The 115343-nt window shown below is 56.3% G+C and carries 101 protein-coding genes, 2 tRNA genes, 1 other RNA gene and 1 riboswitch (1 of these 105 cut by a window edge); of the genes, 63 read left to right on the top strand and 41 right to left on the bottom strand.

The window, feature by feature from the left end:
• Window positions 1-367 precede the first annotated feature (367 nt).
• Window positions 368-850, top strand: a complete 483-nt coding sequence (locus tag ACZ5K9_RS07425; protein ID WP_464273787.1) for a phosphatidylglycerophosphatase A family protein — start codon at window positions 368-370, stop codon at window positions 848-850.
• On the opposite strand, the gene ACZ5K9_RS07420 is transcribed toward ACZ5K9_RS07425, so the two are convergent.
• Complete coding sequence (locus tag ACZ5K9_RS07420; protein ID WP_464273786.1) at window positions 808-1533, bottom strand: VanZ family protein; 726 nt, start codon at window positions 1531-1533, stop codon at window positions 808-810. The two genes, ACZ5K9_RS07425 and ACZ5K9_RS07420, sit on opposite strands and share 43 nt — an antisense overlap.
• Before the next feature lie 182 nt (window positions 1534-1715).
• Between ACZ5K9_RS07420 and ACZ5K9_RS07415 the strand changes: the two genes are divergently transcribed.
• The 10 genes from ACZ5K9_RS07415 to ACZ5K9_RS07370 all read left to right on the top strand — a co-directional run bounded on the left by ACZ5K9_RS07415 (window position 1716) and on the right by ACZ5K9_RS07370 (window position 12452).
• Complete coding sequence (locus ACZ5K9_RS07415; RefSeq protein WP_464273785.1) at window positions 1716-2807, top strand: S1C family serine protease; 1092 nt, start codon at window positions 1716-1718, stop codon at window positions 2805-2807.
• 121 nt (window positions 2808-2928) lie between these two features.
• Window positions 2929-3708 (top strand): enoyl-CoA hydratase-related protein, encoded by a 780-nt coding sequence (locus ACZ5K9_RS07410; RefSeq protein WP_464273784.1) that lies wholly within the window; start codon window positions 2929-2931, stop codon window positions 3706-3708.
• Window positions 3709-3930: 222 nt separating this feature from the next.
• Complete coding sequence (gpmI, locus tag ACZ5K9_RS07405; protein ID WP_464273783.1) at window positions 3931-5589, top strand: 2,3-bisphosphoglycerate-independent phosphoglycerate mutase; 1659 nt, start codon at window positions 3931-3933, stop codon at window positions 5587-5589.
• A 41-nt stretch (window positions 5590-5630) separates the two neighbouring features.
• Window positions 5631-7862 carry a 4-alpha-glucanotransferase gene (gene malQ, locus ACZ5K9_RS07400; RefSeq protein ID WP_464273782.1) on the top strand — a complete coding sequence of 744 codons (2232 nt, stop codon included), beginning with the start codon at window positions 5631-5633 and terminating at the stop codon, window positions 7860-7862.
• Between the two features lie 161 nt (window positions 7863-8023).
• Complete coding sequence (locus ACZ5K9_RS07395; RefSeq protein ID WP_464273781.1) at window positions 8024-8428, top strand: hypothetical protein; 405 nt, start codon at window positions 8024-8026, stop codon at window positions 8426-8428.
• Between the two features lie 64 nt (window positions 8429-8492).
• Window positions 8493-9620, top strand: coding sequence for a hypothetical protein (locus tag ACZ5K9_RS07390; RefSeq protein WP_464273780.1), 1128 nt, complete (start codon window positions 8493-8495; stop codon window positions 9618-9620).
• Between the two features lie 40 nt (window positions 9621-9660).
• On the top strand, window positions 9661-9810 hold the full coding sequence (locus ACZ5K9_RS07385) for a hypothetical protein (protein WP_464273779.1): 150 nt from the start codon (window positions 9661-9663) through the stop codon (window positions 9808-9810).
• A 267-nt stretch (window positions 9811-10077) separates the two neighbouring features.
• Window positions 10078-10539, top strand: a complete 462-nt coding sequence (locus ACZ5K9_RS07380) for a hypothetical protein (protein ID WP_464273778.1) — start codon at window positions 10078-10080, stop codon at window positions 10537-10539.
• The gene (locus ACZ5K9_RS07375; protein WP_464273777.1) at window positions 10532-11635 is read left to right on the top strand and encodes an AAA family ATPase; all 1104 of its coding nucleotides are present in this window, start codon (window positions 10532-10534) and stop codon (window positions 11633-11635) included. Before ACZ5K9_RS07380 ends, ACZ5K9_RS07375 begins: the two co-directional genes overlap by 8 nt.
• A gap of 16 nt (window positions 11636-11651) precedes the next feature.
• Window positions 11652-12452, top strand: a complete 801-nt coding sequence (locus ACZ5K9_RS07370; protein WP_464273776.1) for a hypothetical protein — start codon at window positions 11652-11654, stop codon at window positions 12450-12452.
• 247 nt (window positions 12453-12699) lie between these two features.
• Here the strand turns inward: ACZ5K9_RS07370 and ACZ5K9_RS07365 are convergent, their stop codons facing one another.
• Window positions 12700-13119 carry a secondary thiamine-phosphate synthase enzyme YjbQ gene (locus ACZ5K9_RS07365; protein ID WP_464273775.1) on the bottom strand — a complete coding sequence of 140 codons (420 nt, stop codon included), beginning with the start codon at window positions 13117-13119 and terminating at the stop codon, window positions 12700-12702.
• Between the two features lie 330 nt (window positions 13120-13449).
• On the opposite strand from ACZ5K9_RS07365, the gene ACZ5K9_RS07360 reads away from it, so the two are divergent.
• Window positions 13450-14295: an SDR family oxidoreductase gene (locus ACZ5K9_RS07360; RefSeq protein WP_464273774.1), complete on the top strand. Its 846-nt coding sequence runs from the start codon at window positions 13450-13452 to the stop codon at window positions 14293-14295.
• Window positions 14296-14469: 174 nt separating this feature from the next.
• Here the strand turns inward: ACZ5K9_RS07360 and ACZ5K9_RS07355 are convergent, their stop codons facing one another.
• Window positions 14470-15633: an oxidoreductase gene (locus ACZ5K9_RS07355; protein ID WP_464273773.1), complete on the bottom strand. Its 1164-nt coding sequence runs from the start codon at window positions 15631-15633 to the stop codon at window positions 14470-14472.
• Between the two features lie 401 nt (window positions 15634-16034).
• Here ACZ5K9_RS07355 and rpmH point away from each other — a divergent pair, with 401 nt between their 5' ends.
• From rpmH to rsmG, 7 genes are all read left to right on the top strand, one after another.
• Window positions 16035-16169, top strand: a complete 135-nt coding sequence (gene rpmH / locus ACZ5K9_RS07350; protein WP_464273772.1) for a 50S ribosomal protein L34 — start codon at window positions 16035-16037, stop codon at window positions 16167-16169.
• A gap of 23 nt (window positions 16170-16192) precedes the next feature.
• Window positions 16193-16564 carry a ribonuclease P protein component gene (gene rnpA, locus ACZ5K9_RS07345; protein ID WP_464273771.1) on the top strand — a complete coding sequence of 124 codons (372 nt, stop codon included), beginning with the start codon at window positions 16193-16195 and terminating at the stop codon, window positions 16562-16564.
• A complete protein-coding gene (yidD, locus tag ACZ5K9_RS07340; RefSeq protein ID WP_464273770.1) occupies window positions 16561-16788 on the top strand; it encodes a membrane protein insertion efficiency factor YidD in 228 nt (75 codons plus the stop codon). Before rnpA ends, yidD begins: the two co-directional genes overlap by 4 nt.
• A gap of 14 nt (window positions 16789-16802) precedes the next feature.
• Window positions 16803-18479, top strand: a complete 1677-nt coding sequence (gene yidC, locus ACZ5K9_RS07335) for a membrane protein insertase YidC (RefSeq protein WP_464273769.1) — start codon at window positions 16803-16805, stop codon at window positions 18477-18479.
• 65 nt (window positions 18480-18544) lie between these two features.
• On the top strand, window positions 18545-19225 hold the full coding sequence (gene jag / locus ACZ5K9_RS07330) for an RNA-binding cell elongation regulator Jag/EloR (protein WP_464273768.1): 681 nt from the start codon (window positions 18545-18547) through the stop codon (window positions 19223-19225).
• Window positions 19226-19250: 25 nt separating this feature from the next.
• Window positions 19251-20654, top strand: coding sequence for a tRNA uridine-5-carboxymethylaminomethyl(34) synthesis GTPase MnmE (mnmE, locus tag ACZ5K9_RS07325; RefSeq protein ID WP_464273767.1), 1404 nt, complete (start codon window positions 19251-19253; stop codon window positions 20652-20654).
• A 21-nt stretch (window positions 20655-20675) separates the two neighbouring features.
• Window positions 20676-21494 (top strand): 16S rRNA (guanine(527)-N(7))-methyltransferase RsmG, encoded by an 819-nt coding sequence (gene rsmG / locus ACZ5K9_RS07320; protein WP_464273766.1) that lies wholly within the window; start codon window positions 20676-20678, stop codon window positions 21492-21494.
• Here the strand turns inward: rsmG and ACZ5K9_RS07315 are convergent.
• Both ACZ5K9_RS07315 and ACZ5K9_RS07310 read right to left on the bottom strand, forming a co-directional pair.
• Window positions 21489-22856, bottom strand: coding sequence for a nicotinate phosphoribosyltransferase (locus ACZ5K9_RS07315; RefSeq protein WP_464273765.1), 1368 nt, complete (start codon window positions 22854-22856; stop codon window positions 21489-21491). The two genes, rsmG and ACZ5K9_RS07315, sit on opposite strands and share 6 nt — an antisense overlap.
• 34 nt (window positions 22857-22890) lie before the next feature.
• Complete coding sequence (locus ACZ5K9_RS07310; protein WP_464273764.1) at window positions 22891-23412, bottom strand: cysteine hydrolase family protein; 522 nt, start codon at window positions 23410-23412, stop codon at window positions 22891-22893.
• Window positions 23413-23510: 98 nt separating this feature from the next.
• Here ACZ5K9_RS07310 and ACZ5K9_RS07305 point away from each other — a divergent pair, with 98 nt between their 5' ends.
• The 6 genes from ACZ5K9_RS07305 to ACZ5K9_RS07280 all read left to right on the top strand — a co-directional run bounded on the left by ACZ5K9_RS07305 (window position 23511) and on the right by ACZ5K9_RS07280 (window position 27961).
• The gene (locus ACZ5K9_RS07305; protein ID WP_464273763.1) at window positions 23511-23774 is read left to right on the top strand and encodes a hypothetical protein; all 264 of its coding nucleotides are present in this window, start codon (window positions 23511-23513) and stop codon (window positions 23772-23774) included.
• Entirely contained in the window at window positions 23771-24541 is a 771-nt protein-coding gene (locus tag ACZ5K9_RS07300) for a ParA family protein (protein ID WP_464273762.1), read from the top strand. The genes ACZ5K9_RS07305 and ACZ5K9_RS07300 overlap by 4 nt, the downstream gene beginning before the upstream one ends.
• Window positions 24534-25421, top strand: a complete 888-nt coding sequence (locus tag ACZ5K9_RS07295; RefSeq protein WP_464273761.1) for a ParB/RepB/Spo0J family partition protein — start codon at window positions 24534-24536, stop codon at window positions 25419-25421. Before ACZ5K9_RS07300 ends, ACZ5K9_RS07295 begins: the two co-directional genes overlap by 8 nt.
• On the top strand, window positions 25418-25948 hold the full coding sequence (cobU, locus tag ACZ5K9_RS07290; RefSeq protein WP_464273760.1) for a bifunctional adenosylcobinamide kinase/adenosylcobinamide-phosphate guanylyltransferase: 531 nt from the start codon (window positions 25418-25420) through the stop codon (window positions 25946-25948). The genes ACZ5K9_RS07295 and cobU overlap by 4 nt, the downstream gene beginning before the upstream one ends.
• A 184-nt stretch (window positions 25949-26132) precedes the next feature.
• Window positions 26133-26897 carry an adenosylcobinamide-GDP ribazoletransferase gene (gene cobS, locus ACZ5K9_RS07285; RefSeq protein ID WP_464273759.1) on the top strand — a complete coding sequence of 255 codons (765 nt, stop codon included), beginning with the start codon at window positions 26133-26135 and terminating at the stop codon, window positions 26895-26897.
• Entirely contained in the window at window positions 26894-27961 is a 1068-nt protein-coding gene (locus ACZ5K9_RS07280) for a biotin--[acetyl-CoA-carboxylase] ligase (RefSeq protein ID WP_464273758.1), read from the top strand. The genes cobS and ACZ5K9_RS07280 overlap by 4 nt, the downstream gene beginning before the upstream one ends.
• Here ACZ5K9_RS07280 and dksA read toward each other — a convergent pair.
• The 4 genes from dksA to ACZ5K9_RS07260 form a co-directional block, all read right to left on the bottom strand.
• Window positions 27958-28320 carry an RNA polymerase-binding protein DksA gene (gene dksA, locus ACZ5K9_RS07275; protein ID WP_464273757.1) on the bottom strand — a complete coding sequence of 121 codons (363 nt, stop codon included), beginning with the start codon at window positions 28318-28320 and terminating at the stop codon, window positions 27958-27960. The genes ACZ5K9_RS07280 and dksA overlap by 4 nt on opposite strands.
• A 195-nt stretch (window positions 28321-28515) precedes the next feature.
• Window positions 28516-29043 (bottom strand): cyclic pyranopterin monophosphate synthase MoaC, encoded by a 528-nt coding sequence (moaC, locus tag ACZ5K9_RS07270; protein ID WP_464273756.1) that lies wholly within the window; start codon window positions 29041-29043, stop codon window positions 28516-28518.
• A gap of 358 nt (window positions 29044-29401) precedes the next feature.
• A tRNA-Ser gene (locus tag ACZ5K9_RS07265) sits at window positions 29402-29494 on the bottom strand.
• Between the two features lie 15 nt (window positions 29495-29509).
• Window positions 29510-29602: transfer RNA gene (locus ACZ5K9_RS07260), tRNA-Ser, on the bottom strand.
• 130 nt (window positions 29603-29732) lie between these two features.
• Here ACZ5K9_RS07260 and lon point away from each other — a divergent pair.
• From lon to yhbY, 9 genes are all read left to right on the top strand, one after another.
• Window positions 29733-32099 (top strand): endopeptidase La, encoded by a 2367-nt coding sequence (lon, locus tag ACZ5K9_RS07255; RefSeq protein ID WP_464273755.1) that lies wholly within the window; start codon window positions 29733-29735, stop codon window positions 32097-32099.
• A gap of 25 nt (window positions 32100-32124) precedes the next feature.
• Window positions 32125-33276 (top strand): nickel pincer cofactor biosynthesis protein LarC, encoded by a 1152-nt coding sequence (gene larC, locus ACZ5K9_RS07250; protein WP_464273754.1) that lies wholly within the window; start codon window positions 32125-32127, stop codon window positions 33274-33276.
• The gene (locus ACZ5K9_RS07245; protein WP_464273753.1) at window positions 33276-34538 is read left to right on the top strand and encodes a nicotinamide-nucleotide amidohydrolase family protein; all 1263 of its coding nucleotides are present in this window, start codon (window positions 33276-33278) and stop codon (window positions 34536-34538) included. Before larC ends, ACZ5K9_RS07245 begins: the two co-directional genes overlap by 1 nt.
• Complete coding sequence (thpR, locus tag ACZ5K9_RS07240; protein ID WP_464273752.1) at window positions 34535-35149, top strand: RNA 2',3'-cyclic phosphodiesterase; 615 nt, start codon at window positions 34535-34537, stop codon at window positions 35147-35149. Before ACZ5K9_RS07245 ends, thpR begins: the two co-directional genes overlap by 4 nt.
• Complete coding sequence (gene recA, locus ACZ5K9_RS07235; protein WP_464273751.1) at window positions 35146-36180, top strand: recombinase RecA; 1035 nt, start codon at window positions 35146-35148, stop codon at window positions 36178-36180. The genes thpR and recA overlap by 4 nt, the downstream gene beginning before the upstream one ends.
• Window positions 36181-36274: 94 nt before the next feature.
• Entirely contained in the window at window positions 36275-38938 is a 2664-nt protein-coding gene (gene alaS / locus ACZ5K9_RS07230; RefSeq protein WP_464273750.1) for an alanine--tRNA ligase, read from the top strand.
• Between the two features lie 379 nt (window positions 38939-39317).
• Window positions 39318-40304 (top strand): GTPase, encoded by a 987-nt coding sequence (locus ACZ5K9_RS07225; protein WP_464273749.1) that lies wholly within the window; start codon window positions 39318-39320, stop codon window positions 40302-40304.
• A 281-nt stretch (window positions 40305-40585) separates the two neighbouring features.
• Window positions 40586-41911 (top strand): sigma-70 family RNA polymerase sigma factor, encoded by a 1326-nt coding sequence (locus ACZ5K9_RS07220; protein WP_464273748.1) that lies wholly within the window; start codon window positions 40586-40588, stop codon window positions 41909-41911.
• Window positions 41912-41988: 77 nt separating this feature from the next.
• Window positions 41989-42411: a ribosome assembly RNA-binding protein YhbY gene (gene yhbY / locus ACZ5K9_RS07215; protein WP_464273747.1), complete on the top strand. Its 423-nt coding sequence runs from the start codon at window positions 41989-41991 to the stop codon at window positions 42409-42411.
• 75 nt (window positions 42412-42486) lie between these two features.
• On the opposite strand, the gene ACZ5K9_RS07210 is transcribed toward yhbY, so the two are convergent.
• The 6 genes from ACZ5K9_RS07210 to ACZ5K9_RS07185 all read right to left on the bottom strand — a co-directional run bounded on the left by ACZ5K9_RS07210 (window position 42487) and on the right by ACZ5K9_RS07185 (window position 49866).
• Complete coding sequence (locus ACZ5K9_RS07210) at window positions 42487-42975, bottom strand: flavodoxin family protein (protein ID WP_464273746.1); 489 nt, start codon at window positions 42973-42975, stop codon at window positions 42487-42489.
• Window positions 42976-43002: 27 nt separating this feature from the next.
• Complete coding sequence (locus tag ACZ5K9_RS07205) at window positions 43003-43788, bottom strand: phosphorylase family protein (protein ID WP_464273745.1); 786 nt, start codon at window positions 43786-43788, stop codon at window positions 43003-43005.
• 89 nt (window positions 43789-43877) lie between these two features.
• Window positions 43878-44825 (bottom strand): peptidoglycan-binding protein, encoded by a 948-nt coding sequence (locus ACZ5K9_RS07200; protein WP_464273744.1) that lies wholly within the window; start codon window positions 44823-44825, stop codon window positions 43878-43880.
• Window positions 44826-45111: 286 nt separating this feature from the next.
• Entirely contained in the window at window positions 45112-47148 is a 2037-nt protein-coding gene (locus ACZ5K9_RS07195; RefSeq protein ID WP_464273743.1) for a PAS domain-containing protein, read from the bottom strand.
• A gap of 3 nt (window positions 47149-47151) precedes the next feature.
• Window positions 47152-48303: an ABC transporter substrate-binding protein gene (locus tag ACZ5K9_RS07190; RefSeq protein WP_464273742.1), complete on the bottom strand. Its 1152-nt coding sequence runs from the start codon at window positions 48301-48303 to the stop codon at window positions 47152-47154.
• A gap of 270 nt (window positions 48304-48573) precedes the next feature.
• A complete protein-coding gene (locus ACZ5K9_RS07185; protein ID WP_464273741.1) occupies window positions 48574-49866 on the bottom strand; it encodes a TIGR04013 family B12-binding domain/radical SAM domain-containing protein in 1293 nt (430 codons plus the stop codon).
• Window positions 49867-49901: 35 nt separating this feature from the next.
• On the opposite strand from ACZ5K9_RS07185, the gene ACZ5K9_RS07180 reads away from it, so the two are divergent.
• The 3 genes from ACZ5K9_RS07180 to ACZ5K9_RS07170 all read left to right on the top strand — a co-directional run bounded on the left by ACZ5K9_RS07180 (window position 49902) and on the right by ACZ5K9_RS07170 (window position 57676).
• Window positions 49902-51323, top strand: a complete 1422-nt coding sequence (locus ACZ5K9_RS07180) for a CDP-archaeol synthase (protein WP_464273740.1) — start codon at window positions 49902-49904, stop codon at window positions 51321-51323.
• A gap of 97 nt (window positions 51324-51420) precedes the next feature.
• The gene (gene uvrA / locus ACZ5K9_RS07175) at window positions 51421-56787 is read left to right on the top strand and encodes an excinuclease ABC subunit UvrA (protein ID WP_464273739.1); all 5367 of its coding nucleotides are present in this window, start codon (window positions 51421-51423) and stop codon (window positions 56785-56787) included.
• 13 nt (window positions 56788-56800) lie between these two features.
• Complete coding sequence (locus tag ACZ5K9_RS07170; RefSeq protein WP_464273738.1) at window positions 56801-57676, top strand: ATP-grasp domain-containing protein; 876 nt, start codon at window positions 56801-56803, stop codon at window positions 57674-57676.
• Here ACZ5K9_RS07170 and ACZ5K9_RS07165 read toward each other — a convergent pair.
• From ACZ5K9_RS07165 to ACZ5K9_RS07110, 12 genes are all read right to left on the bottom strand, one after another.
• Window positions 57634-57873: a MoaD/ThiS family protein gene (locus tag ACZ5K9_RS07165; RefSeq protein WP_464273737.1), complete on the bottom strand. Its 240-nt coding sequence runs from the start codon at window positions 57871-57873 to the stop codon at window positions 57634-57636. The two genes, ACZ5K9_RS07170 and ACZ5K9_RS07165, sit on opposite strands and share 43 nt — an antisense overlap.
• Window positions 57874-57938: 65 nt before the next feature.
• On the bottom strand, window positions 57939-58208 hold the full coding sequence (minE, locus tag ACZ5K9_RS07160; protein ID WP_464273736.1) for a cell division topological specificity factor MinE: 270 nt from the start codon (window positions 58206-58208) through the stop codon (window positions 57939-57941).
• A gap of 14 nt (window positions 58209-58222) precedes the next feature.
• The gene (minD, locus tag ACZ5K9_RS07155; protein ID WP_464273735.1) at window positions 58223-59017 is read right to left on the bottom strand and encodes a septum site-determining protein MinD; all 795 of its coding nucleotides are present in this window, start codon (window positions 59015-59017) and stop codon (window positions 58223-58225) included.
• 34 nt (window positions 59018-59051) lie between these two features.
• Window positions 59052-59774 carry a septum site-determining protein MinC gene (minC, locus tag ACZ5K9_RS07150; RefSeq protein WP_464273734.1) on the bottom strand — a complete coding sequence of 241 codons (723 nt, stop codon included), beginning with the start codon at window positions 59772-59774 and terminating at the stop codon, window positions 59052-59054.
• Window positions 59775-59779: 5 nt separating this feature from the next.
• Window positions 59780-60478, bottom strand: a complete 699-nt coding sequence (locus tag ACZ5K9_RS07145) for a 5' nucleotidase, NT5C type (protein ID WP_464273733.1) — start codon at window positions 60476-60478, stop codon at window positions 59780-59782.
• Complete coding sequence (locus tag ACZ5K9_RS07140) at window positions 60475-62406, bottom strand: GNAT family N-acetyltransferase (RefSeq protein WP_464273732.1); 1932 nt, start codon at window positions 62404-62406, stop codon at window positions 60475-60477. The genes ACZ5K9_RS07145 and ACZ5K9_RS07140 overlap by 4 nt, the downstream gene beginning before the upstream one ends.
• A 95-nt stretch (window positions 62407-62501) precedes the next feature.
• Window positions 62502-63407 carry a formate dehydrogenase accessory protein FdhE gene (locus ACZ5K9_RS07135; RefSeq protein WP_464273731.1) on the bottom strand — a complete coding sequence of 302 codons (906 nt, stop codon included), beginning with the start codon at window positions 63405-63407 and terminating at the stop codon, window positions 62502-62504.
• Between the two features lie 202 nt (window positions 63408-63609).
• Window positions 63610-64341, bottom strand: coding sequence for a 4Fe-4S dicluster domain-containing protein (locus tag ACZ5K9_RS07130; RefSeq protein WP_464273730.1), 732 nt, complete (start codon window positions 64339-64341; stop codon window positions 63610-63612).
• 3 nt (window positions 64342-64344) lie between these two features.
• Entirely contained in the window at window positions 64345-67428 is a 3084-nt protein-coding gene (gene fdnG, locus ACZ5K9_RS07125) for a formate dehydrogenase-N subunit alpha (protein WP_464273729.1), read from the bottom strand.
• 507 nt (window positions 67429-67935) lie between these two features.
• Window positions 67936-69237 carry an adenylosuccinate synthase gene (locus tag ACZ5K9_RS07120; protein ID WP_464273728.1) on the bottom strand — a complete coding sequence of 434 codons (1302 nt, stop codon included), beginning with the start codon at window positions 69235-69237 and terminating at the stop codon, window positions 67936-67938.
• Window positions 69238-69430: 193 nt separating this feature from the next.
• A complete protein-coding gene (gene htpX / locus ACZ5K9_RS07115) occupies window positions 69431-70288 on the bottom strand; it encodes a zinc metalloprotease HtpX (protein ID WP_464273727.1) in 858 nt (285 codons plus the stop codon).
• Window positions 70289-70306: 18 nt separating this feature from the next.
• The gene (locus ACZ5K9_RS07110; protein ID WP_464273726.1) at window positions 70307-70753 is read right to left on the bottom strand and encodes an Hsp20/alpha crystallin family protein; all 447 of its coding nucleotides are present in this window, start codon (window positions 70751-70753) and stop codon (window positions 70307-70309) included.
• 227 nt (window positions 70754-70980) lie between these two features.
• Here ACZ5K9_RS07110 and ACZ5K9_RS07105 point away from each other — a divergent pair, with 227 nt between their 5' ends.
• The gene (locus tag ACZ5K9_RS07105; protein WP_464273725.1) at window positions 70981-71844 is read left to right on the top strand and encodes a DUF3786 domain-containing protein; all 864 of its coding nucleotides are present in this window, start codon (window positions 70981-70983) and stop codon (window positions 71842-71844) included.
• An 80-nt stretch (window positions 71845-71924) separates the two neighbouring features.
• On the opposite strand, the gene ACZ5K9_RS07100 is transcribed toward ACZ5K9_RS07105, so the two are convergent.
• Window positions 71925-72638: a DUF433 domain-containing protein gene (locus ACZ5K9_RS07100; protein ID WP_464273724.1), complete on the bottom strand. Its 714-nt coding sequence runs from the start codon at window positions 72636-72638 to the stop codon at window positions 71925-71927.
• A gap of 249 nt (window positions 72639-72887) precedes the next feature.
• Between ACZ5K9_RS07100 and ACZ5K9_RS07095 the strand changes: the two genes are divergently transcribed.
• The gene (locus ACZ5K9_RS07095; RefSeq protein WP_464273723.1) at window positions 72888-73136 is read left to right on the top strand and encodes an FmdB family zinc ribbon protein; all 249 of its coding nucleotides are present in this window, start codon (window positions 72888-72890) and stop codon (window positions 73134-73136) included.
• Window positions 73137-73339: 203 nt separating this feature from the next.
• Here the strand turns inward: ACZ5K9_RS07095 and ACZ5K9_RS07090 are convergent, their stop codons facing one another.
• Window positions 73340-74518, bottom strand: coding sequence for a CaiB/BaiF CoA transferase family protein (locus ACZ5K9_RS07090; protein ID WP_464273722.1), 1179 nt, complete (start codon window positions 74516-74518; stop codon window positions 73340-73342).
• Between the two features lie 73 nt (window positions 74519-74591).
• The gene (ftsY, locus tag ACZ5K9_RS07085) at window positions 74592-75626 is read right to left on the bottom strand and encodes a signal recognition particle-docking protein FtsY (protein ID WP_464273721.1); all 1035 of its coding nucleotides are present in this window, start codon (window positions 75624-75626) and stop codon (window positions 74592-74594) included.
• A 169-nt stretch (window positions 75627-75795) separates the two neighbouring features.
• Here ftsY and ACZ5K9_RS07080 point away from each other — a divergent pair, with 169 nt between their 5' ends.
• Window positions 75796-76434: a class II aldolase/adducin family protein gene (locus ACZ5K9_RS07080; protein WP_464273720.1), complete on the top strand. Its 639-nt coding sequence runs from the start codon at window positions 75796-75798 to the stop codon at window positions 76432-76434.
• On the opposite strand, the gene ACZ5K9_RS07075 is transcribed toward ACZ5K9_RS07080, so the two are convergent.
• Both ACZ5K9_RS07075 and ACZ5K9_RS07070 read right to left on the bottom strand, forming a co-directional pair.
• The gene (locus ACZ5K9_RS07075; RefSeq protein ID WP_464273719.1) at window positions 76429-78444 is read right to left on the bottom strand and encodes an acetate--CoA ligase family protein; all 2016 of its coding nucleotides are present in this window, start codon (window positions 78442-78444) and stop codon (window positions 76429-76431) included. The two genes, ACZ5K9_RS07080 and ACZ5K9_RS07075, sit on opposite strands and share 6 nt — an antisense overlap.
• A gap of 19 nt (window positions 78445-78463) precedes the next feature.
• Window positions 78464-78874 carry a thioesterase family protein gene (locus ACZ5K9_RS07070; protein ID WP_464273718.1) on the bottom strand — a complete coding sequence of 137 codons (411 nt, stop codon included), beginning with the start codon at window positions 78872-78874 and terminating at the stop codon, window positions 78464-78466.
• A gap of 318 nt (window positions 78875-79192) precedes the next feature.
• Here ACZ5K9_RS07070 and ACZ5K9_RS07065 point away from each other — a divergent pair, with 318 nt between their 5' ends.
• Entirely contained in the window at window positions 79193-79687 is a 495-nt protein-coding gene (locus tag ACZ5K9_RS07065; protein ID WP_464273717.1) for a rubrerythrin family protein, read from the top strand.
• Window positions 79688-79941: 254 nt separating this feature from the next.
• On the opposite strand, the gene ACZ5K9_RS07060 is transcribed toward ACZ5K9_RS07065, so the two are convergent.
• The 8 genes from ACZ5K9_RS07060 to ACZ5K9_RS07025 form a co-directional block, all read right to left on the bottom strand.
• Window positions 79942-80856 carry a beta-1,6-N-acetylglucosaminyltransferase gene (locus tag ACZ5K9_RS07060; RefSeq protein WP_464273716.1) on the bottom strand — a complete coding sequence of 305 codons (915 nt, stop codon included), beginning with the start codon at window positions 80854-80856 and terminating at the stop codon, window positions 79942-79944.
• Between the two features lie 283 nt (window positions 80857-81139).
• Window positions 81140-81958 (bottom strand): CoA-transferase subunit beta, encoded by an 819-nt coding sequence (locus tag ACZ5K9_RS07055; RefSeq protein ID WP_464273939.1) that lies wholly within the window; start codon window positions 81956-81958, stop codon window positions 81140-81142.
• Window positions 81959-81980: 22 nt separating this feature from the next.
• Window positions 81981-82958: a CoA transferase subunit A gene (locus ACZ5K9_RS07050; protein WP_464273715.1), complete on the bottom strand. Its 978-nt coding sequence runs from the start codon at window positions 82956-82958 to the stop codon at window positions 81981-81983.
• 322 nt (window positions 82959-83280) lie between these two features.
• Complete coding sequence (locus tag ACZ5K9_RS07045) at window positions 83281-83724, bottom strand: DUF4442 domain-containing protein (protein ID WP_464273714.1); 444 nt, start codon at window positions 83722-83724, stop codon at window positions 83281-83283.
• 93 nt (window positions 83725-83817) lie between these two features.
• A complete protein-coding gene (locus tag ACZ5K9_RS07040; RefSeq protein WP_464273713.1) occupies window positions 83818-84789 on the bottom strand; it encodes a universal stress protein in 972 nt (323 codons plus the stop codon).
• Window positions 84790-84954: 165 nt separating this feature from the next.
• On the bottom strand, window positions 84955-86910 hold the full coding sequence (locus ACZ5K9_RS07035; protein ID WP_464273712.1) for an ATP-dependent DNA helicase: 1956 nt from the start codon (window positions 86908-86910) through the stop codon (window positions 84955-84957).
• 7 nt (window positions 86911-86917) lie between these two features.
• Window positions 86918-89326: a penicillin-binding protein 1A gene (locus ACZ5K9_RS07030; protein WP_464273711.1), complete on the bottom strand. Its 2409-nt coding sequence runs from the start codon at window positions 89324-89326 to the stop codon at window positions 86918-86920.
• 99 nt (window positions 89327-89425) lie between these two features.
• The gene (locus ACZ5K9_RS07025; protein ID WP_464273710.1) at window positions 89426-90955 is read right to left on the bottom strand and encodes a YifB family Mg chelatase-like AAA ATPase; all 1530 of its coding nucleotides are present in this window, start codon (window positions 90953-90955) and stop codon (window positions 89426-89428) included.
• Window positions 90956-91091: 136 nt separating this feature from the next.
• Here ACZ5K9_RS07025 and ACZ5K9_RS07020 point away from each other — a divergent pair, with 136 nt between their 5' ends.
• The 6 genes from ACZ5K9_RS07020 to ACZ5K9_RS06995 all read left to right on the top strand — a co-directional run bounded on the left by ACZ5K9_RS07020 (window position 91092) and on the right by ACZ5K9_RS06995 (window position 97110).
• Entirely contained in the window at window positions 91092-91736 is a 645-nt protein-coding gene (locus tag ACZ5K9_RS07020; protein WP_464273709.1) for a DnaJ domain-containing protein, read from the top strand.
• A gap of 70 nt (window positions 91737-91806) precedes the next feature.
• Window positions 91807-92379: an NUDIX hydrolase gene (locus ACZ5K9_RS07015; RefSeq protein WP_464273708.1), complete on the top strand. Its 573-nt coding sequence runs from the start codon at window positions 91807-91809 to the stop codon at window positions 92377-92379.
• A gap of 7 nt (window positions 92380-92386) precedes the next feature.
• Complete coding sequence (locus ACZ5K9_RS07010; RefSeq protein WP_464273707.1) at window positions 92387-94108, top strand: glutamine--tRNA ligase/YqeY domain fusion protein; 1722 nt, start codon at window positions 92387-92389, stop codon at window positions 94106-94108.
• On the top strand, window positions 94105-94779 hold the full coding sequence (gene dfsP / locus ACZ5K9_RS07005; protein WP_464273706.1) for a DUF166 family (seleno)protein DfsP: 675 nt from the start codon (window positions 94105-94107) through the stop codon (window positions 94777-94779). Before ACZ5K9_RS07010 ends, dfsP begins: the two co-directional genes overlap by 4 nt.
• A gap of 34 nt (window positions 94780-94813) precedes the next feature.
• Window positions 94814-94915: riboswitch (TPP riboswitch) on the top strand.
• A gap of 108 nt (window positions 94916-95023) precedes the next feature.
• Entirely contained in the window at window positions 95024-96301 is a 1278-nt protein-coding gene (gene thiC, locus ACZ5K9_RS07000) for a phosphomethylpyrimidine synthase ThiC (RefSeq protein WP_464273705.1), read from the top strand.
• 14 nt (window positions 96302-96315) lie between these two features.
• A complete protein-coding gene (locus ACZ5K9_RS06995) occupies window positions 96316-97110 on the top strand; it encodes a sulfide-dependent adenosine diphosphate thiazole synthase (RefSeq protein WP_464273704.1) in 795 nt (264 codons plus the stop codon).
• A gap of 19 nt (window positions 97111-97129) precedes the next feature.
• Here ACZ5K9_RS06995 and ACZ5K9_RS06990 read toward each other — a convergent pair whose 3' ends face one another.
• A complete protein-coding gene (locus tag ACZ5K9_RS06990) occupies window positions 97130-99025 on the bottom strand; it encodes a B12-binding domain-containing radical SAM protein (protein WP_464273703.1) in 1896 nt (631 codons plus the stop codon).
• Between the two features lie 98 nt (window positions 99026-99123).
• On the opposite strand from ACZ5K9_RS06990, the gene ACZ5K9_RS06985 reads away from it, so the two are divergent.
• The 16 genes from ACZ5K9_RS06985 to tyrS form a co-directional block, all read left to right on the top strand.
• Window positions 99124-100155, top strand: coding sequence for a rod shape-determining protein (locus ACZ5K9_RS06985; protein WP_464273702.1), 1032 nt, complete (start codon window positions 99124-99126; stop codon window positions 100153-100155).
• A 97-nt stretch (window positions 100156-100252) separates the two neighbouring features.
• Window positions 100253-101110 (top strand): rod shape-determining protein MreC, encoded by an 858-nt coding sequence (mreC, locus tag ACZ5K9_RS06980; RefSeq protein WP_464273701.1) that lies wholly within the window; start codon window positions 100253-100255, stop codon window positions 101108-101110.
• On the top strand, window positions 101107-101634 hold the full coding sequence (locus ACZ5K9_RS06975; protein ID WP_464273700.1) for a hypothetical protein: 528 nt from the start codon (window positions 101107-101109) through the stop codon (window positions 101632-101634). The genes mreC and ACZ5K9_RS06975 overlap by 4 nt, the downstream gene beginning before the upstream one ends.
• A gap of 98 nt (window positions 101635-101732) precedes the next feature.
• The gene (gene mrdA / locus ACZ5K9_RS06970; RefSeq protein ID WP_464273699.1) at window positions 101733-103634 is read left to right on the top strand and encodes a penicillin-binding protein 2; all 1902 of its coding nucleotides are present in this window, start codon (window positions 101733-101735) and stop codon (window positions 103632-103634) included.
• Between the two features lie 4 nt (window positions 103635-103638).
• The gene (rodA, locus tag ACZ5K9_RS06965) at window positions 103639-104754 is read left to right on the top strand and encodes a rod shape-determining protein RodA (RefSeq protein WP_464273698.1); all 1116 of its coding nucleotides are present in this window, start codon (window positions 103639-103641) and stop codon (window positions 104752-104754) included.
• Window positions 104755-104995: 241 nt separating this feature from the next.
• Window positions 104996-105421, top strand: coding sequence for an ATP synthase F0 subunit B (locus tag ACZ5K9_RS06960; protein ID WP_464273697.1), 426 nt, complete (start codon window positions 104996-104998; stop codon window positions 105419-105421).
• 41 nt (window positions 105422-105462) lie between these two features.
• Window positions 105463-106041 (top strand): F0F1 ATP synthase subunit B, encoded by a 579-nt coding sequence (gene atpF / locus ACZ5K9_RS06955; RefSeq protein ID WP_464273696.1) that lies wholly within the window; start codon window positions 105463-105465, stop codon window positions 106039-106041.
• Window positions 106038-106589, top strand: coding sequence for an ATP synthase F1 subunit delta (gene atpH, locus ACZ5K9_RS06950; protein WP_464273695.1), 552 nt, complete (start codon window positions 106038-106040; stop codon window positions 106587-106589). Before atpF ends, atpH begins: the two co-directional genes overlap by 4 nt.
• Window positions 106589-108106: a F0F1 ATP synthase subunit alpha gene (gene atpA, locus ACZ5K9_RS06945; RefSeq protein ID WP_464273694.1), complete on the top strand. Its 1518-nt coding sequence runs from the start codon at window positions 106589-106591 to the stop codon at window positions 108104-108106. Before atpH ends, atpA begins: the two co-directional genes overlap by 1 nt.
• Before the next feature lie 34 nt (window positions 108107-108140).
• Window positions 108141-109010 (top strand): ATP synthase F1 subunit gamma, encoded by an 870-nt coding sequence (gene atpG / locus ACZ5K9_RS06940; RefSeq protein ID WP_464273693.1) that lies wholly within the window; start codon window positions 108141-108143, stop codon window positions 109008-109010.
• A 39-nt stretch (window positions 109011-109049) separates the two neighbouring features.
• Window positions 109050-110459, top strand: coding sequence for a F0F1 ATP synthase subunit beta (gene atpD, locus ACZ5K9_RS06935; RefSeq protein ID WP_464273692.1), 1410 nt, complete (start codon window positions 109050-109052; stop codon window positions 110457-110459).
• A gap of 25 nt (window positions 110460-110484) precedes the next feature.
• On the top strand, window positions 110485-110889 hold the full coding sequence (locus tag ACZ5K9_RS06930; protein ID WP_464273691.1) for a F0F1 ATP synthase subunit epsilon: 405 nt from the start codon (window positions 110485-110487) through the stop codon (window positions 110887-110889).
• A gap of 132 nt (window positions 110890-111021) precedes the next feature.
• The gene (gene glmS / locus ACZ5K9_RS06925; protein WP_464273690.1) at window positions 111022-112854 is read left to right on the top strand and encodes a glutamine--fructose-6-phosphate transaminase (isomerizing); all 1833 of its coding nucleotides are present in this window, start codon (window positions 111022-111024) and stop codon (window positions 112852-112854) included.
• A gap of 389 nt (window positions 112855-113243) precedes the next feature.
• Window positions 113244-113422: non-coding RNA, 6S RNA (gene ssrS, locus ACZ5K9_RS06920), on the top strand.
• Window positions 113423-113651: 229 nt separating this feature from the next.
• Window positions 113652-115214, top strand: a complete 1563-nt coding sequence (gene rny / locus ACZ5K9_RS06915) for a ribonuclease Y (RefSeq protein ID WP_464273689.1) — start codon at window positions 113652-113654, stop codon at window positions 115212-115214.
• Between the two features lie 34 nt (window positions 115215-115248).
• Window positions 115249-115343: the 5' portion of a tyrosine--tRNA ligase gene (tyrS, locus tag ACZ5K9_RS06910; protein WP_464273688.1), read on the top strand. Its footprint extends 1210 nt past the window's final position; only the first 95 of its 1305 coding nucleotides appear in the window; the start codon lies at window positions 115249-115251; its stop codon lies beyond the right edge, outside the window.

Here is a 115343-nt window from a genome sequence, read left to right as displayed (position 1 = left end):
CACATGGCGGACAATGGCCTCGCGGTCGTTCAGGTCAATGTGCTCCAGGAACTCATAGTCGTCGGAACTCAATTTGTTCTGTTCGACGAGTCCAAAACCGTAGGCGTTGCCGCCGTAGCGACTGAGAAGAAATGACGGGTGGTCTTGGGCCGCGAAGGTCCCCATGGGAATGTCTTGCGGGTTGATGCCGTAAGAGGCATATTCCTCAGGGATGATGATGCGAAAGGCACTGTGGGGATCGTGTTCCGCAGGGTGTCGCTTCTCGTTCATGGAAAGCCTCAACGTGAAATCCTAATATGATCAGGATAACCGAAATCCTCGCATGCACCTTCTGTCAGGCCTACGTCTGGAGGCACACGGAGCTCCCATGCCCCTGGCCAAAGTGAATCCGCAGACCCCGATCGTTCTGGGAATTGCTCGGTTGGGCTTTTTCGGCAAAAGCTCTCGGGCCCCCGGTACGGTCGCGACCATTGGGGCGGGCGTTCCAACGGCCTACCTGCTTTCCTTGTGTCCTCACGGTTTGGCGTGTGTGCTCCTGGCATTGATCTTTCTCGGTGCGTGTTGGGTCTGTGACGAAGCCGAAAAGCAACTGGGAGGCGAGGATCCTCAGGAGGTGGTGATCGATGAGCTCGTGGGGTTCTTGTTCACCACCATCGGGATGACGCTCACGCCGCTTTCGCTTCTTCTGGCCGTGGCCTATTTTCGCCTTATGGATATCCTCAAACCATGGCCCGTCTCCGTCCTGGATGCTCAGTTGAAAGGAGGCCTGGGGATTGTAGCGGATGATGTGGCTGCAGGACTTTACGCTCATGGCCTTCTGGCCGTGACCCTGAGCTTGATCGGTTCCTGACGGAGCGGCACAGCGTGGTGCGGATTCCATTGAGGTGCCCGTCGTGTGAGCTGCAGGGTGATCGCCGTGCCGATACCCAAACCGATGAGATCAAGAAGAACATCCGTGGCACTGCTGCACCGGCCGGGAATCCAGCTCTGATGCCATTCGTCGCTCAACGCCAAAACAGTTCCGGGCAGGATAATCCATAAAATGAAGGGCATGAGCCCTCGATTCCGGAGAACCGAAAGGCGGAACCATCCAAGGTAGACGGCCATGCAGCCGTAGACGACGGGGTGGAAAACGTTGCCGGAGACGGGCAAACGAACTCCCTGGAGCGGTTGATGGGACAGGGCTGAGATAAAAAAGGCATAGAGCAAGGCGGGAATGGCGCAGACCCAGTGTGGAGCCTCACTGTCTCGGTATCGCCACAGAGCCCATAGACAAAAGACAAGACCCAGAAAGAGGGTCAGGAGAGGCGCCAGGCGTTCCGGATGGCCGGCGTCGATGAAACCTTTGACGAGAAAAATCCCGACCACGTGCAGGGCAAACAATGCGGCGAGATGGGTCCATGGGTGGGCGCATTGAACCGGCTGAATGAATGCACGGAAAGTACTCATGGGGTTGGGACGGCCCCAGGTCGTCAAGTGTCCCTTCGGTCTTGGCGACTTAACGCCGTTTTTGGTAGCCTTCGAGCGAATCATCAGCGCGGGGCTCCTTGAGCGAGTGACATCGGGATCAAAACATACCCTCCCGAGCTCAAGGGAGCAAAGGGTTTCTCGACGTTGAGTGCCTTGTGGGGGCTGCCGCCGAAGAGCAGTGAGCCGAAGCAAGGGCGCCGGGCGAAAAACGTCTTCAGATGCCAAGGAGGGAACCGGAGGGGAGGATGCGTAAAAATGGGCTGGGGTTGTGGGTTGTGTGGGTGAGCGTGGTGGTTGCCGCGGCGCTGCCATCGGGCGCATGGGGTCTCACCGAAGATGAAAAGAATAACATCGAGCTTTATGAGAAACTTGCCCAAGGTGTGGTCAACATCACGAGCACAGTGTTGGAGCGGGACTTTTTTTTCAACGTTGTCCCAAGGCAGGGCGCGGGCTCTGGGTCGGTCATCGATGAACGGGGCTACATTCTCACCAATCATCACGTCATCGAAGACGCTCGAAAGCTCGAGGTGACTCTGTTCAGCGGGAAAAAATACCCTGCCAAGTTCGTCGGTTCCGATCCGAACAGCGACATTGCCGTCATTAAGATCGACGCGCCGAAAAAAGACCTCAAAGTGATCCCCATGGGGAGCTCCAGGGACCTCAAGGTCGGACAAAAAGTCTTGGCCATCGGCAATCCCTTCGGTCTTGGCCAAACGCTCACCACGGGGGTGGTGAGTTCCGTGGGCAGAACACTGAGGGCTCCAGGAGGTGCTTTGGTGGAGGACATCATCCAGACTGACGCCTCGATCAATCCTGGCAATTCCGGAGGCCCGCTGATCGACTCCTCAGGGTTCATGATCGGAGTGAACACAGCCATCTTTAGTCCAACAGGAGCCAATGTGGGTATCGGCTTCGCCATTCCCATAGACACGGTCAAACAAGTGATCAACGAACTGATAGAAAAGGGTTATTATGCCTATCCGTGGATTGGAGCGACTCTAATGACCCTCTTCCCCGACTTTGCCGAAGCGTTGCAACTTCGGGTGAGCCGAGGGGCCATGATTGTGGAGATGGTCCCGGGCGGTCCGGCGGACAAAGCCGGGCTTCGAGGCGGCAAAACGCGAGCGCAGGTGGGCAATTACCTGATTGTTGTCGGAGGGGATATCATTGTGGGGATTGATGGGAAGCCGATCGAAAGCACGGAGGAGTTCATGCGGGCCATACGGCGCTATCGCCCGGGGGACAAGGTCACATTGGACGTGGTTCATTGGGACGGAGGGCGAGACCGCGTTTCGGTGGTCCTCGGAGAAAGGCCGCAAGGTTATCGCATGCGATAGAGAGCGGGCGTCTGATCCAGGCCTGCAACGCGTTCAGATCTGCGAAAATGGCCATGGCGTCCAGGAAGGGCACCGAGGGATTTTCGAACGAAGGCTCTAACAGGCAGGAGAGGAGATGACGATGTCTTACGAGACGCTACTTGTGGAAGTCGGGCAAGATTTTGTGGCCACTATCACCCTCAACCGTCCGAATCAATTGAATACGTTCACCACACCGCTGGCGGACGAGCTCACGCAGGCCCTGTGGACTTTAGATGGGGATGCCAAGGTGCGGGTGATCGTGATCAAAGGGGCGGGAAAACACTTTTGCGCGGGCATTGATGTCAGTGAAATGGCGGGCAAGACGGCCATGGAGTTGCGCGCGTGGATTGAACGCATGGAAACGCCCCTGGTGACCATCAGCAAAATGAACAAACCCGTGATCGCTCAGGTCCACGGGGTTGCCGCGGCGAACGGTGCGGGCCTTGTGGCGGCATGCGATTTGGCGATCGCTGCGGAGACGGCAAAGATCGGGTTGACGGCGATCAATGTGGGACTCAATTGCGTGGGCCCTGTCCTTCCCGTCTCAAAGTCCGTCGGGCGAAAAACGGCGTTGGAAATGCTCCTGTACGGTGAATTGATGGAAGCCAAAGAAGCCCAAGCGCGGGGATTGATCAATCGGGTGGTCCCGGCGGACGAGCTGGACAAGGCGGCCCATGAGTGGGCGGCCATTCTGGCCCAAAAGAGCCCCATTGCCGTGCAAATCGCCAAGCGCGGCTTTTATGTTGCCGCCGACATGGAATATGTGAAGGCGTTCGATTACATGAACGAGGTTTTTGCCCGGCTGTGCACCACAGAAGATGCGAAGGAAGGGGTGGCAGCCTTTATGGAAAAGCGGAAACCTGTGTGGAAAGGGCGTTGAGGCCATTACGGGTGCGCTTGAGTTTCCCCCTTTCGGCACGTCCGAGAACACGGGCTGAAGCGGGCTTCGTGGCACGGCGATGCCGTCGCCATCCGTTGTGGAGGACCGCATGGTTCCAGTCCCCGATGACAAACCGGGTGGGGCTTTCCAAGAGCCGCGAATATTCCCGAGCCTGAACATGCCAACCGTGCTCTCGGACGAACCTTCCTTAGAGAGGAACTTATGAAAGCGATACGTCTCCTGCCCAAAAACGGCCCTCGCCCCTTGGTCCTAGTGATTATGGACGGCATCGCCTACTCGTCGCACACCGAGGGGAACGCCGTGGCCGATGCCTTCACCCCGCATCTGGATTGGCTCTTGGCGCACTGTCCGTACACCTTGCTGAAAGCGCATGGCACGGCCGTCGGGCTTCCCAGCGATTCCGACATGGGCAATTCGGAAGTCGGCCACAATGCCATGGGGGCCGGGAGGGTTTATGCCCAAGGGGCCAGACTCGTCAACGAAGCCTTGGAGACGGGCCGGCTGTTTCAAGGCAAGACGTGGCGCCGCCTCATGGACTTTTGCCGTGAACACGGCGGCACGCTGCACTTCATTGGTCTTTTTTCCGACGGGAACGTGCACAGCCACGTGGACCATCTCAAAAAGATGTTGGACCATGCCGCATGGGTGGAAAAAATCCCGCGGAGCCGGGTGCACATCCTTTTGGACGGCCGGGATGTGGGAGAAACATCCGCCCTGGAATATGTGGTGCCGTTTGAAGAATACCTGGCCGAATTGAACCGACAGGCCGGGGTTGATTATCGGATTGCCAGCGGCGGCGGGCGCATGGCCATCACCATGGACCGGTACGAGGCCAACTGGGAGATGGTCGCCCGTGGGTGGAAAACCCACGTGGCGGGAGAAGGGCGATGCTTTTCTTCGGCGAGGGAAGCTATTGAAACTTATCGGAAGGAAATTCCGGGGGTCATTGACCAGGACCTGCCGCCTTTTGTCATTGCCGACGCCCAGGGCCCTGTGGGTCGGATGAAAGACGGTGATGCGGTGATCTTTTTCAATTTTCGAGGGGATCGGGCCATCGAAATCAGCCGGGCTTTTGAAGAACAGGACTTTCAAAAATTCCCCAGAGAACCGTATCCCAAGGTGGCGTATGCGGGGATGATGGAATACGACGGCGATTTACATATTCCCAAGAGTTATCTTGTGGAACCGCCGCATATTGAAAAAACCGTGAGCGAACTTTTGTGTGCCCAAGGCTATAAGCAGCTGGCCATGAGCGAGACCCAGAAGTTCGGCCACGTCACCTATTTTTGGAACGGTAACCGCTCCGGGAAATTCGACGAGACCTTGGAAACGTACATCGAGATTCCATCGGACCGAGTCCCCTTCGAACAAAGGCCTTGGATGAAGGCGGCGGAAATTACAGATCGCGTATTGGAGGAGATCGCCTCCGGGAAGTTTGACTTTATTCGTCTCAACTTTGCCAACGGCGATATGGTCGGACACACAGGTGTCTACCAGGCGGCACATATCGCCGTGGAGACGGTGGATCTCTGTCTCGGGCGAATCGTCAGGGCCGTGCGGGACGCCGGTGGCATCCTTCTCGTGACGGCGGATCACGGAAATGCAGACGAGATGTATGAAATCGACAAGAAAACGGGGCGAGCCAAACGCCATCCCACGGGAGAGCCTAAAGCGAAGACCGCGCACACGCTCAACCCAGTGTGGTTTATCGTGTATAGCGCGGCGGAGGGGTTCAAGGTCCGGATCGACGCGGCCGTGAAAAGTCCGGGGCTGACGAATATCGCGGCCACGGTGATGCAACTTTTAGGATGTGAGCCTCCCGATTTTTACGACCCTCCCCTGCTTCTTTTTGAATCGTGACGGATCGGCTTCGTTTTCGGGCTGTGGAAAGGAGGGATCGTTTGAGCAAAACACCGGATCGGGATCGGCGATTGTTGGAGCACGTGGCGGCCTTGTGTGGGATTGAAGCCTCCTACGAGGACATGTTCGGGGCGCAGCACGAAGTGGAGGACGAGGTTTTAAAAGCCCTTCTCAGCGGGTGCGGTTACGCGGCGCAGACCCCGCGAGACCTTTTGGAAGTGCTGGAAGTCATTCGTGGGAGCTCCGCCTGCCGCGTGGTCGAACCGGTTCAGGTCGTGGCCGCGGAAACACGGCCTATCGCCATAACGCTCACCATTGCCGAATCCTTCAGCCACGGCCGATACCAGTGGCGTCTTCTGCGGGAGAATGGATCGGAAGCCAGGGGCGAGGGGTGCCTGAGCGAGTTGCAGACCGTGGATGAGCTCAGCATCCGCGGGGGACGGGTGTGCCGCCGTGTGCTCTTGTTGGGAGAGTCTTTGGAATGCGGGTACCATGATGTGGAAATTCGCCTTTCGAGCGCACTCGAGGAGAAAACGGCGAGGCAGAGGCTTATCGTGAGACCTCGGCGGGCTTACCTTCCGGAAGGGTTGCGAGGTGAGAAAAGATTATGGGGCCTCACGGCTCAGCTCTATGGAGTGCGGTCCGAGCACAATTGGGGCATAGGCTCCTTTTCCGATCTGAGAAGGCTCATCGATTGGGCCGCAGATCTCGGTGCCGCCTTTGTGGGCATAAATCCTCTGAACCTGCTGTTCATGGAAGATCCTTCCAAAGTGAGCCCATACGGTCCGTCGAGCCGACGGTTTAACCACCCCTGGTATCTGGACCTGGAAGCCGTCCCGGAATTTTGGGAATCGGAAGCCGTGCGGCGCTGGTGTGGCGAGGCACAGATTCAGGAAGCCTGCAAAGCCCATCGTCGCTCTCCCCTGGTGGAATACGAGAAAGTGTGGCCGATCCAGTGGGGGGCCCTGCATCGGCTTTACGACCATTTTCAAGAAAAGCACCTGAAAACAAACTCAGATCGGGCCCAAGCTTTTCATCGTTTCGTGGAGAGCGGCGGCGTGGATTTGGAACACTATGGCGTTTTCCACGCCTTGGACGCTCATTTTCGTAGGCTCGATCGATCCTCATGGGGATGGCACCTCTGGCCCGCCCCTTATCGCGAAGTGGGCAGCCCTCAGGTGCGGGGGTTTGCCGTCGAGCATGCCGAAACGGTGAGGTTCTATCAATACGTGGCCTGGAATGTTCGAGAGCAGCTCGCTGCGTGTGGTCACAGGTCTTGGGAACGGGGCCTGCCGGTCGGCCTGTATGGAGACCTTCCCGTGGGGGTCGAGCCTTGGGGACTGGACACATGGCAAGATCCGACGCTGTACGCGCTGAAGATTCGTCTTGGGGCCCCGCCAGACGGTTTTAACCCAAAAGGACAGGAGTGGGGGGTCTGCCCTTTTCTTCCGAGGGTACTCAGGGAAAAGGCCTATGAACCCTTTGTGGCCATGCTGCGGGCCAATATGCGCGATTTCGGAGCGTTGCGTATCGATCACGTCATGGGGCTGATGCGTCAATTCTGGATCCCGGAGGGTCAGGACGCGCGGTACGGCGCCTATGTCCGGTATCCTTTCGAAGACCTTTTGGGAATCGTGCTCCTTGAAAGTCAAAGAAACCGATGTGCTGTTGTGGGTGAAGATCTCGGGACGGTTCCTCCACGCGTCCGAGCGGCGATGGAAGAAAACGGGATTTTTGGATGTCGGCTGTGTTTTTTTGAAAGAGCTGAGGATGGATCGTTTCCGCGACCCGAGGACTATCCAGAGTGGGCCATGGTTTCCTTTGCCACCCATGATCTTCCGACCTTGGAGGGTTTTTGGCGGGGTACAGACCTTCGGCTGCGCGAACGACTCCATCTCTACCCGAGCACGGAAGTGCGAAGGCAGATGGCTCGAGGACGGGCCGCGGACCGTAAGGCCTTGCGCACACTTCTCAGATCATGGGGTTTTGAAGACCCAGGGGCGCGGGAAAAGCAAGGGTGCACGGTCGAAGACGAGGAAAGTCGGTCTGTGGCGCGGGCGGCCGCCGTGTATCGTTATTTGAGCGCCAGTCGCTCAAAACTTCTTTCCGTGTCCATGGAAGACCTCTGCGGGATGACGGACCAGGTGAACGTTCCGGGCACCGTGAGCGAGCATCCCAATTGGCGTCGGAAACTTCCTCTGGACATAGAATCCTTGAGGGAACATCCCAGAGTTCGTGCCATCCTATCGGCCGTTGCCGAACAACGGTCGTGAAACGGTCGTGAGATTTTGTGAAATAGGGATCCTACCGAAACGGACCGAAGAGATCGCGGCGAAGGTCAATATGCCGCGGCCGTGCCTCAGGCCCTCCCTTTTGACTTCTCGAGATTCCATGTCAAAATAATAAAAAAGTGATGGAGGAATTGGGGTGGACCATGACGGTGCATGTTCTCGAGGAGAAGGAAAAGGAATCCCGCAGATTGCCTGTACCTCTGGTGGTAGAGGTCATCCCTGGGCAGGCGGCCGAGGGGCTTCTGGAAGTCTTTGAGCCTGGGAGCTACGAGGGGCGCTCGCTTCAGGAACTGGTGAACGCGGTCCTTGGACGGCAAGATTTGTCGGTAGAGGAGAGAGAAATTCTTGAAGATATTCTGCTTCAAATGGAAAGCGGTGTGCTCTTGTGCTGGGGACGGCCGCTTGAAGGAGATCCAGTGGAGCGGGCCCGTGTGGAGGAGACAGACGAAGGGGAAAAATACTACTACGTGGCCGTAAGAGCGCTTCGGCCCCAAGAAGGGGGGTTCGAGCACAGAGATGAACCGGGGGATCAGAAAGCCGCCGAATAAAGCGTCGGCTGGCAAGTTCTTTCATCAACTTCGCGGTTGTGCTGTTCTGCTTCATCAGGGGAAGGTGTATGTGCCCTGCCCCACAGATCCGCAAATCGCCTCGGAGCTCCAAGCCCAAAAAGCCTTCACCGGCATGATCGGCCATAACCGGGACCGTTTCGAGAATCCAAGGATCTTTTTTCATGACGCAATCCCCTTTGTCGAAGCTTTTTCGTGGGAAGACCTCGTCCGAAACGCGCAAACGCTTTTGCCAGGAATGGCCGACGAGTACCGAAAGCGGTCCCGGCGGGATCTTTGGCGGGTCGCCAGGCTGCACGGCAAGACGCTCGCGTCGGGTTTCGCGGATGTGGTGCTTTTTCAGGTCTTGCCGCGTTTCGTCCGCCTGCCGCAGGAGGTGAAATCGGCCGAAAACAGGGCTGTTTTTCTGGCCGTGTGGTTGGCGCACAAGGTGCATGTGCCCCAAAGGTTCTTTTCGTGGGCGGAGCAGATCCTTCGCGAGGATCCGGCGCGGCCGGAGCGGCCCGCGACGACCATAGCAGCCTCGGGATCTCGAGAAGGGAATGGTCCTGAGCTCATTTCCGGCTGCGAACTGGAGGATCGGTTAAGGAAGCTCTTGGAAAAGGCCTGCCGAGACGCCATGGGTAACTTCCTAGATGGGCTTCGACACAAATTGAAAGGTTACAGGGATTGGCCCATGGAAGCCCTCGGCTTTATGCTCTATATCTGGACCCGGGGGGCGCTGGAAGTCGATGGCTTCGGGTTTTTCCACAGGGCTTCGGACGGAGCTTTGGTCGTTTACAAGAGAACAGGGCAGTACGCCCTCAGGGACTATTATCATCGACTGTATGTATTCCCGGATTGCCGTGTGGCGGTAAACTCCTTAGACCTCTGGCCGGTCGTTATCGAGGAGTACAAGCATCCGCTTCTCGCGCGGCACCAGCCTTGGCAGAGAATCTGCCTGGGTCACTCTCCGGTGGGCCGATCGTTCACATCCACCGAGATCATCCGTACGCTGGAAGACGGGCTGAATGCCCTCTACTATGGATACGACCCTCGGAAGAGAAACGGGTACCACAGCCTGGACCGGTTCTCCGGATTCCACACAGACATACACTTCGAGGATTTGAGAATCTCGGCGGACGATCCTCGGATTCGTTCCGGAAAGATTCAGGTCACCAATGCTTTTTCATAAGAACCGAACGGCGGGGGCAGCCGTTAGTCCAAGGGGCCTCATGTCTTCTCACCATGTGGGAACGGACCCGCCGGGGAGGCGAGCGGACGGGGAGGAGTTCGACCACAGAGCCGTTGGATGGCCGGTGAATATCTCGGCGGTGGGAAATCTTCGGCTTCGCGACCATGTGAAGCTCATCGGGGAGCCTTGAATCATGGACGGCATGGCGCCGTGGGTATTTTGGAGAAGGGTGTACCCCATGGGACTTTTGGGAAAACACCGGGTCTTCTCGGCCGACATGGTGGAGGTGGCCGCCGGAAGCGCCGGGGGATCGTGTTGCTCAGACGGGATGTTGCCGAAGGCTTAGGCGGAGCCATCGGTGAGAAACCCAATCGACGAGGCCGGGGATTGCGCAGGGTTTCCATAGCGGAGCATCGGATGATGGCGGGTTAGAGGCAAGGCTTTGGAGACAGGGTTTATGGTGGAAAAAGCGGGGGAGTTTCGCCGACGGCTCCGGAAGATGCGAGAGCGGGGCAAGGGTGAGGAGGTTTTCGAGCCGGATCTGTTCACTCGTGCCGCGGCGGTGCTGAAGGCGAGCGGCATAGATCCCGAAGCTTTGATGAAGGTCTTGGAAGGTGAGTGTCCTGACCGGACGGTGGAGCGGGCGCTCGAGCGAGGTGAGGCTCGAAAGGCGCCTTTCGTGATCCCCCTTTTCGCCTTTGTGGAGCCGGAAATGTATCCGAGGATGGAAAGACTCTTGGGGCGCATCTCCGGCCCATATGTTCGTTGGGCGGCAACACTCGAGGATCTTCTGCTCAGCGAACCGCTGCATGAGCTGAATCCCGCGATTCCGCCAAAAGCGCTCTCGCGATACAGCTTTGCCTTTCTCTATCGTTTTTACATGGAAAAACGCAAGGCCGAGGAGGTGTCCCGTGATTGACCCTGTGGCACCGGAGAGCCGATTGAAGATCCAGGAAAAACTCGACGGGGTTCGCGACCGCAAAACGGCCCAGACGGTGGAACACATCACAAGCTTTGACAAAACCCCGTCGCAGCTCAAAGCGGAAATGGACCGTTTTGTCATCGGTCAAGAACGCGGGAAAAAGATCCTCGCCACAGCCATCGCCTACCACTACCGTCGGCTTGGCGCGGCGTTGCGCGAGGCCGTGGGCCAGTCTGGTGGAGACGTGGAAAAGGCCTTGCAGAGAGTCAAAACGCCGAAAGCCAATATTTTGGTGGTGGGGCCCACGGGTTGTGGGAAGACCTACACCTGTGAAGTGGCCTCAAGGCTGGTTGGTGTTCCTTTTGTCGTGGAAGACCTCACCAAATTCAGCGAAACCGGATACGTGGGACAAAGCGCGTCGGACATCTTGGTGGATCTTTTGGTGTCTGCGGGAGGGCATACCCTGACGGCCCAGACGGGCATGGTCTACCTGGACGAGATCGATAAGATCGCTTCGGAAAAGACGTTGACCAAGGATGTTTCCGGCAAAGGGGTTCAGAAGGGACTGCTGAAGATCCTTGAGGGGATGGAAAACACCATTGAGTGGGGAAGAGAGCGCCTCACCCTGTCGACGCGCCATGTGTTGTTCATTGCCGGCGGCGCCTTTGAAGGTTTGGAAGAGATTGTTCTGAAGCGGATGGAACGCCTGGGAGCCAAAGGACTGTGGCGGGAGCATCTCCTTCCCGATGATCTGGTGCGCTATGGAATGGAACGGCAGCTCATGGCCCGACTTCCGGTGCGCGTGGTCTACAACTCGCTCACCACGGCCAATCTCAGGGACATCTTGACGAGAAGCGAGGACAGCCCGCTTCAGGCCTTCGTGAAAGACTTCGAAGCGTGGGGGATACGTCTGGTTTTTACTGAAGAAGCCGTGTTGGAAGTTGCTCGGCGCGCGGAACAGGAGGGCGTCGGGGCTCGGGGCCTGACGAGCATCCTGCATCGCGTTCTTCTGGAACCGATGTTTTCTCTGCCCGGGACACATACGGGTGACTATGAAGTCAATGCGATGCAGGTCAAGGCTGCCTTGGCTTAGGGGTGGACTGGAGGCCATGAGAGTCAAAAAGCTTTCCGATCTGAAAAGGCCGGCGCTCATCGAGGTCCCCTTGGGGAGTCTCCCGGAGGCGGTGTGCATGAGCGGGTATGCCCGAAACAAGGCGTTTGCCGTTTCATCTGCGGTCCGGGAGCTCTACGGAGGAAGCTACGAATGGTATGGCCTGACGCTTGGATTTGAAGACACACCGGAGGTCATCTCCGACATCGGGCTGCCTCGAAACGCCGCTAACCTGCTCCAGTACACCCGCCTCGAGACGGGGGATCTGCTGGCGTTTCAGGAAGAGCTGCGGAAGGGGATGGTGATCAACGGGTGGATCCATTCCCATGGAGATTTGCAGTATCATGGATTTTCTCCCGTGGACGAAGTCAACCATCGCACGGTGCTGGATTATGTGGCTTCCCGGGTGCGGCGCCCTGTGGTCAAAAGGGAAATCCGCATTGAAGGCTTGACGGTCTTGGTCGACACGCCCGGAGACCCGGAGAGCCTCAAGGAAGGAACCGTCACGGTGATGACCGATGTCCCCGTCAAGAGGGCACGTATTCTGGAGACCGTCTACGGCTCATTTTGTTTTGCGCTCGTCATCGGTGACGGGGGATGGATGTGCCAGCATATCGTAACGAAAATGCGGGGAATTTTGACCGGTGCCACCGTTTATGGGGGAGCCGAGGCGCCCCTTGTCCTCACGCCTCCGGATCGGCCGCTGACGGAAGCTGAAGAGATGAGACTGCGGGAAGAGGTGCGGGGGAAGATCCGCCCCCCCGGGTCCGATCCGCCGGAGCCTCTGGAACGACTGTAGGGGGAGGGGGTGCACGTTACCGGGGCGCCATGGGGAGCCGGAGGGTTTTTGTCACCCTGGGGTTCGTCGACGTTGCCCGCTTGTGGGCCAGGGCGTGCCGCCGGGAGGATGGAAGCAGCGACGGCTTGGCGGGCGTGGGCTTTGGATGGGAGCGGTTGGGGGTGAGATGGGTTTTTCCAAGCGACATGGAGACGGCGGGGGCACGTTTTTTGGGGCCGCGGCACAGGCATCGCAGGGCCGAGGCGGATTAGGCGCCGATAATTTTAATGAGCACGCGCTTCCGGCGCCGGCCGTCAAATTCACCGTAGAAGATTTGTTCCCACGGGCCAAGGTCGAGCCGACCGCCGGTGACGGCGACGACGACTTCACGGCCCATGATCTGACGCTTGAGATGGGCGTCAGCGTTGTCTTCCCCTGTGCGATTGTGGCGGTAACGGCTCACGGGTTCATGAGGGGCGAGGTGTTCCAGCCATTGCTCATAGTCGTGATGCAAGCCGGGTTCGTCGTCGTTGATAAAGACAGAGGCTGTGATGTGCATGGCGTTGACCAGAACCAGGCGGTCCTGGATGGTGCTTTCGCGGACGGCCGTTTCCACCTGGGGGGTGATGTTGACAAACCCCCGCCGAGACGGCACGTCCATCCAGAGTTCCTTACGGTAGCTTTTCACGGCGGAATTCCTCCCGGGGCGTTCAAGGAAAGGGGTCGAAGCGGTGCCGTCACGGACAATATCATGGGAACCGGGGTGATGGAAAGCCGGGAGAGGCGCAGGATGTTCCACGTGGAACACTTCTGAGCCTGATGGTTTCGGACCTTTTTCTCCTCGAAAAAGCCGCGCTGCCCAACCGGCTTCCCTTCGTTCCGTTGTCGGCCGACCGCGGCCGTGGACCCTGATCGGGACCGGCGAGAGAACGGCGGAGGGATCTCACCCCCGCCACGGCCTCGTCATGCGCCCCGACCATCCGTGGAAACGGGCGGGCGCGAAGGATGGTGCTCGGAAATGACACAAATGACGATTCCCCAGAAGGCTCGACTTGACGGCCAGGTGGCTGTGATTACCGGTGCCGGGCGAGGCATCGGGCAGGCCGCCGCCGAGCGTTTGGCGCTGGCCGGCGCGACTACGGTGCTCGTCGCGAGAAGTTTGGAGCAGATCCGGCACGGTGTGGAGGTGATCCGTTCGCGGGGTGGGCGGGCGGATTGCCTCGAGTGCGATGTGTCCCAATGGGAGCAGGTGCGCTGGATGGCCGAACAGACCGTGTCGCGCGTCGGTCGACCGCACATCGTCGTGGCCAACGCCGGCGTCATTGACCCTGTGGGCGACGCGTGGACCCTGGATCCCAAGAATTGGGCCAACAATCTCGCGGTGAACCTCACAGGGGCCTTTCACATGGTGAGAGCCTTCATGCCGGCCATGATCGAGGCGGGCCGCGGGGTTTTCATCTTCACCTCCAGCGGGGCGGCCACGCATCCGGTGCCGGGCTGGAGCGCTTACTGCGCCGCCAAGGCGGGGATGGATCTTTTTGCAAAAACCCTTGCCGAGGAAATCCGGAGAACGAACGCGGGCATCCGGATCCACATCCTTTATCCGGGGATTGTGGATACGGCCATGCAACAGCGCATCCGCGACATCTCAGAGGATCGTTTTCCCCTGGTGGGGGATTTCCGAACCTATTATCGTCACGGCCTCCTTCGTCCCCCTTCCGAACCGGCAGCCCTCATCTGGTGGCTTGCGACGCCGTTCGCCGTGGACTATCACGGCCGCGTGGCGTCTCTGGACGATCCGGCGGTGCGCCAGCGACTCGCCTCAGACCTGGATCTTCCCCTTTTCAAGCCCCGGGAGGGATAAACGGGATCATGGGCTGAAGGATCGGCGGTGCGGGTGGGGGACGGTGCGGGACACCGAGCCTCCGGGGCTTGACCTTTTAATAGCCCTGCATCGCGGGAATGCGCAGGCGCCGGCGTCCTTCCCTCCAGACCTAAAGACGGCCTCGGTTCCTGTCCGGCCTCGGTCCCGCCCCATTTATGGCGATCCGGCGATTTCTCGTTCTGCCTCTTCGGGAGATTCCTGGATTCGGGCCAAGAAGGCCGTCCGCCTTTCCTTGGACCACTGAGAGCAGAAAGCCGGCTTGCCCTTCATGACCCTTTTCATGCACAGAGAGCATGCAGGTTCACAGCGGATGATGGGCTCATTCACCTCACCCAGAGCTTTTCGAGGCCACAGGGGATCGGCGAAAAGAACCCTCGCCAGTCCGATGAGGTCGGCTTTTCCTCGCGCGAGAATGGATTCGGCGGCCTCCGGATCCTGGATGCGGCCGGCCGTAATAATCGGCGTGTGCTGGACGGCGTTCTTGATCTCGGCGGCGAAATCCTGCATGTATCCCTGTTCTTTCTCCTTGGCGAGGTACTCTGGGCTGAAGAACGAATCGTACGTCCCCGCCATGACCGAAAGGTAGGCGGCGTCCCTTTTCTCCAATTCCCGGGCGAAGACGGCCGTCTCGTCCACGTGCAGCCCCTCGGGGAGCCACTCGTCCGCCAGAAAACGGTACCCCACGGGAAAGGTGGGTCCAACGGTTTCGCGCACCGCTTCGAAGACTTCCAGGGGGAAGCGCATTCGGTTTTCTAGAGGCCCACCGTACTCATCGGTTCTGCTGTTGGTCCGAGGAGACAAGAATTGCACCAAGAGGTAACCGGTCCCGCCGTGGATTTCCACCAGGTCAAAGCCCGCCGCTTTCAGACGGTTGGCGGCTTTGGCGTAAGCCGTTCGAACCTCGGCCATCTCTTCCCGTCCCATCGGCCGAGGGACAACCTGACCGGTCGCAACGGGAGATGGCGCCAGTCTATCCGGAGTGAACGCGTAACGCCCGGCATGGTTGATTTGCACCGCGGCAATAACCCCTTCATCCTTGAGGACACGTGCCAATTTTTCCAGCCCGGGAAGAAACCGGTCGTCATCGGCTCGGAGCATGTAAGGGCTCCCTCGCCCGGTTTCGTGAACCGCGATGTTTTCCACCACAATCATGGATGCCCCGGATCGAGCCATTTCCCGGTAGTGATCGATGAGCAGTGCACTGACGGTCCCGTCGGCCTGGGCGTACCCTGCAAAAAATGGGGCCATCGTGATGCGATTCTTCAGTAAGAGCCCCTGAATTCTGAGGGGCGAAAAAAGTCTGGGAAACCGACTCATGGCAAGACCTCCTTGTTCCGGCTAGTTCATGTGCACGGCTTCTCGAGCCATGGGCGCACGTATCGACCGGCTCAGTGGTGCCTCTGGAATCCGAAGCGATGTCACCACAATGTCTTTTGACACATTCGTGCAAAAATGGCCATGAGGTGCTGGATAGTTCAGCGCGCTTGATTTTGGGCTGAAATCGCGAAGCTCGGGGCATGGGCCTTCCTTCCACAGGGTTTCCCTGAGTTGCAAGGACGCTGCCCCGCTGTGTGTGCTTGACAAGGCCACGTGGGCTTGACTATAAGCAACAATTCGCTTCCAAAGCGAAACGTGGGACCAGGCCTTGCGAGCGGCAGCGCACCGGAGACCTCAGTCTCAAGGATGATGCGCGACAATGAAAGGGGAAGGAAAAGGTCATGAAACGCACATTTCAACCTCATAATCTGAGAAGGAAGCGCACACACGGATTTCTTGTCCGCATGGCCACGAAATCGGGACGGGCCGTCATTAACCGGAGGCGCGCCAAAGGGCGGAAGCGCTTGGCCGTGTAAGCCATGCGGGGCATGGGGCGGTCGTGCCGACCACAAGCCGCAGCCGACAGTCCTTCCGGCCCGAGGAGCGCCTGAAGAAACGCTCGGAGTTCTTGAGGGTAAAGCGAGTCGGCCGTCGGTTCTCGTGCGGCGCCTTCATCATCAATCTGGCGCCCAACGGTCTGACGCACCACCGGTTGGGGCTTGTGGTGGAAAAGAAATACTGGAACGCTGTTTCGAGGAATCGGATCAAAAGACGGGTCCGAGAGTGGTTTCGGCATGCGAAGCATGCCTTGCCGCAGCCGAGCTTGGATATTGTGGTGGTCGCCCGCCCCGGTGCAGAAAGTTTCCCGACACCGAAAATGACCGACCTTTTCAGGGAGTGCTTTAAGAAAGGCGGTCTACGAATGGCATGATGAAACGGCTGCTGTTGTATGCTGTAAAAATTTATCAAATGTGTCTTTCACCCCTCCTTGGAGCCCACTGTCGATTTCATCCGTCCTGTTCTGCTTACATGTATGAAGCCATCGAGAGGCACGGGGCATTCGCCGGCGTGTTGTTGGGAAGCTGGAGGCTTCTCAAGTGCCATCCGTTTCATCCCGGCGGTTTTGATCCCGTGCCCACAAAATTCTGGAAGTGAACGGAGCGAACTTCATGGAAAAAAGAGCCTTATTGGCATTCGCCTTGTCCATGGCGGTCTTGTTTTTGTGGGAAATTTTCCTTTCACCGGACTCGAACCGAAAAACCCAAACCCCATCCGCCCCGCAAGCCACAGCGCCGGTGAAGCCCGAGTCCTCCACGGGAACATCGGGTCCTTTTGCCACCCCCGGTCTCCAACGGGAAGTGGATCTGGCCAATGTGCCCCAGCAGCACTCAGGACCGGCGACGGCGACGAAGACTTGGGTCGTGGAGACGCCCCTCTACACGGCCAGGATTTCTTCCGCCGGAGGACGCATTGAGAGCCTCACGTTGAAAAAGCACCGTAAGGAGGTGGATCCGTCATCTCCCCTGATGGATCTTATCCCCTCCAAGGGTTCGGGATACTTTCCGCTGGCCGTCGATCTCCTCCAGCGCGGCAACTGGCCTTTGGCCACCATGGCCTATGAGAGCGAGACGCCGACGGAGATGCGTTTAAACGCGGGGGATTCCGAGCAGACCTTGGTGCTGACGGCGGAAATTCCCGGGGCCGTGAGGGTCCGAAAAGCCCTCCGCTTTTCGCCACACACGTACGCCATAGGCGTGGATGTGACCCTGGAAAACCTCTCCGATGTGCCGTTGACGGATCAGTTGGGCATCAGTTCGTACGCCATGCCGTTCGACGGAGTGGAGTCTTCGTACAACCAGTCCCACGTCACAGTGTTCAAGAACGGTTCGTTGGAGCACTTCGACCAGAAGGCCCTGAAAAAAGAAATCCCCTTGCTCAAGCCGCCCTTGCATTGGATCGGTTTTGAGAACAACTACTTTCTGCAGGCCTTGCTGCCGGGAGCCCAGGCGCATTTCCAAGTGGCCCCTCGGCTTCTCGATGCCAATGCCGGACTGGTGCAATTGGTCTATCTCACCGACCCGTTCACGGTGGCTCCGGGTGCCGCTGTAACGGTATCCAACACGTATTATTGGGGGCCCAAGGAGTTGGAGGCTTTGAAGAGAGCCGACGGGCGTTTGGAGCGGGCTTTGGATTTCGGATGGTTCAGTTTCTTGGCCAAACCGTTGCTGATCTTCCTCAGGTGGCTCTACGATTATACCCGGAACTACGGGGTCGCGATCATTATCCTGACGGTGATCATCAAGATCCTGTTTTGGCCCTTGACGCATAAGAGCTTCAAGTCCATGCAGGTGATGAAAAAAATCCAGCCCAAGATGGCCCAGCTGCGGGAGAAGTACAAGGATGATCGAGAAAAACTGAACCAGGAACTCATGATGCTGTACCGCACCTACAAGGTGAACCCCTTGGGAGGGTGTTTGCCCATGGTGCTTCAAATCCCGGTGTTCTTTGCCCTTTACCGCATGCTTTACGGCGCCATCGAACTACGGCATCAGCCGTTTTGGCTGTGGATCAACGATCTCACCGCGCCGGATCGTCTGTTCATTGGATTCGAAGTCCCGTATTTGGGCGGGCTTCCCGTGCTGACCCTTCTCATGGGGGCGAGCATGTTCATTCAGCAAAAGATGACGCCGTCAGCGGGCGATCCCCGACAGGAAAAGCTCATGCTCATGATGCCCGTGATTTTCACCGTCTTCTTTATCAACTTTCCGTCGGGTCTCGTGCTATATTGGTTCGTGAACAATGTCTTGTCCATCGTGCAGCAGTACTGGATCAACCGACAGGCTTAACCAGGCGCCTCTCCGCTTCAGACTGGCGACCGCGCGTGCGCTTCGGACGATAAACGGAGGAGAGTATGCCAACGCAGGAATTTGAAGGGAAAACCCTCGACGACGCCATTCAATCGGCCTGCGAGGCGTTCCAATTGCCTCTGGAAAAGTTGGACATCGAGGTCCTCTCGAAAGGCTCTTCTGGCATTTTTGGCATCGTCGGGGCCCGCAAAGCACGCATTCGCGTCACCCCAAAAGAAACGCCTCTCGGCAGGGCGTGCGACCGGGCCAAGGAGGTGCTCACGGAAATCTTGAAGTATGTGGAGGTCCCCACGGTTGTGGAAAGTGAAGTGCGGGATTCGAGCATCTACTTGAACATTGTGAGCAACGGCTCGGGGCTGCTCATCGGCAAACGCGGCAAGACCTTGAATGCCTTGCAGTACGTCGTCGCCAAGATCGTCAGCCGAGAGGTGGGCGACAGCGTACCCGTGATCGTGGACACGGAGAATTACCGCTCCAAAAGGGAAAGCAATCTCACAGAAATGGCGTTGCAACTGAGTGAGCGCGTCAAGAAGTCCCGGCGTCCAGTGACCACAGGTCCCATGAACGCCCAAGATCGCCGCATCATTCATATGGCCCTGAAGGAAGATCAGGGTGTTCGAACCAAGAGCAAAGGCGAAGGCAACCTGCGCCGGGTCGTCATCTATCCGGCGAAGAAGACGAAAAACATTCCAGACTCCATGACCGAAGCGAAATCCAACGCATAGTGAGCGGAGGCTGCATCCGCGCACGATGGACATTGTCTGCCGATCCGAGACAATCTGCGCTATCGCAACTCCCATCGGCATCGGGGGCATCGGGATCCTCAAAATCAGTGGCCCCGATGCCCTTCCCCTTCTCCTGAAAATTTTTCGACCCGCCCGCCCATCCTCGCTTCCCCCCATCTCCCACAAACTCATTTACGGGTGGATCGTCGATCCCGACTCCGGGACGATCATTGATGAGGTTCTCGCCAGTTACATGGCGGGCCCTCGATCCTACACGGGGGAAGATGTGGTGGAAATCAACTGCCACAGCGGCTACGCTGTTCTGAATCGCATGCTGAGTCTCGTGTTGGCTCAAGGCGCCCGCATGGCCCGGCCCGGCGAATTCACTCTGAGGGCTTTTTACAACGGGCGGGTCGATCTGTCTCAGGCGGAAGCCGTGGTGGATCTCATCCATGCCCGCTCAGAAAAGGCTTTGGAAGCCGCCGGGCGGCAGTTGCGCAAAGGCTTTGGGGAACGGATCGGCCGGTGGCGCGAGCAACTCCTTGACATCGAGGCCCGCCTGGAAGCCTTGATGGACTTTCCAGAAGACCTCGACGCTGAAGACGAGGGCGAATTGGAAGGATTGGCCGAAGAGTTGGAGCGCCGCTTTGTTCCTGCTGTGCAAAGCATTGTGGATCATTACGAGGAATCCCGGATGCTTCGGGAAGGCCTTTCCATGGTTCTTGTGGGAAAGCCCAATGTGGGCAAATCATCCCTTCTCAACGCCTTGGTCGGCCAGGAACGAGCCATCGTCACACCCATTGCGGGAACCACTCGAGACGTCATCGAAGACGGATTTCTGGTCGGGGGAATATGGATCAGGGTGTTGGATACCGCGGGCATCCGTGAAAAACCTGACGTGATCGAATCTCTGGGAATCGAACGCACACTGCGCTCCGTGGAGGAAGCCGATCTCGTCCTCTGGATCGTCGATCAAAGTCGAGTTCTGGATGCCGACGACGATCGCATTGCGGAGAGGACGCAGAGGAAAAGGCGCCTCGTGGTCTTAAACAAGAGCGACTGTCCCTCGGTTACGACATCTGAAGCCCTTAGAGCGCGCTACGGAATCCACGATCCCATCGTGCCTCTTTGTGCCCACAGGCCGGAGGACATCCAGCGTTTGAAAGCCTATCTGGAAAACAATGTGCTCCGGGGGGTCATTCTCGGAGCGGAATCCACATTTGCCGTGAACATGCGCCAGAAAGAGTGCCTCGAACGGGCCTTGGAAGCACTAGGCCGGGCTGTCAAGGCAGCGCGAACCCAAGGCCTGCCTGAACTGGTCGCCGAAGACATCAGAACAGCGCGACAGGCCATGGAAGAAATCCTGGGTGTTCATGTGGATGATGCTGTTCTCGAGCGCATCTTTTCACGGTTTTGCATCGGCAAGTGAAAGACCAAGAGCGAGAAAGCCGTGAGCAAAGGCAAGGGCCGAGCCTGTCGGCACGCGATTCTCCGCCTCGGGGCCGAGGGCGGACTGGCTTTGTCGGAAGAGCAGGCGGAACGGTGCTGTCGCCATCTGGAACTTGTGGAGATGTGGAATCGCCGTGTCAACCTCACACGCATCACCGGCTTCGACGCCCTAGTCCGGCATGTGCTGGACAGCCTTGTGCCTTCGATCTGGTTGCCCGACGTGGGCCGGGCTTTGGATGTGGGCAGCGGCGCGGGCTTTCCAGGTGTTCCCCTGGCCATCGTCTTTCCGCGCCTTCAAGTGACCTTGTTGGAATCCGATCGGAAAAAATCCAGCTTTCTCAAGTTTTGTGCAGCCGATTTAGGGCTGACCAACGTGGTGGTCGTCCATGGTCGTGTGGAGGAGATATCTCGGGGGTTAATGGATCGCCGTCGGGTCGAAACCTCAGGAAGTGAACGTGAACTGGAGTCGTTTTGCTTTGATTTGACGACCGTGCGGGCCGTACGGGTGGATTCGATCCTGTTGGAGCATCTGGGTTTTTTGCTCAGATCCAACGGCATTGTGGCCTACTGGGCAGGTCCGACATCCCAGGCCCACATCCCTGGAGACATCCCGCTGAGAACGTGTTTTGAAACCTTCATCCCGATACGCCTGAAAACCTCCAGAACCACGAGAGACACGAAAAAACCCGAGGTCGCTCCCGACCACGCAGGACTTTCAGAAGCCTCGGCGGTTTTGGTCCGCTTGGAAGACAGGGAATACGTCCTTCCCGCCGATTTCGGAACACGGCGTCTCCTTCGCTGGGTCCGCCGGGATTTATGAACGAATTTCCTGGACGACGCGGGCTTGACTGACGCGCTCTTGCAAGGCTTGGAGCGGCCTGCTGGGGTGCACCGGATATGTCTTTTCCGGCGTGAGTGCTTTGTAGTCTTGTGGCAGCCGCTCCCAATCGGCTTGAAAACGGGCACGGATTTCCGCCAAGGATTCTTCAGGGATGGTCCGCTGTCCATGGACGACCACCGGACTCAGAAGCGGCTCGAAACCAGGGTAGTTTTCTTGCTTCAGTGCCAAGACGTCATGCTCCATGAGTCCGGAGGGATCATAGGAACGAAACACTTGCTTTTCTCCCACCCACGTGATCTTTCCCGGGCTGAGCTTGAGCACGGGGCGGCCGTCGTATTCCACCAACTTATAGGCCATGTCCAAATAAGGCGCGTCCGCGGAGACGCCCAGGCGGGTGCCGATGCCGAATAGGTCGATATGGGCGCCGGAGCGCAAAAGATCGTCCACCCGATATTCATCCAGATTGCCGCTCGCCATGATGGCCACATCGGGGAAACCGTGGTGACAGAAGAGTTCGCGGACCTGACGACTCAATCGCTTCAGGTCACCGCTGTCCAGCCGCACGCCCCGCAATTTCTTTCCTTGAGCTTGGAGTTCCCGAGCGATGACGACAGCCTTTTCCGCTGCGCTCAGAGTGTCATAGGTATCCAGAAGCAGGACGGTATTGTCGGGAAAAGCTGCGGCGTAGGCTCGGAAGGCCTCCATCTCGTGCGCAAAACTCGTGATATAGGAATGGGCCATAGTTCCATAGACGGGGATGCCGTAAAACTGCCCGGCAAGAACGTTGCTCGTGCCGAGAAATCCGGTGATATAGCTGGATCGGGCCGTTTTCATCGCGGCGTCGACACCGTGGGTGCGCCGTGGTGAAAAGTCGATGAGGGCGCGCCCCTGAGCGGCGTGAAGGCATCGCGAGGCTTTGGTGGCCACCATAATTTCCAGATGCAATGTGTTGAGGATAATGGTCTCCAAAAGCTGGCCTTCCACGATGGGGGCGGTGACTTCCAGGATCGGTTCGTTGGGGAAGAAAATGCGCCCTTCAGGGATAGCTCGAATGCTCCCGGTAAAGCGCACGGTTTTGAGGTAATTCAGAAAGCCGTCGGGAAATCGGCCGAGCGACCTCAGGTAATCGATGGAGGTTTTATCAAAATGAAAATCCTCAATGACGGCGAGGATGCTCTGCAAACCCGCGGAAACGAAATAGGCCCGATTGGGCGGCAGGTCTCGAATAAAGAGGCTGAAGGCCGCCCGGCCATGCATGCCCTCTTTCCAGTAGCTTGCCGCCATAGTGAGCTGATAAAGATCGGTGAAAAGTTCCGGCCGATAGCCGAGCCATAACGTCATGGGGTCGCCTCCTTTTTGGGCGTGGAGCGGACCTTCACCGAACGGTGGCACCGTAGACGCGGGCCATTCGTTTGAGCGCGAACGCATGAAATTCGGAATCGAAGTCGGCAACGGCTTCTGATGGGACCACCACCGGGTAATCCCGATTGCGAAGGTCTCCGACCGTATCCATGACGCAGATGGATGTACATACCCCGACAACCCAGACTTCTTCCGGCGCGAAACCTTTGAGAATGCCTTCGAGATCGGTACCAAAAAAGGCGCTGTATCGGGTTTTTTCCACGACGCGCGTTCCGTGCGGAAGGGGTAGTTCCGGGATCACGTCCGCACCCCACGTGCCTCGGACCGCATGGGGTGGGAACATCTGAAACTCAGGATCATCACTTCGATGGGCGTCCTTGACGACAACAATGAGGTGGCCCTGCCGAGAGAACTCCTCCATGAGCCGTCGAACGGCAGGGATAATCGCCCGGGCCGCCTCTCCGCAATACAGAGCGCCGCCCGGATCGACGAAGTCGTTGAGCATGTCGATGACCAAGAGCGCTTTGCGTGTCATGGCGTGAACCTCCTCGCGCGTTCAATGACAAAAAAATTGTATCACACGCCCTACTCAGTATATTAGAGATTCTTTTCGGTAAAGGGAGAGGCAGCACCATGCGTTTGGAACGTATTTCAGCGACCACTCGCGATCATTATTGCGGAGCCCAAGAACCGACGGCATTGGAATGGCGGGGACGGCGCTATCGAGTGATCTCGATCGAAGATCGTTGGTACGAGGGATACGTTCCTTCTCATCGTGTGCCCATGCGCTATTACCGCGTACTCGTGGATACGGGGGAAAGGTTCTTGGTGCGGTATCATGAGCTGTTTGATGCGTGGAGCCTGGTTGTCCCTCGAGAGGAGGGAGCAGCTCCATGACGTCGATCATGGCCGTTGCCAACCAAAAAGGGGGCGTGGGCAAGACGACGACCGCGATCAATCTCGGGGCTGCGCTGGCGGCCAGAGGCAAGCGGGTTCTTCTGGTGGATTGCGACGCCCAGGGAAACGCCTCCAGTGGGTTGGGCGTTCGAGTCTCTGAACCCGAAGCCACGCTCTACGGCTTGTTGCGGCGGGATGTGAAGCCGCCTTTGCATCGGCCCTTTGAGAGTCTGTCCTTGTGGGTTCTGCCCGCCAATGCGTCGTTGGCTGCGGCCGAGTGGGAGCTGGCGGTGCAAGAAGGTGGCGAGACATTGCTCGCGAAAAAAATGGAGTCGATCTGCCAGGATTTCGATGTTGTTGTCCTGGATTGCCCACCGTCTCTAGGGCTTCTCACCGTCAACAGCCTTTGTGCCGCCCGGGGTGTCCTCATCCCATTGCAGTGCGAATATTTTGCCATGGAGGGTCTGACATTACTCCTGGAAACCATTCGCAAAATCAAAATGCGGTGGAACCCGGATCTGCGCATCTGCGGTATTGTGCTGACCATGTTCGACCGACGCAATAACCTGTGCCATCAAGTGGCCACGGAAGTGCGCCAACATCTGGGCGGTCGGGTGCTCAAAAGCCTGATTCCGCGCAATGTCCGCTTGAGCGAATGCCCGAGTCACGGGCTGCCCGTGATGCTCTACGACCGAAATTCGGCCGGCGCTCGGGCTTACATGGCCCTGGCCGAAGAACTCCTGAAAATGGAAGACAGTGGTGGCTGATAAAAAGAAGGGTCTCGGTCGCGGACTTCAAGATTTGTTGCCTTCCACCGACTGGCTGAAAAGCGAAGAGGTCCAGGTCTTCTATTGTCCTGTGGACCGTCTTCAGCCCAATCCGTTCCAACCTCGGCAGAAGGTGGAAGATGCCAGCTTTCCCGAACTGGTCCAGTCCGTGCGGGAAAACGGCATCCTTCAACCCATTCTGGTGACGCGCGGCGCCGAACAGGGAACGTACACGATTCTTGCCGGGGAAAGGCGCTGGCAGGCCGCTCGGGCTGCCGGACTCCATGAAGTGCCGGTGGTGGTCCGGGAAGCGACACCACGCGAGTCCCTCGAGTTGGCTTTGGTGGAAAACCTGCAACGCCAAGACTTAAATTGCATCGAACAGGCGGCGGCGTATCGCCGACTGCACGACGAGTTTGGCCTCACCCAAGCGGAAATCGCCCAGCGTGTGGGTAAAGACCGGTCGACAGTCGCCAACATCATGCGCCTGATTCAATTGCCGCTGGCCATACAACAGGACATTTTGGACGGTCGCCTGAGCATGGGCCATGCCCGTGCCCTACTGGCGCTTCCCGACGATGAAGCCCGCCTGGCCATGCGGGATGCCATCGTGCGTGGGGACCTGTCCGTGCGCCAGACCGAAAAACGCATCGGCGATTTGCTGAACGCCAAGGCCGCTACGGTTTCCACCCCGCCGCGGTCGCATTGGCCGGAACTGGAAAGACGTCTGAGGCAGCGTCTAGATCTTCCCGTCACCGTCAAGAGACAAGGGGATCAAGGCACGGTGACCATCAGGTTTCGCAACCCTGAGCAGCTCGGCAGGTTACTTCGGCATCTGGGGCTGGCCTTGGAATCCGATGAGGACAATCCCACCCCATGAGCTGGCCTCCAACCCCGCATCTCATTTTGGGTGGGGCACGCAGCGGCAAGAGCACTTATGCCGAAAAGCTCGTGATGGCCTATGTCCCCCCCTACCGCTACGTCGCCACGGCGGAAATCCTCGATGAGGAAATGGCCTCCCGGGTGCTTGAGCATCAAAGCCGACGCGGCCCATCGTGGCAGACCGTCGAATGCCCTCTGACGCTTGCCGATACCCTGTCGGCGCTGGACCGTGACCCCGGCCCGGTTTTAGTGGACTGCCTGACTCTGTGGTACTCCAACCTCATCCTTCGCTTTGGTGCCATCGAGGCCAAGGCCCATGTGGAATCTTTGTGCCAAGTTCTCTCGAGGGCTTCTTCTCCGGTAGTGCTTGTCTCCAACGAGGTGGGCTGGGGGATTGTGCCGGACAATGCCCTGGCGAGAAGCTACCGGGATTTGGCAGGGTGGGCCAACCAAAGGGTGGCCGAAGTGTGTCCCGGTGTGACCTTGGTCGTGGCCGGTATCCCGGTTGTTCTCAAGCCTCGATGATCTCTTGGGAGCTGTGTTTTTGGGCGTTCAAGAGGTGTCGTGCAGGGAGGCGGCGTCCCTGTGTGGGAAGGCCGCCCGGGCGTCTCGGTGCCGGATCCGGTTCGTGTTATGCCTCAGCCCATGGGCGCCGCCCGGCACAGGGAACCAACTTGATAACGCGCAACGCGAAAGGTGACCTGCTTCCATGTGGGAAAGTTTCTCTGTGGCTTTGGGATTTCTCACTCGGCTGCGCATTCCCGGGCAAGCCCCGATGATTTATCAGGATGCAGACGTCGCGCGATCCCTCGCCGCCTATCCTGCCGTCGGCCTCCTCCTCGGGGCGATCCAAGCCGCGGTGGCATGGTGCGGGGTTTCCCTGGCGTTTTCCGCACCACTGACTTCCTTGTGGGTCATAGGCATCGGCGCATGGCTGACCCGTGGCTTGCATCTGGACGGCTTGGCTGACGTGGCCGACGGCCTCGGGGGATCTTTCGAACCCGCGACACGGCTGGAGATCATGAAAGACAGCCGTGTGGGAGCCTTTGGGGTCTTGGCTTTGGTGTTCGGCGTCAGTTTTAAGGTTTTTGCGGTCTCAGAGCTGCTTGCCGCTCACCGGTGGTGGGAGATCCTTCTCGTTCCGACGCTCAGCCGCTACACCATGGTCCTGTGCACCTACAAAATCCCCTATGCTCGAGCGCAGGGGGGGGTAGGGAGAGCCTTCCTCGAGCACGTGGGGCGTCGGGAAATCGTGTGGTCTTCCGTATGGGCCGCAGGGTGCGCTTTCGTGCTCGATAGATTTTGGGCTCCCATCATGCTGAGCATCTCTGTGCTGGCAGCGGTCTTATTTCGAAAGACCGCGAAACGATGGATTGGCGGCATGACAGGGGATATGCTCGGCGCTGTCAACGAAATGACGGAAATCATTCTGTATCATGCGGCCATCGGCCTTGCCCATGGGTTTGGATCATGACGGAACAATCGGCAACAATGTTCTCCATTCTCGCAGAGCTGAAAAAACATCCGGGGGAAACCATCTCCGGTAACAACCTTGCAGCTTCGTTGGGCATTTCGCGCACAGCCGTCTGGAAACATATTCGCGCGCTCCGCGCCCGGGGCTACTTGATCGAAAGTCGCGCCAAAAAAGGTTATTGTCTCGCGGCCCCAAGCCAATCTTTGCGGCATGAAGAAGTACTGCCATTGCTCCGCACGAGATTCCTCGGCCGGCCCTACGAGTACCATGAAGTGCTGGCATCGACCAACGATCGGGCCATGGATTTGGCACGCCGCGGAGCGCCCCACGGTACGACGGTCGTGGCCGAGGAGCAGACGGCGGGGCGCGGTCGGCTCCGACGCCCTTGGGTTTCACCAAGAGGCATGGGTGTTTACGTTTCCATGATCCTGAGGCCCGATCTCCCACCGCGGCAGGGTCCGGAGACCACCTTGGTGACGGCTCTGGCTCTGGCCCACGCCCTTCGAACCCGTTGGGCTTTGGACGCCCGCATCAAGTGGCCGAACGACGTCTTAATCAACGGGAAGAAGGTTGCGGGCATTCTTACAGAAATGCAGTCTGACCCGGACCGCATCCAGTTTTTGGTGGTGGGTGTGGGGATCAACGTCTTACAAGGAGAAAAAGACCTGCCCACGGATGTTCTTTACCCGGCCACATCTGTGGCCGTCGAATGGGCGAAGGCTTCGGCATCCGTCCCGCTCATGGGCGCCTGGGAGCAGAGTCGCGCCCATGTGTTGGCCACCTTCCTCAATAGCATGGAAGAACTCTACGGGCTCTATCTTCAGGAGGGTTTAGGACCCTTGCGGGAGGACTTAAAAAAGATGTCGGCCGTTTTGGGAAAAACGGTCCGTATTCAGGTCTCCGACGGGGTGGTTGAGGGCTTGGCCAGGGATCTTACAGACCGGGGAGCCCTCGTTGTGGAAACACCCTGCGGGATTTTGGAAACGATTTGGGTCGGCGACATCGTCCACCTTCGGGAAGCAGACGGCAAAGGCCCGGATGCCGCCCCGCAGTCTTGTCTTTAAGCTTCTCGGATCTTTTCCATGGCTTCTTGGCGACGCTTGCAGTCGATGCAAAGCGTCGTGACCGGGCGAGCCTTCAGGCGCTCGATGCCGATATCGTCACCGCAGGCCTCGCAGATGCCGAAAGAACCGTCTTCGATCCTTTGCAGTGCTTCCCGGATCTTGGTGATGAGCTTCCGTTCCCGGTCTCGGATGCGAAGCATAAAGTTTCGGTCCGATTCCAGAGACGCCCTGTCAGTGGGGTCAGGGAACGTTTCCCCTTCATCCGTCATGCCCGTTACGGTCTTCTCAGCTTCCTCGATAAGCTCGCGCAGTCGCTGTTCGAGAATTTCTTTGAAGTAGGCCAGTGTCTCTCGGTCCATGGCGAATCCTCCGCGCGCAGTGATGGAGGCATGTTCGCTAGCATAGGGCATGCCGGGTTGTAAAGCCTAAAATGCAGCCGGAATACCGCTCTGCGGTCTTTCTTTTGCCTGTCTGTGAGGTCACGAGGTCGAGTCCACCGTGATGGAATATGGTTGGCTTGGAGGAGACCACGGCATCCACACGCGGAATCGCTCTTAATTTTCCGAGTCGTCGCCGGTCGGGTTTTCCGCCGGAACCGGAAGTCGAAAGGTGCCGCTTCGGCCTCCGCTCTTGTAGGTCAGGCGGATGTTTTCCAGGACCATGGAGCGATCCAAAGCTTTGCACATATCGTAAATGGTCAAGGCAGCGTGGGTTACGGCGACCAGAGCTTCCATTTCCACTCCGGTGCGGTCGCAGGTTTTGGTATGGGCTTCGAGACGTATTCCGGGGAGATCGGGATCCGGGTTGGCAAAGATATCCACGGCCGTTAAAGACAGAGGGTGGCACAGGGGGATCAAGTCCCATGTTTTTTTTGCGGCCATGATTCCCGCCAGCCTGGCCGTGTCCAAAACATTTCCTTTGGCCACGGTTCCTTCCATGATGCGCCTCAGGGTCTCGGGAGCCATGCGCACCTGCCCTTCAGCACGAGCTTCCCGCCACGTCGGTGCTTTTTCGCTTACATCGACCATCTTAACCCGGCCGTTCCGGTCCAGGTGTGTCCAATCTTTTGCCTCTTCCTGCATGAGCCCTCCTGATGCATTACCGGATACGAAGTTGCCACATCCCGACAGACGAAGCCACGGATTGCCCCACAAGTCGACGGGCATCGAAAAAAATCTATTCCGGAGCCTTTTGCGGGGGGTAGGTCGCATGAGGTTATGGGGACCCTCTGTGAACTGGTTCAGGCCAAATTTCGAAGATTCCTCCTTTGTGCCTGCAAACTTTTGGGAAAGCAGGGGCTTTTGGCGTGTGCATCGATGACGCGGAAGTCAGCAACCTGTCATAGATGTTAATAACCCCTGAGGGCTTGGTTGGAAAACCCGTCAAGGGAGGCCAAACAACAAAAAGCCCATCCTCGGAGGATGGGCCAGGCTTTTGATATGGCGGAGAGAGAGGGATTCGAACCCTCGGTGCCCCTTTCGGAGCACACTCGCTTAGCAGGCGAGCGCCTTCAGCCGACTCGGCCATCTCTCCATACAACGGACATTCTGGCGGAGGGAGTAGGATTCGAACCCACGGGCCGGCTCATCACCGACCAACGGTTTTCAAGACCGCCGCCTTAAACCACTCGGCCATCCCTCCAAAGGTGAAGCTGGGTGCCGACTAACTACCATTCACCCCTCGGGCTGTCAAGAGAAGGCCAAGGTTTTGTCGTCTGTTGACAAGGGTGGTGCCCGCTGCTAAGGGGGATGCGGGAGGATGACACCGCACCATGACCACACCCTTTTGGCCTAAGGATTTGCCGGTACTGCCTCTTCGCCACACCATGCTTTTTCCCGCGATGATCATGCCGCTGTTCCTTTCCGAGCCTGCGGAAAAGACGGCTCTGGCCGAAGCCGAAAAAGTGGGCCGGTATGTGTTCTTGGCGGCGTGTTGCGGGGATAACGACGCCTGTGCCGCCGAGAGATCTCTGGAGCCTTCGTTGCCGGGGGCTCTTGGATGCGTGGCGTTGATCCTGAAAAATACAGTCCTGAGTGATGGTCGGATCAAAATCCTTGTGCAAGGCATCGCGAAGGCCAGGGTTTCTGGCCTCGTCTCCGAGCCTTCGGGGTTCAAGGTTCGTGTGGAGCCGTTGGTGGAAACGGATCCGCCTATTGATGACAGCCTCGCCCTGCTCCTGGCTCGGGTGCGGCAAATGGGCCTAAAGCTTTTCAGCCTGCGCGGCATGCATCCTGCCGATGCCGAAGCTGTTTTGCAAAGTGCCTCCTCTGCGGGACGACTGGCGGATCTTTTGGCCTTCAACCTCCACTTGGAACCTCGTTTGTGCTGCCGTTTGATGGCCATTGCGGATCCGGCACAACGGCTGCGGGAGGTGGCCGAGGCGCTGACGGAGGAACTCCAAAAAGCCGAAGTCCAGCAACAAATCGAATCCGAAGCCGAAACAGCCCTCATTCGACGTCAAAGGGAGCGATATCTCCGGGAGCAGCTCAAAGCCATCCGCCGGGAGCTGGGCGAGTGGGATGAAGACAGAGACGAAAGAGTCTATCGAGAAAAGATACAAGCGGCAGGAATGAGTCCCGAGGCGTATCGGGAGGCCATGCGTGAACTGGATCGCCTCATCATGCTGCCAAGCGACGCCGCCGAGGCTTCTCTGGTGCGCACCTACTTGGATTGGCTTATCGACATGCCATGGCAGCAGACAACTGACGACCGATTGGATCTTGCGGAAGCCGCCCGAGTTTTGGACGCCGACCATCATGACATGGAAGCGGTCAAAGAGCGCATTTTGGATTTTCTCGGCGTCTGCAGCCTCAAAGGGAGTGTCAGGGGATCCATCCTGTGCCTTGTGGGACCGCCCGGCGTGGGCAAGACATCCCTTGGGCGTTCCATAGCGAAAGCGATGGGTAGGCGATTTGTGCGGGTTTCCCTCGGTGGGATTCGAGACGAGGCGGAAATCCGAGGACACCGCCGCACGTATGTCGGCGCCATGCCGGGGCGCATTATTCAAGGTCTGCGCAATGCAGGGACCAAGAATCCGGTCTTCATGCTTGACGAAATCGACAAGATCGGTTCGGACGCCCGCGGCGATCCAGCAGCGGCCCTTCTCGAAGTACTGGATCCGGAGCAAAACCGCGCCTTTTCTGATCATTATTTGAGCGTAGCTTTTGATCTTTCACAGGTTCTCTTCATTGCCACGGCGAACAGCTTGGACAACGTTCCCCCTGCCCTGGCGGACAGAATGGAGGTGCTGACACTTTCCGGTTATACGGACAGGGAAAAGGTGGAGATCGCCAAATCCCATCTGCTCCCGCGGCAAATGAAAGAACACGGCTTGCGCCCCGGGGATCTCCAGCTCAGCGATCAGGCCCTCATAAATCTCGTTCGGTACTACACCCGCGAATCCGGCGTGAGGCAGCTGGAACGCGCCTTGGCCGCCTTGTGTCGTAAGGCTGCCCGGAAGCGCGCCGAGCTAGGAAAGTCGCCCTTCCGTATTACAAAAAGTCATCTCGAACGCTATTTGGGTCCTTCCAGAAAAGACCATCCGGCTTGTGAGGCTCCCGGTGTTCCCGGTGTTGCCTTGGCTCTTGCCTGGACGCCCCATGGCGGTGAAGTGCTGCGCATCGAAGCGGCCGTCATGCCGGGAAAAGGTGCCGTGGTGTTGACGGGCCATCTGGGGACGGTCATGAAAGAATCGGCCCAAGCCGCTCTGAGCTTCATCCGCACACGGGCTTTTCAGTGGGGTTTGCCCCTTGATTTTCACGAGAAGACCGATGTCCATATCCATGTGCCGGCTGGGGCCGTCCCCAAAGATGGGCCGTCTGCGGGCATGGCCATGTGCGTGGCCCTTGTGTCGGCCTTCTTGAAAAAACCTTTGGATTTACTTTGCGCCATGACGGGAGAAATTTCCGTTCTTGGGGATGTGTTTCCCGTGGGAGGATTTCGGGAAAAAGCCCTTGCGGCGGCGCGTTATGGCATCGGTGTGGTGTTTATTCCTCAGGCCAACCAAAGTGATGTGGAACAGTTGCCGCCTTATGTCAGGCGGGCCGTGAACTTTGTTCCCGCGATCCATATGGACCGAGTCTTAGAGCAATTGTTTCCTTTGAAAAGCGAGAGACCTGATGCGCCTAGGTTATTTTGACGCGTTTTCAGGGGCAAGCGGGGACATGATCCTCGGAGCGATCATTGATGCGGGCGTCGCGTACGAAGCTCTTATGGATGCGTTGACGGCTCTTGATCTTCCAGGTTGGCGCTTGGACGTCCACAAGGAGTCCCGAGGGGCCATTACAGGCACTCGTGTTGTGGTCCAAGAGACCGCCTCGCCTCCATTGCGACGCTTTTGTGATATTCGAGACCTGGTGTCCGTTTCACGGTTGACCGACAGCGTCAAAGATAAAGCCCTACGTGTTCTGGAACGTTTGGCCCGGGCGGAAGCCAGAGTGCACGGTGTACACCTGGAGGACGTGCATTTTCACGAAATCGGCGCCGTGGACACTATCGTCGATGTGGTTGGTGCCGTCATCGGCCTGGAACTTTTGGAAATCAAGAAGCTGTCGGCCTCCCCTTTGCCCTTGGGGCGGGGGCGTGTCTCCTGCGCGCACGGCACGTTGCCTCTCCCGGCACCGGCGACGGTGGCGCTTTTGGAAGGTGTACCCATTCGGGATGGAGGAGTGGAGCGCGAATTGGTGACGCCTACAGGCGCAGCGATTTTGAGCGGGCTTTGTGAAGCTTTTGGACCTCTTCCCGATATGGTCCTGAGCGCGGTAGGCTATGGTGTAGGGGCGCATCCCGCTGCGGACCCTCCCAATGTGTTGCGCCTCATGGTGGGGGAATCGCAACCGCAGTACACGACCCGAAAACTGCTCCTTATGGAAACCCACATCGACGATATGAATCCAGAATTCTATGAACATCTCATGGAATCGTGCTTTGCGGAAGGCGCTTTGGACGTCGTTTTAGTCCCTGTGCTTATGAAAAAAAATCGGCCGGCCACCCTGGTGCGCATCCTGATGGATCCGATCTTGAAGGATCGAGTCGCTGCACGGGTCTTTTGCGAGACGACCACTTTGGGGGTTCGGTTCCATGAAGTGGACCGGTTGGAACTCCACCGCGAACCCGTGACCGTCGACACGCCATGGGGGGCTGTGCGTGTCAAGGCGGCCACTCTTCCCGACGGAACGGTGCGGTATCAGCCGGAATACGAGGAGTGCAAGGAAGCCGCACGGCGAAGCGGTCAACCCTTGCCTACTGTCTATGACCAAGTCCGGCGGATCTGCCTGGAGAGGGTCACCAAGAAAGCCGCCGAGGGGGAAATGTAATGGATCACAACACATGCGGGGATATTCGGGGCGCCCTTCTCACCATCGGAGACGAAATCCTTCTCGGAGACATCCTCAACACAAACGCCCACCATATTGCCGGGGCCCTCAGGGCTCACGGGTTCCGTTTGGAAAAGGTGGTTGTCGTGGAAGACGCCGAAGGCGCCATCGCAATGCAGCTGGAACAACTCACGGCGCAAAGCAGCTTCGTTATCGTCACCGGCGGGTTAGGGCCTACCGACGATGATATGACCAAATCGGCGGTGGCTCGAGCTTTTGCCCTTCCTATGGCTGTGGACGAAAGAGATTTGAAGAATTTGATGGACCGCGTGAAAGCGCGGGGTGGCGTTTGGACGCACCGGCTGGAACGCCTTGCCCAATTGCCGCAGGGGGCCGTCCGACTTGCCCCGGGACGTCCCATGGCCGGGTTTTTTTTGGAGCATCGGGGGGTGCCTTGTTATTTTTTACCCGGAGTTCCCCACGAGATGGAGACCCTGCTGAGAGAAGTGGTCCTGCCGGACCTTATCCGGCGGTTTCCGCATAGGCCCCTGTGCCAAAAACGTATCCTACGCATCCACGGGTTGATGGAGTCGGAAATCAACGACCGTTTGAGCGGCTTTAATCCCGCCTCTTTTGGCATCAAGGTGGGCTATCTCCCTCAGACGGGAGAAAACTGGGTCACTCTCCTCGCCACGGCTCGAGATCCTGCGGATCTGAAAGCCAGGCTCGATACCGCCGAAAAAACTCTCGTGGGCCTTTTGGGAGAGGACCATGTGATCGGCCGGGACGACGAGACCTTGGAGAAAGTGGTTGGGTCGATGTTGCGCGAACGTGCCTGGAAGTTGGTCGTAGCTGAATCGTGCACCGGCGGTCTGCTTGCGGCGCGGATCACTTCCGTGGCCGGCGCGTCGGATTATTTTGAGAGGGGCTTTGTGACCTACAGTAACCAAGCGAAGCGAGAGGTGTTGGGGGTCCCCGAAGAGCTCTTGAGGGAACATGGGGCGGTGAGCCATCCAGTGTGTGAGGCCATGGTTCAGGGGGCACTGCGATCCTCGCAGGCCCACAGTGCGTTGGCGGTGACGGGGATTGCCGGCCCAACCGGGGGGTCGGCCCAAAAACCGGTGGGTACTGTGTTCATCGGCTGTGCCACGGACGGGCGCCTGCTCGTGGAACGGCATCATTTCCACGGTGGCCGACGGTTAATCCAAGAGCAGTCCGTTCAAGAAGCCTTAGCCCTTTTATGGAGGATGTTGCGATCATGATCCGCACGTTCGTGGCTTTGGATTTGCCTCCAGCCGTTCAGCGGGATCTTGCCGACTTCTGTGCGCCTTTGCAAAAGCTCGATGTGGCGGTGAGCTGGATCCGGCCTGATCGAATCCATCTGACACTGAAGTTCCTCGGCAATGTGGATCCTTCACTCATTGATCCCATGGGGGTGGCTTTGCGCGCCGCTGTCGGCGATACGCGTTCTTTCACGTTGCGGCCGGCAGGCTGTGGCGCCTTCCCTACACTTCGGGATATGCGTGTGATCTGGGTCGGGGTTCGTGGGGATCTCGAACCGCTGCGGGCGCTCCATCGCCGCGTGGAAGATGCGTTGGAACCTTTAGGATTTGCGAAGGAGAACCGACCGTTTCGAGCGCATCTCACCATCGGGCGGGTTAAGGGACGGCGCCATATCAAGTCCCTCCAGGACATGCTCGTGGCTCAGCAAGCTTACCAAGGGGTTGCTTTTGACGTCTCGGAGGTGGTGTTGTATAAGAGCGATCTCAAGCCCGATGGAGCCCAATATACCCCTTTGAAAAGAATCCCCTTTCAAGGTGGGCCGGAGCGCTCAGGGTCATTATATTCCCAGCACGAGGAGGACCGGCCATGACGGCACCGGCAGGCAACGATCGCCAAAAGGCTATCGACGTCGCCATGGCGCAGATCGAGCGCCAGTGCGGCAAAGGGTCTATCATGCGTTTGGGCGAAGGGGCCCAGACGGTCGAGGTTCCCGTAATATCCACGGGATGTCTTTCTTTGGATTTGGCCTTGGGGATTGGAGGTATTCCCCGAGGGCGGATTGTGGAAATTTACGGCCCGGAATCGTCGGGGAAAACCACCCTGGCCTTGCACGTGATTGCTGAGGCCCAGAAAAAAGGGGGATTAGCGGCTTTCATCGATGCGGAACACGCCTTGGACGTTCATTATGCGCGCAAATTGGGTGTGAAGGTTGACGACCTGCTCATCAGTCAGCCGGATTATGGGGAACAAGCTTTAGAGATTGCCGAGATTCTGGTTCGGAGCAATGCCATCGATGTGATTGTCGTCGATTCTGTGGCAGCCTTGGTCCCAAAAGCAGAAATCGACGGGGAGATGGGCGATCCCCACGTAGGGCTTCAAGCCCGCCTGATGAGCCAAGCCTTAAGAAAGCTTACGGCGGCCATCAGCAAGTCTCAAACCGTCGTGATTTTCATCAACCAGATCCGCATGAAAATCGGCGTGATGTATGGATCCCCGGAAACCACAACGGGCGGCAACGCCCTCAAATTTTACGCCACGATGCGGCTTGAGATTCGCCGAGTTGGGCCCATCAAAGAGGGACAAGAAGTTGTCGGCAACCGCACGCGCGTCAAAGTGGTAAAGAATAAAATTGCGCCGCCTTTCAAGGAAGTGGAGTTTGATATCGTTTACGGGCGAGGGATTTCCAGAGAAGGCGACGTGCTGGATTTGGCGGTAGCGGCCAATATCGTGGAGCGGTCCGGGACGTGGTATGCGTACAATGGAGAGCGTCTTGGGCAGGGCAGGGAAAACGTAAAGAGTTTTCTTCGGGAAAATCCAGACCTGCTCATGGAAATCGAAAATAAAGTCCGAGAACGCCACGTTCTGCCCACCCTCACCCCGGCCGAAGCCTCGGAGGGATAGTTTCTCATTGATATTACAACATATTCGTTTAATTCCACGAAGGATTCGACGAGGAGATATTATCGCCTAGGGTTTGCAAGACAGGAGAACCTTCATGAAGGCCAGCGAAATCCGTCAAAAATTTTTGGAATTCTTCCGAGACAGAGGCCATACTATCGTCAAAAGTTCTTCGCTTATTCCCCACGATGACCCAACCCTCCTTTTCACCAACGCGGGCATGAATCAGTTCAAACGCTGTTTTCTCGGGGAAGAAAAGAGGGAATACCGTCGGGCGACCACGAGCCAAAAGTGCATGCGCGCTGGAGGAAAGCACAACGACTTGGAAAATGTGGGCTATACGGCACGCCACCACACCTTCTTCGAAATGTTGGGGAACTTTTCTTTCGGAGATTATTTCAAGGAAGAGGCCATTCAATTTGCGTGGGAATTTCTCACGGACCACATGGGGTTACCGAAAGAGAAGCTCTACGCCACGATCCACGAAGGCGATGCCGGGATGTCCTTGGGGCCTGATGAAGAAGCCAAACAATACTGGAAACGATACCTTCCTGAGGATCGGATTCTTGCTTTTTCCACCAAGGACAACTTTTGGGCCATGGGCGACACCGGACCATGCGGACCGTGTTCGGAAATCCTCATTGATCAGGGAGAAGGCATGGGCTGCGGCCGACCCGATTGCCGACCAGGGTGCGACTGCGACCGGTTTTTGGAACTTTGGAACCTCGTGTTTATGCAGTTTAACCGGAAAGAAGACGGTTCTTTGGAACCCTTGCCCAAACCCAGCATTGACACAGGCATGGGGTTGGAACGGATTGCCGCGGTCATCCAACGCGTGCCGTCCAACTATGACACGGATCTGTTCGCGCCCATGATGGAGGCCATCGGGGAGCATACCGGCGTGCGTTACGGCCAAGATCCCGACAAGGACGTATCCTTCAAGGTCATTGCGGACCATGGCCGGGCGGCGGCGTTTCTCATTGGGGATGGCGTCCTGCCCAGCAACGAAGGCCGGGGATATGTATTGCGGCGTGTGATTCGCCGTGCCCTGCGCCATGGTCGCTTCCTCGGCCTGGATCGACCTTTTCTCCACCGGGTGGTGGAGGCCGTGATGCATTCCATGGCGGATGTGTATCCCGAATTGTTGGAAAACCGGGCCTATATTTCCCGGGTGATTCTCCACGAGGAGGAACGCTTCAGCGAGACCCTCGACCATGGATTGAAACTGCTCCAAAACGAGATGGCGCGCCTCCAAGACGAAGGGGCGCGCACCGTGCCAGGATCCTTGATCTTTAAACTTTACGACACTTACGGATTCCCTATCGACATTGTCACGGACATGGCCCGGAAAATGGGCATGAACGTGGATCAGACGGGGTTTGACACCCTGATGGAGCGGCAAAAGGAACAATCCCGTCGGCACTGGAAAGGCAGCGGAGAGCGCGAGATTTCCGAGGCTTACCGAAAATTGGCCGCAGAAGGTGTGCGGACGGAATTTGTGGGTTATGACCGACTGGAAACGCAAAGCCGAGTGATCGCCCTCATCCAGGAAGGGACCCTGGTGCCAGAGGCAGGCCCGGGAAGCCTTGTCGAGGTGGTTGTGGAATGCACGCCTTTTTACGGGGAGGCCGGCGGCCAGGTGGGCGATAAGGGCCGCCTCGAAGGCTCCGGGGTTTCCGCCGTCGTGGAGGACACCCTCAGGTTGCCCGGAGAGATTTGGGTTCATGTGGTCCGCATTGAGAATGGGGAATTGCGGCCCGGGGATGAAGTGACCTTAAAGGTGGATGCCCAAAACCGGAAAGATACCGCCCTGAATCACACCGCCACCCACATCTTGCATCGGGTGCTCCGCGATGTGCTCGGAGACCATGTCAAGCAAGCCGGGTCCTTGGTGGCGGCCGAACGGCTCCGATTCGACTTCACGCATTTTGCGGCCGTTTCTGCGGAAGAATTGCAGGAAATAGAGTGGCGCGTGAATGAGGCGATTTTGGAAAACCGACCGCTTCGGGTTCACATCATGGCCTTTGACGAAGCTCTCCGGACAGGGGCCGTCGCCCTTTTCGAAGAAAAATATGGCGAGACCGTCCGTCTCGTGGAAATCGTTGATTTCAGCAAGGAGCTCTGCGGGGGAACCCACACCGAACGCAGCGGCGATATTGGCTCTTTTGTCATTGTCCAAGAGTCGAGTGTAGCAGCCGGAGTTCGCCGCATTGAGGCTCTTACGGGGCGCCACGCGTTGCGCTTTTGGCAAGAACAGCGCCGTGTGCTGGAAACAGCCGCCCGACGCCTTAAGGTTCCACCGGAAGACGTGCCGGAGCGCCTCGATAAGCTTCTGGGACAGATTAGAGAGTTGGAAAAGAACCTGGAAGCCATGAAAAGCTCCATCACAGCCCAAAAATCCTTGGATCTTTTTGAGGAGGCCAAGGAGGTGGCCGGGGTGAAGGTTCTCGTTCGTCGGGTAGAAGTCGCCGATCCTAAAGCACTGCGGGAAATTCACGACCGATTCAAGGAACGGATCCGCTCGGGGGTGATGGTCCTTGGGGCCGTCCACGACGGCAAAGTGCTTTTACTGGTTGGTGTGACCAAGGATTTGAGCCACAAAATCCATGCAGGCAACGTGATCAAAGAGGTGGCCCAGGTGGTGGGCGGAAGTGGCGGAGGTCGACCCGATATGGCTCAGGCCGGAGGGAGCCTCCCGGAAAAACTGCCTGAAGCGTTAAAACGAGCTGAGGAAATCCTTGCAGAAAAATTGTCTTCCTGAATTTTCGAGAAGGTCTGTTTTCTCCTCGGCTTCCCGCAATGAGGCCGCAAACCCTCACGAGGGGTTTGCGGTCACAATCTGTCCACCCGAAGGCTTCCCAGCTGTTCCTCAAGATCGTCATCCATGAGCATAGCCAGCTTTTCCAATGGATAATCTACGCCGCACACCGTGCAGCGCCACAGCTGACGGCTTCACTGTCGAATCCACTGGAGAGGGGCAGCGCACTGCGGGCAAATGAGCATTCCACATCCTGTCGTGTCAAGAAGCGCACGGTTCGTCTATACGCTATTGAGATGCCGTTGACAAGATGAGAGGAACGGTGCCATTTTGATATGGCACGCCACGAAGAACACAAGTGTTTCGGCGAGGAGGTGTGTGCATGCCAGCGAATCTCCCCCCGCCCTACTTCGAAGCTGAAAAGCGTTATCGCGAAGCGAAGACCCCGGAAGCCAAGATCGAAGCGTTGGAAGAGATGCTCACAATCATGCCCAAGCACAAGGGCACGGATAAACTGCGCGCGGATTTGCGGCGCAAAATTGCCAAGTTCAAATCCGAGGCCCAGTCGCGAAAAAGCGCAGGCCGTAAAGGGGTTTCCTACACCATTGACAAAGAGGGCGCAGCCCAAATCGTGGTGGTGGGGCCCCCGAACGTGGGGAAGTCTTCCTTGGTTGGGGTTTTGAGCAACGCATCACCGGAAGTGGCCGAATTTCCTCACACCACCTGGAAGCCTACCCCGGGCATGGCCCCTTATGAGAACATTCAGTTCCAATTGGTCGACACGCCGCCGATCAGCAAGAGCTATATCGACCCGTGGATGGCGGACCTCATCCGCAAAACGGATGTGGTGATGATCATGGTAGACCTCAAAGCCGACCCGCTTCAACAACTGGACGATACGCTGCAGGTCCTTGAAGAGTTGCGGGTTTTCCCGGAAGGGAAGCCGCTGCCCCCCGATCTTCTGAAAAAGCCGTTCTTCAAGAAAATGCTTGTCGTCGTCAACAAAGTGGATACGGCTTCGGATTTCGAAGATTTTCTGGCTTTTTTGGAGCTGAGCCAATGTTCCCTGCCCTGCCTTGGGGTCTCCACGGCCACGGGTCGGGAGCTCCATGCGTTGTTGGACAAGATCTTTGAACTTTCCGGTGTCATTCGGGTTTACACCAAAGCGCCGGGCAAGGAGCCCGACAAGTCGGCCCCATTTGTGCTCCCGAAGAAAAGCACGCTACAGGATCTTGCAGAAAAAATTCACAAGGACTTTGTGGAAAAACTCAAGTTTGCTAGAATTTGGGGGAATGCGGTTTTCGACGGCCAAATGGTTCAAAAGGACTATGAGCTCCAAGACGGTGATGTGGTCGAATTTCGCATCTGAAGTGGAACTCCCATCCGCAAGGGAAGGGATCCCGGCTCTCTAGCCATTTCCCAGGAAACGGGTTACTTCCATCGATCAGGCAATGCCTTAAGACGCTCGTCAGCTTCGAAATCTTCACGGATTCCATTGACTCGGCATAAAGGCAGGCTTACGGTTATTAAGGTGCCATGGGCCGCTTTCGGGCGGCCTGTCCGCAGTGAACCCGATAAAACAGGAGGGTCACAAGCCGAATTTTTAGAATGATGAGGACTTCAACCTAGGGTGCCCCAGGGAGGATCGCCATGAAAACAATACATGGAGAGCGACTGGATCCTCTGTATCGCTTACGTATGAAAAGCGAGGGGGAGGAAGACTTTGAGCGACTCCTAGACATGGGACTCCTGGGATCCGACGACGGTTTTTTCGCAGAAGACTTGGAAGAGGATGAATCCGTGGAGGACAATCGCAACGGGCTACTTCACGATGACCGGAAAGATCCTCGATGTGACGACCTCCAGCTCTCACCGGCTATGGCTTCTGAGGACATGGAGGTGGACGGTGATGCGACGGTGGAGTTTGAAGAGGATCATGTGACCTGCTATCTCCGCGAGGTTTCTTCTTTCCCGCTGCTGACACCGGAGATGGAAGTTGAGCTTGCCAAAAGGATCCGGGATGGCCAGGACCGTTTGGTACGATTGGTGGAAAACTACAAGGAGCATCATCCGACGGTCAGGGACCTTCATGGCAAGGTGCGGAACCTCTTGGGTCAAGCGAAGACATTCCCGGGCGTTCGGGATAAGGTGCTCAAAGTGATCTCTCGAACCTTGCGGCAGGCCGTGGCGGAAGAACCCCACAACCCGACGCTGTCGGCCATGAGGGAGGAGTGTGACCGAATTATTGCTGAAATCGACGAAGCGAAACATGCGATGGTCAAGGCCAACCTCCGTTTGGTGCTCAGTATCGCCAAACGCTATCGGGGGCGCGGCATGAGCTTCGACGATCTCATTCAAGAGGGTAATTTGGGATTGTTGAAGGCGGTAGGGCGCTATGACCACACGAAAGGAAACCGATTCAGCACTTACGCCACGTGGTGGGTGAGGCAAAGCATCATACGGGGAATTTACGACAAAACGCGCACCATCCGGTTGCCGGTGCATTTCATTGAATTGAAGAATCTGTTCTTCAAAGTGTTTCATGAGCTCGTGAAGGAATTGGGGCGCGAACCCACGGCGGAAGAAATTAGCCATCGAGCGAATATCCCGCCGGACAAGGTGGAAATGGTGCTTAGCCTTGTCAGTCAGCCTTTGTCTTTGGAGATGCCCGTCGGGGATGACGAGCAAAGGTTGAGCGATTTCATTGAAGACGTGGACTGTGCGTCGCCGGCGGAAGGCTGTGAAACCAATGAATTGACGGAAATTACGAGGGAAATTTTAGCGAGCCTTCAGCCAAGGGAGGAGAAAATCTTGCGGCTCCGGTTCGGTCTAGGCGGCCAACCTGGAGAGACGCTGGAGAAGATTGGGAAGAGCTTCAAGGTCTCGAAGGAAAGGATTCGACAGATTGAGAAGAAAGCCCTCAGGAAATTGCGACATCCCAGTAAGCAAGAGCTTCTGAAGCCCTATTTGGACTAAAGGTTCGGGGAAGATTATGGCGAAGGGATCCGGCTTGAGCGGAAGCCGGATCTTTTTTTATTTCGAGGAGGGAGATTATGGCACGAACAACACGCGGCACCTCAGGCAAGGCGCCGTGGTGGCACCAAGGAGTTGATCTTTCTTTGCTGGAATGGGAACCCCTGCCGGCCGGGGACCTTACCGGCAAGCAGCGAGGCTACCTTAAGTCTTTGGCCCATAAATTAGAACCGGTGGTGCGTATCGGTCAGGAGGGTGTGACGCCGGCAGTGGTCTCAGAAATCCGGAAGCAGCTTCTTCACCATGAGCTCATCAAAGTCAAATGGTTAGGGCTTTCGGCAGAGGACGAGTCGAAGAAGGCGCAGGCTGTGGGATTGGCCCGAACCGTGGGGGCACATTTTGTTCAATTGGTCGGCCACGTGATCGTGCTGTACCGGGCTCCCGATGCGGGGGCTTTGGAGGATGGTCGGAGTGTCAAGATCATTCTGCCGACGACGCCGTAAACATTTGATCGTGGGACCGGGGGCGGAGGTTAAAGCCCGCCCTCGGCTGCGCGGGTTCATCAAATGTCACCCGATTCAGGAATTCCCGTGAAGCTTTAAGCACAGTTGGGCCACACGGCGACCGAGTTTACGGGCATGATCCGCTGTTTTTTCATCAGGAGCACCGACACATGCGACGCCGTAATGACCTGTGGCGGATAGGGGATCGCCAACCACAATCATCCCGTAAATCAGAAAGCATTGTAAGATCGACATGATGGTGGTTTCCTTTCCTCCGGTGGGGTCCCCCGACGTGGCAAAGGCCGCACCGACCTTGTCTTCCATTTTCTTGCGCACCCCCACAAAGTCGTCGAAGACCCGTTTGAGGTCGGTGGCCATGACGCCGAAATAAACCGGGGACCCGGCGATGATGCCTGCCGCATTGAGAAAGTCGTCCCGACTGACCTCTTGAGTGGATCGGAGCACGGCGGAGACGCCGTCCACAGATTGCACCCCTTCCGCGACATACTCTGCAAGTTTTTTGGTGTTGCCGGTCCGCGAATAATAAAGCACAAGAACCTGCATCTCTTCAGTACCTCCTTGTCAGAATTGTCACCATTCACTGCTCAGACGCCGGGAAACCTCCGGCCAATTCGCTTCCAAGGATCTGATGGCTTCCAGACCTAATTCAAGATGGATCGGCATATGTTCTGAATAGATTTTTTCATGAAGTTCCTTACTCTTAATGCCTTTTCGTTGCAGAGGCATGTCCGAAACCAGCATGATGGAGCCGATGGGGACTTCATAATGATACGAGACGGAAAAGAGGGTGGCCAGTTCCATTTCGATGGCCAGGATGCGCTGTTTTCTCAAATATTCGACGAAATCTTCGTCGAATTCCCACAATCGCCGATCTGTAGTGTAGACGATGCCGCATTTGGGCTGAAGTCCCACCTTCTTGACGGCCCCGATGCAAAACAGGTTGACGGAGGAGGCCGGAATGGCTGGAAATTCCGGGGGCAAGTAATGCCGACTGGTGCCCTCCCCTCGGATGGCGGCAGAGGGCACCACAAAATGCCCGATTTCTAGGGTATCATCGATCCCGCCGCACATCCCCAACATGATCACGGACTTCAGCCGATCCAGGTACGCCAGACAATGGATAAGCAAGGCCGCCTGAGGGGATCCGATACCGAAGTCAATGAGCGTGCAATTGAGATCAGGCGCGTTGACCAAACGGAAATTGCCCTCACTTTTTTCTCCCCTTGTTTTTTCCTGAAACCAATCGGCATACCGTTTGAAGTTTGTGATGAGGAAATGCTCGCCCATGCGATCCAAGGGAAAATTCGTGTAACGTTCCAGCGTCTGCCGCACATACTCATGCTCTTTCAATCCCATGTCGTGAGCCCCTTGTGGTGCGGTTCGAGCTTTCCTTCCGGAGTTTTCCGCCCTTCGGACTATTGGGAGACTGTTGCTCGGGCCAGCTTTTACTTAGAAAGTTCAGCGGCTGTGGCCGCATCCAAACGCCCTGTGACCGGTAATCCGCGATCGGACTGGAAGTTTATTAAAGCCTGCCGGGTGGCCTGTCCCATCTTGCCATCCGGCGTTCCGGCTTCATAGCCTAAAGCATTGAGCTTGATTTGCGCCTGTTTTAGTGAAAGCGTGGACCCTTGATAGCCGCCGCTCTGACTGATGCCCTCAACGCCAAGACGGCCACCGGTTCCTAACTGGCGGTCCCCCATGGTTTGAGGGGTATAGTTTCTCGCGACGCGCACGAGCTGATTGTAAGCCTCCAGAAAGCCTCCCGCCATCACCTTCCCCTGGGGCGTGTTCGTATAACCCCCAAGTCCTCCTCCGGCACTCCCACCGAAAATGGCTCCGCCAAGACCCCAATCGAAGTTCTTCGAGCTTCCCTCGGCCACACCGACCCGAACACCTGAGCGGTTGTCCACGAGCATAAGCATGACGGCGGCTTCGTTGGCTTTGATGCCCCCGAGGACGGCCCCGGCGACGGCACCCCCGATGCCAAACGCCCCCAAGACGGCCCCGGCGCCTCCTGTTCCTTTTTGACTAATCATGACCTCTGGGGTCAGGCTGTAGTCGGCACTCACCATTTGGCCCTTACCGAAGTTGCTCCCCGCCCTCAGTTCCCCGGTCTGCTGAAGGGCTCTTTCTCCCATCATGGTTTTCATGGCTCGGACACGGTCCACCGCAATAAAACAATTGGACTGCTGGATCAAAAGTCTCAGAACAGGAACCGTCGAGGTCAGCTTATACTGACCTGTGAGGTAGTGGTACCAGTCGGAGTTTTGGTCCTCCTCGACGGCGATGGTTCCCAAAGGCCTGTCACATCGCTCCAAGGAGGCGTTGGCGTTGGCGCTGGTCGCCCCGCCGGCGCTCCCTGTGGCCACCGTTTTGGCTGAAGAGTCCCCCACTTATACGGGCATGCCCGAGCATCCATTCAAGGCAGCGCCCAGCAGAAACAAGGCAATGATGAGCACGCAGCTTTTTGTGGACATGACCATTCCCCCTTTTTCGTGGCAGGATTTTTTTATGCCGTCCCTAACGACACATGCCTCCTTAGGTATCCTTGGACTTCTTGGTGTACCCGGTTATCCCAAAACGTCCCTGAGGATCACCTCCTTCTTAATTTCTTTCCCAATCTTTTGTTGTTCGTGGATAAATAAAACAAAGGCCCATGTTTCCGTCCGAGTTCCCTAGCTATTCAACTTGTCCAGCCTTTCTTTTCTGCATCTTTTCATAGACATCCGGATAGAGATTTTTCATGCACTCGGGGCAAATGCCGTGGGTAAAGAGAATGTCACTGTGCCTGCGGAAATAGCTCTCCAACTGCTCCCAATAACCTTGATCATCCCGTATTTTCTTGCAAGAGCTGCAGATGGGGAGGAGCCCGCTCAGAGTTTTCACTTCGCTGAGAGCCTTTTGCAGATTTGCAATCAGTTGCTCCCTTTCTTCTTGCAAGCGCTTCAAGACGGTAATGTCCGTAATAAACCCCTCAAGCGCCAACAATACCCCATCGTCCGAAAACACTCCTCGGCCTTTTTCCCACACCCACTTTTCTTTATCGTCTTTGGTACGAATTCGGTATAGCAAAATAAAAGGTCGCCGCTCTGAAAGAGCTTCCTGGGCGTCATTCCACACGGACTCCCGATCTTCCGGATGAATCAACTCCCCGTAACTTATGGTTTGGCTGGCCACTAACTCTTCAGGGTGGTATCCGGTCAGGGCGAACGCTCCTTCACTGACGAATTCCATGGTCCAGTGGCGATCGTTTCGGCACCGGTAAACCATGCCCTGCAGGTTGCCCATAAGGGTCCAAAGCATACGCCGGCGTTCCTCCAGTTCTTTTGTCCTCTCTCGCACCTGATCTTCTAAAAATTGTTGATGTCGGGCCGCTTCATGTTCGGCGTGGCGTAAGCTGTCGAGCATGTGCTGCAGCACTTTGCCCAAGGCATCATCTTCTGAAGCCAGCTGAATGTCGTGATCGAAAATTCCTCCCGCAATGTATTTGGCCGTGGAGGCTGTGGTTTGCAGGTATTGGCGCATGTCCTGAAATGCTCCCCGGGCTTCGTGGAGCTGCTCAATGATCGTATCGAAAGCCGCCGCCATGACACCCACCTCATCCGCCCGTTTCAGTTGGAGACTTTCGGCACTGACGGAAAAATCTACATTGAGATCGCCACGGGATAGGCGCCGGAGTTGATCGATGAGGTTCTGAAGATCTTTCAGGGCGATCTGTTGGGACGTCATCATCACGCGTTGCAACGGATTAGTGAGGCGGCGCGTATGGAAAAAACCCACCACGCCCCCCCCAAAAACCGCGAGGACGGCAAAGACGACCACGGCGAGCCCTGTGTGGACCGATTGCTTCTTCGATTCGTCTCGATAGGCGTGGAGAATGGCTTCAAGACTTTTCGTCATCGTGGTCGTGTCTTCACGAATTGCATCCTCTAGACGTATCAGGTTGTCGACCATCGATTTCAAGGAACGCATCTCAAGTCTGATTCGGCCGATGATATCTCCGTAGACCTGCAACCCTTTTTCAACGGAATTTAACGATTCCGGGTCTTCCGAAAGCCTCCCTCTCAGGGCGACAATTTGTTGCTGAGCTCCGTTGGTCGCTTTTTCCAGCAGAACGTAATGCTTTTCATCCCCAGTTTCGATAAACCGCAGTCCGTGCATTTGAATTTCCAAGAAGTTTCTGGCCGTGCTTTCCAGGAGCAGTAAAGCGGCCACGTCTTGGGTCGACACCAGAAGGACTCTCAGGGCGCTCAACCCGTCTTCAATCACGTATTTGTGGTGGTTGAGGTCCTTGAGTGTCCAGTCCTGGATTCTTTGAACGGCGGGGATGACGTCCTTGAACACGTCCTCGAACCGAGAGATCGATGCCTGCACTCTTTCCACGAGCCCCAGGTTCTCCATAGCCGCTTGACGATCTCTCGCCGTATTGAGGTTTTCTTTCAACAAGCGGCTCGTCTGCAAGAAAGCGTTGAGATCCTCCTGTCTTCGTCCCCTCACGTACCCAAGAGCCGACTGGCGCAGCACGGTGGTGTTGTGGGCGATATCCATCGCGAGGTCTATGGAATGTCCCAGATTTTCCGTCATGTGCTCGATGTGGCGTGCGCTTTTGTGAACGCTATAAAAGGCATAGAGACCGAAGACAAGGACGACACCGCATAGACCGGCATAGCCCGCGAGAATCTGCCGGCCCAGGCTTTTTCTGATCCAGTGTTTCATGACTTACCGCCTCCCACACCTTCTGGCGGGTTCATACCAAGATTCCAAAGCGTTTTGAACGGTATCCGCGGCCTTTTTCGCCGTCATTGCATTTCGAATGACAGCGAGCGCCGCATCTTGCATCACGGAATAACCGTCGGGAGTTCCGTCCCGAAGCTTTTCCCATACGAAACGGACATCACTTCCTCTGTCGGCTTTCAAAGCAAAGAAACTCTCAGCGTGGGGATCGGCAAGGGTGGGCAGTGAGCGGTGCATGGGGAAGAAGCCGGGGAGAAGGTTTCCCAAGAATCTTCCGCTTTCCGGTTGACAGATCCAGGAAAGAAAAACTCTCGCTGCTGGCTTTTGTTTCGAGGAGGCATTCAAACCCATTCCGGCATCCAAATGGAATGTGGTCTGCGGCCGAGCGCCTGCTGGGGGCGGTGATGCGAACACACTCCAAGGGAACGACGTGGCATGAGATTTGAGAAAAGGCACATCCCAGGAACCACCGAAGAACATGGCCGCCCGGCCCTGAGCGAAAAGCTGGAGGCTGTCGAAATAGCCAAGGGTTTCATGTCCGGAAATCAAATGCGGTCGAAGGTCTTCCAAGGCACGAAAGGCGGCGACCATGGAGGTATCGTTGAAACATCGGGTTCCGTTGAGATACTCGAGGCGTCCTTCGCGACCCCCGATGAAATTGGGCAAAATATTGAGAAAGACCAGTTCCAGCACGGTCCATGGATCCCCGCTCGTGTTGGCGAACGGAATGAACCCGGCATTGCGGATTTTGTGAGCGGTCGTCAGGAGTTCACCCCAGGTATTCGGAATCGGCAGTTCGAGGCGATCGAAAATGTTTTTGTTGTAATAGATCCCATGAGAGGTCGCAATGAATGGAACGCCATAAACGTGGCCGTCTGCGCCTGTCCAGGGATGCAGGGTTTCAGGATCGAAATTTTCCTTGAGCCCCGGTATATCGTCCAAGGGTTCAAGAAAGCCTTGTTCATATAACATTCGGGATTTGCTGAAGGATCGGAGATAAAACAAATCCGGGCCGGTGCCGGCTTTCAGTTGTGCTTCCAAGACGGCGTCGTAATGGGGCGCCGTAGTGGGATCGAAAAGAATAAGAATCTCAGGGTGGGATGCCCGAAACTCCTCCAAAAAAAGATTCATGGGCATGATGTCTTCCGTCCTCCAGGAACCCATGGTGAGCACGGCACGTGGCAGGATCTCTTCACCGTGCAGGGGAAACGAAGGCGTAATGAGGCTAAGAACAAACATAAAGATAAGGAGGAAGGATTGCCTAGAGCTTGGACGAAACACCAAGGGACACCGCATCGGGGTCCTCCGAGGGGCGATCGAGAAGGTCAAATCAAGAAGGGAAACGCGTGGATTCCACGGGTTACGTAACAAAATCTGTTTAAGTCAGCTATTAAAAAATAAACGAAATCACTGATCCCAATTTTGCGCCCATTGGGCCTGGGCCTTCCATTGACCAAAGAGTTTCCCCTGAGAAATCAGTCTGTCAAGTCGGGCGCGGATCTCTTCCGGAAGGGTTTCCGCCTTTCGCACACCCCAAGGAGAACCGGGAAGAGGCATGAAGGTATGGGCATGGATTCGGGCTCCCTCTTCGGCCAATTCCTCCATGAAATCCACGGTTCGGATCATCTGCTGTCGAGTCTCTCCGGGCAACCCGAGGATGAAATCCACGATAGGTCGTATCCCGAACTGTTTCATCAGGGTGGATGCCCTTCGCACATCGTCGACGGTGTGGCCTCGGTCCATACGATGCAGCATTTCCGGGTCGCCGCTTTGAGCCCCCATGACCATTTGGCGGTTGTCGGCATAGCGGACGACGAGCTCCAGAATTTCGGGGTGGACCCAATCCGGGCGGACTTCCGAAGGGAACGTGCCAAAAAAGAGCCGTCCTGCTTGGAATAATCGCTGCCGTAGTCCCGAAAGGAGTTCTCGAAGCGCCCTCAGATTGGGGAGTCTTCCATCCACCGAACCGTAGGCAAAGGCGTTCGGGGAAATAAAACGGACATCCGTGCGGCCTGCACGAATCATGGCCTCAACCGTCTGGAAAATCGAAGCGGGGCTTCTATGGCGGAGCCGCCGCCCTTTGAGACGCGGGGTTTGGCAGTAACGGCAGTTGTAAGTGCACCCCCGGGTAATTTCAATGGGACCGTATTTCCCATGCCCCAGCGGGAGTGCGGGGAAGTCATCCAAGGAAATTCGAACCGGGCGACCTGTGAACACCGGGCCAGCCGGAGTGCGAAGGTAAAGACCAGGTAGTGAATCGAGAGGAGCCTCTTCGGCCCACCGCCGAACCAGCTCGGGAAACACGGGCTCCCCGTCCCCTGAGCAAACGACGTCGAACCCGGCCTGAAGAACCGAGCGTGGACTGGCGGACGGGTGAGGCCCCCCTGCGGCAAGAAGCAAGCGATGGCGTTCCGCAAAATGTTTCAACTCGCGGACCTCTCGAGCCGTTTCCGACCACTGAGACGTCATGCACGAATAGGCGATAAGAAGACGGGGGTACGTCTCCAACCATTTCCGGAGCGTTGCCGACGTCTCGGCCTTTGTTCTGGTATCCAACCAAAGAACCTGTATATTATGCCCGCTCTGCCGGGCCTCCAAGGAGGCCAATAAGGCCAAAAAACTGTAGCGGTTCCGAGGATGATATCGAAAAACAACGGCATGCGGCTGGTGCGTGGTTTTTGCAGACAATGGCCTGTGCATCGCGGCGTGCTTCCAAATATCAAAGGATCGAAAGAATGAGCGTGCAGCATTTTTTAAGTGCTCTGGTGCTCCTGTGGCTGATCAACTTCGCCCCTCCCCTGCTGGCATTCCTTTTCGACAAACGTTGGTCGGCTCCTTTGGACGGCGGCCGCCTGTTCTGGGATGGGAAACCTCTGTTCGGTCCGCACAAGACGATCCGGGGGATTATCGGTGCCGTGGTCATGGGTTTTGCCGTGGCGCCCATGATGGGCTTGCCGGCGGTTGTGGGCGGAGGTGCGGCCGTTTTGAGCATGATCGGGGATCTGGTGTCCAGTTTCATCAAGAGGCGTTTCAATCTTCCCAGCGGGAGCACGGTGCCGCTTCTGGACCAGCTTTTCGAAGGAGTGTTTCCCATCCTCGCCCTTTTTCCCTACGTGGGCACCCACCCGCTTGCCATCGGCATCCTTGTGAGCTTGTTCTGTATCGGTGCCCATTTGGGATCTCATTTTTTCAAAAAGATTCTCCTACAGCAACCTTTCGATGGCTACCCCAGACCGGTCAACACGCGCGTGCGATTTCGGGAATTGACCAGCTGTCAGATCCGTTCGGTTCCGTGGGCACACCTGTTCCATTTTGAAGATGTGGTGATGTACCGAGTGGTGATGAAAACCGTTTTTCGCTGGCTGCGGCTTCTCGAACCGGGTCGGGCCAACGCGTTAAATATCACGAAGCGTCGACTCAGCTTGTCTTTCCCGAATCTCCCCGATGCCTTCGACGGCTACAAGCTGCTCCTCATGACGGATCTGCACCTGGACGGCCTCGACGGTTTGGTGGAAATGCTCCAGGGGCTGCTTGAAGACGAGCCTGCGGATTTGTGCCTTCTGGGAGGGGACTACCGCATGGAAAACTACGGTCCCAGCGATGAAGCCATCCGAAGGCTCCGTCTCCTGGTGCCGCACATCAAGGCTCGAGATGGCATTCTGGCGGTCTTGGGTAATCATGATTGTCCGGAAATGGTCCAGGCTTTGAAAAATGATGGCGTTCGTTTTCTCGTCAATGAAGCCGAATGCATTCATCGGGAGAGTCATCGTCTGTGTGTGGTCGGGGTGGATGATCCCCATTACTTCCGCGCGGATGATCTTTCGGCCGCGCTGGCCCAGGTTCCCCAAGGATCATTCGTCATTCTCCTGGTGCATTCTCCAGAGCTTGCCGAAGATGCCGCACGTTACGGCATTCCTCTGTACTTGTGCGGGCATACCCATGCGGGCCAGATTCAGATCCCTCATATCGGGCCTCTTTTTACCCACAGCCGGTCCCCTCGGGTTTTTGCTCAGGGGCTCTGGAAACACCGCGGCATGATCGGATATACGAGTGCCGGCGCCGGGGTTTCCGGTGCCCCGGTCCGATTCCGGACCGAGGGAGAAATTGTCTGCATCACGCTGAGGAAAGGGCCTGGAGAAAACGATTTTCATGCCTAAGAATCCCTATGGTCGGCGCATCAGATTCTAAAAATCAGGCGCATTCGGCCTCCTCCCCAAACGTCGGCACAGAAGAAACACCTGGTTGGAAAAAACGATGGGTGCAAAACCTTCTCCCGAAGAAACTCCATCCATTCGATTACGTGGGGTTCGCCAACACAACCTCAAGAATCTGGACCTGGACATCCCCCTGTATCAACTCATTGCGGTGAGCGGTGTCAGCGGCTCTGGAAAATCCAGTTTGGCAATCCATACGCTCTACGCCGAGGGGCAGCGGCGATACGTCGAGACCTTTTCACCATATGCCCGCCAGTTCTTGGAAAGGATGGACCGTCCCGACGCAGACCTTATCGAGGGGATTCTTCCAGCCATCGCCATTGAACCCGGCGTTACAGTACGCAGTTCCCGGTCCACCGTGGGAACCATGACGGAAATCACCGATCATTTGAAATACCTCTACGCCTTGTTAGGGGTCCCCCATTGTCCGAAATGTGGAGACGTCATCCGCAAGGAGGATCCTGAATCAGTTTTCGATCGGCTCAAACATCTGCCCTCGGACGCTCGGGTCATCATTGCCTTTTCCTATCGCCCCACGAGCGCGATGTGGCCCCAGGAACTCATCTCCCAGGGGTTTCTGCGTGTTTGGGTCGCCGCCGAGGTTTTGAACCTTGAGGATCTGCCACGGGTAGAGTCTGAGCGCAAAGCGTTCGAAGAGGTCCTCGTGGTTGTGGACCGCCTTGCATGGGCCAAAGCGGAACCTCCAAGAGTGCTGGATTCCCTGCGGACGGCCTTTGCCATGGGCCGCGGTGAGGTGGCGGTCATCATCGTGGGCGGCGAAACTCTGAGATTCTCTCAAGAGCTCAAGTGCGCCCGTTGTGGAGTGGATATCGAACCGCCTTCGCCCAATCTGTTTTCCTTCAACAGCCCCTTGGGGGCATGCCCCCATTGTCGGGGATTCGGGCGGCTTATCGACGTGGATTTGGATCTGGTCATTCCAGATCCACGGTTGTCATTGAAACAAGGGGCCGTGCGGCCATGGACCCCGGACCGCATGGAATACGAGGAACTCCTGGATTTTTGCCGGCGGGAAAACATCCCTGTCGACGTTCCCTTTCAGGAGCTTTCCGAGGCGGATCAACGCAAGATCATTGACGGTCACGAGGGGTTCTACGGAATCCGAGGCTTTTTCCGATGGTTGGAGTCCAAAACCTACAAAATGCATGTTCGGGTTTTTCTATCGCGCTATCGAGCGTATGTCCCGTGCAATGTCTGCGGCGGCAGCCGGTATCGGGACACGGCTCGGATGTATCGACTCCACGGGGTGGCCATTCATGAACTTTGCGCATGGTCAGTCAAGCGGTGCCGGGCTTTCTTTGATACTCTTTGGGAGCAATGCCGAAGGGATCCGGCGACGGCTCCCCTGGTGTCCGAGATTCGCCATCGTCTCCAGTTTCTCTGCGATGTGGGTTTGGACTATCTAACCTTAGACCGCCAGTCCCGAACCCTTTCAGGAGGCGAGGTGCAGCGGGTTCACCTGACTCGGGCGTTAGGATCCGCCCTCACCCATGTGCTTTATGTGTTGGACGAGCCCAGCGTAGGGCTTCACGCCAGAGATCAGGAGCGGCTTATCGGCCCTTTGCGCCGGCTCGTGTCTTTGGGAAACACCGTGGTCCTCGTGGAACATGATCCGGACATGCTGCGCCTGGCCGATGTCGTGATTGATATGGGGCCGTCCGGGGGCGAGCGCGGAGGCGAAGTGCTTTACCAGGGCCCACCCGAGGGGCTTCCGTTGGTGCGGGAGAGTTTAACGGGACGCTACCTCTACCGGACCTGCTCCGCCCTCGAAAGTGCCGCAAGACGCCGACCCTGTGTTCCGTCTCTCAAATCCATCACTATTCGAGGGGCTTCAGAAAACAACCTGAAAAACCTGACCGTATCCTTTCCCCTCGGACGTCTCATCGGTGTGAGCGGCGTATCGGGTTCCGGAAAAAGCACACTCGTAGAGACGACTCTCTATAACGGATGGCGGCGGTTTAAGGGGCTTCCGGGGGAACGACCCGGGCGGTGTCAATCCTTCGAGGGCGGCGATTTCATTGCCGACATGGTTCTTGTGGATCAGAAGCCCGTGGGACGCTCCCCTCGAGCGAACCTGCTCACATACACCAAAGTCTTGGATCCCCTGAGAAGACTTTTTGCCGCCACGCCGGAGGCACGGCTCAAGGGATATGGGGAAGGACACTTTTCTTTCAATGTCCCCGGTGGTCGTTGTGACCACTGTAAGGGGGAGGGGTTTCTCAAGGTCGAAATGCAGTTCCTTGCAGATGCCTACGTGCGGTGTCCGGTATGCGACGGCCGTCGGTTCCGCGATGAGGTGTTGGAGATCCGGCTCCGGGGTCTTTCCATCGCCGATGTTTTGGAAAAAACAGCTCGGGAAGTTCTTGAGACCTTCTCCGATGTGGAGCCCATCCGAAAGAGCTTGGAGTCCGTTGCCGCCATAGGTCTGGACTATCTTCGCCTCGGGCAACCATTGACAATGCTCTCGGGGGGGGAAGCCCAGCGGGTAAAACTGCTCCGCTACCTCGGGATGAATCCTCCAACGTCTGGGGACAAAGGGGTTTTTTTTATTCTAGACGAGCCCACCGTCGGGCTTCACCCCCATGACCTTCAAAAACTGATCGCAATTCTTAACCGCTTGGTGGATGCGGGCCATACCGTCCTAGTTGTGGAACACAATTTGGAGTTGTTGAGTGCCTGCGACTGGATGATCGATCTGGGTCCCGAAGGTGGCGAGGAAGGGGGCCACGTGGTGGTGTGCGGCGCCCCGGAACAGGTCGCGGCCCATGCGACCAGCCACACGGGTCGGTATCTTCGGGATCGGGGATTTGTGGGGATCGAAAGACCAAGGAATGTGCCCGGCGCGGATTTCTCTTCCTCTTCCCTGAAGTGGCATCCAGTGGCCACGCCGGCCCATATCGAGATTCGCGGCGCCCGGGAACACAATCTCAGAGTGGATCAGTTAAAATTGCCGCTCAATCGCATGACGGTTTTTACGGGACTCAGCGGTTCGGGGAAATCTTCTCTGGCCTTCGACATCCTTTTTGCGGAAGGACAACGGCGCTATCTCGAGTGCCTTTCCACTTTCGTTCGACAATATTTCAAGATCTTGGAAAAACCCGATGTGGACCAGATCCTGGGACTTCCGCCGACCGTGGCCATTGAACAGAGAATATCCCAGCTGGGCCGCAAATCCACCGTGGGCACGATCACGGAAATCTATCATTTCCTGCGCCTGGCATTTGCCAAGCTGGGACGCCAGCATTGCCCCCATTGCGGGTTGCGGCTCGAAGCCATGAATCCCGATACTATAGTGCGCCTTGTGGAGCACGAAATCCGCTCTCGGCACGGCCTCCTTCTTGCCCCGCTCGTTCGGGGTCGGAAGGGCATTTATAAAGACCTTTTTCACAAGTTAGTCAACTTGGGTTTTCACCAGGTGCGCATAGACGGCGTCGTGCAGCCTCTTGTCCCCATTCCTGCCATCGCCCGGCATCGTGAGCACGATATTGAGCTTGTCGTTTTAGAGTCTGGCGGTATGGGCAGATTGAACGTGGGGGCTTTGCAAAAGCATATCCTGGAAGCGCTCACCTTGGGTGGCGGCACAGTCATCGTTTCAAGGGATCAAGACCTCTTCTTCAGTCGTCACTTGATGTGTCCGAAATGTCAAAAAAGTTATGCCCCGTTGGATCCTCGCCTTTTTTCCTTCAACAGCCGGCACGGCATGTGCCCGCGATGCGACGGCACCGGACTCCAAGGGGACCGGACGTGCTCCGAATGCCACGGCATCCGGTTGAACGCTCAGGCTCGATCGGTACGCTTGAAGGACTTTTCCATTGGCGAGCTCGTGGATCTGCCTCTTCGCGAATTTCATCAAGCGTGGAAGGACCTGCGATTCGAGGGCGCTGAACGTGCCGTGTCCGATCCCATTTCGAGGGAACTGACCGAAAGGGTAGACTTTATCATGAATGTGGGCCTGGAGTATCTCACCCTCAATCGATCCGGAGAAACACTTTCCGGTGGAGAAGCTCAGCGCTTACGGTTGGCCGCCCAACTGGGGTCGAACCTCCGCGGGGCGTGTTACATCCTCGATGAACCGACCATAGGGCTCCACCCGGTTGACAACACCAGGCTTTTGAAAAATCTTCGGGCTCTCGTGGATAGAGGAAACACGGTCCTTGTTGTGGAACACGACGAGGACACAATGCGAGCGGCGGACTGTGTCGTGGAGCTGGGCCCTGAGGCCGGCACCGGAGGCGGCCGCGTGGTCGCTCAGGGGCCATTTCAGGCCTTGGTGCGTCGTCCGGATACCCTGACAGGAACGTGGTTTGGCGAAACCCGTTTTTCGCGGAAATTTTCTGGGCAGAAAAATGTTCCGGGAACTGCCGGGTGGCTTGTGCTTCGAGGTGCTCGGGCCAACAATCTGAAAAATATCGACGTCCGCATTCCCTTAGGTGCGTTCGTGTGCATCACCGGGGTTTCGGGATCGGGCAAAAGTTCCCTCCTTTACGATGTGCTCAAGATTGCTCTCGAAACTGTTAGACAAAAAGGACAGCTCGATCCTGCGATTCCTCTCGATGCCATCGAAGGCTATGAATCCGTTCGGCGCATCGTCGAAGTGGACCACTCGCCCATTGGGAGGACCCCGCGATCGACGCCGGCCACGTATGTGGGCATTTGGGACGAGATTCGAAAGCTTTTTGCCGCTGTGCCCGAGAGCCGAGCCAAAGGATTTCGAGAGGGTCGCTTCTCCTTTAACGTGAAAGGTGGTCGGTGCGAGGCTTGTTCAGGCCAAGGGCGCATTCGCGTCGCCATGAGTTTTCTCCCTGATGTGACGGTGCCGTGCGAGGCGTGTTCGGGAAAGCGCTTTAATCGGGAGACGCTGAGCATTACCTACCGCGGGGTGAACATCGCCGATGTGTTGCAGATGACGATTTCCGAAGCCCGGCGCTTCTTTTCTCCCGTTCCTTCCATTGTTCGTCCTCTGGTTGTTCTGGACGAGTTGGGCTTGGGCTATTTGACGTTGGGCCAGCCCAGCCCGACCCTTTCCGGTGGGGAAGCCCAACGGATCAAGCTGGCTGCTGAACTCACCAATCACAGAGCTCATACGCTCTACCTGCTGGATGAGCCGACCACGGGGCTGCATCGGGCCGACATCGGCAAGCTCTTGGGAGTCCTGAGGGCTTTGGCCGCTCAAGGACACACTATTGTGGTGATCGAACACAACCTGGATATCGTGGAAGCTTCCGATTATGTGGTGGACTTGGGGCCGGGCAGTGGCGACCGAGGGGGGCTTGTGGTGTTTAGCGGGACGCCTGAGGACATGCGTCATCATGGACAGGGCTCGGTGACCGCGGAAGCCCTCCGCCGCCATATGGGCGATCGAGACACCAAGGCTGAACACACCGGATAAGAGGTGAATTTCTGTGGTCTTATCCTATCATCCAGTGATCGAGGGGGATGTGAACAGGCTGTGCGCCGGCCGCGAACTTGATGAAGAAGACCGGCAGTGGATGAAACGTGCCGATGCGATCATCTTGCCGCAAGGTTGCCGAGAGTCTTTTTACCGGGCGGCCGTGAGGCACTGTCGCCATGTGTTTCCCAATTATCGCGCTCGATTCCTCTACCCGGGAAAAATCGGCGACATTCGCCTGTTCCGCGCTCTCGGACTGCCCCACCCCCCAAGCCGCCTATTTCTCTCCGTAAATCATTGTCCAGCGCATTTCTGGATCGGACTTCGGTATCCTATCGTTATGAAGAGCGCTTACGGCGGCGAGGGATCCTTGGTGTTCAAAGCGGACTGCCCGGAGGAAGCCCTCCGTTTTTTGAAAATCTATGAAGGCATGGAGCGCAGCGGATTCCCCGGTTTTGTGGTTCAGCCTTTCGTAGAAAACGACGGTCGGGATCTGCGCGTCGTCGTTGTGGGACAGACGATGATCAGTTATTGGAGGGTCCAGAAAGATCCATCCAACTTTCTGCACAATGCCGCCCAGGGAGCGGAGATCGACGCCGCCGCTGATCCGGAACTCCAAGCGGTGGGGCGTTCTTGGGTTCGTTCTTTGTGTCGTCTGACCGGGATTGATTTGGCCGGTATCGATCTTCTATTCTCTCTAAAAGGTCTGGAAAAACGGGAACCGCCGGTATTCTTGGAAATCAATTGGTACTTCGGCCGTAAGGGGCTCGGCGGAAGCGAAGCCTTCTACACCTTGCTCCAAAAAGAGGTGAGGGCATGGCTGGAAAATTTGGGGTTCTCTCCCGTTCAGCCGCCGCCCACAGGCGGGAAAAAAGCGACGCGCTCGTGACCCGCAAGAACCGCATCCCAGGAGGAGACGATCCCGTTGACCATGATGAGTTTGACGTCTTCTTCGGGAAGGCCCAATTGCTGCACCAGAGCCCTGATCGTGGTTCCCGAGGGTACGGTGACGGCTAAGCCAGTTAACGGGTCGTAACCGGGGACATACTTTCGGAGTGTAGCGGCTAGAAGCACTTGAAGCGGCATGGTATTCCTCTATGGGTCGGACCTTGCAGGATCCGCTTGCGGCGGCGTGGCGCTTCGGGAAAAAATCACGTCGCGGCAGCGTTGCGGTAGACCCTCTTGATATGCACATTGGAAATGAGAGCCGTGTAATCCTTTCCCTTTTCAAAATCGACTTTAATCGTTTTACGGTCGATTTCCATATATCTCGAGAGGACGTCGATGATGTCGTTCTTGATGGCTTCCATCAGTTGTGGAGAGATGTCGAGCCTGTCGTGCATGAGGACGACACCTAGCCGTTGTTTGGCCGTATCGGCGCTCCCTCTTTGACGGAAGAAATTCTGAATGGTTTTCAACATGACGACATCTCCTTTTACGCGCCGAAAATCCGCTTGAATCGACTGAAAAACCCGCTTTCTTCTTCCTCGTCATCCAGAGGGACGTTTTCGCCGTTGAGCCGAGCGGCGATTCTCTGAAAAGCTTGCCCAGCCCGGCTGCCTCGCTCGTGAACCAACGGGACGCCGCGGTTCGTGGAAACCACCACCTCGCTGCTTTCCGGGATGACGCCGATAAGGGGGATGGACAACAAAGAGACGATATCGGCCGTGGACATCATATCACCTTTTTTGACCATCTTCGCATTGAGACGGTTGATGATCAGATGAATCTCTTTGAGCAAGTTGGCTTCCAAGAGACCGATGACCCGATCGGCATCTCGAATGGCGGAAACTTCCGGCGTGGTGACCACCAAAGCCTTTTGGGCCCCGGCAATGGCGTTTTTGAAGCCCCGTTCGATGCCGGCGGGGCAATCCACGATCACATAATCGTTTTCTTCGGCCAGTTGTTGGCACAGGGTCTTCATCTGGTCGGGGGTGACGGCATCCTTTTCCCGAGTCTGAGCTGCGGGAATAATGTGCAGAGTCTTGAGTTTACGATCTCGGATCATCGCTTGTTCGATGCGGCATTTGCCTTCGACGATGTCCACAAGGTTGTAGACGATGCGGTTCTCCAATCCCATGACGACATCAAGATTGCGTAAGCCGATATCCGCATCGATGAGGACGACTTTGTAGCCTTTCTTGGCCAGCGCCGTCCCCAGATTGGCGACGGTAGTGGTTTTGCCGACGCCCCCTTTTCCTGACGTGACAACGAGCGTTTGTCCTGCCATGGCCCTTCCTTCCTTGCCGAAGCTCTGGTCTGTCCTAAAATCGGGTGACTTGTATGCGGTCCCCACGGACCTCGGCGACCTCGTAGCGTTTGGGCTTCATCGTCCTTTCTCGCGGCGGGACCGCCACCACATCGGCGATACGCAGCTGCTGGGGTTCGATGTGGAGCCCCCAAATTTTGGCGGTTCGATCTCCATAGATCCCCGCGTGGGCAATTCCTCTCAAGGTGCCAAAGACGATGATGTCCCGCGCCGCGAGAATTTCAGCCCCCGGATTCACGTCGCCTAGGATGATCAATTCCGCGGGTGATTCGATACGCGTTCCGGACCGACAGGTTTGCCGCACCACCAGCGGAGCGCTCTCACTCTCGGTGGTTTCGTGCTCCAAAGCCCGGTTTGCTCGAGGTGGATTTCCATTTGTCGGATTCCAGGCCGGAATTGTGACGGTCATTCCCAGCACACCCGAAACCCATGTCAAAAAGGGTTGGAGATTTTCCCCTAGGCGAATTTCTTGGAGTTCAATCCCGCCCACATCTTCTAAAAGTGTACGGATGACTTGCACTTCGTCCACATGAAAATCCCGCTCTCGGAGATCCAGAATCATCCGGGATTTTTGAAAGAATCCCCGGGATTCGGTGACTTTCTTTCGCAGCTCCCCCAAAAGGTTTTCCAGCGGGGCCTCTGCCCCCAAGACGAGTAAAAAACCGTCTCGGTCCGCTTTAATCTGAAAACTCGGCTGCTGAGGGATACGCTTGAGCATGGTGGTCACCCTTCGGGCAGATTGTCGGGGATTTTGTCCGATGAGCACGACGCCATTCGGTCGAGCTGCAAAACGCTTTGAAGCTCCTCCCAGGTGGACACCCTCGGAAAAGGTGCCGGTTCTCGGTTCCAAGGCTGATCGAATAGGATAGGCTGGATCCCGTTTTGAGCGAGAAGATGACAAGTCTCCAAACGGTCTTCCACGAAATGGCGTACCTTGAGGTCGTGCAGAATGCGATGCTTCTTTTCGGGATCTCCGGTGGCAATCACGGTGATGCAGCGGCGATCGACCCTGGGCAGAAGGGCATGCAGCCATCGCTCGATGGATTCGGGCCACACACGGGCCGTGACAAAGCGCAATGGTGTCAACTGAGCCAGCTGCTCCAGAACCTGAGGGGCACCCGCCATGGCCGGGATTTTGGCCGTGTGTTCGTCGTCCAGGGTCAAGCAGATCAATTCGTCGATGACATGGGGAGGGGCGGCGACGCATCGATGCAGATCGTAACACGTGAGATGCTCCTTGGTGAGGTCCCGCAACCCATAGCGCTCGCGGGCCAAGTCCACAAAAACCTTCATGGTATCTGCCACCACGCCGTCAATGTCAAAGGCCAGGTGTTTGGGGTCAATCGACCCGATGGAAGAAGTGAAGGGGACTGCTTTGAATGATGGATTGGACCGTCCTGAATCAGAACTCAACCAGCTCATGGGGCTCGGGACTCCTCGGAACCGGATTCCGCCGCTTCGGTAAAGCAGACTTGTGCGGGTTGGTCGAAACGAAAAGAAATCTCGTAGATCCCATCTTCCAAGGTGCTGTGGATGACATAACCGACTTTGTGAAAAACCGAGAGCATCTTTCTATTGGAAGCCAGGACATAGGCCGTGAAGCCCGTGATGCCCTTGGCCTTGGCGATTTCACACAGGTAATGGAGGAGGAAGGTCCCGATACCTTTACGCTGCCATTGCGCCCGGACGGCGAAATCCACTTCGGCCATGTTCGTCTTCTGATCCAGAATGTACCGGCCGAGGCCGATGATGGTTTCCGCTCCAATTTCCCCGATGACTCCCACAATGGCCATCTCTTGTTCGTAATCGATGTTGCACATGGCCTGGGTATCCCGATGGGGAAACACGCGCATGGCCGATAAGAAACGATAATAAATGTCCTGGTCAGGCAGCGAATAGAAAAACTCCTGAAGGGCTCGCTCGTCGGTGGGTTTGATGGGCCGGAAAAAGACTTTTTCATTTTCTGGAAAGATCTGATGTGTTTCCCATTGGCCCGGATACAGCGGCTCGAAGATGGGAGGCAGAATCTGGTCTTGGTAAACGTATCTGAGCCGCTTGGCTTCTTCCAAAAGCTTCTCCCGAAACTTGGGATGGGCGATGTTGATGAGCGCCAACGCCCTTTCTCGGATGGTTTTCCCGTGAAGAGAAGCGATACCGAACTCGGTCACCACAAATTGGACAACGCTTCGGGAACTCACCACGCCAGCGCCGTCCGTGAGCCGGCTGACGATTCGTGATTTTCTTCCATCCGGGCTAGTGGATGGGAGGACAATGATGGTTTTTCCTCGGTGGGCGCTTGCCGCACCGAGCATGAAGTCGACGTAGCCACCGATTCCACTATAGATCCGCTGGCCGATGGAATCGGCGCACACTTGGCCTGTGAGATCGATTTCCAGGGCGGAGTTGATCGCCGTCATTTGGTCGTTTTGGCTGATGATCCGGCTGTTGTTCACATAGTCGATGGGATGAAATTCCACCTGCGGATTATTATGGACAAAATCATAGAGCTGGCGGGATCCAACGCAGAAACTGGTGATTATTTTACCCCGGTGTAAGGACTTTTTCCGGCCTGTAATGACGCCTTTTTGGATGAGCTCCAAATGAGCGTCGGTGATCATTTCCGAGTGAACGCCCAAGTCTTTCTTGTCCACAAGGTACCGGAGCACTCCGTTGGTGATCCGCCCGAGGCCTACCTGGATTGTCGCTCCGTCCTCCACAAGGCTGGAGACATAACGGGCCATCCGTTCCGCCATGGCACTCTTTTCGCGGTAGGTCATTTCCAGGAGCGGTTCCTCGTATTCCACAAAATGGTGAATGCGGCTCACATGCAGAAAGGTGTCTCCCAAAGTTCTGGGCATGCGGGGATTGACCTGGGCGATGACCACCTGGGAATGTTCTGCGGCGATTTTGGCGACGTCCACTCCAATCCCTAAAGAACAGAAGCCGTGATCGTCCGGAGGGGACACTTGCACAAGGCTCACGTCGCGACCCAGGGCGCTCTCTTCGCGAAGGAGCTTGGGAACCTGGCTGAAATACAACGGAATGTAATCCGCCAAACCTGTATTGGCCGCTTTTCGGCTTTTCGGTCCTAGAAAAAAGGTCCGCAGGCGACAATGTTTTGACAGATCCGACCAATCCTCAGGAAGAGCCCCCATGGAAAGAGCCTGGAAGATCTCCACATCGCGATACCGAGGCAGGAGTTCCAGCATCGCTCGTACCAAATGCTGCGGTTCAGCCGCCGCGGATCCCACAAAGATCCGGCACCCATCCTGTAAAACCCGCGACAGAATGTCCGGAGCTTGTCCCAACCGCTCGCGGTAAAGGGTCGGCCACTGTCGTGTCCAAGCCATCAGATCGTTCTTCCTCGAGTTTTCGGCCCATCCTGATTTTCGGTTCTGTCGAAAGCATGCTCTCTAGGGCATAATGAAGGCAAGGTTGCACTGAGTCAAGACGGAACGGCCGACGAGTTTGCGCCATAGACGGCCGGGGCTGGAGATGGCGGTGTCTTCCACTGGGCTTTCTGGGCCACCAAGTCAAGATGCAAAGTGGTCCACTCCTCCAAGGGAATCCACGGGGGGTACAGCATCTCGCGCGCGTCTATGGTTTTGAAATAATGGTGGCATTCCACACAGTAATCAATGCGATAACGGGGCTCTTCTTCCGCGTAAAGATACCCCAAGGCGTCATGGCGTCGATTCCCACAGAAGGGACATTGGAACCGTGCCAGCCGCCATACCGTGCCGCACCAGGAGCAGTGTGCCCGCCGCTGCCCTTCCCGTTCAAGGCTGATCAGTGCTGGAAGGGAACCACAAACGGGACAATAGCCCTGCTTCCAAATATCGTCCGGGGAAGCCTTTTTTAACAACTCTTCCGCCGTTCGTTCGACACTGGGGCGAAGACAGCTGCGAGCCACGTACAGGAGGGATGGCAGATCCACTCCGGCGGTTTCCACCCACTCTTCCCACGGGTTCCACTCATGGTGCAAAAAACTTTCCCACACCGCGTCCTTCGCCGATGGATTTTGGGCCAGGGCATGAGAAAGAGCTGAACACGCACCGGACAGCTCTTGATTGTGTGGGGGAACGCCTTCGGCAATGGCGCGAAGCACGTCTTCGGCGGTGTGGATATCCAATGGAAATTCCCAGCGTCGCAGCAGTGGGCGACCTGAACTCCATAGATGACGCATATGGTCGGCGTCCATGGAGATGGGAGGAAGCGTGCAGCGGGGCTTGGCCCGTAGTTGCGCTGTAAAGAGCTTTTCCAGGAAATCATAGAGTTCCTGGTAGGCCGGTTTCAACGATCTTGAGAGTGAGATCGCTTTTCGCATGACGGTTTCAGGATCTTGTGGCATTGAACGTCCTTCCCTCGAAAAACGAGGGACGGGGAAACCCGTCCCTCAAAACACTCATCTCAGAGCTTCCAAATTGTCGGCCACACCCCACCCCAGGTTCTCTGGAATGTTCGCTTTGCGACCGATCGCGTCCGACCGACCATGCGTCGCCCTCTAAGGCCTGGCGCGCCGGTGTGCACAATGATCGATCCGCCGCGCCCTCCTAGCCTAAGGTCAGGCTCTTGGCCATTGTCCTGGCCGGCTGGAACAGGCGCCGCAGGGCCAATTTCCGGTTAATGCCGGATCCCAAACTCGCCACGGCGTGACTATGGTACTTGGTCGGATCGTCCACCACAAGGTAGATCACCCGGACCTCGTCGGGGTTGAGAAGCTGTGCCTTGGGATATTGGCCCTTCACATCGTTAAGGCGTGTGCGGGCGAGATCCAGCATGCTTTCCCGAGGGCCGAAATTCATGGCTCCCGTTGGACAAATCTTGACGCATGCCGGAATCAAGCCGTTTTTCACTCGGTCGATGCACATGGTGCATTTGACGATCCGACCGTCTTCCCGAGCACGGGGAACGTCATAGGGGCACGCCCCGCGCACGTCGTCAATGGGGGCCTCCTTGGATTTTTCCGTATAGACGACGGCCCCCGTTTCTTCATCGTGGATCACCCCGCCTTCCGTGTAGCCGGCGATGGCATCCTTGCACGGGGGTTCAAGACAATGGCGGCATTGGTCGGCGAAGAAGTACCAAACGGGTTTGTTGTTCACCTCGGATTCGCTGAACCGGACCAGTTTGAAGGTGTTCCCGTCCAAATCCGGTGGGTTCTGGTGGCTTCCCAGATTTTTGGTCATACTGGCGCCGTTTTGGTTCCAGTTCTTGCACGCAATCTGGCACCCACGGCAGGCCGTACATCGGGTCGTGTCGATGAAGAAACTCATTCCTGCCATGGCCTAGACTCCCTTCTTTCGCACGTTGACCATAAAAGCCTTGGATTCCGGAATACGGGTATTGGGATCCCCGGTGGAGGGTGTGAGCAGATTGGCACTTTCACCCCCTTGAGGCGGCCAGACCCATCCGAAATGCCATGGCAATCCCACCTGGTGAATTTCCTGACCGTGGACCAGGAACGGCCGGAATCGCTTCGTCACGATGGCGACGGCTTCCAATGATCCTCGGGCCGATTCCACAATGACCGTTTCGCCGTTCTTGATGCCCCGGAGCTTGGCCAGTTCTTCGCTCATTTCCACAAATACCTGGGGCTCCGCCTCCAAGAGCCACGGCTGCCATCGCGTCAGCACCCCTGTCTGCCAATGCTCGGTCACTCGGTACGTGGTGGCGACAAATGGATACCGAGGGTCACAGGTCTTGTAGACGTCTTTTTCGGTTCCGTACAATGGCGCAACCGGATTCGTGAACTGGGAGCTAAAAAGGTTTTTGTCCACGGGACATTCAATGGGTTCGTAATGTTCCGGGAAGGGACCGTCGGCCAGTCCGGGTCCGAAAATATCCGCGAAACCATAAGGTTTCATAATGAAAGGATATTTGCCCTCAGGGTGGGGACTCCCGTCTGGATTTTTCATGGGATACCAGCCGCCGTCCGGCACATCACCGACCCACTTGGAGGAGACATACTTTCCTTCCTTAACCTCCCCTGCGAAGCTGATCACAGGGCGTGCCGGGTTCCAGGGACGTCCCATGAGGTCCACCGAAGCCCTGTTGTAGATGATTCGCCGGTTCAGGGGCCAACACCATGCCCAATTGGAATACAGCCCGATAGCGCTGGTGTCCTTATTGTCGCGCCGGGCCATTTTGTTGCCGTCGTCCGTGTAGCTTTGACAGTAGATCCAGCAACCGCTGCTTGTAGATCCGTCATCCCGCAAGAGCGCAAAGGACGGCACGGATTGGCCCTTCTTGTAGGTCTTGTCCCCAATGGTCACATCCTTCGTGAACTCCCCATTGATCGTGCGTGCCACTTTGTGCGGATCGAAATGGCCGTTGGTCGTATAATCCCATTTGAGTTTCAGGATGGGATCGGGGAATGCGCCCCCTTCTTTGGCATACAGTTTCCGGATTTCTTCAAAAAGTTTGACAATAATATCGCCATCGGGCTTGGCTTCTCCCGGGGGTTCCTGAGCCTTAAAGCGCCACTGTGCCCATCGGCCGGAATTGGTAACGGAACCCTCCTTTTCCATAAAAGCTGCGCATGGCAGCAAAAAGACTTCCGTTTTAATCTTTTTGGGATCCATGCCGGGGGCTTGCCAAAAGGAACCTGTTTCATTGTGGAACAAATTGACGTTGACCATCCAGTCCAGCTTGCTCAGAGCTTCCCGGGTTTTGACAGAGTTGGCCCCGCTGCACGCCGGGTTTTGGCCCCACGCGAAAAAGCCGCTGAATTGCCCTTTATACATGGCATCGAAAAGATCCAGCCAGCTATAAGCCTTGCCGTCATCCAGTTTCGGCATCCACCCATAGCCGAAGTCATTGGAAGCGTCAGCGGCGTCTCCAAACATGGCTTTCAGAAAACTGACCACGTATTTGGGCCGGTTCTGCCACCAGTTGGCACTCATGGGATCTTTGGACACTGGCGTAAACTTCTTGAAGTAATCAGCAAGGGTCGGTGTCGACCCCGTCGGAACGGGGTTATAGCCAGGCCAAACGTGGTAAAGCAGGCCGTGGTCCGTAGAGCCCTGCACATTCGATTCACCGCGCAACGCATTCACACCGCCGCCGGCGATGCCCATGTTGCCCAGAAGGATCTGGATAATGGACATCGCCCGGATGTTTTGGACACCCACGGTGTGTTGTGTCCAGCCCATCGCATATAAAATTGTTCCCGCTTTGTCCGGTTTCCCCGTGGCGCTGTAGAGTTCATAGACTTTTTTCAGGTCTTCTTTCGGTGTGCCCGTGACCTTGGATACCTTATCCAGGGTGTATCGAGCATAATGTTTTTTCAACAACTGAAACACACAGCGAGGATGCTTCAACGTGAAGTCTTTTTTGGGCAAACCGTTCTCGTCCAGTTCATAGGCCCAGAAGCTTTTGTCATATTTTTTGGTTGCCGGATCAAACCCTGAAAACAGTCCATCCTTGAAATCGTATTTTTCTCCGACAATAAAGCTGGCGTTTGAGTAATAGGTGACATAGTCTTTAAAATAAAGAACATTGGAGAGAATATAATTGATCATTCCACCCAGAAAGGCGATGTCCGTACCAGATCGCAAAGCCGTATAGAAATCGGCTTTGGTGGAGGTCCGGGTATAACGGGGATCCACGTTTATGACCGTTGCCCCTCGATCCTTGGCCTTCATGATCCAACGGAACGAAATGGGATGATTTTCTGCAGCGTTGCTTCCCATGATGAGAATACAATCACTGTTCTTGAGGTCAATCCAATGATTCGTCATCGCGCCGCGTCCGAACGACTCTGCCAGAGCCGCTACCGTCGGGCTGTGTCAAATACGGGCCTGGTGTTCGATGTACACCAGTCCGAGGGCACGCAGCATGGCCTGGTACACCCAGCACTCCTCGTTGTCCAAGGCAGCGCTCCCCACGGATGCGATGCTGTCGCACCGGTTCACGACTTCATTTTTCGCATTTTTCACCGTAAAGCCCTTGTCTCGGCTGGCCTTGACGCGAGCGGCGATTTCCTTAAGAGCCCAATCCCACGTTTTTTCTTCCCACTTATCACTATAAGGGGCCCGATAGAGAACTTTGGTGACCCGTTTGTCGTTGATGGCCAACTGGTAAGACGACGCCCCTTTGGCGCACAAAGAGCCCTGATTGATGGGATGATCGGCGTCCCCTTCGGTGTAGATGACCTTCCCGGTTTGCCGATCGGTATGGCAAATGATGCCGCAACCGACTCCGCAATAGCAGCAGATGCTGGGCGTTTCTTTGGCGTCTTTGGTCCTGAGCTTCCATGCTTGCTCTTCCACGGGTTTTTTTTGGAACCCCATGGTCGTGCAACCGCTCAGAGCCAACCCCGCCGTCGCCGCCCCCGAAATTTTCAGAAAATCCCGGCGCGACAGCTTCATCTTTGACCTCCTCTCAAAAAGTTCACGTGATTCTCGAGGGCTGTAACCTTCCTCGGTCTCTTGGCCGCGCAATGACCTCGGCGGGTCCAGAGACCCTTTAAAACGCTGCCCTGATCCTCGCACCTCCTTTCCTTACCCTTGCATTTATGGCCGCCTTGGGCGCTTCAAGGCACAAAAGATGACTCCCAAAGGGGGAAGAGAACAGATGCGGGGACAAGAATGGACGCGAATTGGAAAGGGAGAGCAAGGAAGGGGCGGGCTGTACTGGAACTGAGCCACGCTCAGATCGGTGACGGTCGCAAGGCGATGGATGGCCGATCCCCTGGCGAGCTCCTCCATTGGGATCCTCTCACGCCGACTGTCAGACAAAGCAAATAAAGATTCGGAAATATGTTGTGATCAAAATCACTATAGCCGGGGCATGGAAGTTCTGTCAACCGCATCCCGTCTTTTTACGCGGCGCGCATCGGGCACCTCGATCCCTCGGCCTGTCCTAAGAAAACCCTCCTAAGAGGAAAAAGAAAAGGGGTCTCTAAGCACAATCGTCTCTTCCCGGCCGGGGCCGACCGAGATGATGGAAAAAGGGATTCCGAGGTGATCTTGGACAGCTTCGAGGTAGCGTCTCGTGGTTCCAGGGAGGTCATCGAAATGTCGCACCTGACGCAGATCGGCTTCCCATCCGTCAAATTCTTCATAAATGGGTTCACATTGTTCCATTCGTTCCAATTCGGCAGGGACGCCGTCCAGCAAGGTCCCGGCGCAACGGTACCCCACGGCCATACGCAGGCGTGGAAGGCCCGTGAGCACATCGAGCTTGGTCACGGCCAAACTGGCTAGCCCGTTTAAACGTACCGCGTCCTTGACGACGCACAAGTCCAACCATCCACAACGGCGTGGCCGCCCGGTGGTCGATCCAAACTCTCCGCCGCACGTGCGGATGTGTTCACCAATGGAATCTGAAAGTTCTGTGGGAAAGGGGCCTGCCCCCACCCGGGTCGTATAGGCTTTCATGATTCCCAACACATGATTGATCTTCGTTGGGCCGATGCCCGATCCGCAGCACGCATTGCCTGCCACGGTGTTGGATGAGGTGACGAAAGGATAGGTCCCATGATCGACATCCAGGTGCGTGCCCTGAGCGCCTTCAAATAGAATCGCTTGTCTCGATTCCAATGCCCTCTGCAGTCTGGCGGACACGTCGGCCACAAAAGGAGCCAAACGACATCCGTAAGCGTGGTACTCCTCCAGGACGGCTTCCATTTCCACGGGGGCCTGACGGTAATGTTGGGTCAGGAGGAAGTTCTTCTCGTCCAAAACTTCTTCGAGCCGCCGTCTCAGTGCCGCTTTCTCCAGCAGGTGATGGACACGGACGCCCATGCGGGCGACTTTATCTTCGTAGCAGGGACCGATTCCTCGGCCGGTTGTGCCGATCTTGCCGGCTCCTTTTCGAGCCTCTCGAGCCAGATCCAACATCCGATGATACGGCATGATCACATGGGCGTAAGGGCTGATCAACAGCTTCTCCGGGACGATGTCCACTCCGAAATCCTTCAGCCGCTCCAATTCATCCAGCAGCACCCTGGGATCCACCACCACACCGTTGCCGATCATGCATACTTTGCCCGGGTGGAGAATGCCCGACGGCGTCAAATGAAGGATGATCTTTCGACCGCCGACCACCAGAGTATGCCCCGCATTGTTCCCGCCTTGAAAACGCACCACATAGTCGGCGCGGGCCGTGAGCAGATCGACAACTTTGCCCTTTCCTTCATCACCCCACTGGGTCCCGATGACCACGACCGTACTCATGTCCGATGTCCTCATGGGGCGCCAAGTTGGCCGGCACCCCGTCCTGAACGTTAGGGATGTGAAACATGGAACACACACCGAAGGGGAGCTTTAGTGAAAAAGGCGGGCTCTGTCAAAACGAAAAAAGAACACCTCGCCGTGGGGGAGGCAAGGAGGCGGTTGTAAAGACCGCCTCCCTGACAGGAAAAAAGAGTTACCTTGCCATGGCGCGCAGGCGACGGATGCGTTCTTCAATGGGTGGATGGGTGCTGAACAATCGAACGAGTGCGCTTCCGGACAAGGGATTAACAGTGAAAAGATGGGCCGTCGCTGGTTTGGCCTCCACCATGGGGATGCGCTCAGAGGCAATGGCCAACTTTTCCAAAGCCCCGGCAAGCCCCAAGGGATTTTGAGAGATCATGGCGCCGGTCTCGTCCGCCAGGTATTCACGAGACCGAGAGATCGCCATTTGGATAAGCATTGCCGCAATGGGAGCGACGATTGCCAGCACCAAAGCTCCCACAAAACCCATGCCCCCGCCTTCTTCGTCATCGCCTCCGCGAAAGCCGCCAAAAACGGCACCCCATCGCAGCATGTCGGCAATGAGCATGACGGCGCCGGCCATGGAAGCGGCGATGGTTCCGACGAGAATGTCACGGTTTTTGATATGCGCCAGCTCATGGGCGAGCACACCCCGAAGTTCATTGGGGCTGAGCAAACGCAGGATCCCTTCGGTCACAGCCACAACGGCATTTTGCGGATTTCTCCCCGTAGCGAACGCGTTGGGTGTTTCCGACGGGATAATGGCCACTTTCGGCATGGGAAGCCCCGCGTTTATGGCCAATTCCCTGACCATGCGATACAGTTCCGGAGCCTCGTACTCTGAAACCGGCTGCGCCCTATACATGGCCAAAACAATTTTATCGGAAAACCAGTAAGACCCGAAATTCATGATCAGCGCCAACGCTAGAGCGATCATCATCCCCGTGGATCCTCCCAAGAGCCGGCCCAAAAAGACGATGATCATCGTCAGAGCTGTCATAAGTATCAAGGTTCGAAAACGATTTGCCATGCTTGATCCTCCTTGACTCTAATTGTCGGCCCGCACTGGCACTTTGCGCGAAGGTGCAGGGTTCTTGGGAACCACGATGGTCAGCACGCCATGTCGATAATCTGCGGAAACTTTTTCCGAGATAATGTTTTCGGGTAGCGACCACCGTCTGCTGAACGGGCCCCACGGTCTTTCCCGTACAATCGTGTTTTGCGACCCGACGGTCAGCTCGTGTCTTGTCCCATGAAGCATGAGGGTATTCTGAGTGAGTTCAACGGTAAAATGCTCTTGACAAACGCCTGGAAGATCAACAACCGCAACCCATTCTTTGTCATTTTCGAATACATCAGCTACAGGCTGCCACCCGGGCGAGACTTCTTTTTCCTCCGCCGATTGGACCGCCTGGACCGTTTCTCGATACAACAGATCCATCCGCTCTTTCATGGAAAGAATTTCATGTACCAGGGTTTCTTTGTCCGCCTTCACCGTGGCTCGCCTCCTGCCCACGTCGCGATGATGCGCCAGTGTCACAACATGTGTCTGGCTGTCGATCACTAAAAAAGTTAAAGAACTCTAGGGTCAGCGTCAAGATAAACCGGGAGCGAAGGGGGTCGTGAGCTGATGGCTCCGCACTGAGAAGGAGGGTCCAGGATCCGTGCCACTGACGCCGTCAGGATATCGTTAAGGTATCAGATGAAGAAAAAGGATCCGTCATGGAAAGCAAAAGAGAAGCGTTGAAACGCAGAATCGTCCCTTTGGATATCTACCGACTCACACCAAAGACCAATTGTGGTGATTGCGGCTATCCCACATGCTTGGCTTTTGCTACCCAAGCCGTTGTGGGAGAAATCACCCTGGACATGTGTCCGCACCTGGATCGGGAGCTCATGCGGACTTCTCAAGCACTCATAGATCAACAGCTGGATCAGGGCATTGGAAAAAAACGGGAAAGCTTCGAAAAAACATTGGAATTTCTGCGTAGTCAGGTGGCTCCATGGTTGACCCCCGAAAATGCTACGGCCTTGGGAGCCCATTGGACTGACCATAATGTCGCCATGCCGGTCTTGCGGCTGAAATACGTGGACGATGAAGTGATCGTTTCACAAGACGACGTGCAGTCCTTAACGGGACGTCAATTAAGTCCCTGGGAGAAAATTTTCCTTTACAATTACGTCATTGGTGGGGCTGTGGAGCCTTCGGGGCGATGGGTAGGCATGGAGAGCCTCCCGAATTCCGTCTCCAAGGTGAAAAGTTTGAAGGCTCATTGTGAAGAACCCCTATCAAAGACTTTCCCTGAGGACCCGCAGTCCCTGCGCCGCGCTACCGCCGGTCTTTTCGAGGAATTGCCCGTTGCGCCGGGGCACGCCGACTGGGTCGGTGAATGCCGGCTCTTGCCCAAGGTCCGGATTCGTTTGCTTTGGTGGGCCGGGGATCGTGAGGAGGGCTTTCCCGCGAGGGTCAAGTTTCTTTTCGATGCCCGCGTACTGGAAACCCTCGATTTGGAATCATTGCTCTTCGCCTGCGAACAGCTTACGGAAAGAATCCTGGATGCCGGCCGTCCAGCGGATTCGGATTGATTGGACGGGATCGGTCAAAAGCTCTATCGCCCGGTCAAAACACCATTTTGTGGCAAGTTGAAAAAGCATGGCGACAACGGTCACGGTCCGGCTTGCAAGACGACCTGAGCTGTTTCGCCGGCTTCTTCCTTAAGCCGCCAGAGCTCGTAGTGATTTCCTTTCCTGAGACCGTGGACCAGGAGGAGATAGTCCGCAAAAGATACGCCGACGCCGCTTTGGTGAACATAGACCAATGGGGGGCGCCGCAACTCATCATGGAAACCGCGGAGGGCGCCGCGAAGACGCTCGTGGATGTCCAGGGCTGCGGCCTCGATTCGATGATTCTCCCAGACATTGGGTTCGGGGACATGCTGAACCACCGACTCCACCAAAAATCGGTACCCTCGGGGAACGAAGTCTTCGCGGGTCAGAAAGGGGTAGTCGTGAAGAATCTCAGTGACCGTGAGTCCGTTTCGTGTTCCCCAAACCGCTAGATTTTCGAGGATAAGTGGTCCCCACAAGAGGAGGTGGAAAAGAGGGTTGGCTCGGGGACTTGAATAATAGAAGGATCCCAATCCTTCGGTAACTCCAAGCCAAAAAGACCGGGTTTCGGGGCTCAGTGCCTCGAAATGTTTGGCCTGGAGACACAACTCTCGGGCACACTTCTCCTTGTAGCCCGTGAGATGCCGAAGATCCTCACCTCCATGGCGAACGGGGTGAAGCAGGCAGCCGATCGCCCCACCGTTCGCATCGAGGTATCCCAGCGCCCAACAGGAAAACCCCACAATCGGTTTTTCGCAAAGCACATTCTTCACGAACGCTTCACGATGTTCTCGAAACTCCCGTTTTAAAGACCCGACCCAATCCAATGGGTCATATCCTCTCGGCCGGATCGGAGGGCAACACGCAAAGCAAGTCCGATTGGAATCGGGAGCGCACAGTGTCATCCGCAGCCCCTTAGAGGGATGCCACGCCGGACCGTTTCATTGACTTGTGGGCACGCCTTTGGTACCGTAACTTTACGTCTCATGGAAGCGCAATGGAATCGAATTTGAGGGAAAACGATGCCGATTTACGAATTCCGGTGTACTCGGTGCGGTCACATTCAGGAAATTCTGACGTCCAGCTCACAAAGCCAACCGACTCTAACGTGTGAACGATGCCACGGAGAAGAAATGGAGCGCGTATTGAGCCGTGTGAGCTACGTCATGGGAAGCTCTGCTTCCGGCAAAGATTCAGCTCGGGTGACATCCAAGAGCTGTTCGCCGGGAAGCAGCTGCACAACCATCGAATTACCGGGTTATTCCCGCTAGAAACTTCTTGCCCGCGAATCCTTCCGCATGTCCTTTCGTAATCTGCCGGGACTTTTCTGAGGGGGCACCGGTGCGTTCATGCGGCTCTGTGGGGGCTGGTGCCTCCCATCGGAGGAATGGAACGTCGGTGAGTTGAGTGCCGGCGGCCCCGTAGCGCAGCTCTCCCGTATGTCCAGGGGATGGCGTATCCCGAAACGCAAAGGTCACACGACCCCTTGGGATTTCAGCCGCTGGATCTCTTCCGTTCCGAACCCCAATTCTGCCAGCACATCCACGGTGTGCTCCCCCAATTCCGGCGCATGGAGATGCATGTTCGCGGGGCTTTCTGAAAATTTTGGGGCACACCCCAACTGCCGATACGTCCCCCAGATTTCGTGAGTCAGCTCCACCACCATCCGACGCGCCTTCATTGCCGGATCAGTCATAACTTCGTTCAGATTCAGCACCGGCTCGCAGCAGCAATCGTGATCTTGAAAAACGGCAACCCATTCCGCTTGAGTTTTTTCCATGAAGACCCGGGCAATTTCTTCTGCCAACTCCTTTTGGTGCGCTCCCGGGTCGAAGTAATCCGGGCGATCCCAATCCGGTCGGTTCATGACGTGGCAAAAAGCTTTCCAAAACTGAGGTTCCAAAGCCCCGAGACTCATGAAGCGAGCATCTTTCGTCCGATAGATGTTGTAACAGGCGAGGCCGTGGTTCAGGAGGTCATCCCCGGGGGTAGGAATCTTGCCATCGGCCAGGAATTTTCCCCACCGCAGGCAGTTCCACATGGTTGCCCCGTCGGTCATGGAGATGTCGATCATTTGTCCGACGCCCGTTCGTTCTCGAGCAAAAAGTGCTGCAGCGATGCTAAAAGCCGCCATGAGGGCTCCACCGCCAAGATCGCCGATTTGAACTCCAGGTAAAGCCGGCGTCGGCCCTTGACCGCAATAAGACAATACGCCACTTAATGCGAGATAATTGATGTCATGACCTGCCCGAAGAGCCCGCGCCCCCTCTTGTCCGTACCCTGTGATGGCACAGTAGATGAGGCCTGGACGAATCTTTCGCAGGGATTCATAATCCAGTCCCAACCGTCCCATGACCCCGGGCCGAAACCCCTCGAGGATGACGTCTGCCGTTGTCACGAGCTTTCGGAAGATTTCCTGCCCCTTGGGGTCCTTGAGGTTGAGCGTGACAGAGCGTTTGTTGCGATTCAAAACCACATGGAAGCCGCTGTTGCGCCCGATTTTTGGCGGCCACCAACGGATATAGTCACCAACCCTGGGATCTTCAATCTTGAGAACGTCGGCACCGAGATCAGCCAAAAGCATGGAGCAAAAAGGCCCGGGAAGAAGCCGCGAAAGGTCCAAGATACGAACGCCCTCAAAGGGTCCCAACATCTCTTTACCTCCCCCTTAGGTTGCGTTGACCCATGCCCGTGGCCGGGGTTTCCCCCTCTTGTCGTCGGCAGCTCTAAAACAGAGCCTGGGCGAAGGCTTCGGCATCAAATGGTCGCAGGTCGTCCACACCTTCGCCGATGCCAATGTAGCGAACGGGCAGTTTCAGTTCATGGCATATCGGCACGACGACCCCGCCTTTGGCTGTTCCGTCCAGTTTGGTGAGAATCAAGCCCGTGACGCCCAAGGCTTCCTGAAAAAGGCGAGCTTGACTCATGGCATTCTGACCCGTTGTGGCATCCAACACGAGAAGAATTTCATGGGGAGCCTCGGGCATTTTTCTTTGGATGACGCGGTGTACCTTTTTCAGCTCTTCCATGAGGTTGACTTTGGTGTGCATACGTCCGGCCGTGTCGATCAAAACCACATCGGCATGACGGGCCTGAGCAGCATCCAAGGCATCGAAGACGACGGCGCTGGGATCTACGCCGCTTTGCTGGCGGATGATGGGTACGCCGACGCGCTCAGCCCACAATTCCAGCTGCTCAACGGCCGCCGCTCGAAAAGTGTCGGCAGCAACAAGCACGGGGGTCAGGCCGGTTCGACGGATTTGGTGTGCCAGTTTGCCAATGGTGGTTGTTTTCCCAACCCCGTTGACGCCGATCATCATGACCACAAAAGGCTTGGCTCGAGACGGATCGAACGGTGGGGCGTCAATGGAGAGAATATTCTGAACCTCTTGTCTGATCGCCTCGCGCAGGCGTGCTGGATCTTGGAGCTCCTTCCTCTTTACCCTCTCTCGGACACGTTCCAGAAGGAGCTGCGTTGTCTGGACGCCGAGATCGGCCGTGATCAGGACTTCCTCCAAATCATCCAAAAGTTCGGCATCGATCTGCCTCTTCCCCAAAACCAGTCGATCCACCTGGTCGGCCAAGCGCTCGCGGCTCTTTGCCAATCGGTCCCTGAGGCGCGCGAAGAAGCCGCCCTCCTTTTCTTCACGCTCTTCTGAGGACACCTGGTCATCGGCCTGTGGCAGTGACTCTTCAGCGGTTTCCCGTGCTTTCCCTTCAAGCGGTGGTTCTTCACCCTTTTTGCGAAACCATTTGAGCATGGGCTGCCCTTCTCCTTTTGAGCGGGTCCCGGATGGACCGGGATTTCCTGAATTGCTCAAACGTTCAATCTTTGATGCCATTGGTGTTGCAACGATTGCGGGTGGAGCCTAGCATAGACGACCGCAAAATTGAAGGATGCGGCGATGGAGTCTCTTAGGAGGGATGTTCATGGAATCCAGGGAAATGAAAGCACGGGAGAGCATTGTTTGGGCGTGCCAAAAGCTTGCCTCGGCGGGACTCATTGCGGCCACTGACGGCAATGTGAGCTGCCGTCTTAACGACGGTTTCTATCTCATTACGCCCAGCGGTCGTCCCAAAGGGGAGATGGAGGTCCACGATCTCATAGTGATGGATCACACGGGGGCCGTCGTTTCGGGGGTGGGGAAACCTTCAAGCGAATTTCAGTTGCATCTTCTCGCGTATGAACGACGGGCGGACGTGCATGCCGTCATCCATGCCCATCCGCCTTTACTCACCGCCATGACCTTGGCCGGGGTCCCTTTCCCTGCCGGAGTTTTTCCCGAAGTCTGGCTCACCGTAGGGCCGGTTCCGACTGCCCCCTACGCCACACCTTCCACGGAGGATGTGCCGCGATCCGTCATGCCCTATATTGACTCACATCACGCCATCTTACTGGCCCGCCACGGATCGCTCACCGTGGGTCGTGATGTGCCCCAAGCGTATTATCGTCTGGAAAAACTGGAACATGCCGCCAAGAGCCTTTTGGCGGCGAGCCTGTTCGGCGGGCGCCTTCCAGATCCCCTCTCTCCAAAGGAATTGGAAAGGCTCGCCCGCGCGTTTTCATGACCGCCAGATGATTCGCGCATCGGCGATGAGCACCCCCTCTGAATAAGCGAACACAGGGTTCAGATCGATTTCCAGGAGGTCCTCGTGGGATTCTGCCAGGTGGGCCAGCTTTAAGATGGCGTCCACCAGTGCGTTCTTGTCCACCGGGCGGCCGCCGCGATAGCCGCTGAGCAATGGTGCCCCTTGAATCTCGTCCAGCATGGCGAAAGCCTCGTCGCGGCTTATGGGCAAAAGCTTCACGGTGACGTCCCTGAACAGTTCCACGGTCACGCCGCCTAACCCGAATAAAATGACGGGGCCGAACTGAGGATCGCGGTTCATCCCCAAGATGATTTCCACCCCCGAGGCGGCCATGCTGGTGACGACAGCTCCGCGGATGGCGGCCTGCGGCAGGACTTGCCGTGCTTGGGCCATCATCGCCTCATAGGCCGTCCGGACTTCCTGACCGGACCGAAGGTTAAGACGCACACCGCCCACATCGGATTTGTGGAGGATGTCCGGAGAGTCGATTTTAAGCGCCACAGGAAAACCCAGCTGATGGGCCACATGGACGGCCTTGCCCGGACTTTCCGCAAAACGGTGGCAAATGCATTCAAAACCTTGGTTTTCAAGAAAGTTCAGGCATTCGCTAAGACTTGCCGCCCGTCCCTGGACGTGGCCTTCCACGAAAGTGGTGCGCGCCGGCTTAGTGCGTTTTTCCTTGGGGATGCGCCTGGCCAGGGCGCGCACCCCTCGTTCGGGCGTGGGGAAAACCGGGACCCCTTTAAGGTGCATGCGTTTGCGTTCCACTTTCTCCACATCCGCCCCGCCGAGAAAAATCACCAATTCGGAAGCCTGCGGAGTCACCACTTCGGCGGCTTTTTCCACAGGATCACCAAAAATCACCCCCAGGATGTCATAATAGTGCCGCGCGCGCTCCATAACGGCTTGATACATGGGGGCGTTGGCATCGCCCGTAAGATCCAATGGGTTTGCTCGAATGGCGTGTGCGGGAATCACGCCTTCCAACGCTTGGGCCAACTCCGGCGGCAAAGGGGCCACATCGAGACCTTCTTTTTCGGCGGCGTCCGTCGCCAAAATGCCTGCGCCCCCCGATGTGGTGATAAACAAAATCCGATTTCCCGGCGGCTCATTCAGATAAGCGAAGGCTTTGGCAAAATCGTAAAATTCTTGGATGCTTTCTGCACGTACGACTCCATGGGTCCTGAAAAGGGCGTCATAAACTCCGTCCGCACCGGCCAGGGACTTCGTGTGCGACTCCGCGGCAACTCTTCCTTTAGGAGTGCGCCCCGCCTTCAAGACCACGATGGGCTTTTCGGTCCGGCGTAATGTCTGTCGGAAGGCTTCGGGCCTCTTGATGCCTTCCACGTATAACGCGATGACTCGCGTGTGGGGATCCTCCCCGAAGTATTCAATAAGGTCCGTTTCATCGACGTCTGCCCGGTTTCCAAGACTTACAAAACAGGAAACCCCCAATTCTTCATCGGAAAACCAGTCCATCATGGCGGCGCCGACGGTTCCGCTTTGGCTGATAACCGCCACATGGCCCTGAGTTTTCAACAGCGGCCATGAGGCACACAGAGGATGGTACGGATTGTTGACTCCTTGGCAATTGGGGCCGATAAGACGCACATTTGCCTTTCGTGCGATGTCCGCGACCTGGTTTTGGAGGGCTTCGCCCTCAGGGCCTGCTTCACTGAATCCCCCGGTGATGATGACCGCCGCCTTCACGGCCTTCTCGCCGCATTCCGCGATGGCTTGCGGCACAAACCGGGCAGGAATGATCACGACGGCCAAATCTACAACGTCCGGAATGTCCTTGACGTTCCGGAAGCATTGCAGGCCGAGGATGGTCTCACTCTTCGGGTTGATGGGATAAACGGCGCCTCGAAACCCACAATCCAAGATGTTTTTTAAGATAATGTGGCCGTACTTTTCCGGGCTCTCAGAAGCGCCGATGACGGCCACACTACGCGGCCTGAAAAAAGCGTCCAACTGCCGGGATACCATAGCAGCCTCCGTCCTGGTTTCATGAGGGAGTGATTTTCTGTGCTTTTTCCAAAACCCGGGCATTGAATTTGTCAGCCTTGATAATGAAGCGCTCGTGAGTCGCCTCCCCGATTTTTTCCACTTCGTCAAAAGCTTCCAGTTTGAACGTCACCTTGCGCCCTTCGATCGCGGTGACTTCGCACACCACCCTGACCCCCATTCCCAAAGGGGTCGGGGCCAAGTGCTTCAGGTCCATGGACATGCCCACCGATTGCATGCCCGGCTCGAGGTGTTCGTCGATCAATTCAGCACACACCCGTTCCATGAGACCTCCGAGAAAAGGGGTGGCGAAAACATCCGGCAGGTTTTGAAAAAAACTCTTTGCAGAGTGTTCCGGGCGGGTTGTCAACTTCAGTTCCCTCTTCATTCCAACGGCAATCTCGCGACCCATGAATCAATCCTCCTCCTGCAGGGACATAAGGGTTTCGTTTCAGGCAGCGTGCTCAAAAAATACGCTGCGCCACACTTGTGGTTGATCTTCAGACCGTGAATAGCTTTGTTCGCTGGAATGAGCGTCCACGCAATAACGGAGAGGATTCAGCGCTGGAAAATGCACAGAACCTATCCTTCCAGATCTCCTAGTTTCTGTCAAGGAAGCTCGGGCTCAATTGACAGATCCTGAGGGCGTTTTTAAGTTGGACCATGAAATTCTAGGCAAAGCTACATTGGGGAACCATGAAGACGAAAAAGCTCAACCAAGGAGGGCCGAATGTCCAAGACGGAAAAACATCTGAAAGAAGCCTTCGCCGGCGAATCTCAAGCCAATCGAAAATACTTGGCCTTTGCGGAAAAGGCCCGTGAGGAAGGTTATCCGGGTGTGGCCAAGCTGTTTGAAGCCGCGGCTGCGGCCGAGACCATCCACGCCCACAAACACCTAAGGGTTCTCAAGGGCATCCGGAGTACTCGAGAAAATTTGCAGGAGGCCATCGCGGGGGAGACCCACGAGTTTAAGAGCATGTACCCCCAAATGATCGAGGATGCCAAAGCCGAAGGCCAGCGCCAAGCCGAAATCAGTTTCACCTACGCCAACGAAGTCGAAAAGATCCACGCGCAGCTTTACGAAGAGGCCTTGAAGGACCCCGAAAATTTTCCGGTCAAAGACTGGTTTATCTGCCGCATTTGTGGCTATACGATCGCCGATGCCCCCCCAGAACGATGCCCCGTGTGCGGCGCAAACAGACAAAACTTTCTAAAGGTGGAATAATGGGCTTGCGGCCCTTTTACGCTTAAACGGCCCGGGGTTACAGAAAACCCCACTCAAGCATCGAACCGTCGTTACGCGAGTTCTAGGGGCACCTCCGAGGGTGCCCCATCGCAAAAGTTCTGGAAATGAGCGTGGAGGAACGCCTCCGCACCATAGGACGCGGGACATCCGTGCACCGTGGATTGTTCAGTTGGCTTGTCGGCCGTGGCCGGGTCCCGCCGGTGAAAGCGAGGGTCCCGTTCACTCGATACTCGTCAGTCCTTTCCCTGCTTGGCTTCCCTTTCGGCGATGATATGGTTTAGTGCATCGACCAGAGCCTGGGCGTCTTCGGAAAACTTTCGTGCGAAGAGCATTTCTCCGGGCCCGTAAGGATCGTCCTCGGGAAACCGGGTCGTCGTTTTAAAAAACTCCAGGTGCTTTCGGCTGATCCATTCCGGGCTGCGTTTCCGGGCGCTCCAGTCAGCATAGGTGAGATTCCTTTGGATTCTTGGTCGAAACACCGAATTGGCCAGAATGGTTTGCAACATCATTTCATCGGGACAATACGTGTGTCGATAAAACCGAAGAAAATCCGGCCTTCGATCCAGGAAGTCCGTGACGTACTGGGCGGCTTCCCGGGTGAGCGCCCAGAACATCGACCCGCCGTAAGGCTTCATGTCCCCAAGAATTTTTTTGTAATTCCTTTTCGGCCAGAGATGGAGCTTCATGAGAGCCTTGGCGGTAAAAAGAATCCAAGGGTGGGTTAAAGGTCCCGGTCGATAATAGCTCAAACGCGTAATGGGTTTTCCCATGGATTTTGAGGGCATGGGCACGAGATTCATGTATTCGGTGTGCGGGTGGCTTTCAAAAAAGCGTTCGATGGACTCGGCCGATCGCAAAGGGTAATCGGATCCACTCAGCAGGACGAAACGTTGGAATTCTTCGGGGCATGCCAGGGCTTCGCGAAGCACAATGAGGATGGCCTCCACGGTGCTGAAATGACCCCAGTAAACGGGAACGCGCTTTCGGGAAAAAAAGACATTATCGAGGGATACCGCCTTGTACGGCGTAATGTCGTATTTCTGATCAATGTGCACGAAGAAAGCGCATCGCGGCGAGTTGAGGGCTTTGATCAGGCGTGGAAAATGCTGCGGGTTGTTATAAGCGATGATCAGATAGGCGATGTTCATTGCGGTCTCCCTGTGTCAGGGGAGGTGCTGCCGTCTGAAGCCAGCCGAGCACGGCGCCAGTGTGCGCTACATTATCGCTTCACACTCCTGGACTCAAGAGTTTGCGATGCCGATAGCGTGTGTGGGAAATTTTGAGGGAACTCCAGAAAGAAGGACTTACTGTGGGGGCGTACGGTGAGAGGGCCTCCCTCGGAAGCGGTGTTGATCCGTCTTTGACGTCTCTGGTTCTTATGTCCGGCGTTCCGAGGGGGAAGAGCCTTCTTTTGAGTGAGATTTTTCGCAATTAGTCTTTTCGTGGTTTGGCCAGAAAAATTTCGTCCGGGTCCAAGATACGATGAATCAAGTGGATCTCTTCATAGGTCGGCGGCACCGTCTCTCCGCTTACCCGAGAGATGTCTAGATCAAACTCACACATCTCCTGAATCCTTTCAGGGCTCATGCCCGGATGGTACGTGTCTAGGTACATCCGGCCTGTGACCTCATCGAACCGAAAAACTCCCGCTGTACTGATCACCGCACTCGGCCCGCCGCGGTATGCCGAGCCGTAGAGTTCTCTCCGATGGATCCACTCTCCGGACGGCCAATTCTTGACCCGCCATCCTGGGCTGGTGATGTAGCTCACGTTCTTCGGAAAACGACGTTTTTCGTGCACCATGATATAAACGGTGCGCTTGGCGAAGGAATTGATATCGGGATTGCCACCGCTTCCGGTGAGCCGAAGAAGAGGGTTGAGGTAGTCGCCGATGGCTGTGGTGTTCACATTGCCGTATTCGTCGATTTCCGCTCCCCCCAGAAACCCGAGGTCCACGTAGCCTCTCTGGGCAATGCTAAAAGCTTCGTAGAGCCCTGAGGCTACGGAGGCGCCGACTTCACAGCGGGGATCCCCAACCGAAGTCGGTAATTCTCTGGGGCGCCCGTCCAGTGTGCCGGCTTCGAAAATAAGTTTAAGGCGCGGAGCGTGGGTTCTCTGAGCGAGCATGATGGCGATCATGGGCATCCCGGTGCCGGCGAAAACGACCTCGTTGTCCCGCACTTCTCTGGCCGCAGCTACCGTCATGAGATCCCCCAGGGTGTATTCTCCAGGCTGGGCGAACTGTTTCATCTCTTTCATAGCAGATCCCCCTTTACTTCCGTCCGCGTTCCACTCGGGTGCTATAGTTTAGGACTGTGTTGGCTTTGAGACGGGCGAGCCGAGGTACGCCAAGTTTGTTCAGGTAACCGTCGTGGTTCATCCCGAAAATCCATTCCTTGGCGAATTCGTTGAATCCTTCTTGGCTTCGTGTCTGGGTGTAGAAATTCCGGAGAAACTCGCCGTCGACATCGTAGAATCGGAACATCCCGGTGGGGTGAGCGCACCAGGGACATTCCACGATATAGTCCACTTGGAAGCTGGGGATCTTGTTTAAATGGGATTCGTGACGCAGGTATTCTTCGGGAACAATCTCTTCGGCGATAACAATGGTCACATCCGCCGCTCGGGCCACTTCGGGATCGGTGAAGAACTGACCTGCAATGCGCACCGTGCCCTCGTCGCCGACCTGCTGAACGGCGAGAACGGCCACGTCCACTTTGGCGGCGGGCACGAGCACCTGCCTCCCGTCACCAAAAAACGGGTCGTCCATGATATGGTACTTTTTCCGAGGGATTTTGGGATTCTTGCCGTTCCTTAATCCGGCACGCCCAAGCATGTCATAGTCGGGGTTGTGGATGTCGGTGCCGAGGGATGTCTGCGTGGCCATAAAAGGCATGCCTGCTGCGGCGGCCTGAAATCGGAATGCCATTTCCGCATGGCTGTAATCCTCATAGATGATTTCCTTTTGGCGAACACGCCGCGCCAGGTTGGCCCCATACTTGCCATAGAGTTCGTGGCCGATCCAGCACGATTCCCAGACATCCACGCAACCCGCTCCAATGAGGAACTCTGAGTGTGGACCGCTGTTGACTTCAATCAGATGGAGATGTCGTCGTTTTTGTCGGATGAGTTCGTAAACGAGGGCACAAGGCCGGCGCCAGATGGTAAACCCTGAAAAGGTCAACAAGCTGCCGTCTTTGATGATTTCTGCCGCTTCACTGAGACTGATACGTTTGGATCTACCCGTCATCGCTTTTCCACTCCAGTGGGCACATGAACTGTCGCATAGGAAGCATGAGCCGCTAAGAGAATGAGTCACCGCATCATGGCGAGAATCTGAGAGATATCAAAAAAGTTGGATTCGCCCTAGGCCATCGCCCTCCTTTCCCCCGATGGGATTCTTTTCCGCACGCTGAATCGAGCCATTGGCTCACTTTTTTCCAGGATCGCGATGTGTTCACCGCTGTATGGAACGATCCCTGAAGGCCGGCTGTGTTCAATACAGCGCCCGCACGAGAGAGGGAAAGTTCCACCGCTCTTCGCGCGGGAGGTAGTTTCCAACGGGTCCTGCTTCAAACTTTCTTCCTCACATACAGGACCTTTTCCACGACTGCGACCACATCGCCTTGCGAGTCCGTCACCTGGACCGTAAACGTGGGGAGATACTTTCCTCCGTTTTTCACTCTTTCCTTGATCTCTTGGATAACCTTATCCTCGAGTTGGAAATGCGCCCGCACGGTTCCTCTGCCCGGCTTCACGAAATCGATGTTCGCGGCTTTATCCCAAACGATGTAGTCGGGCCCGAGATTCTTGATGAGCATAAGCATATAGAAAGGATCCACCATGGCGTAGAGGCTCCCGCCGAAGTGTGTCCCCACGTAATTGCGGTTGAAAAATCGGAGCGGCATTTCCACGACAACTTCTCGAAAATCTGGAGCGACACGGCGCACTCGGACTCCCGCTCCCAGATAGGGCGGATAGATGTTGAGCAGCCATCGGAACAGTCGATGATTCACGACCAACCCCCTCCCTCCTGCGTGCACACCCGCCTCGATCGGGAAGCATTATGGGAGCCGAGTTCGTGTTGTCAAGGACCGATCCCGTGCCGTTTAGCAGGCTCGACCCACAAGGCACAGATGCACTTTCCTCGCGTGCTGGAGGACCTTGTTGGCATGACTGCCCACGAGAAAAGGTTTTTTTTCGCGAAGACTTCGTTTGCCCATAACCACGGCTTCATACTGACCGCTCTCGATGTGCGCGAGCAAATCGCGAGCCACGCCTTTTTGCAGGGGCACGATGCGGCACTGGATAGCGGAATTCGGGATACCCTGAGAGCTTAGGACTTCCCGGGCCTCGTCCATGAACTGGTCCACTTGACGCCGCTTCTCCTCTTCCCATTGGCGTTTCCAAGAGAGCCTGGATGAACGTTCTTGCTCGTCCAAAATATGGCCGTCGTCCCATAGGGCCGGGGGAATGGGAGGCAGGATGTGGAGGAACGTGTAGCGCTTTCCCGGCGTGGGTCCGATCCATTCGTTGACATAGTAGGTTAAAGCTCGGCACTCCGGATGGGATTCCACGGCGATAAGCACATGCCCTGTGGGAGGAGCTTCGGGGTCCATAATCCAAACCGTTCGATACTGTTCATATTGAACAACCCGAGTTGATACGCTCCCGATGAGAATGTTTTCCGCAGGGGATAAGCCTCGGCGGCCAACGGCGATGCAAGAAAGTTTCAGCTCTTCGGCCACCTTGATGATTTCCTGACCGGGATCCCAGCTGTCCAATCGGCATATCGTCTCGATACACTCGTTGTCAAAGCCGAGATCGACGAACGTTTCCCGGTACCGGCCGGTGATACTCTGGCAGATCTTTTCCTGCGTGCTCTTCGCGACTTTAAGAGACGTGTCCGCTTCCCACAGTTCTCCGGGGTATAGCATGAGATGCTGTTGGACGCAGTGCAGGATCGTCCAGTGGCAATCTGTCCGGTCCTTGAAAAACTGCGCGAACCTTTTGGCTGCCACAAGGCACCGCTCAGAACCGTCCACGGCCAACAAGAAGCATTTATGATCGTATTTTGCCATATCGCCCCCTCCTTTCCGCCTGCATGGATCGCTCGGCCCGCTGACCCTCCCGTGATTCTGATAGGAAACCTTGCTGTTAATATAACCGATCCCATGCTTCCAAGAAGAGGCGACCGGTCAGGAACGAGAGATTTCAGACGATCGTTTTGTTCGGAGGCGTGGATTTTACGCGAGCAGGTCTTCCGGGATGGCATGGAGATGATGCACGATAGGCATCGGTGGCAGGCTTTTCAGAAAGATTCGACCGTAGGGTTTCGTGAGGATCCGGATGTCGAAAAGCACGAGCAGGCCCTTATCATGACGGCTTCGGATCAGGCGGCCGAAACCTTGTTTCAACTGGAGAACGGCTCGGGGGACCTGATAGCGGTAGAAAGCGTTTTGCCCGGATTTTGAAAGCTGTTCCACGCGGGCGAATGTAACGGGGTCGTTGGGCACCTCAAAGGGAAGCTTATCAATGAGGACGCAGCTCAAAGCTTCCCCCGGCACGTCGATTCCTTCCCAAAAGGAGTAGGTTGCCAGGAGCACCGAATGGGTATCGCCCTTAAACTCCGCAAGGAGCAACCTTTTGGATTTTTCTCCCTGACACAGGAGCCGGAAAGGCAGACGGTCGGCAAGGAGCTGATACGTGTCGTGCATGTGGCGGTAGCTGGTGAAAAGGAAGAGAGCACGCCCTCGGGTCTTGTTCATGATCTTGATGGCCTCTTCGGCCATTGCATGACAAAATCGTGAATCGTTAGGAAGAGGAAAAGGTTTGGGAATGTAGAGAGCCGCCTGTTTCTCAAAATCGAAGGCAGATTGGAGAAAAAGCTCACGGGCTTCGTCGGGCACACCTAAACGTTCTCGGGCGTATCGGAAGCTGGGGCGATTGTTTTCTGCAGTCGCCAAAGTGGCCGAGGCAAGGATGACGGTTTCTTTCTGTCGGAAGAGCTTGTCGGTGAGCAGGTGAGCGACTTCCAGCGGCGTGGCCCTCAGGGAAAATGTCGACGATTGTGTACTGATTTCATACCAATAAGTAAGGGCCGGATCCTCCGAGCCGAGGAAATGGTCCAATTTCCCTACCAATGCGCTACAGCGTGACGCCAGGGACTCCCACAGCGCCGAAGCCTCAGGCGCCTGTTGAAGAAGACGAGCGAGTCTCTCCAGTGTCTCGCGAAGTTCGTTGGCGGATTCTCCAAAAGAAGATTCCCTTCGCAAAGAATCCAAGCGGTATCGTGCCGCCAGCGTCCCGGTGGCCTGAAGGCGTTTGAACATTTCTTTCATGCGCTGTGTAAGCAACTCACAGGCCGAAGTGGTTTCTTGCCGCAATGCTCGGGGAATCTTCGGGTCCGCCAAGGCGCGAAGAACATCCCGTCCGATCTCCATGACCGTCCAGCTGGAGAATTCCGGCCCAAAATAGAGCCCGGCCACGTCTTCCAAGTGGTGAGCTTCGTCAAAAATAACGGCTGGAAATAAGGAGAGCCACTCTGAGGAACCTCGCTCTTCCAGGGTCAGTGTTGCAAAAAAAAGATGGTGATTCAGAATCACGAGGTCCGCTCGTGCGGCTTCACTGCGGCTTTTTTGGACGAAGCATTCGCCATAGTGAGGGCACTGTTGGCCAAGGCACTGCTCAGCCCCGGCCGAGACGTCATTCCAGGCCTGATAATGGTCCGGGAGCCATCCGATTTCGGAGCGGTCGCCGGTATGAGTCTGAGCCGCCCACGTCTGGAGACGACTGAAGAGCGAGGCTTCTTCTCGGTTCCAAAATGAGGGCTGATAGGCAAACTCTTTAAAGCGGCGAAGGCACAGGTAATTTCTGCGTCCCTTGAGGGTGCGGACGCGGACCTTGGGGAATAACCGGCGGGTCAGTACGGGGATATCATGATCCAAAATTTGATCTTGGAGTGCTTTGGTGGCTGTGGAGACAATCGTTTTTCGTCCGCTTTCAAGAACCGGCACGAGGTAAGCGAAGGTTTTGCCCGTTCCCGTTCCGGCTTCGACCACCAAAGGCACGCCGTCCGTAAAACTCTCCCACACCGCTTGGGCCATCACAGCTTGGGATGGCCGATGTTCGAAGCGAGAAAGGATCGTGGACAACAGGCCGCCCGATGTGAAAAAGGCATCTGCAGAGAACTCTTTCCCCATGCTCTTGTTAATCGCCGCCCCAGAAAAGATCGGATTTGAAGAAAGAGCCCGATGTGGTTTCCCCAGTGCTTCCCTGGACTTGTCCTTGCCCTGCAGACGACTCTCTGAACCCCGTGGGCTGGGTGCCCTCTACAAACGGGGCAAAAGCTTCAGAACCGCCTGCGGCTTGGGGATCGTCGGTTTTCCTTGCGACCTTCGCGAAAACGATTTTTTCAGGGACGGGGAAATTCTCCGCGGGCTTATCTTTGAGATATTCGTACATAAAAGCGAGCCAGATAGGGGCGGCGGCTTTTCCCCCGGTCTCCCGGGCTCCGAGAGACAATCGATGGTCGTCGTGGCCGACCCAGACCCCGGTCAGAAGATCCGGCGTATAGCCCACGAACCACGCGTCCTTAAGTTCGTTTGTGGTCCCCGTCTTTCCTGCAGCCGGACGGTTGATGCTCCGAACAGACCGTCCTGTCCCTTCCTGAATGACTCCTTGGAGAATGTCGGTCAGTATGAAAGCGGTTTGAGCCGACAGGGCCCGCTCCTGCCGGATTTGGTGTTTCTCGAGAAGACGTCCATGGCGGTCGTAAACGGCCTCTATCATGTAAGGTTCCACACGCAGACCTTGTGCGGCAAAGGCCGAGTAAGCCGTCACCAACTCCCACAGACTGACGCCCGAAGCGCCCAAGGCCAGGGATAGGGTCGGTGTGAGGGGGGATCGAATTCCCAGCCGCCGAGCCATGTCGTGCACCTCATCAATGCCGATGCTTTCCAACAGCTTGATGGTCACCACGTTGCGGGAGTGGATCAAGGCATCGCGTAAAGAGATCGGTCCCCAAAATGTGTTATCGTAATTGGCGGGTTTCCACGGCCCGCTCAAGCTTGGATCTTCCTTGACAATAGGTGAATCGATCAGCACCGTCGCCGCAGTGTAGCCCTTTTCCAAGGCGGTGGCGTAGATGATCGGTTTAAAGGAGGAGCCCGGCTGTCGGTAGGCTTGAGTAGCCCGATTGAACTGGCTCTTGGAGAAGTCCTTCCCACCCACCATACACACTACCCGCCCGGTGCGAGGATCCATCGAGAGCAAGGCCCCTTCGACCTGAGGCTCTTGCTCTAAGGAAACCGACCAGGGTGTGTTGGGCGAACCTAGGGTTTCCACCCGGACCCAGATGATGTCCCCCTTGGTAAAAACTCTTTTGGCCGAAGAAAAATACCCAGCCGCCCACTTTGCGGTTTTAAGGTCTAGCAGAGCGGACCGTCCGGCTCCGAGATCCAACTGGCACCGTCGTCCCTGGGCGTCGCAGCTGGTGACCACCGCTTCCACCACATCGCCCTGCGCCGCACGGGGATACCTTTTCGCAAGTTCTTGGGAAAACGCCTCGACTCCAGCAGCTTCTATCCGACCATGCGGGCCCCGATAACCATGCCGCTTGTCCAGCGCTCGAAGCCCTTCGGTGATAGCTTTTTCGGCGAGACGCTGGGCATAAATGTCCAGTGTCGTATGAATGGCTAATCCCTCTCGATAGAGCATTTGCGCCCCGTACTTTTGTTCCACCAGACGCCGCACTTCCTCGGTGAAGCTGTTCATCGGGTAAGATGCTCCCCAGCCGGCTTCCGCCAGGTTCAGCGGTTCTTGACGAGCCCGTAGGGCTTCTTCCTGAGACAGAAAACCAACCTCCACCATGCGGTCCAACACATATTGCTGCCTTTCCAAGGCCTTGTCCAAATTTTGGAAAGGATTGTAACGACTTGGTGCCTTCGGCAGGCCGGCAAGAAGCGCCGCCTGGGCCAGACTCAGCTGGTGGGCTCCAACGCCGAAGTATGTGCGTGCCGCGGCTTCTACCCCGTAGGCGCCGGACCCCAAGTAGATTTGGTTGAGATAGAGATGGAGGATCTCATCTTTTGTCATAGAACGATCGATGCGGTAGGCCAAGATTGCCTCTTTGATTTTGCGCACCCAGGTCCGTTCAGGCGATAATAAAAGGGTCTTCACCACTTGTTGGGTAATGGTGCTTCCCCCTTGCACAATTCCTCCGGCCTCGATGTTTTTCATCATGGCCCGGATAATGCTCCCGAAATCCAAGCCCTTGTGTTCGTAAAATTTGGCGTCTTCCGCGGCAAGGAAAGCTTGGACCACGTGCCGAGGGAAATCCTGAAGAGGTCGAACGTATCGCCGTTCTGCAGCGAATTCCCCAATCACCGTCCCGTCTGCGGCATACATCGTGGTCACAATAGGCGGTCGGTAATCGCGCAATGACTGGATGCTGGGCAGCGATCTTTCCAGTTGAAAGTATGCGGCAACCCCCGAGAGGGCGGTCAAGGCGGTCAGGACCAGTAAGATTACCGCAGTGGCTAGGTATCTACCCGCACGAGGTTTGGGTTTCGTCGGGTGAAGGCCGTGGAGCGTAGGACTTTTTTTTCTGGACTCCATCGATGTGTCGCTCACAATCTTTACTGGACAAGCAGAAAATCCACGTCAGACATCGGCTACGGCAAAAATCCGGCCGGTGACGGTCACTGGATACTCATTTCACATCCAAAAGGTGCGGTCAAGGGTTCGGTATTGAATGGCCTCAAGGAGGTGGTGACCGGCAATGGCCTCTGAATCCTCCAAATCCGCGATGGTTCGAGCCACTTTAAGGATCCTGTGGTAGGCTCGGGCACTCAACTGGAGCGTCGCCATGGCTTCTCGCAATAATCGCCTTCCGTGGGGATCCAAGGCGCAGTACTGTTCCACGTCCTTGGGTCCCATGGCTGCATTGGCATAGATCTGCCTTTTGCGGAACCGACTCCGCTGTTTCAGCCGAGCTGCCATCACCCGGGATCGAACTTGCTTCGACGATTCGGCCTGAAGGTCCCCGTGCACGTCGTCAATCCGTACAGGCGGGACCTCCACGTGGAGATCAATCCGATCCAAAATCGGTCCGGAAATGCGACTCCGGTAGCGTTGGATTTCCAATGCCGAACACCGACACGCTCTTGTGGGATCTCCCGCGAAACCGCAGGGGCACGGGTTCATGGCGGCAACGAGGGTAAAGCGTGCCGGATAGGTGAGTGTCAGGGCCGCTCGGGCGATGGTGACTTGCCCGTCCTCCAAAGGCTGACGCAAAAGATCTAGGATATTCCTGCGGAATTCCGGAAATTCGTCAAGAAAGAGCACGCCGTGATGCGCCAGGCTCACCTCACCTGGGCGAGGCACGTGCCCCCCACCGATCAGGCCGGCATCCGAGATCGTATGGTGCGGGTGACGAAAGGGCCGGTGCACAATGAGGGGCTGGTCGCGGAGCAGTCCAGCGACGCTGTAGATTTGGGACGTTTCTAAGGATTCCTCAAAGCTCAACGCGGGCAGGATAGTGGGGAGGCGCTGGGCGAGCATGGTTTTGCCGGAACCGGGGGGGCCGATGAGCAAGAGGTTATGCCCGCCCGCCGCGGCGACCTCCAGAGCCCTCTTGGCATGCTCTTGCCCTTTGACATCCGACAAGTCCAAGGGGCCTTCGGGAGTGTCGGAAAAAAACCCTATCCCCCGCGCTTCGACTTTGGGCAGAGGACGTGAGTTTCGAAAGTGTTCCACCACCTCTGCAAGGTGGACCGCAGAGAGAACTTCAAGGCCGTCCACGATGGCGGCTTCCGCGGCATTCTCGGCTGGAACGATCATCACTTGGCGCTGAATCTCACGGGCTCGGATGGCCATGGGTAAACAGCCGGTGACAGCCTTAATCCGACCATCCAGGGATAACTCCCCAAGAAGGATGGGTTCAATGACAGCCAGCGGGTCCAAAAAGCCGCAGGCGGCTAACACACCGATGGCTATGGGCAAATCAAAAGCGGCCCCTTCTTTGCGTAAATGCGCCGGCGCCAAATTCACCGTGACGCGATCCATGGGAAAAGGATAACCGCAATTGAGCAACGCACTCTTTACCCGTTCTTTGCTCTCCCGCACAATGTTGTCAGGGAGACCCACCACGGTAAAGGAGGGCAACCCGGAAGCCACGTCCACTTCGACTTCCACGAGAAAGGCTTGAATTCCAATAACGCCAAAGGCGAATGTCTTGGCCACCATGGACCGGCGTAGCCTCTTCGGTGAGTTGTTGCTTGTCTTCGTTGTTCACCCGAACTATGATCCGTTGCGCCCGGTGTTGATGGATTCCGCAAGACTTTGATGGGCTTTTCGCGGGGCGCTAGAGGGTTTGGGCGCGATGGAGACGTGTTATTATAGCATCCTCGGTGTTTCCATAAAGGCGTCGCAGGACGAAATCAAAGGGGCCTTCCGCCGACAGGCTTTGCGCTGGCATCCGGATGTGAACCCCGGATGCGCCGATGTCGCCGAAAAGTTTCGACGGATCCGGGACGCCTACGAAGTCCTTTCGGATCCCGAAAAGAGGCGTCTTTACGATCTTCAGCGTGGTTATGGGGACAGGGGCAATGGCACCCGAAAGTATGTGTTTTACTGGTCGTGGGACATGGGGGAAGCCGTTTCGGAAGTGCTTCATGACATTTTGGGAGGCGCCCCACGTCATGAGACCTTTCAACCACGCGTGGATCTTCGCTTTGATTTGCATGTTCCAAGACATCGAGCGGCCCAGGGAACCCGAGAGAAGATCACTTATGAACGGAGCGTGTTTTGCCCGGAATGTGCCGACAATGGGCAGGCGCGGATGGCGCATGGGTGCGTGCGATGTGGCGGGACGGGGGAAATCCTTGAGCCGTGCAGCGTAACTGTGGTCGTTCCCGCAGGATGCGTCGACGAAATGCGTGTAAGGATTCCTGCAGCGGGGGATCGACCGCACCCTGGGGTGCCGGCCGGTGATCTCGTGGTCGTCTGCCATGTGATCGATCTATAATTTTTACCGAGCGTTGCCGTGAATCACGGGCAATTGGGATGGTGGCTGTGTTCCAGGTGAGGAGGAATCCGTGGGCCTGCGTCCGTGGACGGTTTTAGGAAGTGAACGACTGATGGGGACAACGCTTTTCGGCTTCCGGCGGGATCGAGTCGTTTCGCCGCGGACCGGAAAGGAGCATGACGTGTACATTTTGGAGACCCCGGAGTGGGTCAACGTCATTCCCGTCACGCCGGCACGGGAGGTGGTTTTCGTTCGCCAGTGGCGCCATGGGATTCAAGAGATCAGCCTGGAAATTCCCGGTGGGGTGGTCGAGAAAGGTGATACCCTTGAGGAAGCGGCCCGCCGAGAATTGATCGAGGAAACGGGCTATGAGGCGGAGTCTTTAATTTGTCTGGGTTATACATTTCCCAACCCGGCCATCCAGCATAACCGCTGTTACACCTTTGTCGCCGTCAACGCCGTGCGGCAAACGAATCCCACCCCGGACGCCATGGAAGATATTGAGGTGGAACTGCATCCTGTGGGGGAAGTTCCATCTCTCGTGCGACAGGGTAAAATCCTGCATGCCCTGATCATTGCCGCCTTGTGGAAATACTTCATCTGGACTCAAGCTTCCCACAGTATCGACGGGCTTCCTTCGTGAGGGTCTTATGAACGCTGAAAAGGAAATTCCACAGGTTTCCAACTTTATCAAAGACATTATCGAAGAGGACTTGCGAACGGGTAAGTACGGAGGGCGGGTTCACACGCGCTTTCCTCCTGAACCCAACGGATACCTTCACATTGGTCATGCCAAGTCGATCTGCCTGAATTTCGGTTTGGCTTTGGAATACAAGGGACTGTGCAACCTTCGATTTGACGATACCAACCCGGCAAAGGAAGATGTGGAATATGTTGAATCCATTAAAGAAGATGTCCGATGGTTGGGCTTTGATTGGGGCGACCGGCTCTATTACGCATCGGACTACTTCGAACAACTCTATGAGTATGCGGTGCAGCTCATCCGGCTGGAAAAAGCCTATGTGGACAGCTTGAGCACAGAAGAAATCCGACAATATCGAGGGACACTCACAGAACCTGGAAAAGACAGCCCTTACAGAAACCGATCTGTAGAAGAAAATCTCGATCTGTTCCAACGGATGCGGGCGGGGGAATTTGACGAAGGGCAACATGTCCTCCGAGCTAAAATCGACATGGCATCCCCCAACATCAACATGCGTGATCCGGTGATCTATCGGATCAAGAAAGCATCCCACCATCGGACGGGGGACGCTTGGTGCATTTATCCCATGTACGATTTCGCCCATTGCCTTTCCGATTCCATCGAAGGAATAACCCACTCCATCTGTACCCTGGAATTTGAAGATCATCGACCCCTCTATGATTGGTTTCTCGACGTTCTTGGGGTCTACCATCCGCAACAAATAGAATTTGCTCGACTCAACCTGAGCTATACGGTTTTGAGCAAGCGCAAATTGATACAACTGGTTCAAGAACGGGTGGTCGACGGATGGGACGATCCCCGTATGCCGACCATTTCTGGCCTGCGCCGTCGAGGGTACACGCCGGAATCTATCCGCACATTTTGTGAGCGCATCGGGGTAGCGAAAAGGGACAGTATCGTCGACGTGGCACTGTTAGAGCACTGTGTGCGGGAGGATCTCAATAAGAGAGCCCCTCGTGTGATGGGAGTGCTCCGCCCTCTCAAAATGGTCATCACCAATTACCCGGAAGACACCACTGAAGAGCTGGAGGCCATCAATAACCCGGAAGACCCGTCCATGGGGGTCCGCACCGTTCCCTTTTGTCGGGAGCTCTACATTGAGCGGGATGATTTTCGAGAGGATCCCCCCAAGCAATATTTCCGGTTGGCTCCCGGTCGGGAGGTCCGCCTGCGATACGGTTACTACGTCACATGCGTGGATGTGCTCAAAGACCCGAAAACCGGAGAAGTGAGGGAAATTCACTGCGTTTATGATCCTGCCACACGGGGCGGATGGTCTCCCGATGGGCGGAAGGTCAAGGGAACGATTCACTGGGTTTCGGCTCGCCATGCTGTGAAAGCTCAGGTGCGGCTCTATGATCGGCTTTTCCTCAAGGAAAATCCCAATGATACGGAGCCCGGCAAGACCTTTCTCGATTATATCAACCCCAAGTCCTTGGAAGTCCTGGAGGAGTGTTATGTGGAGCCGAGTTTGCGCGAGGCTTCCCCAGGTCGACAATTTCAGTTTGAAAGACTCGGTTACTTTTGCGTTGATTGCCGAGACAGCGGTCCCGGAAAGCTCGTATTCAACAGAATTGTTCCCCTAAAAGACAGTTGGGCCAAGATTGAAAAGGCCATGGCCAAGGGGCACGCATTGGAGCAGGGATGACAAAGCCACAAAAGATTGTCGTTTTTCAACAGAGAGGCAGCGGTGAGGCGAAAGTTGCCGGCCTGCGGAAATACGGCGATGGGGCTTATTGCATCGAGGTTTTCGACATTGACGAGCCCCTTCCACCGCTTCTGGACGATACGCAAGGGTATCTTCCGGAGTCCATTGAGGCGGATCTGGTGTTGGACTATTTGAAGCACCCGGATTTGTCAGAGGATTTGGCGAGAAAATGTGCGGCCTTGAACATTCCTGTGGTGGCTTCAGGAAAAAAAGTCAAAGGGCCGGGTGTCTACACTCCTCCAACCTGATGCGGTCTGGCCCGGCCGGGTCGGCTGGGAGGATATGAAGAGCGCTTTGGCGCTCCAGAAATCCATGTGGTTCTGGAAAACGGCCGGATTAAGAAGGTGTTCGTCCAACGGGGCGCCCCGTGTGGGGCCACGTGGGAAGCGGCCCAAAAAATCGAGGGGTGGGCGGTGGAAGAAGCGGCCGTGCGCTACGGTTTGGAAGTCCAGTACTTCTGCGTGGCCGATCCCTCGGGGTGGGATCCCTTGTATGGAAAGAGCCCTGTGCATTTTGCAGGCCATATCCACAAAAGGGCCATGCTGAAAGCCTTGGAGGCTCAAGGTGTTGGTGTCGCCGAGGAAGGGGATTCCGCCGAGTTTTATGTTTGAAGAAACCGCAAATTGCTGTTATAGATAAATTACCGTGATCGCCAGGGGGCGCCCTCGGAGGACCCGAGGGCTGAGATGGTACCCCTTGAACCTGATCCAGGTCATGCTGGCGGAGGGATTGGCGAAGGGAGCTCCTCATAGAGATCCTCTAGGCCGCCTCCAGGCGGCCTTTTTGTTGTCCCGCACTCGTTAAGGGTCTCCGACTTCTTGCCTCCCCCTCCTCCGCGTTCCAAAGGAGGAGACGATGGTCACCCAACTGGAGTATGCCAAAGCCGGGATTGTTACGGAGGCCATGCGCCGTGCCGCGCAAGAGGAACCGGTCACCCCCGAGCAGCTTCGGGACTTGATCGCCCGAGGCCACGCTGTCTTGCCGAAAAACATTCACCACGAATTTGCAAAGGTCCGCGCCATCGGCAAAGGACTCAAAACCAAGGTCAACGCCAACCTGGGCGCCAGCGGGGAATGTGCCGACATGGACTTGGAGCGGCGCAAGTTGGCCGCGGCGATCAAAGCCGGGGCGGATTCCGTCATGGACCTCTCGACGGGAGGCAACCTGGAGGCCCTTAGAGCCATGTATCTCCAAGAAGCAGGGACGATGGTCGGGACGGTGCCAATCTACGCTGTGGCCACGGAAATGGTTCGGCGTGGGATCCCTCTGGGAAAAATGGACCCCGATGACCTCTTTTCAGGCATCGAAGCCCAATGCCGTCAAGGGGTCGACTACATTACGGTACACTGTGGCGTGACCTGGGCTGCGGCAAGAAAACTGGAGCATTTTCAAAGGATTATGCCGTGTGTCAGCCGGGGGGGGTCCATTCTCTTGTATTGGATGCGGCATAACCACAAGGAGAATCCGCTTTACAAGGATTTTGACGTCCTGTTGAACATTGCCCGCGCCCACGATGTGACTCTCAGCCTGGGAGACGGATTTCGTCCTGGGGCGATCGCGGATGCGATTGACGGACCCCAAATCGAAGAACTCATGATCCTGGCCGAATTGGCCAAGAAAGCCCGGGACAAAGGGGTTCAGGTCATGATTGAGGGGCCCGGCCACGTTCCCCTCGAGCACATCCAATCTCATGTGCAGCTGGAAAAAAAACTATGTGACGGTGCACCATTCTATGTGCTCGGTCCGCTTCCGACGGACGTTGCGGCGGGCTACGATCACATCACGGCGGCCATCGGGGGGGCGCTGGCTGGAGCGGCGGGAGCGGACTTTTTGTGCTACGTCACGCCGGCAGAACATCTCGGACTTCCTGATGAGGCTGATGTCTATCAAGGGGTAATGGCAGCCAGGATTGCTGCACATATCGCAGATCTGGCCAAAGGGATCCCTGCCGCGCTGGCTCGAGACAGGGCCATGTCCCAGTGTCGCAGGGCGCTGGATTGGGATGGGATGATCGCGGTTGCCCTCGATCCGCAGTTGGTCAAGCGCCGTTTGCAGATCACCGAAGATCGTCAAGGGTGTACCATGTGCGGCAAACTGTGCGCCGTGAAATTGGCCGTTTCGGCCATGGGTTAAAAGGAGGACATGCTATGGCGCTGGATGAGAGGATCATCACAAAGGCGATTATCGATCGTTATTTCGAAAAAATCCGAGGGATCCTGGATTTGGATGCGGCCATCGTGGGTGCGGGTCCATCGGGTCTTGTGGCGGGTTACTGCTTGGCTTCGGCTGGGAAAAAGGTGGCTGTCTTCGAGAGAAAACTCAGCGTGGGCGGGGGCATCTGGGGTGGCGGGATGCTGTTCAATGAAATCGTGGTTCAAGAGGAAGCGTGCCATGTTTTGGAGGAACTGGGCGTGAGCACGCGACTCTACGAAGAAGGATACTATACGGCGGATGCCGTGGAGACGGCATCGACCTTGACCTCGCGGTGTGTCAAAGCCGGGGCGCCCATTTTCAATGCCGTGAGCGTGGAAGATGTGGTCATGCGACCCGAAGGGATCGTGGGGCTGGTCATCAACTGGACGGCTGTCGACATGGCGGGTTTGCACGTGGATCCGTTGGCGATCCGGGCACGGGCCGTGATCGACGCCACTGGACATGACACGGAGGTGGTGCAGGTTGTCCATAGGAAGGTCCCCGGGAACTTGAAGACGCCCAGCGGTGGACTCATGGGTGAAAAGTCCATGTGGTCTGAAGAGGCGGAGCGGCTGACCCTGGAAAACACACGGGAAGTGTTCCCAGGGCTTTTTGTGGCGGGCATGGCGGCCAATGCGACTTTCGGAGGGCCCCGTATGGGGCCGATCTTTGGCGGAATGCTCCTGTCGGGCAAAAAGGTGGCGGAGTTAGTTTTTGCTTTTCTCGAGACGAGTCCCACGGGGGCCTAGAAGCGTTCCCAAGGAGGATCTAGCCGTCGCCGAGGCGTAGTCGGAAAATGTGGGACGGGCAAAACGCCCATATGTCTTGGAGCCACGAGCTTTCCTCTTCTGGAAGGAGGTCATCAGGGAGGCCGACCCACGCCTGATCCACCGGCGGTTTCAATCCTGTCGGTGCTTTTTCGGATTCTTGCCAACCGGCTAAAGGAAAGCGCACGAGAACCGTTCGTCCCGAAGGCCCGGGGATTCGAGCCAGGATCTGGACCGAGCGGACAGGATCCAGCGTGGAAAAGGACTCACGGTCTAAGACGTGATCCCGTGACGCCTGCACGCGCTCTGCGACGGAAAAAACTACGGACCACGGAAAGACGGGATTTTCCAGGGAGACGACGAAGCTGAGAAGTGTCCATGGATTTTTCTCGAAGATGCGGAAAAAGACCTCCAACACAACGGGATCCTCTAAGCACCATACGGTATGTGCTGAAACATAAACGACAATGGCCTGCCCCACGGAAGGAAAACGCAACACCGGCAGAGGTTCCGGGCCGGCTTCTGAAGCTTGAAAGATCTGGATAGTCTTTTCTACGGGAAAAGCAACAACGTGGGAACCGATGTGCCGAACCTCGGGTGGCTCTAAGGGATCGGGGATATCAGGGGGAAAAAAATCTACCCCGCTGGCTGCTTCGGCATATTCGTAAGCCTTCCGGATATCTTCGGGGTCCATGTGGGGTGTTCGAATGACGTGATAAGGCGGTCGAGGATCCCACGTGATCTGAAGTTCGGTGGCTTGTCGGCGAAGTTCAGTGCCGGGAAGCAGACTCAGTGTGTAGACACTCAATTCGTCAAAGAGGTCACAATCGACGACAAAGTCGATGCATCTTTTCACATCATCCAGGGTATCTTCAGGGAGGCCGACCATGATGTCGACCATGACCCGTATGCCTTCGCCCCGAAGGGCTCGGATGCCGTCAACAAAACGGCGGCGGTGGAAACGGCGTCCGATCCTTGCCAAGGCCCTGGGGTTGATGGTCTGCAGGCCCACCTCCACCTGTGTTAGACCGGCTTGTGCCAAGGACCGGGCGAGAGGAGGCGAGATGTCTTCGGCAATGCATTCGCATTGAAACGTAAAGGGATGAATAGCTCGTGCGCGCGTGATGGCTTCCAAGAGTGCAGGGAGGTCTTTTCTTCGGGTGAAGCAGGGATCCACAAAATAGATTTCCGAAACCGAACGAGTCGCCGCCCACTCGAGTTCCCTTCTCACCCGGTCCAAGGAGAAAAGCCGTACTTGGGGAAACCTCTTGTGGTAATAGCAATAGGCGCAGCGGTTGGGACAACCGCGCACCGTTTCCAGCATGAGTGTGCCTGCATCGGAAGGGGTAAGCGCTCCCGAAAGATATGGCGAAGGTATGGAATCCAGTTTGTTGACGGGTATGGACGAATTAGCCACGAAACCTCGTTGATCTGAGGGAATCAAGAGTCCTGGAATGGTCGCAGAGGCAGGCATTCCGGACGACAGACTCAGGAGCGTTTCGGCAAACGCCCTTTCTCCCTCGCCGACGATACCCAAATCGAAGCCGCCGGTTGTGCTTAAAAAATCATTATCCGGCGTGACTTCAGGTCCTCCGATCACGACGACCGCCCGAGGACACTGATCCTTGACTCTTCGTGCAATGGCTAACGATCTTTCCACGTTCCACACATAGCAACTGAAACCGACCACTTCGGGCTCCTGCGAGACGATCCATTCCACAACGGCATGGTCGCCGCCATGATTGACAATGTCTTGTGGGGCCAGCACAATGGTGACCTCAGGTGACAGGACGGTTTCAGCATAAGCCTTCAGGTACCCCGCGCCTAACGCGATGTTTTCGGCGGGATACGCGTAGTCGTGCGATTGAACGGGCAGTTGCAGCAGAAGGGCTTTCACGGAATTTCCCACTCCGGTTAGGAAGCGATTGCGCAAAAAGCGTCAAAGTGATAGAGCTCATTGACTCCAGCGGATCCTACCACAGAGAGGAAATGTTTATGCTTTTAAATCGCATTTTGGGATGGTTTTCTAACGACTTGGCTATTGATTTGGGCACGGCCAACACACTCGTCTATGTCAAGGGCAAAGGGATTGTGCTCTGTGAACCTTCTGTGGTGGCTGTGAAGCGAACGACGGGCCAGAACACTCAAGTGGTGGCGGTTGGCAAAGACGCAAAGCTCATGTTGGGCAAGACGCCGGGGACCATTGAAGCGATTCGTCCCATGAAAGACGGGGTGATCGCCGATTTCGAGGTCGCCGAGGCCATGCTCCGGTACTTCATCCGCAAGGTCCACAACCGCAGAAGTCTCGTGCGTCCTCGGATCATCGTGGCGGTCCCTTCTGGCGTGACGCAGGTTGAACGGCGGGCGGTTCGAGAATCTGCTGAATCGGCAGGAGCCCGTGAAGTGTATCTCATCGAAGAGCCAATGGCGGCAGCGATCGGTGCCGGCCTGCCCATTACAGAACCTGTGTGCAACATGATCGTGGACATTGGCGGTGGGACGACAGAGGTGGCCGTGATCTCCCTTGCAGGGATCGTTTACAGCCGTTCGGTGCGCGTGGGTGGGGACAAAATGGATGTGGCAATCTTGCAGCACATCAAGCGCAAGTACAACCTGCTCATTGGTGAGCGGACCGCGGAGCTGATTAAGACGACCCTGGGCAACGCCTACCCGACTGGTCAGATCGAAACCATGCACATCAAGGGTCGGGATTTGGTCAGCGGCATACCCAAAACCATAGAGATCAATTCGGATGAGGTCAGGGAGTCCATCCAAGAGCAAATCGATACCATTGTGGAGACGGTGAAAACGGCCTTGGAGCAGACTCCGCCCGAGTTGGCAGCGGACATTGTGGATCGGGGAATCGTGCTGACGGGAGGGGGGGCGCTCCTTCGCAACTTGGACCATTTGCTTCGTCTGGAGACAGGTCTTCCGGTGGTGCTCACAGAGGACCCTTTAGCGACGGTTGTGTTAGGATCTGGAAAGGCTCTGGAAGACATCGAAATCCTCAAAGAGGTTCTCAGTTGACGGGTGAAACAGTCCTGGCAGGGCCTCATTTTGCCCTTGCCGGGCGCACTGCCCGAATCTGTCGTTCCCTTGCCTTCGCGCCGTAGGTGACCAAGAGATGCCGGAGTGGCTGCGCCGAGTGCGGCTGTTGGCCGTGTTTGTGGTGATGGGTGGGACTGTGCTTTATATCCTGTCGCACAATTTCCGAGCCCCAGCCCAAATGGATGTGATCCAACGTGCGGTGGTGGAGGTGTTGGGGCCGCTTCTGCACGCTTCCCGCAAGGCGACATACGCGATCGAAAATTGGGTCCAGCAGTATGTGGCGTTGCGTCACCTTCGGCAAGAAAACGAACGCCTGAAAAGGCAACAGGCTTTCCTAGAAAACGAACTGGTCCGCTATCAGGAAGCCTTTCTGGAAAACCAAAGGCTCAGAAGGCTTTTGGATTTTCGACAGAGTCTCCAGATGGACACCCTGGCGGCGGAGGTTGTGATTCAAAACGTGGTGGGATGGTCGCGAACCATCATTGTCAATAAAGGCTTTCGTGAAGGTGTCCATACGGACATGCCCGTTGTGAGTGATGAAGGGGTGGTAGGTTACGTTCTAGATGTCTCGGACCACTTTGCAAGGGTCCTGCTTTTGACAGATCGGGACTGCGCGGTGGACGCCTTGGTTCAGCGAAATCGAGTTCGCGGGGTTCTCAATGGACTGGACGCGGAGACGTGCGAATTGCGGTACGTGCGGAGCAATCAGGATGTGCGGCCGGGAGATTTGGTGGTCACTTCCGGAAAGGACGGGCTCTTCCCGGAAGGATTACGCCTCGGGATTGTGAAACAAGTGACCAAAGATCCTTCCGCGCTTTTCCAACAAATCGTGGTTGTGCCCACGGCGCAGTTGAGCGTCCTGCAGGAGGTTTTAATCCTGAAGGTTTTGCCGAATTTTCCTGGGCAATGGCGGGAAGGGGCGACCAAGGAATGAAACCCGTGGCTGTGGGAAGACTGAATCAAAAGGAGAGAAACCCGTGGGGTCGGATAATCATTGTATTTTTCGGGTATTCTCTACTGATCTTTGTATTGCAGTCGGTGATCATAAGGCGCCTCCCGTGGACGTGGGCCCAGGCCAACCTTATGGTGGCCGTCTGCACCGAACTGGTCGGGCGCATCCCCTTGATCGCCTCTATTCCATGGGGCTTTTTTTGGGGTTACGTGGGCGACGTGTTTCAGGGACGCCCGTGGGGTGTTCATTGCGGAACCTATCTTGGACTCCTTTTCCTGCATCGTTTATGGAGCGCTCAGATGGACATGAGCGCCATGGTCTATCGTGTGTTGCTGGCCGGGTTTGGGGTGATGATTCAAAATCTAGGATCGGCCGTGATTGTGGGTGGTCTTTCAGACCCGGGGGGCTCTCTGCGATCCACTGCAGGACAAGTAATCTTTTCGATATTCACAGCGCCTTTCGTCATGATCCCCATTCAATGGATTTTGGGTGAAAAAGAGACATAGAACCAACAGCCACGGTTCGGGGCACCGCGATGCTCGGCACCAAGAGTAAGAATGGTAAACAAAGGTTTCAATCTTTATTTCAGGCAGATGCCCGGGGATTGCAACTTATTGACTGGGAAGCCAACGAGCGTGCGGTCTTCGAACGACAGTCCCGTATCATTGCACTTTTCGCTTTTGTGGTTTTCGCCGTTTATGTGGCCCAACTATGGTATCTCCAAGTCATCAAAGGGCCCTACTACCGCGCTCGATCTGAAAACAACCGCATCCGCACGGAAACTATTCAATCGCCCCGGGGGATTATTTTTGACAGGAATGGTGTGCCCCTTGTCGAGAACCGACCGGCGTTTCATCTCATGCTCGTTCGCGAAGACATTAAAGACGAGGAGAGCCTTCAAGCGACTCTACGAACCATCAGCCACTTGAGCGAGAAGAGCCTGGAAGAATTGTTGGCCGTACTCGAGGCGAACAAGTCCAAGAGGCGCTTTGAACCCGTCAGACTCATCGCGGATATCGACCGAGACACCTTGGCACGGGTGGAAGCACGTCGGCTTCGGCTGCCCGGAGTTTATGTGGAAGTGGAGCCACGTCGTGGATACAAGCTGAGCGGAACGGCGGCTCATTTGGTGGGTTACCTGGGTGAAATTTCCGAAGAGGAACTGAAAAAGGAGAACTTCAGAGACTATCAATCCGGGGAGTTTATCGGGAAAGGCGGTGTTGAGAAAGCCCTGGAAAAGTTCCTCCGGGGCCAAAGCGGTTGGCGGCAGGTCGAGGTGGACGCGCTGGGCAGGCAGATTCGTTCTTTACAAGAGCGCCTGCCGATTCCCGGAAGAGACATGTGGTTGACGGTTGACTTGGACGTGCAAAGGGAGGCCGAAAAGTGCTTGCAAGGTAAGGTGGGAGCCATCGTCGCAGTGGATCCGAACACCGGAGAAATTCTGGCTATGGCGAGCAGTCCGACCTTTGACCAAGAACGGTTCGTGCGAGGGATGACGCTCGAGGAATGGAAGAAGCTTGTGGCAGATTCCAGCCATCCTTTGCTCAACCGAGCTGTTTCGTCGGCCTATCCGCCGGGATCCACTTATAAGCCATTTGTCGCCGTGGCAGCGTTGGAAGAGGGTCTGGTGACCCCGTCGAGCATTGTTTCATGCCCGGGTTATTATCCGTTTGCCGGGCGCCGGTACCGTTGCTGGAGAGATTCAGGGCATGGAGGTGTGGATCTCTACCGGGCTATCGCGGAATCGTGCGACGTGTATTTCTACACCTTGGGAATGAAGCTGGGAGTGGACACAATCGCTGCTTACGCCAAGATGTTCGGCATGGGGGAGCTGAGTGGGGTGGAACTCCCTTCAGAACGAGCGGGAATTATTCCGACGCGAGAGTGGAAGTTGAAGGCCACGGGCATTCCTTGGCAAAAAGGTGAGACCTTGTCCATCTCCATCGGACAGGGTTTTGATCAGGTGACACCGCTTCAGGCTGCCATGGCCTACGCGGCCCTGGTGAATGGAGGAACCCTCTGGGTTCCCAAACTGGTGACCCGGATAGAGGCTGCCAACGATGGAGAAGGAGATGTGGTGAAGCCGAAGGTCCGGAGAAAGCTCCAGGTGCGCAAGGAAACCTTGGATCTCGTGAAAAAGGGTCTTGTGGGAGTTGTCAATGACAGTCGGGGAACGGCGCACGGGATTGCCCTGAAGGAAGTGACTCTTGCGGGAAAGACCGGAACGGCCCAGGTTGTTCGAATGGCGGAAAACGTCAACAGGAAGGCCCATCAGCGAGCACTTGCCGAGCATGAACGGGACCACGCTTGGTTTGTCGGGTATGGGCCGGCCGAGAAACCTGAGATCGTTGTGGCGGTCATCGTAGAACATGGGGGCCATGGGTCTTCGGGAGCTGCGCCGTTGGCCCAAAGGGTGATGCGAAAATTTTTGGAAAAGTCTTACCCGCAATTACGGAATTCGGAGACGAGCGGGACGTCGCCGGTTCCGCCGGACGAAGGGGATTAGGCACATGATGGATCGGCGTCTTGTGGAAAATTTTGACTGGACGATCGTGTTTCTTTTTTTTGCCATCTCCTGCCTAGGTCTGACATCCCTTTACAGTGCCCTATACACTCAAATCCAGGTCAACCCGACGCGAAATCTTTTCCTGAAGCAAGTCCTCTGGTTTGCCTTGGGGTGCCTGATTTTTCTTTTCACACTGTTGGTGGATTACCAGAAGCTGAAAAAACTGGCCCCATGGATCTACGTGGTGACGCTCGTGGCGCTGGCCGTGGTGCTTGTTGTGGGAGACGGCATCAAAGGGTCGAGAAGGTGGCTCAATATTGGAGGCTTTAACCTTCAGCCGTCGGAGTTTATGAAGTTGGCCCTTGTGCTCCAGTTGGCTCGATCTTTTTCCTCCCAGGATGTGGAACCCTTTCCCCCGCTGAAGCAGATGCTTCCTGCATTTGGCTATGTTTTAGCCCCGGCGTTTCTGATCCTTGTGGAACCGGACTTGGGGACGACCCTGTGCCTGCTGGCCATATCTTTTACCATGCTGTTTGTTTTCGGGATTCGGTGGAGATATTTCATTGCCGTCGCAATTGTAGGAATACTCAGCATTTACCCGTTGTGGCATTACGGCATGAAAGAATACCAAAAGGAACGGATCCGCACGGTATTGGCGCCTGAACGGGATCCCATGGGTAGCGGCTACCATACGATCCAATCCAAAGTCGCCGTGGGTTCAGGTATGCTGTGGGGGAAAGGGTTCTTGAAGGGGACTCAGAACAAACTGCGGTTCCTTCCAGAAAAGCATACCGATTTTATTTTTTCTGTGTGGGCTGAGGAGTGGGGATTCTGGGGGTGCACCGTCATGATTGCGCTTTTTTTTCTTTTCATTTGCGCAGCCTTTCGAGTTGCCGGAAGGGCGAAGGATCGCTTCGGGATGCTCATTGTGGTCGGCATGACCTCACTGATCATGTGGCAGTCGATGATCAACATTGGTATGGTCATCGGCCTTCTGCCTGTGGTGGGGATCACGCTACCCTTTGTGAGTTATGGAGGATCGTCTCTGCTCACGCTGTGCGCTGCTGTCGGTCTGATCGAAAATGTGTCCATGCGTCGGTACGCCTTTCGTCCCGAATAGCGGGGCAAAGGGGTGACGGGGAGGCGGAGGGGCATTGTGATTTTTTTTACTTTTTCGCTTGCCAACCCTGTCGAGGTGTGCTAAGCACTGTTCCATCTAAAGGTTCCGGCCCGGGATCCGGTCGGAATATATGCACAAACCCACTTGTAGGGATCAACAACGATAGCAAGGTCACGACGGCAAAAGGCGATCTGAGCGCTGTCGTGGGCGTGGCAACTACTAGAGTGAGGGTGGGGAGACCATGATCAACGTCGATGTGACACTTTTCATCCAGATGGCAAACTTCCTCCTGCTTTTAGTGCTCATGAACCTGGTGCTGTATAGACCGATCCGGCGTCTTGTGGCCCAAAGGAGCGAACTGGTCAGCAAGCGCAGGGCCGGCATCGACAAAGCAGAGAGCGAAGCACAGAAGGCGCTGCGGGAATTTGAAGAGAAGCTGAAAGCCGCGCGCGCCGCCGGCCGCGAAAAAGTGCAGGAGCTCAAAGAGGCAGCATATCGCATGGAGAAAGACCTCCTCAGTCAGGCTTCAGAAGAAGCCGCTCGGGAGGTTCAGGCGGTGCGTGAAAAGATCCAGAAGGAAATCGGCCAGGTGCGGGCTCAACTTCAGGCGCAGATCCAAGAGTTCTCGAAGGATATGGCGCAACGGATCCTGGGGCGCAATCTGTGATCTCGGGTAGGCTGAGGTATCCTAGATTGAAGGGGCGATCGATGAAAGGGTGGAAGACGACGTCGGCGGCACTTGTCATGGTAAGCCTTTGTGTGGCGACCGCGGCCTACGGGTCAGCAGGGGGAGGGCATGAGGCCGGGTTGCCGTGGAAAGACTTTTTTCTGCGACTGATGAACTTTGCCATTATGGTGGCAATCCTCGTTAAGCTGCTCAAAAAGCCCATAGCGAATTTCTTTTCCTCGAGGCGGGAGAATATCGAGAGGTTGTTGAGCGACCTCGAAGTGAAGAAAAAAGAAGCTGAAGCTAAGGCGGCGGAATATCAGGCAAAGCTGGCAGCACTCGACAAAGAGACAGAGCAGATTCTGGCCGAATATATCCAAGAGGGTGAGACAGAAAAGCAGAAGATCATTCAAGCCGCCGAAAAACAAGCTCAATACATCAAGGAACAAGCACGGTTGGCCATTCAACAGGAAATCAAGGCGGCCAAAGAAAGCTTACAAGAGGAGATCGCTGAGCTGTCCGTGAGCGCCGCGGAGGATCTCCTCAAGAAGAATATCAGGCCCGAGGATCAGGATCGGTTGATTGACGAATTCATCACAAAGGCGGTGGAGGCAAAGTGAAGAACTTAATTGTCGCCAAACGATACGCCAAGGCCCTGTTCAATCTTGCCTTAGAGGACGGGAAGCTGACCGAGTACGGCCAAGAGCTGCAAGCATTTGTCCAGCTCCTCGATCAGCAGCCGGCGATCATGGACGCCCTGGCTAACCCCCTCTACCCAGAGGACGTGAAAAAGTCCGTATTCCGTACGCTGGCAGACAAGACAGAGATGAGCGCTGTAATGCGAAGCTTCGGGACGTTGCTGGTGGAGAAGGGGAGAATTCGCAATTTACCGGAGATATCCCAATACTTTCAGCGGCTGACCGACGAGCACTTTAATGTCGCTCGGGCAAAGCTGAGCGCAGCGATCAAGCTGGATGAGGCGGCGATCGCAAAGATCGCGGAAACCCTGGGTCGGGTGACCGGTAAGAAAATCGTCATCGAGTTCCAGCAAGATCCGAGTCTGATCGGGGGGGCTGTGGCTCGCATTGGCGACCTGGTGATAGATGGCAGCGTGCGAACGCAGTTACAGGCAATCAAAGAATCTTTGAAAAGGGGTGAGCTGGGTTAATGGAAATCAGAGCCGAAGAAATCAGCCAAATTATCCGCGAACAGATCAAAGACTACGAGAAGAAGGTTGAGCTCAGCGAAACCGGACGTGTCCTCTCCGTCGGTGACGGCATCGCGCGCGTCTACGGTGTCGAGAAGTGCATGTCCATGGAATTGCTTGAGTTCCCTACGGATCACGGACCCATCTATGGCTTGGCCCTCAACCTCGAAGAAGATAATGTGGGTGTGGCCATCATGGGCGAAGACATCCACATCAAAGAAGGGGCCGAAGTCCGCAGGACCGGAAGGATCGCCGAGGTTCCCGTGGGCGATGCGGTGATCGGACGGATCGTGGACCCTGTGGGCAATCCGTTGGATGGAAAAGGACCGATTGAGGCCAAAGAATTTGCGCGGATTGAGCGCATTGCGCCCGGTGTTATCGCAAGGCAGCCGGTGAATGAGCCCATGTATACGGGGCTGAAGGCCATTGACGCGATGACCCCGGTGGGTCGTGGACAGCGGGAACTGATCATCGGCGACCGGCAAATCGGAAAAACCGCCATTGCCGTGGATGCTATCATCAATCAGAAGGATAGCGGGATCATCTGTATTTATGTCGCCGTGGGCCAAAAGAAATCGACGGTGGCACAGGTGGTGGAGACTTTGCGACGCCATGGAGCCATGGAGTACACCGTCGTCGTGGCGGCGTGCGCGAGTGACCCTGCGCCTCTGCAATACATCGCGCCCTACGCTGGGTGCGCCATGGGCGAGTACTATCGCGACACCGGACGGCATGCCCTGATCATTTATGACGACCTGTCCAAGCAAGCGGCAGCCTATAGGCAAGTGTCACTGCTGCTTCGACGTCCCCCGGCACGGGAAGCCTATCCCGGCGATATTTTCTACAACCACTCCCGGTTGTTGGAGCGTGCCGCGAAGCTCAACGACAAACTCGGCGGTGGCTCGTTGACGGCTCTGCCCATTATTGAAACTCAGGCTGGGGACGTGTCGGCGTATATCCCCACAAACGTCATCTCCATTACGGATGGGCAGATCTATTTGGAGCCCGGCCTGTTCTTTGCCGGTGTGCGTCCGGCCATCAACGTTGGGCTCTCGGTTTCCCGAGTGGGCGGCGCGGCACAGACCAAAGCGATGAAGCAAGTTGCCGGTCGTCTGCGCCTCGACCTGGCGCAATACAGAGAGTTGGAAGCGTTTGCCAAGTTCGGGAGCGACCTGGACAAAGCGACGCAGCAGCAGCTCAACCGCGGCATGCGCCTCGTGGAACTGCTGAAACAACCGCAATACCAGCCGATGCCTGCGGAAAAGCAGGTCATGGCGTTGTATGCGGGTACCCGAGGGTATCTGGACAAGATCCCCGTGGAGAAGGTTGGCGCGTACGAGAGCCAAATGCTCGCCTTTATTGAAAGAAAATACCCTGAGATCTTCCAAGAAATCAAGGAGAAGAAGGTCATCAGCGAAGAACTGGACAAGAAGATGGCCAAGGCGCTCGAGGAGTTCGCAGAGGTCTTTCAAGGGTAACTCGAGGCAGTTGGCGTGCTGAAAAGAGGCGGGTATGGCGACCCTTCGGGACATCAAAAGGAAAATCGAAGCGGTAAAGAAGACCTCGCAGATCACCAAGGCCATGAACATGGTGGCGGCGGCGAAACTGCGGGGTGCGCAGGATAACATGGAACGCTTCCGAAACTACGCGGAGAAGTTTCGGGAGGTCATTGGAAGGCTGGCGGCGGGGGTCGAGCCCGATGGTACGTTCCAGCTCATGACACCGCGGGAGGAAGTGAAGAAAATCGAGCTGGTGCTCCTTACGGCGGACCGTGGCTTGTGCGGCAGCTTCAACAACAACCTTATCGTGACGGCCGAGCGGTTCATCACCCAGAAGCGGCGTGAAGGCCTTGAAGTCTCGCTAACGGCTGGGGGTCGGAAGGGGCGCGATTATTTCCGACGCCGTCGGTATGCCATGCGTGCGGAGCTTACCGGGCTGCTCAACAAGCCAAACTACGACGACGCGTTTCGACTCGGTCGGGAACTGATTGATCTGTTTTTAGACGGCGATGCCGACGAAGTCTATGTGATCTACAGCCATTTCCGCAGCATGGTGAAGCAGGAACCGCGACTGATCCGGCTACTGCCCATAGTGCCGGAGACTCAGGGCGAGGGGGATGCGCGGGAATATCTTTTTGAGCCATCGCATCAGGAGCTTCTGAACGACTTGCTGCCCAACTATGTGTACAACCAACTCCTGGACTGCTTCTACCTGACGGCGGTCAGCGAGCATGCGGCCCGGATGACGGCAATGGAAAACGCCACCAACAACTGTAAGGAGATGGTGCGCAGCTTGACGCTCACGTACAACAAAGCGCGCCAGGCGTCGATCACCAAGGAGCTTATGGATATTGTGGGTGGCGCTGAAGCTCTCAAGAAATAAGCGATGGTTCGGCAAATCATTAAGGAGGTAACGGGCCACATGAATATCGGAAAGATTGTGCAAGTCATTGGAAACGTGGTGGACGTTGAGTTCGAAGAAGGGAAGCTGCCGCCGATTCTGACCGCACTGCTGGTAAGCAATCCTGGACTCAGCGATGAAGAGGACAACCTGGTTTTGGAGGTCGCCCAGCATCTCGGAGACAACGTCGTGCGGACCATCGCCATGGACCTCACAGACGGTCTGGTGCGGGGTATGCCGGTGAAAGACACAGGAAAACCCATACAGATGCCTGTGGGGAAGAAGGTCCTTGGACGTGTGTTGAACGTCGTTGGGCGACCCGTAGATGGTCTCGGACCGGTTGATGCCGATGAGTACATGCCAATCCACCGATCTGCTCCGGCTTTCACCGAACAGGACACGTCGGTCAACGTCCTGGAAACGGGCGTCAAGGTGATCGACCTGCTGGTGCCGTTTCCCCGCGGTGGGAAGATGGGCATGTTCGGTGGAGCGGGCGTGGGTAAAACGGTCGTTATGATGGAGATGATTCACAACATCGCCATGCAGCACGGCGGGATCTCCGTCTTCGCCGGCGTCGGTGAGCGAACGCGGGAAGGCAACGATCTGTACCTCGAAATGAAAGAATCGGGTGTCTTGCCGCGTGCGGGGTTGGTCTACGGGCAGATGACAGAACCTCCGGGAGCCCGGGCACGCGTAGCCCTGTCCGCCCTGACCGTAGCCGAATACTTCCGGGATGTGGAAGGGCAAGACGTGCTTCTGTTCATCGACAACATTTTCCGATTCACGCAGGCAGGCGCTGAGGTGTCGGCCCTGCTCGGGCGTATGCCGTCGGCCGTAGGTTACCAGCCGACCCTCGGGACGGACCTCGGAGAATTGCAGGAGCGCATCACGTCGACGACCAAAGGCTCCATCACCTCGGTCCAGTGCGTTTACGTGCCGGCCGACGACTTGACCGACCCTGCACCAGCGACCACATTCGCCCACTTGGATGGGACGGTGGTTCTCTCGCGGCAGATTGCGGAGCTGGGCATTTACCCGGCTGTGGACCCGTTGGATTCGACGTCGCGCATTTTGGATCCGAACGTCCTGGGTACTGAGCATTATCAGACCGCACGAACGGTGCAACAGATCCTTCAGAAGTACAAGGACTTACAGGACATCATTGCCATTCTCGGCATGGATGAACTGTCCGACGAGGACAAGATCATCGTCGGCCGCGCCCGCAAGATCCAGCGGTTCCTGTCACAACCGTTCCACGTGGCTGCGCAGTTCACCGGTGTGGAAGGCAAGTATGTGAAGCTCGAGGACACGATCCGAGGGTTTAAGGAGATCGTGGATGGCAAGCACGACGATCTTCCTGAACAAGCTTTTTACATGGTGGGAACCATCGAAGAGGCCATCGAGAAGGCCAAACAGATGGCTGCGGCCTAACCTTCTGACGGAACGGTGAGCAGAGATGGCGGGAAAATTGCTGCTGGAAATTGTCACCCCGGTCCGAACGGTGCTCAGTGAGGAAGTGGACATGGTGGTCGCCCCTGGGGAGCTGGGGGAGTTCGGCGTGCTGGTGAACCACATTCCCTTCCTGACAAAGCTTAAAATCGGAGAGCTGCGTTTCAAGATTGATGCCAGCACACGTTACGTTGCCATTATGGGTGGGTATGCTGAGGTCCTCCCTGATAAAGTGACGATCTTGGCGACCGCAGCGGAAGAGGCGACGGACATCGATGTGATCCGAGCTCAGGCGGCCAAAGAGCGTGCGGAACGCCGTCTGAGGGAGGCGAAGGACCGGGTGGAGTTTGCGCGAGCGCAAGCGGCTCTGCAGAGGGCTCTGGCGCGGTTGAAAGTTGCCGAACGACGATAGGTCACGACTGCATCGTATCGAAAGCCCCGGCGGTGAACCGACGGGGCTTTTTTGTTTTTGGTGACAATAGCCGCGTCCGAAATATATAGAAGATGGTGATGCGTTGAATTCGGAGGCGAAAGGAGTCTGCCCATGTGTGGGATCGTCGGATATATCGGCAACGGGGACGGTGTGGAAATCATCGTCGAAGGGCTTCGCCGGCTGGAGTATCGTGGTTACGATAGTGCGGGAATCGCCGTGTTGGACGACAAGGGCGGGCTGCAGACGGTTCGCTGTGCAGGAAAGATCCGTGAATTGGAAAAAAGATTGCTCCTGAGCCCTTTGAAAGGAACCATCGGGATTGGGCACACCCGCTGGGCGACGCATGGGGCCCCAAGCGATGAGAACGCGCATCCGCATCGATCTGGGCCGTTTGCCGTTGTGCACAATGGGATCATCGAAAATTACGCGGAAATCAAGGAGCGGTTGTCGGCGAAAGGCTATGAGTTCACGTCGGAGACGGACACCGAGGTGATCGTCAAGCTGCTTGAAGATGAGTGGCGCTCGGGTGGAGATTATGTGGAGAGTGTCAAGGCGACGCTGCGCCAGCTAAGAGGTAGTTTTGCGGTTGTTTTTCTGAACGAAAAGCAACCGGACATTTTGCTCGGGGCTCGCAGGGAAAGTCCTCTTATCCTCGGCGTCGGTGAAGGGGCTTTTTACTTTGCCTCCGACATTCCGGCCATCCTGCACCAGACGCGGCGGGTTATTCTTCTTGAGGATGACGATGTGGTGGTGGCAAGGCGGGATGGGATTCAGATTGAGACGCTGGATGGAAAGCAGCGCTCCTACACCGTGCAGACCGTAGACTGGAACCCTGTGGCGGCGGAAAAAGCGGGTTACAAGCATTTTATGCAAAAGGAGATCTTTGAGCAGCCGAGAGCGATTATTGACACCTTACGGAGCGCGGTGGATCTCAACCGGGAGCGCCTTCGGCTGGCCGATCTCAATATCACGGACTCTCTAGTGAAATCTATAAATCGCATGTATCTCGTAGCGTGCGGTACTTCATATCATGCGTGTCTGGTGGGCAAGTATATTTTGGAACAGTTTTGCCGCCTGCCTGTGGAAGTCGACCTTGCATCGGAATTTCGCTATAGGGCCCCCCTTTTGAGCGATGAAACGCTTTTGATGGTGGTCAGCCAGTCCGGTGAAACCGCGGACACTCGAGCGGCCTTAAAGGAAGGACTCGAAAGAGGTGCCCCGTGCCGAGCCATTGTCAATGTGGTTGGGAGCAGCCTGGCGCGGATGGCCCAAGGCGTCCTCTACACTCATGCCGGGCCGGAGATTGGAGTGGCTTCCACAAAAGCCTTCACGACGCAGCTTGTGGCTCTGTTTCTCTTTGCTCTGTACTGGGCCGATGGCGCGGGAAAGCTTCAGCGAAAAGAACTGTCCCATCACATCCAAGCTCTTCGTGAACTGCCAGGAAAGATAGAAGAAGTGCTCAACGGTGAACACACTATCCGTGAGTGGGCGAGGCTGTTCATGGACAGAGATCACTTCTTGTATCTCGCGCGAGGTCTGCTCTTTCCCATCGCCCTGGAAGGCGCGCTCAAAATGAAGGAAATTTCCTACATCCACGCCGAAGGCTATGCTGCGGGTGAGATGAAACACGGTCCCATTGCCCTGATTGACGAGAAGATGCCCGTGGTGGTCCTGATCCAGAAGGGCCCGCTTTATGAAAAGATGATGTCAAATGTCCAAGAAGTGAAGGCGCGAGGCGGGAAGGTCCTGGCATTCGTCGAGGGCGAGCACGATGTCCGGCTTGGCGATGACGTTCTCCAGTTTTGTGTGCCGAAAAGCAGCCCATGGCTTGCGCCGATCCTTTTTGCTGTCCCTTTGCAATTGTTGGCCTATCATATGGCGGATCTTCGGGGAACCGATGTGGATCAGCCAAGAAACCTGGCAAAGAGTGTCACAGTGGAATAGTCGGCTCGCGGGGATGGTGAGTTTAATCTTGACTTTGTTCCAATGTTCCGCATAGAATTCGAGGGAAGCCAAGAAAGCTCTATGATTCAAGTGGCTTAGAGAAGGCAAGACATATGAGTGTGAAGCACCAAAGAACGCGATATGGTGCTTCAAGAGGGAAGTAGCAGTTCAGGCGAGCGGAGCCGAACCACATTTCGGTGACATTGCCGTAAGCATCCTCGGGTTTGATGGTGAACGAGGTGCGGCAATTCGTGATATGAGGAGAAGGGTAGGGTCCATTGCCCGCGGAGGATGGATGACGGATGAACCTAACGGAGCCGAAGGGGTGGCGGTGCATAAGAAATTGATATGGGGCTTCGAAGGATCCGGCCCGGGAGACGTTGTCAGCTAAGCCCCTGCGGTGTTCGTGATCGAGAGAGCGTTCCTGAGCCAACACCAACAAACGGGGGGTTCCCGCTCGTTTCGGTGTGCGCGCCGCCACGTCGGCGTGCCTAAAGAAACGATGGAACGCCCACTTCGCTGAATCGGTTCAAGACCGACTGTCGACACGGCACAAGGCGGGGGCGTTCCCTTTCTTCAATCCTCAAAGACGCTGCCTGTCTGCTCAACGCGCGTGGGATTCCCGCGTTAAAGGGGTCCACGAACGTCCCTCCAGGTAAGTCTCTCTAATTCCATGCGTTGGTTTTATCGTTTTTGTCCTTTTTGCCGTTTCATGGACGGTGTGTGAAGCACTGTCAAAACGCGAGGGCTCCAAGGACAAAGAGTTTCGGAGCCCAGACACAGAAAGGAAGAGCCCTATGGGACAGCTCGGCACGGTCATCGTGACCCTGCTGGCTCTTATCGTTGGAGTTGGCGCCGGCGCCGTTGGCTGGCGTATGGCCCACCAGCGCAAGAGCCAAAAGGAAAGGAGGGAGTCGGAGCTCCTAGTGGAAGAGGCCCGCAAGGAGGCTGAAACTCTCAAGAAGGAGGCCATTCTTCAAGCGAAAGATAACATCTTCCGCATGAAGGCGGATTTTGAAAAGGAAACCAAAGAAACTCGGAAAGAGCTCCAGAATCTCGAAAAGCGTTTGCTTCAGAAGGAAGAGAACCTCGACAAGAAATCCGAAGCTCTCGATAAGCGGGAAAGTGCCATTGCGAAAAAGGAAAAATGGTTACAGGAAAGGGAAAAGGAGCTGGAACAGCGATCCAAGGAGCTTGAGGATCTCATTGAGGCCCAAAGGGTAAAACTGGAATCCTTGTCGGGAATCTCGGCGCAGGAAGCGAAAGAAATGCTTGTCAAGTCCATTGAGGACGAGGCACGCCACGAGGCGGCGTTGACGGTGAAGCGTCTGGAAGCGGAGGCTCGCGAACAGGCGGACAAAAAAGCCAAAGAAATCATTGCACTGGCGATTCAACGTTTTGCCGGCGACTATGTCGTGGAAAAGACTGTTTCCGTGGTCAATTTGCCGAACGACGAAATGAAAGGGCGCATAATCGGCCGTGAGGGTCGAAACATCAGAGCCTTGGAGGCGACGACAGGCATTGATTTGATCATTGATGACACCCCTGAGGCCGTTATCCTATCCGGTTTCAATCCCATCAGGCGAGAGGTGGCCCGGCTCTCGCTTGAGCGACTCATTTCTGATGGGCGGATTCACCCGGCCCGTATTGAAGAAATCGTGGAAAAGGTGGGTCAAGAAATCGACACGGCCATAAAGGACGCCGGGGAGCAGGCGGCCTTCGATGTGGGAGTTCATGGTATAGATCCTGAGCTCATCAAACTTCTGGGGAAACTCAAGTACCGCACGAGTTACGCTCAGAATGTGCTCCAACATTCCAGAGAGGTGGCGTTTTTGTGTGGCGTCATGGCAGCTGAGTTGGGTCTGAACGAGAAACAGGCCAAAAGAGCTGGCTTACTCCACGATATCGGCAAAGCGGTGGACCACGAAGTGGAAGGTCCCCACGCTTTGATAGGGGCGGATTTGGCCAAAAAACATGGGGAGTCCTCTGAAATTGTCAATGCCATCGCCGCCCATCACGAGGACGTGCCGGCAGAAAGTGTGCTGGCGATACTGGTTCAGGCGGCGGATGCCCTTTCGGGAGCGCGCCCTGGGGCGCGCAAGGAGCTTCTGGAATCCTACGTGCGACGGCTGGAGAATCTCGAAAAGATCGCCATGTCTTTTAAGGGCGTATCGAAAGCTTATGCGATCCAAGCCGGCCGAGAGTTGAGAATCATCGTGGAAAACGAATCGGTCGGGGACGCGGACACGGTGCTTCTCAGCAAAGACATAGCCAAACGCATCGAAAATGAACTGACGTATCCCGGTCAAATCAAGGTGACCGTCATTCGAGAGACGCGGGCCGTAGAGTACGCCAAGTAGTGCATGTGACGAAACTTCTGGATGTGGAAAGGGAATGAGCGTGACCGTTGGAAAGAATGCTTTGGATGTACTCACCGAAAGGGGCTTTGTGGAGCAGGTGACCAACCGTGAAGCTTTGCATGAGCTTCT

It is taken from the genome of Desulfosoma profundi (assembly GCF_055387865.1).
Note: the sequence above shows the minus strand (reverse complement) of the source record. Positions and strands in the feature narration are given on the sequence as shown.

Coding starts and splice junctions, on each gene's coding strand:
- atpF (WP_464273696.1), top strand. CDS start 105,463: ATGAAAGGGTGGAAGACGACGTCGGCGGCACTTGTCATGGTAAGCCTT.
- yidC (WP_464273769.1), top strand. CDS start 16,803: ATGGAAAAAAGAGCCTTATTGGCATTCGCCTTGTCCATGGCGGTCTTG.
- ACZ5K9_RS07210 (WP_464273746.1), bottom strand. CDS start 42,975: ATGCAGGTTCTTGTGCTTTATTATTCGCGGACCGGCAACACCAAAAAA.
- ACZ5K9_RS07060 (WP_464273716.1), bottom strand. CDS start 80,856: ATGAACATCGCCTATCTGATCATCGCTTATAACAACCCGCAGCATTTT.
- minE (WP_464273736.1), bottom strand. CDS start 58,208: ATGTTGAAAACCATTCAGAATTTCTTCCGTCAAAGAGGGAGCGCCGAT.
- alaS (WP_464273750.1), top strand. CDS start 36,275: ATGAAGGCCAGCGAAATCCGTCAAAAATTTTTGGAATTCTTCCGAGAC.
- ACZ5K9_RS07050 (WP_464273715.1), bottom strand. CDS start 82,958: ATGACGGGTAGATCCAAACGTATCAGTCTCAGTGAAGCGGCAGAAATC.
- thiC (WP_464273705.1), top strand. CDS start 95,024: ATGGTCACCCAACTGGAGTATGCCAAAGCCGGGATTGTTACGGAGGCC.
- ACZ5K9_RS07055 (WP_464273939.1), bottom strand. CDS start 81,958: ATGAAACAGTTCGCCCAGCCTGGAGAATACACCCTGGGGGATCTCATG.
- ACZ5K9_RS07415 (WP_464273785.1), top strand. CDS start 1,716: ATGCGTAAAAATGGGCTGGGGTTGTGGGTTGTGTGGGTGAGCGTGGTG.
- ACZ5K9_RS07165 (WP_464273737.1), bottom strand. CDS start 57,873: ATGCCGCTTCAAGTGCTTCTAGCCGCTACACTCCGAAAGTATGTCCCC.
- ACZ5K9_RS07310 (WP_464273764.1), bottom strand. CDS start 23,412: ATGACACGCAAAGCGCTCTTGGTCATCGACATGCTCAACGACTTCGTC.
- glmS (WP_464273690.1), top strand. CDS start 111,022: ATGTGTGGGATCGTCGGATATATCGGCAACGGGGACGGTGTGGAAATC.
- ACZ5K9_RS07185 (WP_464273741.1), bottom strand. CDS start 49,866: ATGCACAGGCCATTGTCTGCAAAAACCACGCACCAGCCGCATGCCGTT.
- ACZ5K9_RS06930 (WP_464273691.1), top strand. CDS start 110,485: ATGGCGGGAAAATTGCTGCTGGAAATTGTCACCCCGGTCCGAACGGTG.
- ACZ5K9_RS07245 (WP_464273753.1), top strand. CDS start 33,276: ATGGATCACAACACATGCGGGGATATTCGGGGCGCCCTTCTCACCATC.
- atpA (WP_464273694.1), top strand. CDS start 106,589: ATGGAAATCAGAGCCGAAGAAATCAGCCAAATTATCCGCGAACAGATC.
- uvrA (WP_464273739.1), top strand. CDS start 51,421: ATGGGTGCAAAACCTTCTCCCGAAGAAACTCCATCCATTCGATTACGT.
- thpR (WP_464273752.1), top strand. CDS start 34,535: ATGATCCGCACGTTCGTGGCTTTGGATTTGCCTCCAGCCGTTCAGCGG.
- ACZ5K9_RS07360 (WP_464273774.1), top strand. CDS start 13,450: ATGACACAAATGACGATTCCCCAGAAGGCTCGACTTGACGGCCAGGTG.
- ACZ5K9_RS07010 (WP_464273707.1), top strand. CDS start 92,387: ATGAACGCTGAAAAGGAAATTCCACAGGTTTCCAACTTTATCAAAGAC.
- cobU (WP_464273760.1), top strand. CDS start 25,418: ATGAGCTGGCCTCCAACCCCGCATCTCATTTTGGGTGGGGCACGCAGC.
- dksA (WP_464273757.1), bottom strand. CDS start 28,320: ATGGACCGAGAGACACTGGCCTACTTCAAAGAAATTCTCGAACAGCGA.
- atpG (WP_464273693.1), top strand. CDS start 108,141: ATGGCGACCCTTCGGGACATCAAAAGGAAAATCGAAGCGGTAAAGAAG.
- rpmH (WP_464273772.1), top strand. CDS start 16,035: ATGAAACGCACATTTCAACCTCATAATCTGAGAAGGAAGCGCACACAC.
- ACZ5K9_RS07225 (WP_464273749.1), top strand. CDS start 39,318: ATGCCAGCGAATCTCCCCCCGCCCTACTTCGAAGCTGAAAAGCGTTAT.
- rodA (WP_464273698.1), top strand. CDS start 103,639: ATGATGGATCGGCGTCTTGTGGAAAATTTTGACTGGACGATCGTGTTT.
- ACZ5K9_RS07030 (WP_464273711.1), bottom strand. CDS start 89,326: ATGGAGTCCAGAAAAAAAAGTCCTACGCTCCACGGCCTTCACCCGACG.
- ACZ5K9_RS07355 (WP_464273773.1), bottom strand. CDS start 15,633: ATGAGTCGGTTTCCCAGACTTTTTTCGCCCCTCAGAATTCAGGGGCTC.
- ACZ5K9_RS07385 (WP_464273779.1), top strand. CDS start 9,661: ATGTCTTCTCACCATGTGGGAACGGACCCGCCGGGGAGGCGAGCGGAC.
- ACZ5K9_RS07130 (WP_464273730.1), bottom strand. CDS start 64,341: ATGGCAGGAATGAGTTTCTTCATCGACACGACCCGATGTACGGCCTGC.
- ACZ5K9_RS06975 (WP_464273700.1), top strand. CDS start 101,107: ATGAAACCCGTGGCTGTGGGAAGACTGAATCAAAAGGAGAGAAACCCG.
- ACZ5K9_RS07395 (WP_464273781.1), top strand. CDS start 8,024: ATGACGGTGCATGTTCTCGAGGAGAAGGAAAAGGAATCCCGCAGATTG.
- ACZ5K9_RS07280 (WP_464273758.1), top strand. CDS start 26,894: ATGACGGAACAATCGGCAACAATGTTCTCCATTCTCGCAGAGCTGAAA.
- cobS (WP_464273759.1), top strand. CDS start 26,133: ATGTGGGAAAGTTTCTCTGTGGCTTTGGGATTTCTCACTCGGCTGCGC.
- rny (WP_464273689.1), top strand. CDS start 113,652: ATGGGACAGCTCGGCACGGTCATCGTGACCCTGCTGGCTCTTATCGTT.
- ACZ5K9_RS07315 (WP_464273765.1), bottom strand. CDS start 22,856: ATGACGTTATGGCTCGGCTATCGGCCGGAACTTTTCACCGATCTTTAT.
- ACZ5K9_RS07065 (WP_464273717.1), top strand. CDS start 79,193: ATGTCCAAGACGGAAAAACATCTGAAAGAAGCCTTCGCCGGCGAATCT.
- ACZ5K9_RS07105 (WP_464273725.1), top strand. CDS start 70,981: ATGGAAAGCAAAAGAGAAGCGTTGAAACGCAGAATCGTCCCTTTGGAT.
- ACZ5K9_RS07300 (WP_464273762.1), top strand. CDS start 23,771: ATGACGTCGATCATGGCCGTTGCCAACCAAAAAGGGGGCGTGGGCAAG.
- ACZ5K9_RS07140 (WP_464273732.1), bottom strand. CDS start 62,406: ATGGCTTGGACACGACAGTGGCCGACCCTTTACCGCGAGCGGTTGGGA.
- ACZ5K9_RS07025 (WP_464273710.1), bottom strand. CDS start 90,955: ATGGTGGCCAAGACATTCGCCTTTGGCGTTATTGGAATTCAAGCCTTT.
- moaC (WP_464273756.1), bottom strand. CDS start 29,043: ATGCAGGAAGAGGCAAAAGATTGGACACACCTGGACCGGAACGGCCGG.
- ACZ5K9_RS07380 (WP_464273778.1), top strand. CDS start 10,078: ATGGTGGAAAAAGCGGGGGAGTTTCGCCGACGGCTCCGGAAGATGCGA.
- mreC (WP_464273701.1), top strand. CDS start 100,253: ATGCCGGAGTGGCTGCGCCGAGTGCGGCTGTTGGCCGTGTTTGTGGTG.
- ACZ5K9_RS07370 (WP_464273776.1), top strand. CDS start 11,652: ATGAGAGTCAAAAAGCTTTCCGATCTGAAAAGGCCGGCGCTCATCGAG.
- ACZ5K9_RS07090 (WP_464273722.1), bottom strand. CDS start 74,518: ATGTTGGGACCCTTTGAGGGCGTTCGTATCTTGGACCTTTCGCGGCTT.
- ACZ5K9_RS06995 (WP_464273704.1), top strand. CDS start 96,316: ATGGCGCTGGATGAGAGGATCATCACAAAGGCGATTATCGATCGTTAT.
- ACZ5K9_RS07035 (WP_464273712.1), bottom strand. CDS start 86,910: ATGGGGAAAGAGTTCTCTGCAGATGCCTTTTTCACATCGGGCGGCCTG.
- ACZ5K9_RS07180 (WP_464273740.1), top strand. CDS start 49,902: ATGAGCGTGCAGCATTTTTTAAGTGCTCTGGTGCTCCTGTGGCTGATC.
- yidD (WP_464273770.1), top strand. CDS start 16,561: ATGATGAAACGGCTGCTGTTGTATGCTGTAAAAATTTATCAAATGTGT.
- ftsY (WP_464273721.1), bottom strand. CDS start 75,626: ATGCTCAAATGGTTTCGCAAAAAGGGTGAAGAACCACCGCTTGAAGGG.
- yhbY (WP_464273747.1), top strand. CDS start 41,989: ATGGCACGAACAACACGCGGCACCTCAGGCAAGGCGCCGTGGTGGCAC.
- ACZ5K9_RS07075 (WP_464273719.1), bottom strand. CDS start 78,444: ATGGTATCCCGGCAGTTGGACGCTTTTTTCAGGCCGCGTAGTGTGGCC.
- ACZ5K9_RS07205 (WP_464273745.1), bottom strand. CDS start 43,788: ATGGGATTGAAAGAGCATGAGTATGTGCGGCAGACGCTGGAACGTTAC.
- ACZ5K9_RS07195 (WP_464273743.1), bottom strand. CDS start 47,148: ATGAAACACTGGATCAGAAAAAGCCTGGGCCGGCAGATTCTCGCGGGC.
- ACZ5K9_RS07095 (WP_464273723.1), top strand. CDS start 72,888: ATGCCGATTTACGAATTCCGGTGTACTCGGTGCGGTCACATTCAGGAA.
- ACZ5K9_RS07120 (WP_464273728.1), bottom strand. CDS start 69,237: ATGAGTACGGTCGTGGTCATCGGGACCCAGTGGGGTGATGAAGGAAAG.
- ACZ5K9_RS07305 (WP_464273763.1), top strand. CDS start 23,511: ATGCGTTTGGAACGTATTTCAGCGACCACTCGCGATCATTATTGCGGA.
- ACZ5K9_RS07190 (WP_464273742.1), bottom strand. CDS start 48,303: ATGCCCATGAATCTTTTTTTGGAGGAGTTTCGGGCATCCCACCCTGAG.
- ACZ5K9_RS06985 (WP_464273702.1), top strand. CDS start 99,124: ATGCTTTTAAATCGCATTTTGGGATGGTTTTCTAACGACTTGGCTATT.
- ACZ5K9_RS07070 (WP_464273718.1), bottom strand. CDS start 78,874: ATGGGTCGCGAGATTGCCGTTGGAATGAAGAGGGAACTGAAGTTGACA.
- ACZ5K9_RS07145 (WP_464273733.1), bottom strand. CDS start 60,478: ATGAGCTGGTTGAGTTCTGATTCAGGACGGTCCAATCCATCATTCAAA.
- ACZ5K9_RS07040 (WP_464273713.1), bottom strand. CDS start 84,789: ATGGCAAAATACGATCATAAATGCTTCTTGTTGGCCGTGGACGGTTCT.
- ACZ5K9_RS07425 (WP_464273787.1), top strand. CDS start 368: ATGCCCCTGGCCAAAGTGAATCCGCAGACCCCGATCGTTCTGGGAATT.
- recA (WP_464273751.1), top strand. CDS start 35,146: ATGACGGCACCGGCAGGCAACGATCGCCAAAAGGCTATCGACGTCGCC.
- ACZ5K9_RS06960 (WP_464273697.1), top strand. CDS start 104,996: ATGATCAACGTCGATGTGACACTTTTCATCCAGATGGCAAACTTCCTC.
- ACZ5K9_RS07420 (WP_464273786.1), bottom strand. CDS start 1,533: ATGATTCGCTCGAAGGCTACCAAAAACGGCGTTAAGTCGCCAAGACCG.
- lon (WP_464273755.1), top strand. CDS start 29,733: ATGACCACACCCTTTTGGCCTAAGGATTTGCCGGTACTGCCTCTTCGC.
- larC (WP_464273754.1), top strand. CDS start 32,125: ATGATCCTCGGAGCGATCATTGATGCGGGCGTCGCGTACGAAGCTCTT.
- ACZ5K9_RS07135 (WP_464273731.1), bottom strand. CDS start 63,407: ATGCCACAAGATCCTGAAACCGTCATGCGAAAAGCGATCTCACTCTCA.
- minD (WP_464273735.1), bottom strand. CDS start 59,017: ATGGCAGGACAAACGCTCGTTGTCACGTCAGGAAAAGGGGGCGTCGGC.
- ACZ5K9_RS07080 (WP_464273720.1), top strand. CDS start 75,796: ATGGAATCCAGGGAAATGAAAGCACGGGAGAGCATTGTTTGGGCGTGC.
- ACZ5K9_RS07410 (WP_464273784.1), top strand. CDS start 2,929: ATGTCTTACGAGACGCTACTTGTGGAAGTCGGGCAAGATTTTGTGGCC.
- minC (WP_464273734.1), bottom strand. CDS start 59,774: ATGCTCAAGCGTATCCCTCAGCAGCCGAGTTTTCAGATTAAAGCGGAC.
- mnmE (WP_464273767.1), top strand. CDS start 19,251: ATGGACATTGTCTGCCGATCCGAGACAATCTGCGCTATCGCAACTCCC.
- jag (WP_464273768.1), top strand. CDS start 18,545: ATGCCAACGCAGGAATTTGAAGGGAAAACCCTCGACGACGCCATTCAA.
- gpmI (WP_464273783.1), top strand. CDS start 3,931: ATGAAAGCGATACGTCTCCTGCCCAAAAACGGCCCTCGCCCCTTGGTC.
- atpD (WP_464273692.1), top strand. CDS start 109,050: ATGAATATCGGAAAGATTGTGCAAGTCATTGGAAACGTGGTGGACGTT.
- ACZ5K9_RS07220 (WP_464273748.1), top strand. CDS start 40,586: ATGAAAACAATACATGGAGAGCGACTGGATCCTCTGTATCGCTTACGT.
- htpX (WP_464273727.1), bottom strand. CDS start 70,288: ATGGCAAATCGTTTTCGAACCTTGATACTTATGACAGCTCTGACGATG.
- ACZ5K9_RS07020 (WP_464273709.1), top strand. CDS start 91,092: ATGGAGACGTGTTATTATAGCATCCTCGGTGTTTCCATAAAGGCGTCG.